Below are 115,343 nucleotides of genomic sequence, written 5' to 3' on the forward strand. Positions count from 1 at the left end.
CCAGCTCCTCACCGACACCACTCCCTGGCCGGACCACAATCGGCCCCGCCGGGCCGCCGTCTCCTCGTTCGGCATCAGCGGCACCAACGCCCACCTCATCCTCGAACAGGCCCCCGAACCCGAATCTGGCGCCGACGCGGAACCCGATTCGGAACAGCCTGCCACGGCCGGACCGGAAACACCGCCCGCATTGGACGACGACCTTCCGCTGCTGATCTCGGGCCGCGGAACGGGCGCCCTGCGGGCGCAGGCGGAAAGCCTGGCCGAATTCCTTGAGGCGAATCCCCGGCTGCCACTGCGGGAGGTCCGGTCGGCGCTGCTCGGCGCCCGTTCCCTGTTCGACGATCGAGCGGCGATCGTCGCCGCGGACCGCGAGCAGGCGAGCCACGCGCTGCGGCGACTGGCGAAGGGCGAGCCCGCACCCGGGTTGTTCTCCGGCACGGCGAGCGCCGCCGCCCGCAAGGCCGTCTTCGTGTTCCCGGGCCAGGGTGGCCAGTGGCCGGGCATGGCGGCTGGCCTGCTGACCTCGGCTCCCGTGTTCCGCGACCAGGTGGCCGCCTGTGACGCCGAACTGTCCCGCCACGTCGACTGGTCGCTGCTCGACGTCCTGAGCGGCGCGCCGGGCGCGGCCTCGCTCGACCGCGTCGACGTGGTCCAGCCGGCGCTGTTCGCGGTGATGGTCGGGCTCGCCGAGCTGTGGCGATCGCGCGGGGTCCAGCCGGCCGCCGTGCTCGGGCACTCGCAGGGCGAGATCGCCGCCGCCCACGTGGCGGGGGCGCTCTCGCTGGCCGACGCGGTGCGGGTGGTGGCGCTGCGCAGCAGTGCGCTGGTGGCGCTCGCCGGGCGTGGGGGGATGGCAGCCGTGGCGCTGCCGGCCGACACCGTGGCCGAGCGGCTCGCCGTCGCCCCCTGGACGGGCCGCGTCGGCATCGCCGCGGTGAACGGGCCGGCGGCGACCGTCCTCTCCGGTGACGCCGGCACGTTGCGCACCCTGGTGGAGCGGTGGTGGGCGGACGGGGTGCGGGTCAGGACGATTCCGGTCGACTATGCGTCTCACTCCGCCCAGGTCGACGAGATCCGGGCCCGGCTGGCCGGGGCGATCGGCGAGATCCAGGCTCCACGCGCCGACCAGGCCGCCGTGCCGTTCTTCTCGACCGTGACCGGGGACTGGCTCGGCGCGGCCGGACTCGACGCCGACTACTGGTTTCGCAACCTGCGCGCGCCGGTCCAGTTCCAGGCGGCTGTCAGCGCGCTGGCCCGGCAGGGGTTCACCACGTTCATCGAGCCGAGTCCGCACCCCGTGCTGACCGGCGCCATCGAGGAGACGCTGGCGGCCGTCGAGGTGGACGGCGTCTGCCTCGGCACCCTGCGCCGAGACGCGGGCGGACCGGCGCAGTTCACCGCCGCGGCGGCGGCTGCGTTCGTCCAGGGAGTCCCGGTGACGTGGCCGCACGGCCGCTCCGCCGAGGCGCCGGCCGCGCCCGTCGCGCGGCGCCCAGGGCTGAACGGGCTGCCGACCTATCCCTTCCAGCGGCAGCGGTACTGGTTCGACACGGCGAACGGCGCCACGGACGTCGCGGCCGCCGGCCTGCGCCCGGCCGGCCATCCGCTGCTCGCCGCGACCGTGGAGCTGGCCGGGGCCGACGGGGTGCTGCTCACCGGTCGCCTGTCCACCGAGCTCCAGCCGTGGCTCGCGGACCACGCGGTCGCGGGCACGGTGCTGCTGCCGGGTACCGCCTTCGTCGAGCTGGCCCTGCGGGCCGCCGACCAGGTGGGCTGCGGCGGGGTCGACGACCTGGCGGTCGAGGCTCCGCTGCTCGTCCCGCCCACCGCGACCGTGGCGGTGCAGGTAGCGGTGGGCCCGGCGGGACCCGACGGCCGGCGAGGCGTCACCATCCACGCACGCCCCGACGGGCCGGAGAGCGCCGACCTGCCCTGGACCTCGCATGCCACCGGCACGCTCGCGCCCGCCGGACCGGGCGGGTTCGGCGGGCAGGGCGGGTTCGGCGGGCAGGGCGGGTTCAGCGGGCAGGGCGGGTTCAGCGGGCAGGGCCCGGCCGACGCGGGGCAGCCGGCGGGCTCCTGGCCACCGGCCGGGGCGACGCCGATCAGCGTGGACGGCGTGTATCCGGCCCTCGCGGACCGCGGCTACGCGTACGGGCCGGTCTTCCAGGGCCTCACCGCGGCCTGGCGGCACGGCGCCGAGCTGTATGCCGAGGTGACGCTGCCCGCGGCGGCGAAGGTCGACGGCTACGGAATCCACCCCGCGCTGCTGGACGCCGCCCTGCACGCCTTCGTCCTGAACGTGCCCAGCGGCTCCGCGACGAGCCCGGAACCGGGCGGCGCCCAGGTGGAGCTTCCGTTCGCGTGGAGTGGGGTTCGCCTGCACGCCACCGGCGCCCGAGTGGTCCGGGTACGGCTGTCGCCCCGGGGATCCTCGGCCTTCTCTGTGATCGTCACCGATCCGACGGGAGCCCCGGTCGTCACCGTGGACACCCTCACCACCCGTCCCGTCGCGGTCGACCAGCTCGGTGCGGCCGCCGTTTCGGCGGCGGGTGGCGCGGCCTACCGCGTCGCCTGGACGCCGTGGGGGGCCGCGCCGGTGCCGGCCTCGCCCGGCGGCGCCGGGCCCGCGCGGTCCGGCGGGGTCCGCCGTGTCCTCGACGGCGCCGAGGTACCCGCGGAGACCAACGGCCTGGCCGCGCTGGTCAGCGCGGTGGCCGCCGGCGAGCCGGTGCCGGAAGCGGTGTTCCTGCCGGTCTCCGGCGGCGGAGTAGCCGATCCGGCGCGGGTGCGGTCGGAGGTGGGACGGGTGCTGGCCCTGTCGCGGGGCTGGTTGGCCGAGCCCGTCCTGGCCGGCTCCCGCCTGGTCGTGGTCACCCGCGGCGCGGTGGTGGTCGACGGGGCCGACGTCTCCCGCGAGGACCCCGAGGTCGACCTGGCGGGCGGGGCCGTCTCGGGGCTCGTCCGGTCGGCGCTGTCCGAGTACCCCGACCGGTTCCTGCTCCTCGACGTCGACCCGTCCACCTTCGAGGCCCTCACCCGCCCCGCCCCAGCCAGCGACCCCGGCCCCGGCCCCGACAGGGGCTCTGGCCCCGACAGCGCCGACGGACCGGAGGCGGACGCGACGCCGGGCCTCACCGCCTGGGTGCGGGCGCTCGTCGGCGCCGACGAGTCGCAGGCTGCCCTCCGCGACGGTCGGCTCTACGTCCCCCGCCTCACCACGCTGCCCGCGACACCCGCGAGCCCGGACCGGGAATCCCCGCTCGACCCCGACCGCACGGTCCTCATCACCGGCGGCACCGGCACCCTCGGCAGCCTGCTCGCCCGCCACCTCGCGACCACCCACGGCGCCCGGCACCTGCTCCTGACCAGCAGGCAGGGACCGGACAGCCCCGGAGCCCGCGAGCTCGTCGCGGAACTCACCGGCCTAGGCGCCCACGTCGACGTCGTCGCCTGCGACCACACCGACCCCGGCCAGGTCGCCGCGCTGCTCGCCGCCATCTCGCCCCAACACCCGCTCGGTGCCGTCTTCCACACCGCCGGCACCCTGCACGACGCCACCCTCACCACCCTCACACCAGCCCACCTCGACGACGTCCTACCCACGAAGATCGACGCCGCCTGGCACCTCCACGAACAAACCCGAGAGCTCCCGCTCACCCACTTCGTCCTGTACAGCAGCCTCGCCGGCACCCTCGGCGCACCCGGACAAGCCAACTACGCAGCCGCCAACACCTACCTCGACACCCTCGCCCACCACCGCCACACCCAAGGACTCCCCGCCACCACCCTCGCCTGGGGACTCTGGCAACACACCAGCGGGCTGACGCAGACCCTCAGCACCACCCAGCACACCCGGCTGCACCGAGGCGGCATCCATCCCCTCACCACCGAACAGGGCCACACCCTGCTCGACGCCGCCCTCCGCAGCGACCAGCCCACCCTCGCGACGGCCCATCTCAACAGCACCGCCCTGCGTGGCCAGGCGGCGGCGCCTCCGCCCATCCTCCGGCTGCTCGCGGGCGCCGGGGCCAGGCCGACGGCGCGGACGATCGACCCGTCGTCGTTGGCGGCAGAGCTCTCGGGGCTCGCTCCCGCCGAACGGCGCCAACGCATGCTGCGGACCGTCCGCGGCGCCGCCGCGGCGGTGCTCGGCCACCTCTCGGACGACGCGGTCGATCCAGGCCAGGCGTTCAGCGACCTGGGCTTCGACTCGCTCACCGCGGTCCAGCTGCGCAACCAGCTCAACGCCGCGACCGGGCACCGCCTCCCGCCGACCATGGTCTTCGACCACCCCAACCCGACCGCCCTGGCCGACTATCTGGTCCAGGTGGTCCTGGGCGAGGTCGGCCCGGGCGCGGCCAGCCCGCCACCCCGGGCGCCGGCCGCCGAGCCCGGGGAGCCGATCGCGATCGTCGCGGCGGCCTGCCGGTTCCCCGGCGGCGTGGCCTCCCCCGAGGACCTGTGGTCCCTGGTCGTCGAGGGCACCGACGCCGTCGGTGGCTTCCCGACGAACCGCGGCTGGGACGCCGACCTCTACGACCCGGACGCCGGCCGCAGCGGCAAGACCTACGCGACCGGGGGCGGGTTCCTCCAGGACGCCGACCAGTTCGACGCCGGCTTCTTCGGCATCAGCCCGCGCGAGGCGACGGCCATGGACCCGCAGCAGCGGCTGCTCCTGGAGACCGGCTGGGAGGCGATCGAGCGGGCCGGCCTGGACCCTCGTTCGCTGCACGGCGGCGACACCGGGGTCTACGTCGGGCTGATGGGCAGCGACTACGCCGTCCAGCTGTTCAACCAGCCCAGCGAGGACGTCGAGGGCTTCCTCATGACGGGCAACAGCAACAGCGTGGCGTCGGGGCGGCTGGCCTACTCGTTCGGCTTCCAGGGACCCGCCGTCACCATCGACACCGCCTGCTCCTCCTCCTTGGTCGCCATCCACCTCGCCGCCCAGGCACTCCGCAACGGCGAATGCACCCTCGCCCTCGCCGGCGGCGCCACCGTCGTCTCGACCCCCACCGTCTTCGTCGAATTCAGCCGCCAACGCGGACTCTCCCCCGACGGACGCTGCAAAGCCTTCGCGGCCGGCGCCGACGGCACCGGCTTCGCGGAGGGGGTCGGCCTGGTTCTGCTCGAGCGGCTCTCCGACGCCCGCGCAGCCGGCCACCCGGTCCTCGCGCTGCTGCGCGGCAGCGCCGTCAACCAGGACGGCGCCTCCAACGGCCTCACCGCCCCCAACGGACCCTCACAACAACGCGTCATCCACCAGGCCCTCGCCAACGCACGCCTCACCGCCACCGACATCGACGCCGTCGAAGCCCACGGCACCGGCACCACCCTCGGCGACCCCATCGAAGCCCAGGCACTCCTCGCCACCTACGGCCAACACCGACCCGACGGGCAGCCCCTGTTCCTCGGCTCGATCAAGTCGAACATCGGCCACACCCAGGGCGCCGCCGGTGTCGCCGGCGTCATCAAGATGACCATGGCGCTGCGCCACGCCACCCTCCCCAGAACGCTGCACGTCGACGCGCCCAGCCCGCACGTCGACTGGGCGACGGGACAGGTCCGGCTCCTCACCGACACGACCCCCTGGCCCGACCGCGACCGGCCCCGGCGCGCCGCGGTCTCCTCGTTCGGCATCAGCGGCACCAACGCCCACCTCATCCTCGAGCAGGCCCCCGAACCGGAGCCGGACCCGCGGCGGGCCCCCGACGACGCCGCCGGAGCGGAACCGGAGCCGCCGGGCAGCGGGAAGATCGGGACCACGGGCATGCCGGTGGCCTGGCCGGTCTCCGCCCGCTCCGAACGCGCGCTGCGCGATCAGGCGGGCAGGCTGCTCAGCTGGCTGGAGAACGGGTCCGCCGACCCGGCCGACGTCGCCCACAGCCTCACCGCCGGCAGGACCGCGTTCGAGCGGCGGGCGGTCGTCGTCGGGCACACCCGTCGGGACCTGACGCTGGGGCTGCGGGCGCTGGCCCGCGGCGAGAACGCTCCCGAGATCGTGCGGGGCGCCGTGAGCACCCGCCGTGGCGAGAGCGCGTTCGTCCTCTCGGGCCAGGGCAGCCAGCGCCCGGGAATGGGCCAGGCCCTGTACCAGGCGTTCCCGCCGTTCGCCCAGGCCCTCGACGACGTCTGCGACGGTCTCGACGGGCTCCTGCCCCGGCCGCTGCGGGACGTCATGTTCGCGACGCCCGCCAGCCCGCAGGCCGCTCTGTTGGACCGCACACTGTTCGCCCAGCCGGCGCTGTTCGCGTTCCAGACCGCGCTGCATCATGCTCTCGCGCACGTCGGAGTCCGGCCGGACCATCTGATCGGCCACTCGGTCGGCGAGGTCAGCGCGGTGCACCTCGCCGGGGTGTTCGACCTCGCGGACAGCTGCGCGCTCGTGGCCGCCCGGGCCCGGCTGATGGAACAGGCCCGTGGCGACGGGGCGATGTACTCGGTCCGGGCGCCCGAGGCCGACTGGGCGCCGCTGCTCACCGGCTACGCCGGCCGGGTCGTCGTGGCGGCCGTGAACGAGGCCGACTCGGTCGTGCTGTCCGGGGACAGCGACGCGCTCGCGGAGATCGCCGCCACCCTCGCCGGCCGCGGCCACCGGGCCAGGCGCCTGCGGGTCAGCCACGCCTTTCACTCGCCGCACATGGACTCCATGGTCGCCGAGTTCGGGCAGGTCGTCGCGGGGCTGTCCCCGGCGGCCCAGGCCGGGTCCGTCGTCTCGACGCTGACCGGGCAGCCGGAGAAGGCCGAGGTGCTCGGCTCGCCCGACTACTGGGTGCGCCAGGTCCGCGCGCCCGTCCGGTTCCGCGACGGCGTCCGGGCGCTGCGCGAGCTCGGCGTGCTGACCTGCGTGGAGCTCGCGCCGACACCGACGCTCGCCGCGGCCATCCTGCGCGAGACGGACGGCAGCGGGACGGACGTCGTGCCGATCTTCGAGCAGCAACGGCCCGAGCCCGCCGCGTTCGTCGGCTCGGTCGCCCGCCTCCACAGCCGCGGCCACGACGTCCAGTGGCCGGCGCTGCTTCCCCCCGGCCGGCCGGTCGACCTCCCGACCTACGCTTTTCAGCGACGCCGCTACTGGGTCTCGGGCTCGGCGCGCCGACCGGACCGGCCCGGTTCGGCGGGCCCGCTCGAACAGCGGTTCTGGGCGGCGGTGGAGCAGGCGGACCTGGCCGCGGTGGCGCGCACGCTCGACCTCGACGACGCCGGACGTGACGCGCTGGACAGCCTCCTGCCCGCGTTGGCGGCCTGGCACCGGATCGCCGAGGCGTCGCCTGATCCCGCTCCGCGCCCGGGGACCGAGGCCGCGGGGGCTGACGGGGACGGCTCCGAGGGCGACGGGACCGAGGCGGAGCTGTTCGCCAGGACCCTGACGGCCGCCGCCGTCGAGGAGCGGCGCGCGGTCGTGCTGGCGCTGGTGCTGGCCAAGGCCGCGGACGTGCTCGGTCACGACGCGCCGGACGAGATCGAGCACGACGCCCAGTTCCTCGAGATCGGCTTCACGTCGCTGAGCGCCATGGAGCTGCGCAACCAGCTGGCGGCGGCGACCGCCGTGGCGCTCACTCCGTCGGTCGTGTTCGACCACCCCACGCCCTCGTCCCTGGCCGACTACCTGTGGGCGGAGCTGGGCGGCACGCCTCCCGCCGGCGGCGGGACCGCCGACTACGAGCCCGCGACCAGGACACCGACGCCTGAACCGCCGCACGCCGAACCCGCGACCGAGGAGAGCGACCATGAACGGCGACCGGTCGGCCCCGACCTCTGACCCGGCCACGATGGCGACGCGCGACCCCGACCCGCCGACTGGGGCGAGCCCGCGGGCGGCCACCGTGATCGACGGTGACCCGGTGAAGGCCTGGCCGAGCGCCGCCGAACGGGCGGACACGGCCCTGCGGGACCTGCGCCGCCGTGGCGGCCTCGCGGCCGAGTTCGCGGAGCTGTCGAGGATTCTCGACGAGCTCGCACCGTCGCGGCTGGCCGCGGCGGGCAACCTGATCGCCACGCTCGACCCGGCCGAGATCCTGCGCGCGAACCCGACGGTCACGGCCGTCACGGTCGCGGTCACCGGTCACGGCACCCTGGGGCCGCTGGTCCCGGTGCTGACGGCGGAACTGGCTCGGCATCGGCTGCTCGCCCGGCCGACGCTGGGCGCCTTCGGCAGCTACGTCTTCGACCTCGGCGACCCGGCGAGCGAGCTGTACGCCGCCGATCCGGACCTGGTCCTGTGCGTGCTGGACCAGCGGGTCGTCCTCGACGAGCTGCCCACCCCGTGGCGGGTCGAGGACCTGGAGCGCGTCGTCACGGCCAGGCTGGCCACCGTCGAGGAGCTGGTCGACCGGTTCCAGCGGACGGCGCGCGGCACGCTCGTGCTCAACACGCTGCCGCTGGGACGCGAGGCCACCGCGGCGGTCGTGGACTACCGGTCGCGAGCCCGGCTCGGCGCCATCTGGCGGGAGGCCAACGCCCGGCTGCTGCGGCTGGCCGAGACGTCCCAGCGGCTGGTGGTCGTGGACCTCGACCCGCTGCTGGCGGGTGGCCTGCCCGCCGTGGATCCCCGGCACGACCTCTATGCCGGGGCGCACCTGTCCGCGCAGCTGCTCGCCGGTTACGCCAGGGAGATCGGCCACCTGGCCCGTCACCTGACCGGGCGGACCCGCAAGGTCCTCGTCGTCGATCTGGACGAGACGGTCTGGGGTGGCGTGCTCGGCGAGGTGGGGCCGGACGGGATCGAGGTCGTGCCGGCGGACGGATACCGGGGCGGCGCGTTCCAGGCGTTCCAGCGAACCGTCAAGCAGATCGGCTCGCAGGGTGTGCTGCTCGCCGCCGTCAGCAAGAACGACCCCGACCTCGTGCGAACGGCGCTGCGCGATCGCGACGGCATGACGCTGCGCGAGGAGGACTTCGTGCGCGTGGTCGCGAACTGGCGGCCGAAGCACGAGAACCTGGCGGAGCTGGCCGCCGCGCTCAACCTCGGCCTCGACAGCTTCGTGTTCGTGGACGACTCCCCCGCCGAACGGGGGCTGGTGCGCCGCGAGCTGCCCGAGGTCGCGGTCGTGGCGGTGGACGACGAGCCGGCGGGCCACCGTGGCGCGCTGCTGGCCGACGGCTGGTTCGACGTCCGCGAGCTCACCGGGCAGGACCGGTCGCGGCTGACGGACTACCGGACCGAGCTCGACCGCAAGGACTTCCTGGACACGTTCGACTCGATCGAGGACTACCTGCGCGAGCTCGGCGTGCAGGTCCGGCTGCGCGCGGTGCGCCCGAGCGAGATCGGCCGGGTCTCGCAGCTGACGCTGCGGACCAACCAGTTCAACCTCACCGGCCTGCGCCTCCAGCCGCCGGACGTCCGCAGGCTCGTCGAGGACGACGCGGGCCTGGTGGTCGCGATCCACGCCCGGGACCGGTTCGGCGACAACGGGCTGGTGGGCGCGATGTTCGCCAGCCATCCCGGCGACGTGTGGTCGATCGAGAACTTCCTGCTCAGCTGCCGGGTGTTCTCCCGGGGCATCGAGCAGGCCAGCCTGCTCGCGCTGCTGCGCCACGCCCAGCGTTCGGGGGCGACGCAGGTCGTCGGCGCCTACCGGGCCACCGCGCGCAACGGCAAGGTCCGCGACTTCTACCCGCGCTCCGGGTTCGTGCCGACGGGCGGCGCCGACGACGGCCTCGGCGGTCCCGCCGGTCCCGGGGACGACGCGGCCCCGGTCAGCACCTGGCGTCACGACCTGACCCACATCGCCGCGCCGCCGCCGCACGTGGCGCTCACGCAGGACCTCGGAGGCAAGCCGTGAACACGGTCGACGAATTCGTGGAGCTCGTCTCCGACGAGCTCGGGCTCCCGCTCGCGCCCGACGACCTCAGGCTGACGTTCGACCAGCTCCCGGGGTGGAACTCCGTGCAGCTGCTGACCCTGATGGTCGCGTTGGAGCGCTCGACGGCCCGCCGGGTCCGGATGACGGACGTGCTCACCGCGACCTCGCTCTACGAGATCTACGCGCTGGTCAGCGACTCCGAAGCCGCCCCGCTGCCGCGGCGGGCCGAACGATGAGCGCGGCCGTGGGCGCCACGATCGGCGCCGTCCCCAGGCAGCGCCGGCACACGCTGCATTTCCTGCGCGGCATCCGACAGTCGTCGCCGGTGTTCCTCGGGACGACCGTCGACATGAGCCGGGTGACGGAGCACCGGGCCGAGGCGGCGCGCGCGGGCGAGCGATTCTCTCCGGTCAGCTACGTGCTCGTCGTCGCCGGCCGGGTGCTGGCGGAGCACCCCGACGCCAACGCCGCGATCCGGGGCACGCTCATCCCGAGACTGGCCCACTACCCGGTGGTGAACGCCAAGCTGGCGCTCGACGCCACGCTGGCGGGCCAGCGGGTGGTGCTGGCGGCGGTGCTACCGGACCTGCAGCGCGCCACCCTCGCCGAGGTCCAGCGCCGGGTCGACTACTTCCGCGACGGCGACCCCGAGCGGCTTCCGGAGCTCGCCGGGGCCCGCGCCCTCGACCGGCTGCCCGGGCCGCTCGGGCGGCTCGTCTTCCGGGCCGCGACGACACCCCTGCGGCGCCGGGCCGCGGCGGTCGGCACCTTCGCGGTGTCCTCGCTCGGGCACCGGGCCGTCGACGGGTTCTACTCGGTCGGGGGCACCACCGTCACCCTCGGAGTCGGACGGATCGCCGAGCGGCCGGTGGTCCGCGACGCCACGGTGGTCGCCGCCCCGACCATGCGGCTCAGCCTGGTCTTCGACCACCGAGTGATCGACGGCGCGGAGGCCGCCGACGTCCTCACCGAGATCAAGGACGGGCTGGAGGACTTCCCGACACCGGAGGTGGCCGCTCCCCCGCTCGCCACGGGTACGACCGGCGAGGCTGGCACGACCGTTCCGGTGGCGGCCTCATGAGCAACGACGTCGCCGAGCTGAAGCGGTTCGTGGTCGCGCACGCCAGGGCGCAGAAGATCGCCGGCTACCGCGACGTGCTCGCCCGGGTGCAGCACGACGGCGACGGCCCGGGCTCCTGGGTGCGGGTGTGGAGCGAGGAGGCGGCGAGGTTCGAGCGGGCCGGCCGCCCCTGGGAGGCCAGCCGCCGCTACGCGCTCGCCCGGTTCCCGTTCGTCGACGGTCCGGCCAGGCAGGAGGCGATGGACCGCTGCGTCGCCACGTTCGAGGACTGGCGCCGCGAGCGGCCCGACATCGAGGAGGTCGAGGTCGCCCTCGACGGTCAGCGGTTCCGGTGCTGGGCCAGCGGGCTGTCCGCCACGCAGCGTCGCCCCACCCTCCTGATCAGCGGCGGCATCGTCACGGTCAAGGAACAGTGGGCGCCGATGCTGCCGATGCTGCGGCGGTTCGGGATGGCCGTCGTCGCCGCCGACATGCCGGGCGCCGGGGAGAACCCGCTGGTCTACGGCGCCGACAGCGGGCGGATGTGGAGCGCCGTCCTGGACGCCGTCGCCGACCGCGCGGACGTGACCCGCTCCTTCGCGATCGCCCTGAGCTTCAGCGGCCACCTGACGCTGCGCCAGGCGCTGCACGACCAGCGCATCCGGGGGGTGGTGACGGTCGGCGCGCCGGTGAGCGACTTCTTCACCGACGGCCTCTGGCATGGCCGTGTCCCGCGCATCACGCTGCGCACCCTCGCGCACATGGCCGGCCACGGGAGGATGGGCCGGGTCCCGCCGGCCGAGCTGGCCCGCTGGGCGCTCAGCGACGACGAGCTCGCCCGGCTGCGCGTCCCGGTCTTCTACACCGCCTGCCAGCGCGACGAGATCATCCCGGCCAGCGATGTGGCCCGGCTGCGGCGACGCGTCCAGAATCTTCACGTTCTCGAGCACGACGACGTCCACGGCGCGCCGAACCACACCGCGCGCACCCAGCTGTGGACCCTCACCTCCCTGCTGCGGATGCGGCTTTCCGGTCGTCGACGCCGACCGACAGGTTGACCTTTCGCCGTCGGCCCGGCCGGCGCTTTAGCGGCGTGCAAGAGGGCCTTCAGGACCGCTGGCGAGGATGACCGGGTACGCCTCGCCGGATTTCCGGGAAACCTTGGGCAGGGTCGGTGAATAGAGCGATGGGTGAGTCGCGGCGCGCTGCAACAGAAACGACGGCGGAGACCGAACCAATTGCGGTCGTCGGAATGTCGTGCCGGCTGCCGGGCGCCGCTGATCTCGACGCTTTCTGGCGCCTTCTGGAAAATGGCGGCGACGCCGTCACCGAGGCACCACCCGGCCGCTGGGAAGGCGTTCCTGAACCGTACCGCCGGGGTGGCTTCCTCGACCGGGTGGACGAGTTCGACGCCGACTTCTTCGGGATGTCGCCCCGCGAGGCCGCGATGACGGACCCGCGGCAGCGGCTGGCGCTGGAGCTGTCCTGGGAGGCGCTCGAGAACGCCGGAGTCCTTCCCGGGCAGCTGCGCGGGAGCCGAACCGGCGTGTACGTCGGCGCGATCGGGGACGACTACGCGACGGTGGTGCACCGCAACGGCGCGGACGACCTCACCTCGCACTCCATGACCGGACTGCACCGGAGCCTGATCGCCAACCGGGTCTCCTACGTCCTGGGGCTGCGCGGGCCGAGCCTGACCGTCGACAGTGGGCAGTCGTCGTCGCTGGCCTCGGTCCACCTCGCATGCGAGAGCATCCGCCGGGGCGAGTCGGCCTTCGCCCTGGCCGGTGGCGTCAACCTGAACCTCGCCGTCGAGAACGTCGTCGCCGCCATCAGGTTCGGCGGTCTGTCGCCGGATGGCCGGTGCCACACGTTCGACGCCCGCGCGAACGGCTACGTCCGGGGCGAGGGCGGCGCCGTCGTCGTGCTGGCGCCGCTGTCCAGGGCCCGCGCGGACGGCCTGCGGATCCACGGCCTGGTGCGCGGCGGGGCGATCAACAACGATGGCGGCTCGGACGGGCTCACCGTTCCCGACCGGGAGGCGCAGGAGGAGGTCCTCCGGCTCGCCTACCGGCACGCCCGGGTCGACCCGGGCGCCGTGCAGTACGTCGAGCTTCACGGCACCGGCACCAGGGTCGGCGATCCCATCGAGGCGGCCGCGCTCGGCGCCACCCTCGGAGCCGCGCGGCCGGCCGGAGACGCGCTGCTGGTCGGCTCGGCGAAGACGAACGTCGGTCATCTGGAGGCGGCGGCGGGCGTCGTCGGGCTCGTGAAGACGTTGCTGAGCCTGGACCGCCGCCGCGTCCCGGCGAGTCTGCACTTCGAGCGGCCCAACCCGGCGGTTCCACTGGACGAGTACCGCCTGCGAGTCAACACGGCGCTGACCGACTGGCCCGCGAACGGCGGCCCGCTGCTCGCGGGAGTCTCGTCGTTCGGCATGGGCGGCACCAACGTCCACCTCGTGCTTGAGCAGGCGCCGGAGGCCCATCCCGGCCCGGCGGGCGGTGCCGGGCCGGCACCGGCCGGCGAGGAGGGCGAGGTTGACGACCGGCCGGCGGTCGCGTGGCTGCTTTCGGCGCGGACGCCGGCGGCGCTGGCGCAGCAGGCCGCCCGCCTGGGTGCCGCGGTGTCCGGACGGGACGCGGCCGCGAGCAGCCCCGCCCGGGTGGCCGCGGCGTTGGAGCGTCGCACCGTCTTTCCTTACCGGGCGGCAGTGACCGGCGACGACCGGGACACTCTGGTAGGCGCGCTCGACGCGCTGGCTCACGGTCTGCCGGCTCCCCACCTGGCCACCGGCAAGGCTGCCCTGTCAGCCGACGCGCCACGGGTCGTGTTCGTCTACCCGGGCCAGGGATCGCAGTGGCCAGGCATGGCCGCCGGTCTGGCCGCGGCCGACCCGGTCTTTGCCCAGGCGTTCGAAGGAGCCACCGCGGCGCTAGCGCCCTACGTCGACTGGGACCCCGCCGTACTACTAACCGGCGACGACCCCGGCTTCGATCGGGTCGACGTCGTTCAACCCGCCCTCTGGGCCGTCATGATCGCCCTCACCACCTGGTGGCGCGCACACGGCATTGTGCCCGACGCCGTCGTCGGCCACAGCCAAGGCGAAATCGCCGCCGCCACCACCGCCGGAATCCTCACCCTCGACCAAGGCGCCCGACTCATCACCACCCGCGCCACCCTCCTACGCCGACTCGCCGGCACCGGCGGCATGCTCGCCATCCCCCACACCCCCCACACCATCCCCGACGGCCTGCACATCGCCGCCTACAACAGCCCCACCCACACCGTTCTCGCCGGACCCGTCGAACCACTCCACCAGGCCCTCGCCGACTACCAGCGACAAGGCATCCGCGCACGCCTCATCGACGTCACCTACGCCAGCCACACCCCCGCCATCGAACCCCTCCACGACGACCTACTCACCCAACTCGCGAGCCTCACCCCAAACCCCACCAGCGAAGGCGCCCCACGCTTCTACTCCACCCGCACCACCCAGATCCTCACTCCCAGCGACCTCACCCCCGACTACTGGTACGACAACCTCCGCCACCCCGTCCGCCTCACCCAAACCATCACCAACACCAGAAACGACGGCCACACCCACTGGATCGAAATCAGCCCACACCCCACCCTCACCACCCCCCTCCACGACACCCTCCACACCCCCGACACCCCAGACACCCCAGACACCACCAGCCCCGACCCGGTAGTCCTGCACACCCTGCGACGCGACCACGACACCCCGGCCCACCATTTGGCAGTCCTCGCGAACGCCTGGACCCACGGCCTCCCCGCACACTGGCGACGAACCGAGGCCAACCCAGCTCTCGACCTGCCGACCTACCCGTTCCAGCGCGAGCCCCATTGGGTAGCGCGGCGGCAGAGCCAGCCGGCCCCCTCGCTGGACGGCCCGGGCGCCGGGTCCAGTACCGCGACTCAGCCCGCCACCGCGATCCAGCCGGGCGCAGCGGCCGCACCCGAAACCGGGGGCACGCCGGGCTCGACGGGTCAGCCTGGCCGGGAGCCGGCCGGCGCGCTCGGTGCCTTCGCGGCGCTTCCCGACGGACCGCGCGCCGCGGCGCTCGCCAACCTGGTCCGCACGGGCGCGGCAGCCGTCCTGGGAGTCTCCGACCCGGCCACGATCGACGAGTCCCGCACCTTCAAGGACCTCGGCTTCGACTCGACGATGGCCCTCGAGCTGCGCAACCACCTGGCCGCCTCGACCGGCCTGCCGCTGCCGACCGGCCTGGTGTACGAGCGGCCGACGTGCGCGGCCGTCGTCGCGCTGCTCGACGCGGAGATCGCCGGCGATACTCCGGACGCGGACCGCGCCGAGACGACGGGCGGCTCCGACGAGCCGATCGCCATCGTCGCCATGAGCTGCCGGTACCCGGGCGGCGTGGAGTCGCCCGACGACCTGTGGCGGCTCGTCACAGCCGAGCGGGACGCGACGTCCGACTTCCCGGACAACCGGGGCTGGAATATCGACGAACTCATCGGAGCGGAATTCGGCGGGACGGAGCCGGGAACCGCGGTCCCGCTGCGCGGCGGATTCCTCGCCACCGCCGACCAGTTCGACAGCGACTTCTTCGGAATCAACGCCCGGGAAGCCGCCGGAATGGAACCGCAGCAGCGCGTGCTGCTCGAGACCGCGTGGGAGACGCTCGAACGGGCCGGTCTGGATCCGACCGGCCTGCGGGGCCGCCGTATCGGGGTGTTCGTCGGCGCGATGTCGCAGGAATACGGGCCCCGACTGCGGGAGTCGGCGGGTGAGCAGCGCGGCTATCTTCTCACCGGGAACGCGGCGAGCGTGGCGTCCGGCCGGGTGGCGTACACCTTTGGCCTCGAAGGACCGGCGCTGACCGTCGACACCGCGTGTTCGTCATCGCTGGTCGCCATTCACCTGGCCGCCCAGGCGCTGCGCAACGGGGAATGCACCCAGGCGCTGGCCGGTGGGGTGACCGTCATGGCCTCGCCCGGCATCTTTCTGGAGTTCGCCCGCCAGGGTGGCCTGGCCGCGGACGGCCGGGTGAAGTCGTTCGCCGCCGGGGCGGACGGCACGGCCTGGTCGGAGGGCGCGGGCCTGCTGCTGCTGGAACGCCTGTCGGACGCCCGCGCGAACGGCCACCGGATCCTCGCCGTGCTACGCGGCTCCGCCGTCAACCAGGACGGCGCCTCCAACGGCCTCACCGCCCCCAACGGCCTCTCCCAGCAACGGCTGATCCGCCAGGCGCTCGCGAACGCGCGGCTCACGCCGGCCGACGTCGACGCCGTCGAGGCCCACGGCACCGGCACGACCCTCGGCGACCCCATCGAGGCCGACGCGCTGCTGGCGACCTATGGCCAGCACCGATCTGACGACCAGCCGCTGTTCCTCGGCTCGATCAAGTCGAACATCGGCCACAGCCAGGCAGCGGCCGGCGTCGCCGGCGTCATCAAGATGGTCATGGCACTACGCCACGCCACCCTCCCCCGAACGCTGCACGTCGACGCGCCCACCCCGCACGTCGACTGGGCCACCGGGCAGGTGGAGCTCCTGACCGACTCGATGCCCTGGCCCGACCGGCACCGACCGCGGCGCGCCGCCGTGTCCTCCTTCGGCATCAGCGGCACCAACGCCCACCTCATCCTCGAACAGGCACCCCTCACGGACAGCACCGCGCACGTCGAGGTCGCGGCCCCACCGAATACCCCGACGTCCTGGGTCCTGTCCGCCAAGACCCCCGCCGGGCTGCGCGAACAGGCCGCCCAGCTACACGCGGCCCTCACCGACCGGGCGGACGCGACCCCGTCCGCCGTGGCCACCACCCTGCATCGCCGCAGTGCCTTCGCGCACCGCGCCGCGATCACCGGCACCCACCAGCCAGACCTCCTCGCCGGCCTGCGGGCACTCGCCGAGGACCAGCCAGCCACCCAACTGACCGTCGCGCACAGCAGCCGGCTGACCAGCCCTCGCGTGGTGTTCGTCTACCCGGGCCAGGGCTCCCAATGGCCAGGCATGGCCGCCGGCCTCGCCACAGCCGACCCGGTCTTTCACCAGGCATTGGAAGAAGCGACCACGGCACTCGCGCCCTACGTCGACTGGAACCCCGCCACGCTCCTCGACGGCCACGATCCAGGCTTCGACCGGGTCGACGTCGTCCAACCCGCCCTCTGGGCCGTCATGATCGCCCTCACCACCTGGTGGCGCCAACACGGCGTAACACCCGCCGCAGTCGTCGGACACAGCCAAGGCGAAATCGCCGCCGCAGTCACCGCAGGAATCCTCACCCTCGACCAAGGCGCCCACCTCATCACCACCCGCGCACACCTCCTACGCCAACTCGCCGGCACCGGCGGCATGCTCACCATCCCCCACACCCTCACCCCCGACGACATCCCCGACGGGCTGCACATCGCCGCGCACAACAGCCCCACCAACACCGTCCTCGCCGGACCGACCGAACCACTCCACAAAGCCCTAGCCCACTACCAGCAACAAGGCATCCGAGCCCGCCTCATCGACGTCGACTACGCCAGCCACACCCCCGCCATCGAACCCCTCCGAGAAGAACTCCTCACCCAACTCGCAGGCCTCACCCCTAGTCCCATCGCCGACGGCAACCCACGCTTCTACTCCACCCGCACCACCCAGGTCGTCGACCCGAGCGACCTCACCCCCGAGTACTGGTTTGACAATCTCCGCCACCCCGTCCACCTCACCGAAACCATTACCAACACCCAACAAGACGGCCACACCCACTGGATCGAAATCAGCCCACACCCCACCCTCACCACCGCACTACACGACACCCTCGACACCAACACCCCAACCACCCCCGACCCCGTCGTCCTCCACACCCTGCGACGCGACCACGACACCCCCACCGACCATCTGACAGCCCTCACCACCGCCTGGACCCACGGCCTGCCCACCCACTGGCGGTCAGCCGAAACCAACCCAGCACCGGACCTCCCTACCTACCCCTTCCAGCGCCAGCGCTACTGGCTCAACCCCCCACCCGCCACCAGCCAGGTCAACCCCGACAGCCATCCCTGGATCACCCACACCACCGAGCACCCCGACGGCACCCACCACCACACCGGCCACCTCGACCCCGCAGACCACCCCTGGCTCACCGACCACACCATCGCCGGAAACCCCATCCTCCCCGCCACCGCCTACCTCGACCTCACCCTCCACGCCCTCCAGAACACCCCACACCACATCGAAGACCTCACCCTCCACACCCCGCTCCCCACCGACCAGCCCATCGACCTCCACCTCACCCACACCCCCACCGGCCCACCCACCCTCACCATTCACAGCCGGCCCACCGACAGCGCTCAGCCCTGGACCCACCACGCCACCGCCACCCTCACCAACAGCAGCCAGACCCCACCGCCAAACCCCGACCAAACCTGGCCACCCCCCAACACCCAGACCCACGACCTCACCCACGCCTACCAGCAGCTCGACGCCGCCGGCTACCACTACGGCCCGACGTTCCAGAACCTCCACCAGCTCTGGACCGACCCAAGCCGGACCACCCACCACGCCCACATCCGACTCCCCGACACCCTCACCACCGCCGGGCACACCCTCCACCCCGCGCTCCTCGACGCGGCCCTCCACCCGGTCCTGCTGGCCTGGTACGAGCTGAGGCACGACACAGCGGCCGACGAGCTCCTCCTGCCCTTCTCGCTGAACGGCGTCCGCCTGTACGCCACCGGCCCGACGGAGGCCTACGTCCTGCTCACGGCCACCGGGCCGACGACGTTCCGCGTCGAGCTCCGCGCCCTCGACGGCGCGCCGATCGCGACGATCGACTCGGTGGCGTTCCGTCCGACCGCGAGCTCGGCCCTGTCACGACCCGGCGGCGACGACCAGTTCGCCCTGGGATGGTCGCCGGCCGCGGCGCGGGCCGAACCCGCCACGACCGCGACAGACAGCTGGGCCGTGCTGGGCGGGCGTCTTCCTCTCTCGGTGCCGGCGAGATACCAGGACCTGGCCGACCTTCGTTCCGCGCTGGACTCCGGCGCGGCGGCACCGACCGTCGTCATCGCCGACCTCAGCGACTCGGCAGGGAGCCGGCCTTCCGACCCCGAGCCGGCCAGCGCCGAAGCAGCCCAGGCGGCGACCTCGGCCGCGTTGCGCCTGTTGCGCGACTGGCTCGCCGACGAGCGGCTGGTGGCCGGCGACCTGGTCGTGGTGACCCGGGGCGCGGTGCGGGTCGACCCGACCGGCGCGCGGCCAGCCGGCGACGAACCGGTCGACCCCGCGCAGGCCTCCGTGTGGGGCCTGGTCCGGTCGGCTCAGCTGGAGCATCCCGACCGGGTTGTCCTGCTCGACGTGGACGGCACGGCCGCCTCGCTCGACGCGATGCCGGCCGCCGTCTCGGCGGCGCTGCGTGAGCGGGAGTACCAGGTCGCCCTCCGCGAGGGCCGGACTCACCATGCGCGGCTGCGGACTCGGTCCCGAGACTCGCTGGTGGTGCCACCGGGTGCGGTGAGCTGGCGGCTGACGGCGTCGGACGAAGGCACCCTGGCCGGTCTGGCCCTGAACGCGGCGCCAGCGTCGACGCGAACCACTCCTCAGGCCGACAAGCCGGAAGACCTGGAGACGGGCGCCCCGGAGACGGCCGACCTGAGGCCGGACGGTCTGGAGCCGGACGAGGTCCGCATCGCCGTGCGGGCGGCGGGCCTGAACTTCCGCGACGTCCTGATCGCCCTCGGGGCCTATCCCGATCCGGCTGTCCTCGGGTCCGAGGCCGCCGGCGTGGTGACGGCCGTCGGTTCGCGGGTCGAGGCGTTCGCCCCCGGCGACCGGGTGACCGGGCTGGTCCCGGAGGCCTTCGGCCCGTCCGGAGTGACCGACCAGCGGCTGCTGTTCCGGATCCCGGACGGCTGGACGTTCCGCGAGGCGGCGGCGGTCCCCGTCATCTACCTCACCGCCTACTACGGGCTCGTGGACCTGGCCGGCCTGCGGGCGGGGCAGCGAGTGCTGGTGCACGCCGCGGCCGGCGGTGTCGGAAGCGCGGCCGTGCAGCTCGCCCGTCAGCTGGGCGCGGAGGTGTTCGCCACGGCGAGCCGGCCGAAGCACGCCGGCCTGCGCGAGGCCGGCCTCGACGGCACCCACCTCGCCGACTCCCGCACGCTGGAGTTCGAACGGCAGTTCCTCGACGCGACGGCGGGCGAGGGGATGGACGTCGTCCTGCACTCGCTGGCCGGCGCGCACACCGACGCCTCGCTGCGGCTGCTCCCACGCGGAGGCCGGTTCGTCGAGCTCGGCAAGACCGACCGCCGCGACCCCGCCGAGGTCGCCGCCGGTCATCCGGGCGTCGACTACCTGCCGTTCGACCTGCTGACGGTGCCGGCGGAGCGGATCGCGGCGATGATCCGCGAGCTGGTGCCGCTGTTCGAGCGCGGGGTGCTGAGCCCGCCGCCGGTCACCTCCTGGGACGTCCGCGACGCCCCGGCCGCGTTCCGTCAGCTGCAGCAGGCTCGTCACGTGGGCAAGGTCGTCCTCACGGTTCCCACACCGCTCGACCCATCCGGCACGATCTTGATCACCGGCGGAACCGGCACACTGGGCGCCCAGGTGGCCCGGCATCTCGTGACCGCGCACGGGGCACGCCAGCTACTCCTGGTCAGCCGACGCGGTCCCGACGCGCCGGGAGCCGCCGACCTCGCCGACGAGCTGCGCGCGCTCGGCGCGACCACCACCGTGGTCGCCGCCGACCTCGGTGACCTCCAGGCCACCACGCAGGTACTGGCCGCGGTCGCGCCAGACCACCCGCTCACCATGGTGGTTCACGCGGCCGGTCTCCTCGACGACGCCACGGTCGCGGCGCTCACGCCCGACCAGCTCGCCTCGGTCTTCCGCGCGAAGGCCGACGCGGCCTGGCAGCTGCACCGCCTGACCGCCGGGCTGGACCTCAGCGACTTCGTGCTGTTCTCCTCGGCGACCGGCGTGCTCGGGTCGGCGGGCCAGGCCAACTACAGCGCCGCGAACAGCTACCTCGACGCGCTCGCGCTGCACCGCCACGCCCACGGGCTGCCCGCGACGTCGATGGTCTGGGGGCTGTGGGCGGCGGCGAGCGGGATGACGGGGCATCTCGCCGGCCGGGACGTCACCCGGCTGCGGCAGACGGGGCTTGCTCCGCTGTCGACGGCACGGGCTCTGGCGCTGTTCGACGCCGCGCTGGCCGGAGCCGAGCCGGTGCGGCTGACAGCCGCCCTCGACCTGGCCGCCGTCCGGTCCCGCGCCCGCGTGTCGTCGGACGAGGTTCCGGGAACGTTCCGCGAGCTTGTCCGGCCGCCCGTCCGAGCGGTGGCGCCGGCCCGCACCTCGCCCGCCGCCGGGGGGGCCGAGGCGGGGGCCGGTCAGCCCGGCGCCGACTGGCCGCGTCAGCTGGCCGCGCTGCCGGCGGGCGCGCGGCACGACCATCTCCTAGGCCTGCTCAGCGCGCAGGCGGGGGTGGTGCTCGGCCGCCAGCTCTCCGCCCGCGGCGAGCGCGGCCGCGGCTTCAAGGAGCTGGGTTTCGACTCGCTGACCGCCGTCGAGCTGCGCAACCGGCTGGGCGCCAGCACGGGACTGCGCCTGCCGACGACGCTGGTGTTCGACCACCCCACCCTCGGCGACCTGGCCGGTCATCTGCTGTCGCGCATGTTCGAGGCCACGGACGAGGCGGTCTCCGATGACGCGGCCGCCGGCCCGGCGGGGCTGGACGACCGAGCCGTGCCGGTCGCCTCACGAGGCCGGCGCCTGGCCGGGCGCCCCGCGGCGGACACCGAGGACGACCCGATCGCGATCGTCGCCATGGCCTGCCGCTACCCGGGGGGTGTCGCCTCCGCCGACCAGCTCTGGGACCTGGTGCGCGGCGAGGTGGACGCGATCGACGAGTTTCCCCTCGACCGAGGCTGGGACCGCGACCTGTACCACCCCGCTCCCGACCACCCGGGCACCTCCTACGCCCGCACCGGTGGCTTCGTCTACGACGCCGACCGCTTCGACGCCGAGTTCTTCGGCATCAGCCCGCGGGAGGCGCTGGCGACCGACCCGCAGCAGCGGCTGCTGCTCGAACTGGCGTGGGAGACGCTGGAGAACGCCGGCGTCGATCCGACCGGCCTGCGCGGCAGCCAGACGGGGGTCTTCGCTGGCGTGATCGCCCAGGGTTACGGCGGCCAGGCGCCCGACGCCCTGCGCCCCGAGGGCTACCTGCTCACGGGCGGGACGACGAGCGTGGCGTCGGGCCGGGTGGCGTACACCTTCGGCCTTGAGGGCCCGGCGGTCACCGTCGACACGGCCTGCTCCTCGTCGCTGGTGGCCATCCACCTCGCCGCGCAGTCACTGCGCAGCGGCGAGTGCGACCTGGCGCTCGCCGGTGGCGTCACGGTGATCGCGACGCCCGAGGTCTTCGTCGAGTTCAGCCGGCAGCGCGGCCTGTCCCCCGACGGGCGCTGCAAGGCATTCGCCGCGGGCGCGGACGGCACCGGCTTCGCCGACGGCGCCGGGCTGCTCCTGCTCGAACGGCTCTCCGACGCCCAGGCCGCCGGTCATCCGGTCCTCGCGCTGCTGCGCGGCAGCGCGGTGAACTCCGACGGTGCCGCGAGCGGACTGACCGCCCCCAACGGACCCTCGCAACAACGGGTCATCCGCCAGGCACTCGCCCAGGCAGGGCTCTCGGCGCCCGACGTCGACGCCGTAGAGGCCCACGGCACCGGCACCACCCTCGGCGACCCCATCGAAGCCCAAGCACTCCTCGCCACCTACGGCCAACGACCCACCGACCAACCCCTCTACCTCGGCTCCATCAAATCCAACATCGGCCACAGCCAGGCAGCAGCCGGCGTCGCCGGCGTCATCAAAATGACCATGGCCCTGCGCCACGCCACCCTCCCCAGAACACTGCACGTCGACGCATCGACACCCCACGTCGACTGGACGGCGGGACAGGTCCAGCTCCTCACCGCAACCACCCCCTGGCCCGACCAGCACCGGCCCCGCCGCGCCGCCGTCTCCTCCTTCGGCATCAGCGGCACCAACGCCCACCTCATCCTCGAACAGGCCCCCGAGGTCAGCGGCGGTGCCGTGTCCGTCGGGTCCTCCGACGGCCCGGACGAGGGCCCCACACCCGGCGCGCCAGCGGTCTGGCTGCTGTCCGCCCGGACCGACACGGCGCTGCGCGCCCAGGCGCGGGCGCTGCGCGCGGCGACGACGGGGACGGGGATGGCGGTGCGCCCCGCCGACGTGGCGTTCGCGCTGGCCACCGGCCGCGCGCGGCTGGACCACCGCGCCGCCCTGCTCGGCCATGACCTCGCGGCGCTGCACGCCCAGCTCGACGCCCTCGCCGCCGGTGGGCCGGCCACCGACCTGGTCGTCGGGAACGCGGCGGCGCCCGGGCGGACCGCGTTCCTGTTCAGCGGCCAGGGAAGCCAGCGCCTGGGCGCCGGTCGCGGCCTCTACCGGGCGTTCCCGGCCTTCGCGACGGCGTTCGACGAGGTCTGCGCGCACCTGGACCCGTACCTGCCCCGGCCGTTGCGTGATGTCGTCTGGGCGGCCGACGACCCCGCGGCCAGGGCCGACCTCGGCCAGACCGTGTTCACCCAGCCCGCGCTGTTCGCGCTCGGCGTCGCGCTGCACCGGCTGCTGGCACACCACGGCGTGACGCCCGACTACGTGGCCGGCCACTCGGTCGGCGAGCTGGCCGCCGCGCAGGCCGCGGGCGTGCTCGGTCTTGCCGACGGCGCGCGTCTGGTCGCGGCCCGCGGCCGTGTCATGCAGGCGACGCCGCCGGGCGCGATGGTCGCGATCGAGGCCGACGTCGAGCAGGTGCGGGAGTCGCTGGCCGGGTATGGCGACTCGGTCGCGGTCGCGGCGGTGAACACGCCGGGGGCGACCGTCGTGTCCGGGCAGGCTGGGGCGGTCGCCCGGGTGGCCGCCGGCTGGGCCGAGCGGGGCCGGCGCACCCGTCCGCTGGACGTCAGCCACGCCTTTCACTCCCCGTTGGTCGACGGCGCGCTGGACGAGCTGGCCGAGGTCGCCGCCTCGCTGGACTTCCACGCTCCGGCGGTGCCGCTCGTGTCGACGCTGACCGGCCGGACCGCCTCGGGCGGCGAGCTCGCGGACCCCCGGCGCTGGGCCGACCAGGCACGGCACGCCGTCCTGTTCGCCGACGCCGTGCGGACCCTGCGCGCGTCCGACGTCACCACGTACCTGGAGCTCGGTCCGCGACCGAGCCTGGCCTCCGCCGTCCACGAGACGCTGGCCAGCGCGACCGGTGCCACCGGCCCGACCGCGGTGGCCGCGGCGCTGCGTCCCGACCGCGACGAGGTCACGGCCTACCTCAGCGCGCTCGCGGTGCTGCACACCAGGGGAACGGCGGTCGACTGGCCAGCGATCGTCAGGCCGCCGCAGGTCCGCCGGGTCGCGCTGCCGACCTATCCGTTCGAACGGCGCCGGTACTGGCTGGGCCCGGACCCGGACGCGCGTTCCGCCGGCTCGCGGGCCAGCACGGACGAGGCGGCCACGGCCTCAGCGCCGTCGTCCGGCGAGACCCGGCTGTGGGACGCCGTGGAACGCAACGATTTCGCGACCGTGGCGGCCGAGCTGCGACTCGGCGCCGGCGAACCGCCGCCGCGCGAGGCGGTGGACCTGCTGGTGCCCGCCCTCGCCGCGTGGCGGTCTCGGGACCGCCGGGCGACGACCGTCGCCTCGTGGCGCTACTCGGTCGAGTGGCAGCCGGCCGGCGACCTCGGCGAGCCGGATGTCGCGGGCGACTGGCTGCTGGTCACGCGGGACGACCCGGCCGACGAGGAGTCCACGGACGGCCCGGTGGTCTCCGCCCACGTCGCGCAGGTCGAGCGGGCCCTCGCCGAACACGGCGGAACGGTTCGCCGGGTGGTGGCGAGCCGAGGTCAGGATGCCGACCGGGCTGGCCTGGCCGCCGACATCCGTTCGGCGCTGGCCGAGTCGGGCGACGGGGACGGCCGCGCGATCCGGGGGGTGCTGTCCGCGCTCGCGCTCGGGGCGCCGGCGGGCACTGACGGACGGTTCCCCGCGACCGAGGCGAGCCTCGCACTGGTACAGGCCCTGGCGGACGTCGGGCTGGCGGCGCCGTTGTGGCTCCTCACGGCGGGAGCCGTCAGCGTCGGCAGGTTCGAGCGGGTCGCCAGTCCGGCGCAGGCGCAGGTCTGGGGCCTTGGCCGCGTCGTCGGGCTGGAGCTGCCGCGCCGCTGGGGTGGGCTCGTCGACCTGCCCGGCAGTGGCACCGAGGCCGGCGGTAACACCTCGCGGGCGCGGCGGAACATCGCGCTGGCGCTCACCGGGGCGCGGGGTGAGGATCAGGTCGCGCCGCGCGCCGCCGGCCTGTACGTCCGGCGCGTCGTACGCGCGGCGGCGCCTGTCGCCGCTCCCGCCGCCGAGCCCGGGACGACGGACGGCTGGCGGCCGCGCGGAACCGTTCTGGTGACGGGCGGGACCGGCGGTCTAGGCGCGCAGGTCAGCCGATGGCTGGCCGCGGCCGGCGCCAGCCACCTCGTTCTCGTCAGCCGGCGCGGGCCCGCCGCCCCTGGCGCCGACGCGTTGCGCCAGGAGATCGCCGCGTTGGGCGCCGAGGTGACGGTCGCGGCCTGCGACCTCGCCGACCGGGCCGCGCTCGCCGGCCTGGTCGCGGGGGTCCAACGAGACCTTGGGCCGATCAGCGCGGTCGTGCACACGGCCGGGGTGGCGCAGTGGGGTCCGGTGACCGACCTGACGGCGGCCGAGCTGGCCGAGGTGAGCGCGAAGGCGACGGCGGCGTCGGTTCTGGACGAGGTGCTGGGCGACCAGCCGCTGGACGCGTTCGTGCTGTTCTCGTCCATCGCCGGAGTGTGGGGCAGCGGCGGCCAGGCCGGCTACGCGGCCGCCAACGCGCACCTCGACGCGGTCGCGCTGGCCCGGCGCGCCGACGGCCGGACGGCGACCTCGATCGCCTGGGGACTGTGGGACGGCGCCGGCATGGGGGCGCACGGCGAGACGGGCGAGCGCGTCCGCCACCACGGAATCGGCGCGATGGCCCCCGAGCTGGCCCTCGACGCGTTGCGGCAGGCGGTCGACAGCGGCGAGCCGTGCGTCGTCGTCGCCGACATCGACTGGGCGCGTTTCCTGCCGGCGTTCACCGCGGCCCGCCCGCGGCCGCTGTTCGACGGCCTCGCGGCAGGCGGCCACCCGGCAGGCGGCCCGGCGTCAGCCGGCCATCCGGCCGGGCACCGGGCGGACCATCGCGGCGACGGGCCCGGCAGCGACGCGACGAGCGGGGCGGCTGTCGAGGCGCTGGAGCGCCTCCGGGCGCTCCCGGCGCAGCGGCGCGACGACCAGCTGCGCCAGCTGGTCGTCGCGCACGCCAGCGCCGTCAGCGGCAGGCTCGCGGCCGGCGGCGAGGCCGGTGGCCGCGAAGCGACCGTCGACCGGGCCTTCAAGGACCTCGGGTTCGACTCGCTGATGTCGGTCGAGCTGCGCAACCGCCTCGCCGATGCCACGGGCCTCGCGCTGAGCACGACGGCGGCCTACGACCATCCGACCCCGGCGGCGCTGGCCGGCCATCTGGGCGAGCTGATCGCCGCCGACGCGCCCGGGCCCACCGTCGACGCCGCGGACAGCCAGGCGGTGACCCGCGTTCTGGCGGCCGACGAACCGATCGCCGTGATCGGCATGGCCTGCCGGTACCCCGGCGGCGTCACGTCCCCCGAGGAGCTGTGGCGGCTGGTCGCCACCGGCACCGACGCCACCTCGGACTTCCCCGCCGACCGGGGCTGGGACCTCGACCACCTCTTCCATCCCGACCCGGATCATCCCGGCACCTCCTACACCAGCCGGGGCGGGTTCCTGCGGGACGCCGGCGACTTCGACCCGGCCTTCTTCGGCATCAGCCCGCGTGAGGCGCTGGCGATCGACCCGCAGCAGCGGCTGCTGCTCGAGCTCGCCTGGGAGACGCTGGAACGGGCCGGCATCGACCCGGGCTCGCTGCGCGGCGAGTCGACCGGCGTCTTCGCGGGCACCTGGGCACAGGACTACGGCGGCGGCATGACGCCCGGGGGCGGGACCGACCTCGCGGCTGACGTCCCCATGGGCGTCGCGGCCACCACGCACGGGGCCGGGGTCGAGGGCTTCCGGGTCACCGGCGGCGCCACGAGCGTCACGTCCGGCCGGATCTCCTACACCCTGGGCCTGACCGGCCCCGCGATGACCATCGACACGGCCTGCTCCTCGTCGCTCGTCGCGGTCCACCTGGCCAGCCAGTCGCTGCGGGCGGGCGAGTGCTCGCTCGCCCTGGCCGGCGGGGTGACGGTGATGGCCGCGCCGGGCGGATTCGTCGAGTTCAGCCGGCAGCGCGGGCTCGCGCCCGACGGCCGGTGCAAGCCGTTCGCGAGCTCGGCCGACGGCACGAGCTGGGGCGAGGGCGCCGGCCTGCTCCTGCTCGAACGCCTGTCCGACGCCCGGCGCAACAACCACCGCGTGCTGTCGGTCGTGCGTGGCTCGGCGGTGAACTCCGACGGCGCCAGCAACGGGCTCACCGCTCCCAACGGCCCCGCCCAGGAGCGACTGATCCGACAGGCCCTCGCCAACGCCGGTCTCGCCCCGGGCGACGTGGACGCGGTGGAGGCGCACGGCACCGGCACCGTACTCGGCGACCCCATCGAGGCCCGCGCGCTCGTCGCCACCTACGGCGAGGGCCGTGGCGCGGACCGGCCGCTGCTGCTCGGCTCGGTCAAGTCGAACATCGGCCACACCCAGGCGGCGGCCGGGGTCGCCGGCATCATCAAGATGACGGAGGCGATGCGGCACGGCGTGCTGCCGGCTTCGCTGCACGCCGGTGAGCCGACGCCGCATGTCGACTGGTCCGCCGGCACCGTCGCGCTGCTCGCCGAGGCGACGCCCTGGCCCGCCACCGGGCGGCCCCGCCGGGCCGCGGTGTCGGCGTTCGGGATCAGCGGCACCAACGCCCACCTCGTCCTGGAGCAGCACCTCGAACCGGGCATCCCCGCTGACTCCGAGGGCGTGCCCGGCCAGGAGCCGGACCCGCGGCCGGCGGCGCCGTGGCTGGTCAGCGCCCAGTCCTCGGCGGCGCTGCGAGCCCAGGCAGCGGCATTGGCCGACCACCTGCGGACGCACCCGGCGCCGACCGGGGAGGTCGCGCGGGCGCTGCTCACCACTCGGCACCCGTTCCGGTTGCGGGCGGCGGTGCGCGGCGAGACCTTCGAGGACCGGCTGGCCGAGCTCGATCGCCTGGCCAACGGCGAGGAAGATCCCCGCACGGCCGTCGGCGACGCGCGGGCCGCGGCCGGGGCGACCGCGTACGTGTTCACCGGGCAGGGCAGCCAGCGCCCAGGCATGGGTCGTGAGCTGTACCAGGCGTTCCCGGTGTTCGCGGACGCGTTCGACGCGGCGTGCGCCCACCTCGACCCGCACCTCGAACACCCGCTGCGCGAGGTGATGTGGGCGCGGCCGGGCTCCGAAGCGGCCGGCCTGCTCGGCCGGACCGAGTACACCCAGCCAGCCCTCTTCGCGTTCGGCACCGCCATGTACCGGCTGCTCGAACACCATGGCGTCACCGCCGACCAGCTGGCCGGCCACTCGATCGGCGAGATCACCGCGGCGCACCTCGCGGGTGTCCTGACGCTGCCGGACGCCGCCCGCCTGGTCGCCGCCCGCGGCCGGCTGATGCAGGCGGCCCGCGCCGACGGGGCGATGGTCGCGCTGCAAGCCAGCGAGTCCGAGGTCCAGGAGAGCCTGGCCGAGGCCGCCGGCGCCGAGCTCGCGGGCGACGGCGGCGGCCCGGGCCGCGTCGACATCGCCGCCGTCAACGCGCCGGCCGCCGTGGTGATCGCCGGCGACGCCCCTGCGGTGGAGCGAGTGGCGGCCCACTGGGCCGGGCGCGGCCGCAAGACGCAGCGCCTCGCCGTCTCGCACGCCTTCCACTCGGCGCACATGGACGGCGTGCTCGCCGACTTCGGCGCCGTCGCGGCGGCCCTGACCTACCGCGAGCCCGCGGTGCCGGTCGTGTCGACGCTCACCGGGGCGACCGCCACCCGGCTCACCGACCCGCGCTACTGGGTCGAGCACGCCCGCGGGACGGTTCGGTTCCACGACGCGGTGCGCACGATGCGCGCCGCCGGTGTCACCGCGTTCGTCGAGCTCGGACCGGACACGGTGCTGTCGGCCCTGGTGCTTCAGACCGTTCCCGCCGACGCGCCGGGGCCGCAGGCGCCATCCGGCGACGAGCCGGTGCTCGCCGTCTCGACCAGCCGGGCCGAGCACGCCGAGCCCGAGGCCTTCACGGCGGCGCTGGCAGCCCTGCAGGTCAACGGCAGGCCCGTCGACTGGACCGACCAGCTGCCGGGCCCGTCAGCGGCGCCGCCGCTGGAGCTGCCGACGTACCGCTTCGACCGGCAGCGGTTCTGGCTGGCCCCGGCCGCGGTCCGCCCCCGGGCGGAAACCGGATCCAGCGCCGTCGACCACCCGCTCGTCAACCGGATGATCGAGCTTGACGACGGCGGCGTGCTGTTCACCGGCGAGCTGTCGGTCCGCTCGCAGCCGTGGCTCGCCGACCACGTGGTCCTCGGCAGGGTCGTCGTGCCCGGGGTCACCTTCGTCGAGCTCGCGGCGTGGGCCGGACGCCTGGTGGGCTGCCGCCGCATCGACGAGCTGACCCACGAGTCCCCCCTGGTGCTCGGGGACGACCAGGTCGTCGGCCTGCAGCTCCGACTCGGAGCCGGCGACGACGACGACCGGCGCACGCTGGCGCTGCGCTGCCGGGCGGCCGGGACGGGCCGGCCCGAGGACGCCCCCTGGATTCCGCTCGCCCACGGCGTGCTCAGCCGGCTGGCGTCCGGGTGGGACGACGCGGAGTGGGACGGCGCCGACTCGCCGGCGCACGCGCTGCGCGAGCCGACCGGCTGGCCGCCGGCCGGCGCCACCGAACTGCCGACCGAGGTCTTCTACGACCGGCACTTCGACCGCGGTCTCTACCAGTGGGGACCCGTGTTCCGTGGTCTGCGGCGGGCCTGGCAGAGCGGCGACGACGTCTACGCCCACGCCCGGCTCGCCGATGACCCGCGGGCCCTGGCGGGCGCGTTCGACCTGCAGCCCGCGCTGTTCGACTCGACCATGCACGCCCTCGATCTCGACCTCAGCGGCCGGAGTCTGACGCCGCTGACGGCCGACCGCGACCAGGACACCGAGCGCCCCCGCATTCCGTTCACCTGGAAGGGCGTGAGCATTCACGGCCGGGGCGCGACGTCCCTGCGGGTCCGGCTGGCGCCCGCCGGCTCGGGCGGGACCGCGGTGACGGTCGCCGACGAGGACGGCCGGCCGGTGGCGACCGTCGAGTCGGTCGTCATGCTGCCGATCTCGGCGCAGCAGTTGCGCGGTGCTCTCGCGGCCCGTCATCAGTCGCTGTTCCACCTGGAGTGGAAGGCGCTGCCGCTCGCCGACGGCCCGGCCCGGCTCGCCGGCGCGGCCGTGCTGGGCAGGCCGCCGGCGGGCTGGGCGGACGACGCGGCCGCGCCCGCCGAGGACCTCACCGCGCTGCTGGCGCGGGTCAGGGCCGGCCTGGCACCACCCGAGCGCGCCGTACTGTTCCTTCCGCCTGTCCCGCTCGGACCCGGGGGCCCGATCTCCGGCCCGTCCGGATCGCCGGAGGCCTCGGCCGGCGCCCCGGAGTTCCCGGCGACGGTCCGGGCGGTGACCGCGGAGGTCCTCCAGGTCGTCCAGGCCTGGCTGGCCGAGCCGGCGGTCGCCGGATCGCACCTGGTCATCGTGACCGAGGGGGCACTCGCCGTCCTCCCGGACGACAAGGTGCCGGACCTCGCCCACGCCCCGGTCTGGGGGCTGCTGCGCAGCGCCCAGACCGAGCATCCGGGCCGGTTCACCCTGGTCGACCTGCCACCCCGGCTCCGCGACGTCGACGGCGCCCAGGCCGCGGGCACCGGGTCCATCGGCACCGAGTCCATGGGCACCGAGTCCATGGGCACCGAGTCCATGGGCACCGAGTCCGCGGGCGCGGCCGAGGCCGCCCGGCCGGCGCCGAGCGCCCCGGGGCTGCTGGCGGCGGTCGTCGCCGCCGCGCCCACCGGGCGGGAGCCGCAGGTCGCCGTGCGCGACGGGCAGGCCTACGTTCCGAGGCTCGCCCGGCTGCCACTGTCCGAGCCAGGCGAGGAGCCGTCCATCGACCCGACGCTCCCGGCTGGTAGCGGAACCGACGGTTCGGCCCTCTCCGCGTGGGCGGCCGGCGCGGTGCTCGTGACCGGCGGCACCGGAACCCTCGGCGCGCTGCTGGCCCGCCACCTCGTCGAGCGGCACGGCGCACGGCACCTCGTCCTCGTCAGCCGCCGGGGCGCCGACGCCCCGGGAGCCGCCGAGCTGGCCCACGCGTTGACCGGCCTCGGCGCGGAGGTTCGGGTGGCCGCCTGTGACGTCAGCGACCGGGCCGCCCTGGCCGCCCTCGTCACCGAGGTGCACCAGGCCCACCCGTTGACCGCCGTCGTGCACACGGCCGGGGCGCTGGACGACGCGATCCTGACGGCCACGACGGACGGCCACCTGGACGCGGTGCTGCGGCCCAAGGCCGACGCGGCGTGGCACCTGCACGAGGTGACGAGGGATCTCGGCCTGGCGGCGTTCGTGGTGTTCTCCTCGGCCTCCGGCCTCCTGGGCGGTGCCGGCCAGGCGGCCTACGCGGCGGCCAACACGTTCCTCGACGCGCTCGCCCAGCACCGGCGCTCCCAGGGCCTGCCGGCGACGTCCCTGGCCTGGGGGCTGTGGGGACCGGCGAGCGGCATGACCGGGAACCTGACCGACGCGGACCGGGCCAGGATGCGCCGGGCCGGACTCGTGGCGATGGAGCCGGACCAGGCGCTCTCGCTCTTCGACACGGCGTCGGCGGCCGGCCAGACCCTGCTGATGCCCGCGCGCCTCGACCCGGACGGGATGCGCGGCGAGGCGGCCGCGACCGGTCTGCTGCGGGATCTCGTCCGATCGTCGATCGCGGTGGCACCACCACCCGCCGACCGGCGGGACGGGCTGGTCGAGCGGATGGCGGCGCTGCCGCCGGCCGAGCGCCGGGTCCAGGTGCTTCGCCTGGTCGCCACTCAGCTCGCGGCGGTCACCGGTAGTCCCGCCACCCAGGCCGTGGCGCCGGCGCTGCCATTCCGGGACCTCGGATTCGACTCCCTGATGGCGGTCGAGCTGCGTAACCGCCTCGCCGGTGCCACCGGCCTCGCGTTGCCGGCCACGGTCGCCTTCGACCACCCGACGCCGAGCGAGCTCGCGGACTTCCTCGTCTCCCAGCTACCCGTCCCCGCCGGGGCGGGTGCGACCGCCGGCAACGGGAACGGCGGCCCGCCCTCCCGGACCGGCGCCGGGGACCGGCCGGATCTGTCGGACGACGCGATCCGCTCGGCGCTGGCGGCGATCCCGCCGCACCTGCTGCGCGAGGCCGGTCTGGTCGAGGAGCTGCTGCGGCTGGCGGGCCGGGACGGGCCGGAGCGGCGGGAACCCGAGGTCGACGGGGCACGGATCGACGACATGAACGCGGACGAACTGATCAGGCTCGCGCTCGACCTTGACGGGGCGGGCAGTGCCACGGGCATCGAGGACTGAGGGCGGACCGGAGATGACGGACAGCTCGTCGGACAGCGGAGGAACGATGGAGACCGCCCACGACAGGCTCGTGGCCGCGCTGCGTGCCTCGGTCAAGGAGACTGAGCGGCTACGGCAGCGGTTCCGGTCACTGGAGGCGGCCTCGACGGAGCCGATCGCGATCGTGGGGATGGCCTGCCGCTACCCCGGCGGGGTCACGGACCCTGACGGCCTGTGGCGCCTGGTCACGGACGGCGTCGACGCGACCAGCGACTTCCCGACCAACCGCGGCTGGGACCCCGACCTCTACGACCCCGACCCCATCCAGCCCGGCAGGTCCTACGTGACACGCTCGGGCTTCCTGCACGACGCCGACGAGTTCGACCCCGAATTCTTCGGCCTCTCACCCCGCGAAACCCTCGCGATGGATCCGCAGCAACGGCTGCTGCTCGAAACCGCGTGGGAGGCGCTGGAACACGCCCTCATCCCGGCCGAGGCTCTGCGCGGCAGCGACACGGGTGTGTTCACCGGCGTCATGTACGACGACTACGGCGCCCGACTGGCCGCCCGGTCCGGCCCGTTCGAGGGCCACCTCGGAACCGGCAGTGCTGGCAGCGTCGCCTCCGGACGGATCGCGTACACGTTCGGCCTCCGTGGCCCGGCCGTCACCGTCGACACCGCCTGTTCCTCGTCGCTGGTCGCGATTCACCTGGCCGCCCAGGCGCTGCGCAGCGGCGAGTGCTCACTGGCGCTCGCCGGCGGTGTAACCGTGATGGCCTCACCCGGCGTCTTCGTGGAGTTCAGCCGCCAACGCGGTCTCGCCCCGGACGGCCGGGTCAAGTCGTTCGCCGCCGGAGCGGACGGCACGGCCTGGTCGGAGGGCGCCGGCCTGCTGCTGCTCGAACGCCTCTCGGACGCCCAGGCCAACGGCCGGCGCATCCTCGCGGTCCTGCGCGGCTCCGCGGTCAACCAGGACGGTGCGTCCAACGGGCTGACGGCCCCCAACGGGCCGTCCCAGCAGCGACTCATCCGCCAGGCGCTCGCGAACGCGCGGCTCACGCCGGCCGACGTCGACGCCGTCGAGGCCCACGGAACCGGCACCCCACTCGGCGATCCCATCGAGGCCGAGGCGCTGCTGGCGACCTATGGCCAGCAGCGGTCCGGCGACCAGCCGCTGTTTCTCGGCTCGATCAAGTCGAACATCGGCCACAGCCAGGCAGCGGCCGGCGTCGCCGGCGTCATCAAGATGGTCATGGCACTACGCCACGCCACCCTCCCCCGAACGCTGCACGTCGACGCGCCCACCCCGCACGTCGACTGGGCCGCTGGAAACGTGCGGCTCCTGGCGGAGGCCACCCCCTGGCCCGACCAGGACCGACCTCGCCGCGCCGCTGTCTCGTCCTTCGGCATCAGCGGCACCAACGCCCACCTCATCCTCGAACAGGCGCCCGACCTCCCGGGCGAGCCGGCCGGTGAACCGACGGTCGATCCGGTCGCCTGGGTCCTGTCCGCCAAGACGCCCGCCGGGCTGCGCGAACAGGCCAGCCGACTCCACACGGCCCTCACCGACCGGTCCGACACCGACCCGAGCGCCGTCGCCAACGGGCTGGCCCGCCGCGGCACCTTCACCCACCGCGCCGCGATCACCGCCACCCACCAGACCGACCTCCTCGCCGGCCTTGACGCGCTGGCCACAGACCAGCCAGCGGTCCAACTGGTCACCGGCAAAGCCAACAGCTCACCGCAGGTCGTGTTCGTCTATCCGGGCCAGGGCTCCCAATGGCCAGGCATGGCCGCCGGCCTCGCCACAGCCGACCCGGTCTTTCACCAGGCATTGGAAGAAGCGACCACGGCACTCGCGCCCTACGTCGACTGGAACCCCGCCACACTCCTCGACGGCCACGATCCAGGCTTCGACCGGGTCGACGTCGTCCAACCCGCCCTCTGGGCCGTCATGATCGCCCTCACCACCTGGTGGCGCCAACACGGCGTAACACCCGCCGCAGTCGTCGGACACAGCCAAGGCGAAATCGCCGCCGCAGTCACCGCAGGAATCCTCACCCTCGACCAAGGCGCCCACCTCATCACCACCCGCGCACACCTCCTACGCCAACTCGCCGGCACCGGCGGCATGCTCACCATCCCCCACACCCTCACCCCCGACGACATCCCCGACGGGCTGCACATCGCCGCGCACAACAGCCCCACCAACACCGTCCTCGCCGGACCGACCGAACCACTCCACAAAGCCCTAGCCCACTACCAGCAACAAGGCATCCGAGCCCGCCTCATCGACGTCGACTACGCCAGCCACACCCCCGCCATCGAACCCCTCCGAGAAGAACTCCTCACCCAACTCGCAGGCCTCACCCCCAACCCCGCCCCCGACGGCAACCCACGCTTCTACTCCACCCGCACCACCCACCCCCTCAACCCCGACCAACTCACCCCCCACTACTGGTACGACAACCTCCGCCACCCCGTCCACCTCACCCAAACCATCACCAACACCCAACAAGACGGCCACACCCACTGGATAGAGATCAGCCCACACCCCACCCTCACCACCGCCCTCCACGACACCCTCGAAACCACCCCCAACCCCGTCGTCCTCCACACCCTGCGACGCGACCACGACACCCCCACCCACCACCTCACAGCCCTCACCACCGCCTGGGCTCACGGCCTGCCCACCCATTGGCACACAGCCGAAACCAGCCCGGCACCCGACCTACCCACCTACCCCTTCCAACGCCAGCGCTACTGGCTCAACCCCCCACCCGCCACCACCAGCTCCGACGAACACGACCACCCCTGGATCACCCACACCACCGATCTTCCCGACGGCACCCACCTCCTCACCGGGGCCCTCAACCCGGCTGAACACCCGTGGCTCTCCGACCACACCGTCGCCGACGCCGCGATCCTCCCCGCCACCGCCTACCTCGACCTCACCCTCCACACCGCCCAGCACCTCGCGCGGGACGGCGACACCCCGCTCCACCTCGACGACCTCACCCTCCACGCCCCACTCCCCACCGACCAGCCCACCGACCTGCAGCTCACCGCCACACCCCCCACCCCCACCGGCGAACGCACCCTCACCATCCACAGCCGGCCCAGCAACACCACCGACCCCTGGACCCACCACGCCACAGCGACCCTCACCAGCAGCAGCCAGACCCCACCGCCAAGCCCCGGCACGTGGCCACTCCCCAACACCGAACCCGACGACCTCACCCACGCCTACCAGCAGCTCGCCACCGCCGGCTACCACTACGGCCCGGCCTTCCAGAACCTCCACCAGCTCTGGACCGACCCAGGCCGAACCACCCACCACGCCCACCTCGAACTACCCCCCACCCTCACCACCGCCGGGCACACCCTCCACCCCGCGCTCCTCGACGCGGCCCTGCACCCGGTAGCACTCGCCGAGACCGGCGACGACGGGTCGATGGTGATCCCGTACGCCTGGTCGGGAGTCCGCCTCCATTCCACCGGTGCCACCGCGCTGCGGGCCGAGCTGCGCCGCCACGACCCGTCGTCCTACGGCCTGACGCTGTGGGACCAGGACGGCCGGCTCGTGGCGACGGTCGACTCCATCGCCATGCGGCGGCTCGCGCCCGGCCAGTCCCTGGTCGCGCGGCGGCCGGTCCCGCTGCACAGGGTCGCCTGGGAAACGCTGCGAGACAAGGCGTCCTCTCGGGTCGACGGCAGCCGGCTGGCTGTCCTCGGCGCGGCCGCGCCGGCCGCCGAGCTGGCCGAGGCCGTCGGGGCGGCACACACGTACTCCGGCCTCGCCGCGCTCGTCGACGCGATCGACGCGGGCGCGGCGGTCCCCGAGCTGGTGCTCGCCCTCGCGTCGCCTGCCGCCACGGACGCCGACAACGAGAACGACGGCCAGGAGGCCGCCGCGTCGCGGAACGGCGAGGGCAGCAGCGAGCCCGAGCGGGCCCGGCGAGTCACCGCGGACGTCCTGGAGCTGCTTCGGACGTGGGTGGGCGGCACCCGGCTCGGCGACGCGCGGCTGGCCGTCCTCACTCGCGGCGCTGTCGGGGTGACGGCCGAGGACAAGGCGGACGGCCTGGCGGACGCCCCGGTGTGGGGGCTCGTCCGTGCCGCGCAGCACGAACACCCCGGCCAGTTCAGCGTCGTAGACGTCGACGGCCGGCCGCGCACGTACGCGGCCCTTCCCGCCGCGCTGGCCTCGGCCGCCGCCGACCTGGAGTCCCAGCTCGCGGTGCGCGACGGCGTCGCGTTCGTGCCCCGGCTACGCCGGACGGTCCCTCGACCGGCGGCGGCGACCGAGACAGCCGGTATCGACCCGGACGGGACCGTGCTGATCACTGGCGGCACCGGCGGCCTGGGCAGCCTGCTCGCCCGCCACCTCGTCACTACCCACGACGTACGCCACCTCCTGCTGACCAGCCGGCGCGGTCTTGAGAGCCCCGGAGCCTCGGAACTCGTCGCCGAGCTCACCGACCTCGGCGCCCAGGTCAACATCGTCGCCTGCGACCACACCGACCCCGCACAGGTCGCCGCCCTCCTCGCAGACGTACCGGACGCGCATCCGCTACGAGCCGTCTTCCACACCGCCGGCACCCTGCACGACGCCACCCTCACCACCCTCACACCAGCCCACCTCGACGACGTCCTACCCACGAAGATCGACGCCGCCTGGCACCTCCACGAACAAACCCGAGAGCTCCCGCTCACCCACTTCGTCCTGTACAGCAGCCTCGCCGGCACCCTCGGCGCACCCGGACAAGCCAACTACGCAGCCGCCAACACCTACCTCGACACCCTCGCCCACCACCGCCACACCCAAGGACTCCCCGCCACCACCCTCGCCTGGGGACTCTGGCAACACACCAGCGGCATGACCCAAAACCTCACCACCACCGACCACACCCGCATCGACACCACCGGCGTCCGCCCCCTCACCACCGAACAGGGCCATGCTCTGCTCGACGCCGCCCTCACGGGGAACGAGCCAACGCTGGTAGCGGCCCACCTGGACACGACCAGGTCACGCACCGGCGCCGACGGCGCGGTGCCACCGATGCTGCGGGCCCTCCTGCCCGCGGCGCCCCGGTCCGCGACCGGCCCAGGCACCGACCCAGGTGCGGGCCCGGCGTCCTTGGGCGCGGCCTCGACCTGGATCAGCCAGGTGCGCGCCCTGCCGGCGCAGCGGCGGCTCGACACCGCGGTGGACCTCGTCCGGGCTCATGTGGCGGTAGTCCTGGGCCACGCCAACTCCTCGTCCGTCGACCCGGACCGAGCGCTGAACGAGCTGGGCTTCGACTCGTTGACCGCCGTCGAGTTCCGCAACAGGCTGGGCGCCACCACCGGGCTGCGCCTGCCGCCCACCCTGGTCTTCGACCACCCGACCGCGGCGGCGGTGGCGCGCCACCTGCTGAGCCTGGCCATTCCGGCGGATGTGGACGTCGACCAGCCGGACGGTGTCCGCGCCGACGCGGAATCGGGCCGGGCCGCGGCTGACGAGCCGATCGCGATCGTGGCGATGGCCTGCCGGTACCCCGGCGGCGTCGCCAGCCCCGAGGACCTCTGGAACCTGGTGGCCGAGGGAAGGGACGCCATCGGGGCGTTCCCGACCAACCGGGGCTGGGACCCGGGGGTGTTCGACCCCGACCCCGAGCACGCGGGCACCGCGTACGCCAATGTCGGCGGCTTCGTCTACGACGCGGACGAGTTCGACGCGGACCTCTTCGGCATCAGCCCCCGGGAGTCCGTCGCGACCGACCCGCAGCAGCGGCTGCTGCTGGAGACGGCGTGGGAGACCTTCGAGCGGGCCGGCATCCCGGCCGAGTCGCTGCGCGGCAGCCGGACCGGGGTCTTCGCCGGCGTCATGTACTACGACTACGGCAGCCATGTCGGCCAGCCGCCGGAGGGCTTCGAGGGCTACATGGGGGCCGGCGGCAGCATCGTGTCCGGCCGCGTCGCCTACACGTTCGGGCTCGAAGGCCCGGCGGTGACCGTCGACACCGCCTGCTCCTCGTCGCTGGTCGCCGTGCACCTGGCCGCCGCGGCGCTGCGCAACGGGGAGTGCGGCCTGGCCCTCGCGGGCGGGGTGACCGTGATGGCGACTCCCAGCGTGTTCATCGAGTTCAGCCGGCAGCGCGGGCTGTCGCCGGACGGCCGGTGCAAGTCGTTCGCCGCCGGCGCCAACGGCACGGGCTTCGCGGAGGGCGCCGGCCTGCTCCTGCTCGAACGCCTCAGCGACGCCCAGGCGAACGGCCACCAGGTGCTCGCCGTGCTGCGCGGCTCGGCCGTCAACTCGGACGGCGCTTCCAACGGTCTCACCGCCCCGAACGGGCCGTCCCAGCAGCGGGTCATCCGGCAGGCGCTCGCCAACGCCCGGCTGACGGCCGCCGACGTCGACGTCCTGGAGGCCCACGGCACCGGCACCACCCTCGGGGACCCGATCGAGGCGGACGCCGTGCTCGCCACCTACGGCCAGCGGCCCGCCGACAGCCCGCCGCTGCGGCTCGGGTCCGTCAAGTCCAACATCGGCCACACCCAGGCCGCGGCCGGCGTCGCCGGCATCATCAAGATGGTGCTGGCGCTCAGGCACGGCACGCTCCCGAAGACCCTGCACGTCGACGAGCCGACACCGCACGTGGACTGGACGGCCGGCAGGGTGAGCCTGCTCGCCGACGCCGAGCCGTGGCCGGACCTCGGCCGCCCCCGCCGCGCCGCGGTCTCCTCCTTCGGCATCAGCGGCACCAACGCCCATGTGGTCATCGAGCAGGCGCCACTCGCCGAGCCGGTCTCGCCGGCCGACCCCGTTGAGGCACTGGTTCCCGGCGAGGACTCCGACGGCGCGCCCGAGACTCCGCTGGTCTGGCTGCTGTCGGCGAGGTCCGAGGCGGCGCTGCGCGCCCACGCCGACCGGCTGCACACCGCCGTCACCGGCGACGACGCCCCCGGGTCCGCCGCGGTCGCCGCCGCGCTGGCGACGCGCGACCACCTCGAGCGTCGCGCCGCGGTCGTCGGGACCGACCCCGCGACGCTCGCCGCGGCACTTCAGGCGGTGCGTTCCGGCGAGCCGTCCCCGCACGTCGCGCGGGGGACGGCCGCGCCGGGCCGGACCAGGACCGTGTTCGTCTTCCCCGGCCAGGGCACCCAGTGGCTCGGGATGGCGCGCGAGCTGGACGACACCTATGAGGTGTTCCGGCGCAGCGTGCGTGACTGCGCGCGGGCCCTGTCCGCGTTCGTCGACTGGTCGGTCGTCGACGTGCTGCGCGGCGAGCCCACGGCCCCGCCGCTGAGCCGGGTCGACGTCGTCCAGCCGGCGCTGTTCACGATGATGGTCTCGCTCGCCGAGCTCTGGCGGGCGCACGGAGTCCACCCGGACGCGGTCGTCGGCCATTCCCAGGGGGAGATCGCCGCCGCCTACGTCGCCGGCGGGCTGTCGCTGGACGACGCCGCGCGCATCGTCGCGATGCGCAGCCTGGCCTGGCGACGCCTGGAGGGCCGGGGCGGCATGCTGTCGGTCACGCTGCCGGCCGAGGCCGCCCGCGACCGGCTGCGCCGCTTCGGCGACGACCTCGCCATCGCCGCCGTGAACAGCCCCGGGTCCGTGACGGTGTCGGGCTTCCCCGAGGCGCTCGACGAGCTGGCGGCGGAGCTCACGGCGGCGGGAACCCGCGCCCGTCGCATCCCCGGCGTGAACACCGCCGGCCATTCGGAGCAGGTGGTCGTCCTGCGCGACCAGGTGCTGGCCGAGCTGGCGGACCTGACCCCGCGTACCTCACAGGTCCCGTTCGTCTCGACGGTCACCGGCGACTTCCTGGACACCGCGGGGCTCGACAACGCCTACTGGTACCGCAACCTGCGCGAGCCCGTGCTCTTCGAGCAGGGCATCCGCGCGCTGGCGGCCGGTTTCGGGCTGTTCGTCGAGGTCAGCCCGCACCCGGTGCTCACGCCCAGCATCGGGGCCACCGTCGAGGACGCCCTGGCGGCGGCCCCGGGCGCGATCGCTCCGGCGATGCTCGGAACGCTGCGGCGCGACGACGGCGGCCCGGCGAGGTTCGTCGCCTCGCTCGCCGCCGCGCACGCGCACGGCGCCTCCGTCGACTGGGGCACGGTGCTCCCGCCGGCCCGGCCGCCGTTGCCTGCCCTGCCGACCTACCCGTTCCAGCGTCGCCGCTACTGGCTGGAGCCCGGCGACCGCGGCGCCGACGTCGCGGCGGCGGGAATGGAGGGCGCCGGGCACCCGCTGCTCGGCGCCACGGTCGAGCTCGCGGGCGGCGACGGTCTGCTCCTGACCGGGCGGCTGTCGTTGGCCACCCACCCGTGGCTCGCGGACCACGCCCTGCTCGGGACGGTCCTGCTGCCCGGCGCCGCGTTCGTGGATCTCGCGCTGCACGCCGGTGACCGGCTGGCACGCGACACCGCCGGCCTGGCCGACGACCTGGCCGTCGAGGAGCTGACGCTGGAGGCTCCGCTCGTCCTTCCCCAGGACGGCGCGGTGCGCGTCCAGCTGACGGCCACGGCGGCCGGCGCCGACGGACGCGGCACGTTCGCCGTGTACGCCCAGCCGATCACCGACGCGGGCACCGACGGCACGGGGTCGGCGCGGTGGACCCGCCACGCCACCGGCGTGCTCGCCGCCGCGGGAGCCGACACCGCCGGGTGGGCGGGCTCCGACCCGGCCGTCGCGCCGGTCTGGCCGCCGGCCGCGGCCGAGCCGGTCGACCTGGACGACGTCTATCCCCGCCTGGCCGAGGCCGGCTACCAGTACGGACCGGCCTTCCAGGGGCTGCGCGCGGCCTGGCGGCTCGGCGAGCGGCTGCTGGCCGAGATCGAGCTGCCCGAGGGGTCGTCCGCCGCCGGGTTCGGGCTGCACCCGGCGCTGTTCGACGCGGCGCTGCACCCGCTCGTGCTCGCGGCGACCTCAGGTGCCGGCGACCGGCTTGGCCTGCCGTTCGCCTGGTCCGGGGTCAGGCTGTTCGCCACCGGCGCGACGACGCTGCGTGCCAGCATCACGCCGACAGGTCCCGCGACCTACCAGGTCGTGCTCGCCGACCCGGACGGCGAGCTGGTGGCCGCCGTGGCCGCGCTGCGGACCCGCCCGGTCACACCGGAGCAGCTCGCGGCGGCCGTCCACGGCGCGGTGGCGGACGCGCCGATGTTCCACGTCGAGTGGGCCGCCGCGGCCGAGGACAGCGCGACGTACGACGTGGACGAGTTCGCGCGCTGGGCGGTCATCGACGGGCAGGACCCGGTCCGGTTCGCCCCGCCCGGCTGCCGGCACTACCCGGACCTCGCGGCGTTGCGGGCAGCGGTCGCCGACGGCGGAACGGTTCCCGAGACGGTGCTGGTGCCGCTCGTGCCCGCGTCGGCGGGCCCCTCCCGACCGGGAGGCGCGCCCGCCGCCGGGCGGGTGCCCGGCGAGCGCTCGGCACCGACCAGTCCGGCCCGCCCGGCGCGCGCCGTGCTGGACGACGCCGTGGAGCTGGTCCGGCAGTGGGAGGCCGACAGCGCGTTCGAGGGGTCCCGCCTGGTCGTGGTCACCCGCGGCGCGGTGGCCGCCGCGCCGGCCGACGGTGCCCGGATCGACCTCGTCCACGCGCCCGTCTGGGGGATGCTGCGCACCGCGCAGACGGAGCGGCCGGATCGCGGGATCGTCCTCGTCGACCTCGATCCGCGGCCCGGAGCCAGCGCGCCCCCGGCGGTCGGGCCCGGCCCCGAGGTGGGGACGCCCGACCCGGCCGGCCTCGCGCACCGGGACGTCCTCGCGGCGGTCGCAGCCGGGCAGCCGCAGGTCGCCGTTCGATCGCACCGGCTCTACCTGCCTCGGCTGGCGAGCTCGCCGGAACCGCGGCTCACCCCGCCGCCGACGCGGGACTGGCGTCTCGACAGCGGAGCCGACGGCTCCCTGGACAGTCTCGCCCTCGTCGCGGACCCGGCCGCCGACGCGCCGCTGGCACCGGGCCACGTCCGTGTCTCGGTCCGCGCGGCCGGGCTGAACTTCCGGGACGTGCTGATCGCGCTGGGGATGTACCCGGGTGAGGCGACCGTCGGCTCCGAGGCGGCCGGCGTCGTCGTCGAGGTCGGCGAAGGCGTGACCGACCTCGCGGTCGGCGACCGGGTGACCGGCTTCCTCGCGGCGGCGATCGGCACGACCGGAACCGCGGACAGCAGGCTGCTCGTCCGGATTCCGGCGGGCTGGTCGTTCGCGCAGGCGGCGTCGTTCCCCGTCGTGTTCCTGACCGCCTGGTACGGCCTCGTGGACCTGGCGCGCCTGGAGCCGGGCGAGCGGGTGCTGGTGCACGCCGCGGCCGGCGGCGTCGGAATGGCGGCCGCGCAGATCGCCCGTCATCTGGGCGCCGAGGTCTACGGGACCGCGAGTCCCGGCAAGTGGGCGGCGGCGCGGTCGACCGGCTTCGACGACGGCCACCTCGCGAACTCCCGGACGCTCGACTTCGCCGGGCGGTTCCTCGGGGCGACCGACGGCGCGGGGATGGACGTCGTCCTCAACGCGCTGACGGGTGACTTCGTCGACGCGTCCCTGCGGCTGCTGCCGCGCGGCGGACGGTTCGTCGAGATGGGCAAGACGGACGTGCGCGACCCCGAGCGGATCGCCGCCGACCATCCCGGGGTGGCCTACCGGGCCTTCGAGCTGATGGAGGCCGGCCCCGACCGGACCCGGGAGATGCTCCACGAGATCGTCGAGCTGTTCGAACGCGGTGTCCTGACGCCGCTCCCCCTCACCGCCTGGGATGTCCGGGAGGCACCCGAGGCCTTCCGCCATCTTCAGCACGCCCACCACGTCGGCAAGGTCGTGCTGACCGTGCCGCGGCCGCCGGACCCCGCCGGGACCGTGCTGGTCACCGGCGGGACGGGAACGCTCGGCGGCATCGTCGCCAGGCATCTGGTGCAGGCCCACGGCGTGCGTCACCTCGTGCTGGCCAGCCGCGGTGGTCCGGCGGCCGACGGCGCCGCCGGTCTCGCCGAGGAGCTGACGGCGCTGGGCGCGGACGTCGACGTGGTGGCGTGCGACGTCGCGGACCGAGCGGCGCTCGCCGGCCTCCTCGACGCCATCCCCGCGGCGCACCCGCTCACCGCCGTCGTCCACGCCGCCGGCACGCTCGACGACGGCATCGTCACCGAGCTGACGCCGCGACGGGTGGACCGGGTACTGCGCCCGAAGCTGGACGCGGCCTGGCACCTGGACGACCTGACCCGGGAACGCGGCCTGGACCTCGCCGCGTTCGTGCTCTTCTCCTCGCTCTCCGGGATCCTCGGCGCTCCGGGGCAGGGCAACTACGCGGCCGCGAACAGCTTCCTCGATGCCCTCGCCACCCAGCGGCGTGCCGCCGGCCTGCCGGCCACGTCGATGGCGTGGGGTCTGTGGTCGGCCAGCAGCGGGATGACCGGGCCGCTCGCCCGGGTCGACCTGGCCCGGCTGCGCCGCGCCGGCGTTGTCCCGCTGGCGGACGACGCGGCGCTGGCCCTGTTCGACGCCGGGCTGGCCAGCCCGCGAGCCAACGTCGTCACGGCGCGGCTCGACCTGCCGGCCCTGCGCGCGGCCGCCGACGGAGACACCGTCCCGGCGCTGCTGCGGGGCCTCGCCCGTGGCCCCGGCCGGCGAGCGGTGGCGGCCGGGGGCTCGCAGGCCGGTGGCACCGCCGGGACCTCCGGCTGGGCCAGGCGGCTGTCGAGGGTCTCCGCCGCCGACCGGCTCGGCCTGGCGCGGGATCTCGTCCGCACCCATGTCGCCGCGGTGCTCGGGCATGCCAGCCCGCAGGACGTCGAGCCTGACCGCGCGCTGAGCGATCTGGGCTTCGACTCGCTGACGGCCGTCGAGCTGCGCAACCGGCTGGGCGCGGCCACGGGGCTTCGGCTGCCCGCCACGCTCGTCTTCGACCACCCGACGGTGAACGCGCTGGCGGCGCGGCTCCTGGCGGACACGGCCGGCGCGGCCGGGCCGGAGCACGAGCGCGCCGCGGCCGGTCCGGCGATGACGGGGCCGGACGGGTCGGACGACCCGATCGCCATCGTCGCGATGGCCTGCCGTTACCCGGGCGGCGTGACCGACGCGGAGGGACTGTGGCGGCTGCTCGACGGCGGCGTCGACGCCATCGGCGGCTTCCCCACCAATCGCGGCTGGGACCCGGACCTCTTCGACCCGGACCCCGAGCGGGACGGCACGTCCTATGCCGACGCGGGCGGGTTCCTGCACGACGCGGACCTGTTCGACGCGGACTTCTTCGGCGTCAGCCCACGCGAGACGCTGGCGATGGACCCGCAGCAGCGGCTCCTGCTGGAGACGGCGTGGGAGGCGTTCGAGCGGGCCGGCATCCCCGCCGACACGCTGCGCGGCAGCCGCACCGGGGTCTTCGCCGGAGTCATCGCCCAGGAGTACGGGCAGGGCGGTCCCGCCCGTGGCGACCAGCTCGGCGGCTATCTGCTGACCGGCATGACCAGCAGCGTGGCGTCGGGCCGGGTGGCGTACACCTTCGGCCTGGAGGGCCCGGCGGTCACCGTCGACACGGCCTGCTCCTCGTCGCTGGTGGCCATCCACCTCGCCGCGCAGTCACTGCGCAGCGGCGAGTGCAGCCTGGCGCTGGCCGGCGGCGTGACCGTGATGGCGACGCCTGGTGTCCTCGTCGAGTTCAGCCGGCAGCGCGGCCTGTCCCCGGACGGGCGGGTGAAGGCGTTCGCCGCCGCCGCGGACGGCACCGGCTTCGCCGACGGCGCCGGGCTGCTCCTGCTCGAACGGCTCTCCGACGCCCGGGCCAACGGCCACCCCGTCCTCGCGCTGCTGCGCGGCAGCGCGGTCAACCAGGACGGCGCCTCCAACGGCCTCACCGCCCCCAACGGGCCCTCACAACAACGCGTCATCCAGCAGGCGCTGGCCAACGCACGCCTCACCCCCGCCGACGTCGACGCCGTCGAGGCCCACGGCACCGGCACCACCCTCGGCGACCCCATCGAAGCCCAGGCACTCCTCGCCACCTACGGCCAGCAGCGATCCGACGACCAGCCGCTCTACCTCGGCTCCATCAAATCCAACATCGGCCACAGCCAGGCAGCCGCCGGCGTCGCCGGCGTCATCAAGATGGTCATGGCGCTACGCCACGCCACCCTCCCCAAGACCCTCCACGTCGACGCACCGACACCTCACGTCGACTGGACCGCCGGAAACATCCAACTCCTGACCGACGCCACACCCTGGCCCGACCAGCAACGACCCCGCCGCGCCGCCGTCTCGTCCTTCGGCATCAGCGGCACCAACGCCCACCTCATCCTCGAACAGGCGGACCCGCTCCCACCGGCCCTCCCGGCCGGCGACCCGGCGGCGCCGCCCGGCGAGGCTGCGTCCGAGGCCGGCCTGGCGGCGAAGCCGGTCGCCTGGGTGCTGTCGGCCAGGTCCGACCCGGCGCTGCGCGCGGCCGCGGGCCGGCTGCGGGACGCCGTCACCGCCGGGCCGGAACGGCGGCCGGACGAGGTCGCGTTCACCCTGGCCACGGCGAGGACACATCTGGATCACCGGGCGGCCGTGGTCGGGTCGGCCACCGGCGAGCTGCTCGACGGGTTGGACGCGCTGGCGCGGGGTTCGGCCTCGTCCTCGCTGACCGTCGGACACACGCGCCGCACCGGCCGGACCGCGTTCCTGTTCACCGGGCAGGGCAGCCAGCGCGGTGGCGCCGGCCGGGAGCTGTCGGCCGCCTTCCCGGTCTTCGCCACGGCGTTCGACGAGGCGTGCGAGCACCTCGACACCCACCTGGAGCACCGGCTCCGCGACGTCCTGTGGGCGCCCGACGGAGATCCGCTCGCCCCGCTGGTCCACGAGACCCGCTACACCCAACCGGCGTTGTTCGCGCTGGAGACGGCGCTGTTCCGGCTGGCCGAGTCGGTCGGCCCGCATCCCGACTACGTCGCCGGCCACTCGGTCGGCGAGCTCACCGCGGCCCACGTCGCCGGTGTCCTGACCCTGCCGGACGCCGCGGCGCTGGTCGCGGCGCGCGGCCGGCTGATGCAGGCGGCACCGGCCGGGGCGATGGTGTCGGTGCGGGCCGACGCCGACGAGGTCCTGGCGGCGCTGGCCGGTGTCGAGGACCGGGTGGCGGTCGCCGCCGTCAACGAGCCCGGCTCCGTGGTGTTGTCGGGAGACGCCGACGCCGTCCAGGCGGTCGCCGACGCGCTCGTGGCGCGGGGGCACCGCGCCCGCCGGCTGCCGGTCTCGCACGCGTTCCACTCGCCGCTCATGGACCCGGTCCTCGACGAGTTCCGCGAGCTGGCGCGGACCGTCACCTACCAGCCGCCGACGCTCGCCGTCGTGTCCACCCTCACCGGGCAGGTGGCGACGGAGACCGACCTGACGACGGCCGACTACTGGGTGCGCCAGCTGCGCGGCCAGGTCCAGTTCCTCGCCGCGGTCCAGGAGTTGCGGCGCCAGGGCGTGACGACGTTCCTCGAGCTGGGACCCGACGCGGCGCTGACGCCCGCCGTGCAGGCCGCGACGGCGCCAGGCGTGGCCGAGGCGACGGACCGGCGGGCGGCGACCGAGCCGGCGCCGGTCACCGCTGTCGCCGCGCTGCGGCGGGACCGCCCGGAGGCAGCCGCCTTCGTCACGGCCCTGGCGTCGCTGCACGTCGCGGGGCTGCCCGTCGGCTGGCCGACGGTCCTGGGCTCGGACCGCCCACGGCTGGTCGACCTGCCGACCTACCCGTTCCAGCGCCAGCGGTTCTGGCTCGACGCCGGCAGAACGCGGGCGGACGTGAGCTCGGCCGGCATGGAGACCTCCGACCACCCGCTGTTCGGCGCCACCCTGGAGCTCGCCGACGCCGGCGGCACGAGCGACGGCGGCAGCGGCGGTGGCCCGGCCGGCGCCGGCGACCTGGTGCTGACCGGCCAGCTGTCGCCGGTGACCCACCCCTGGCTCGCCGACCACGCCATGGCCGGCGCGACGCTGCTGCCCGGCGCGGCCTTCGTCGAGCTGGCGATCCGGGCCGCAGACCGGGCCGGCTGCGCGGAGCTGGACGAGCTGACGCTCGAAACCCCGCTCGTGATCCCGGCGGACGGCGCCACCAGCATCCAGCTGACCGTGAGCCGAGCCGACGACGCCGGCAGCCGCCGCCTGGCCGTGTTCTCCCGCTGGTCGAGAACCCACCGTGGCGACGACGCGGCCGGCGACCTGCCCTGGCAGCGCCACGCCACCGGCAGGATCAGCCAGGGCGAGCACGGACAGGACACCCCTGCCGGCCGGCCGGGCCGGGCGGCCGGCACCGAACCTGGCCAGACTGAGGCCTGGCCACCGGACGGCGCGACTCCCGTCGACGTCACCGACGCCTATCCCCTGCTCGCGGCGGCCGGCTACGAGTACGGCGAGACGTTCCAGGCGCTGCGAGCGGCCTGGCGGCGCGGGCCGGAGCTCTACGCCGAGGTGCGGCTGCCCGCCACCACCGCGACCGACGGCTACGGCATCCACCCCGCACTGCTGGACGCGGCGCTGCATCCGCTCGCGCTCGCGGCCGTCAGCCCGGAGCCCGGGCCAGCCGGGGACGGATCGCGACCGGCGATGGGACTTCCGTTCTCCTGGTCCGGCACGAGGCTGCACGCCGCCGGAGCGACCCAGCTGCGCGTACGGATCGTCCCGGTCAGGCCCGGAACGGTGCGACTGCACGCCAGCGACCCGGCGGGCCAGCCCGTCGTGACCGTCGACGAGCTGACCCTGCGCCAGGTGGAGGCGGGCCGGCTGCGTTCTCCCGCCCGTCAGGCGGCCGAGTCGCTGTTCGCCGTGGAGTGGGCCGAGGAGCCCATCGCGGCCGGGGCCCACGAGCCCGAACGGGACGGACCGTGGGCCGTGCTCGACCACTTCGCGCCCGACGGCGCGGACCGGGCCGGCACCGGTCCAAGCACCGACGGCCCGTCGCCGCGTTACCGGGACCTCGACCAGCTGCGCGACGCCCTGGCCGCGGGGTCACCAGTGCCGACCGTCGTCGTCGCCCCCGTGTACCCACGGCGGCCGTCGGCTCCGGCCGAGGCCGACGGTGTGCCGGCGACAGCCCGGGGTGTGCTGACGGACGCCCTGACGCTCGTCCAGTCCTGGCTCGCCGACCAGCGGCTGGACGGCAGCCACCTGGTCGTCGTGACCCACCGGGCCGTGACCGTCGATCCTGGCGACGACCCGGACCTGACCGGCGCCGGGGTGTGGGGCCTGCTCCGTTCCGCGCAGAACGAGTTTCCCGGTCGCGTCACCGTCGTCGACACGGACGATCACGAGGGCACCGGCCTGGCGTGGCTGCGCTCCCGTGGAGTGGGCGCGGCGGATCTCCTGCGCGGGATCGTCGCCGCCGGCCACAGCCAGGCGGCGCTGCGAGCGGGCTCGGTACGCACGCCGCGGCTGCGCCGGGTACCCCTGCCGGCCGGGCCGCCGGCCCGGGACGACGCGGGACTGGCCCTGCTGGACCCGGCGGGGACAGTCCTGATCACCGGCGGCACCGGGGCTCTGGGCTCGCTCGTCGCTCGTCACCTGGTCGTCCGGCACGACGTCCGGCGCCTGGTCCTGACGAGCCGGCGCGGTCCTGAGGCGGCCGGCGCGACGGAGCTCGCCGACGAACTGCGCGCGCTCGGCGCGGACGTGCGGGTGGTGGCCTGCGACGTGGCGGACCGCGCGGAGCTGGCCACGGTGCTGGCCGGGATCCCGGCCGATCATCCCCTGACCGCGGTGGTACACGCGGCCGGCGTGCTGGACGACGGGCTCGTCACGGCGCTGACCGCCGAGCAGCTCGACCGGGTGACCCGCCCGAAGATCGACGCGGCCTGGCAGCTGCACGAGCTGACCCGCGGGCTGGACCTGGCGGCCTTCGTGCTGTTCTCCTCCGCGTCCGGCGTCCTCGGCGGCCCGGGGCAGGCCAACTACGCGGCGGCGAACACGTTCCTCGACGCGCTCGCCGCGCACCGGCAGGCGCTGGGGCTGCCGGCGACGTCCCTGGCCTGGGGGATGTGGGAGCCGTCCGCCGGCATGACCGAGAAACTCGGTGCCGCCGACCTGGCCCGGCTGCGCCGCACCGGCGTGACCCCGATGGCCCCGGACTACGCACTCGGGCTGCTCGACACCGCGGTGGCGGTCAGCCGCGCGCCGGACGTGGGCGTGAGCAGGGCGCTGCTCGTGGCCGCGCGGGTCGATCTGGCCGCCCTGCGCGCGCAGGCTGGTGCGGACGCGCTCTCGCCGTTGCTGCGGTCGCTGGTCACCGTCCCCACGCGCCGGGACGCCGCCACCCAGGACGGTGCCTCGTGGGCGGCCCGGCTCGCCCGGCTCCCGGCGGCCGACGGGTACGAGCAGGCACTCGCGCTGGTCAACGACCACATCGTGGCCGTGCTCGGACGCGCCGCGGGCGACCGAGTGGATCCGGCCCGGGCCATGAGCGACCTCGGCTTCGACTCGCTGACCGCGGTGGACCTGCGCAACCGGCTGGACTCGGCGACCGGCCTGCGGCTTCCCGCGACCCTCGTCTTCGACTACCCCACGCCGGCCGCCCTCGCCGACCTCCTGCTGCGGGAAGCAGCCGGGCAGCCTTCGACGGCCGTACCGGCGCCCGTGGCGACCATCTCCGCCGCGCACGACGAGCCGATCGCGATCGTGGGGATGGCGTGCCGCTATCCCGGCGGGGTCACCGACCCCGACAGCCTCTGGCGCCTGGTCACGGACGGGATCGACGCGACCAGCGACTTCCCGACCAACCGCGGCTGGGACCCCGACCTGTTCGACCCCGACCCAACCCAACCCGGCAAGTCCTACGTCACCCGCTCGGGTTTCCTCCACGACGCCGACGAGTTCGACCCCGAGTTCTTCGGCCTCTCACCCCGCGAAACCCTCGCGATGGACCCACAGCAACGGCTGCTGCTCGAAACCGCGTGGGAAGCGCTGGAACACGCCCTCATCCCGGCCGACGCCCTGCGCGGCAGCAACACAGGCGTGTTCACCGGCGTCATGTACGACGACTACGGCGCCCGACTCGCCACACAACCCGGCCCGTTCGAAGGCCACCTCGGAACCGGCAGCGCCGGCAGCGTCGCCTCCGGACGGATCGCCTACACCTTCGGCCTCCAGGGCCCCGCCGTCACCATCGACACCGCGTGTTCCTCGTCGTTGGTCGCCATCCACCTCGCCGCCCAAGCGCTACGCAGCGGCGAATGCACCCTCGCCCTCGCCGGTGGCGTCACCGTCATGGCATCTCCCGGCGTCTTCGTCGAGTTCAGCCGCCAACGCGGCCTCGCCCCCGACGGCCGCATCAAATCGTTCGCCGCCGCCGCCGACGGCACCGCCTGGTCCGAAGGCGCCGGCCTGCTCCTACTGGCACGCCTGTCGGACGCCCGCGCGAACGGCCACCGGATCCTCGCCGTCCTGCGCGGCTCGGCGGTCAACCAGGACGGCGCCTCCAACGGCCTCACCGCCCCCAACGGCCTCTCCCAGCAGCGACTCATCCACCAGGCGCTCGCCAACGCACGGCTCACCCCGGCCGACGTCGACGCCGTCGAAGCCCACGGAACCGGCACCCCACTCGGCGACCCCATCGAGGCCCAAGCCCTGCTCGCCACCTACGGCCAACAGCGGTCCGGTGACCAGCCGCTCCACCTCGGCTCGATCAAATCCAACATCGGCCACAGCCAGGCGGCGGCCGGCGTCGCCGGCGTCATCAAGATGGTCATGGCACTACGCCACGCCACCCTCCCCCGGACGCTGCACGTCGACGAACCCACCCCGCAGGTCGACTGGACCTCGGGAAACGTCCAGCTCCTCACCGACTCGATGCCCTGGCCCGACCAGCACCGGCCCCGCCGCGCCGCCGTGTCCTCGTTCGGCATCAGCGGCACCAACGCCCACCTCATCCTCGAACAAGCCCCCGACCTCCCCGAGACGGACACCACGGCGGCAGCCGCCCAGGCACCGACCGGCGAAGCCACGGAACCGCCCGGCGGGACGCCCGGGGGCAAGCCGACCGTCGATCCGGTCGTATGGGCGCTGTCCGCCAAGACGCGGCCGGCCCTGCGGGCGCAGGCCGCTCGCCTGCGCGCCGTCCTGGCGGAGCGGCCTGCCGCGGGCCCGGCCGCGGTCGCGGCCGCGCTCGGCCGCCGCAGCCTGCTCCCGCATCGAGCGACGGTGGTCGGATCCACACCGGACACGCTGCTCGCCGGCCTCGACGCGCTGGCGACGGACCAGCCGGCGGCCCAGCTGTCCGTCGCCCACCCCACCAGGACAGCCAGCCCGCGCGTGGTGTTCGTCTACCCGGGCCAGGGATCGCAATGGCCAGGCATGGCCGCCGGCCTCGCCGCAGCCGACCCGGTCTTTCACCAGGCATTGGAAGAAGCGACCACGGCGCTCGCGCCCTACGTCGACTGGAACCCCGCCACACTCCTCGACGGCCACGATCCAGGCTTCGACCGGGTCGACGTCGTCCAACCCGCCCTCTGGGCCGTCATGATCGCCCTCACCACCTGGTGGCGCGCACACGGCATTGTGCCCGACGCCGTCGTCGGACACAGCCAAGGCGAAATCGCAGCCGCAGTCGCCGCAGGAATCCTCACCCTCGACCAAGGCGCCCACCTCATCACCACCCGCGCACACCTCCTACGCCAACTCGCCGGCACCGGCGGCATGCTCACCCTCCCCCACACCCTCACCCCCGACGACATCCCCGACGGCCTACACATCGCCGCCTACAACAGCCCCACCCACACCGTCCTCGCCGGACCCACCGAACCACTCCACAAAGCCCTCGCCGACTACCGCGCCTGCGGCATCCGAGCCCGGCTCATCGATGTGACCTACGCCAGCCACACCCCCGCCATCGAATCCCTCCAAGAAGAACTCCTCACCCAACTCGCCACCCTCACCCCACACACCAACACCGAAGGCAGCCCCACCTTCTACTCCACCCGCACCACCCACCCCCTCAACCCCGACCAACTCACCCCCCACTACTGGTACGACAACCTCCGCCACCCCGTACGCCTCACCGAAACCATCACCAACACCCAAAGCGACGGCCACACCCACTGGATAGAGATCAGCCCGCACCCCACCCTTATTGCGGCCCTACACGACACCCTCGAAACCACCCACGACTCCGTCGTCCTGCACACGCTGCGACGCGACCACGACACCCCCGCCGACCACCTGACAGCCCTCACCACCGCCTGGGCCCACGGCCTCCCCACCCACTGGCAGCCAGCCGGAGCCAACCCGGCACCCGACCTACCCACCTACCCCTTCCAACGCCAGCGCTACTGGCTCGACCCCCCACCCCCACACACCAGCCCCACCGAACACGGCCACCCGTGGATCACCCACACCACCGAGCATCCCGACGGCACCCACCACCACTCCGGCCACCTCAACCCGGCCGACCACCCGTGGCTCGCCGACCACACCGTCGCCGACGCCGCGATCCTCCCCGCCACCGCCTACCTCGACCTCACCCTTCACGCCACCCAGCACCTGGCGCGGAGCACACCCGTCCACATCGACGACCTCACCCTCCACACGCCGATGCTGGTCGACGAGCCCACCGACCTCCATCTCACGGTCACGCCCACCAGTCCACGCACCGTCACCATTCACAGCCGCCCCACCCACCCCAGCACCCCCAACCCCACGCCGTGGACCCACCACGCCACCGCCACGCTCAGCCACCCCACACCCGGCCAGACCCCACCGCCGAACCCCGGCAGCTGGCCACCCCCCGACACCGAACGCCACGACCTCACCGACGCCTACCGGCAGCTCGCCACCGCCGGCTACCGCTACGGGCCGGCCTTCCAGAACCTCCATCAGCTCTGGACCGACCCGGGCCGAACCACCCACTACGCCCAGGTCGAACTACCGCCCGCCCACGCCACCACCGGGCACACCCTCCACCCAGCGCTCCTCGACGCGGCCCTGCACTCCCTGGCGCTCACCCTTGTCGGCGACGGCGGCACGCCGGGCCTGCCGTTCTCCTGGTCCGGTGTCCGGCTGTACGCATCCGGCGCGACCGCGCTGCGGGCGACCATCACGCAGACCGGCCCGTCGACCTTCGCGCTCGACCTGAGGGACCTCTCGGGTGCGCCTGTCCTGTCCGTCGACTCCCTGGCGCTGCGGCCCATCTCGCTCGACCAGCTCGCCGCGCGGGCGTACCCGCTGCACGACACGGTCTGGACGCCGCTGCAGCCCGGCGCCCACGCCGGTACGGGCGCGCGTGCTGGCACCTGGGCCGTCCTCGGCGCCGGGCCCGGTATCCCGGGCGGCGACAGCCACCCGGACCTCGCCGCTCTCCGCGCGGCGCTCGACGCCGGCGCGACACCTCCGCCGGCCGTGTTCACCTTCCTCGCCGGCGCGGTACCGCCCGACTCCCACCGGCCGCGGGACGCCCGTGCCACGACGGCCGCTGCGCTGCGGTTCCTGCAGGACTGGCTCGCGGACGACAGGCTGAGCGACACGCTGCTCGTCGTCGGCACCCGCGACGCCGTCGTGGTCCCGCCGACGGTTCCGGACCCGGCGGCGAGCCCGGCGGCGGGTGACGCGCCGAACCTGAGCGAGGCCCCGCTGTGGGGACTGGTCCGATCGGCGCAGGCCGAGCATCCCGACCGTTTCGTGCTGCTGGACGTCGGCACGCCCACCGACGCGGAGCCGCCGGGCCGGTACTGGCTCCCGGACGCGCTCGGGTCGCTGGTCCGGTCCGGGGAGCCGCAGGCGGCGCTGCGGCGCGGCCAGCTCCACGTCCCCCGGCTGGCTCAGCTGCCGGCGACACCCACCCCGGCCGACGAGGATTCCGGACCGGAGTTCGACCCGGACGGCACGGTCCTGATCACCGGTGGCACCGGCGGCCTGGGCAGCCTGCTGGCCCGCCGCCTGGTCACCACCCACGACATCCGGCACCTGCTGCTCACCAGCCGACGCGGCCCTGAGAGCCCCGGAGCCTCGGAACTCGTCGCCGAACTCACCAACCTCGGCGCCCAGGTCAACATCGTCGCCTGCGACCACACCGACCCCACACAGGTCGCCGCCCTCCTCGCAGACATCCCAGACACACACCCACTACGAGCCGTCTTCCACACCGCCGGCACCCTGCACGACGCCACCCTCACCACCCTCACACCCACCCACCTCGACGACGTCCTACCCGCCAAAATCGACGCCGCCTGGCACCTCCACCACCAAACCCGACACCTCCCCCTCACCCACTTCGTCCTCTACAGCAGCCTCGCCGGCACCCTCGGCGCACCCGGACAAGCCAACTACGCAGCCGCCAACACCTACCTCGACACCCTCGCCCACCACCGCCACCTCCTCGGACTCCCCGCCACCACCCTCGCCTGGGGACTCTGGCAACACACCAGCGGCATGACCCAAAACCTCACCACCACCGATCACACCCGGGTGCGGCTCGGCGGAGTGCATCCGCTCACCGCCGAACAGGGCCACCGTCTCCTCGACAGCGCCCTGCGCACCCACCGACCCGCCCTCGCCGCGGCCCTGTTCGACCGCGTCGCGCTGGCCAACCAGGCCGCGCAGCACCCCCTCCCAGCGCTGCTGCGCGGCCTGGTCCGCGCGGAGGTCCGCCCTGTCGTAGCGACGCGCGATGGCTCGGACGAGTGGATCGGACGGCTGGCCCGCGAGACGGAGCCGGAACGCGAGCGGTCCCTGACGGACCTGGTCCAGAACTCCATCGCGGCCGTGCTCGCGCGACCCGCGCACGACCGGGTCGAGCCGCACCGGGGCCTGCTCGACCTCGGCTTCGACTCGCTCACCGCGGTCGAGCTGCGCAACCGGCTCAGCGGGGTGACCGGCCTGCGGCTGCCCGCGACCCTCGTCTTCGACCATCCGACTCCCGGCGCGCTGATCTCGCACCTGCGGGAGCTGCTCGAACCGGCGATCGAGGCCGCCTCGCCGGGCCAGCAGGAGCCGAGCGACCGGGGGGCGGGCGGTTCACGCCCGACCAACGGCGGCGGAGCGGCACCCGGCAGGCGCGGGTCCGGCAATGGCGCGTCGCCTTCCGGCTCGCTTCCGGCCGCCGGCCGCGCTCCGCTCGACCTTCTCGAGGACGCGTCGGACGACGAGATATTCGGATTCATCGACAACGAACTGTGAGGCCGTTGTCAGGCCGCGGAACGAAAGGACCCCTCATGGCAGGAAAAGTTGTCGTCGTCGGTGCCGGCCCGGTCGGGCTCATGGTTTCCTGTGAACTGGCGCTGGCCGGCGTGGAAACCGTGACGCTCGACCGCCTTCCGCGACCCCGCGAGGAGTCGATGGGAATGGCCATCAATGGCACCGTCGTCGACCTGCTGGAACAGCGCGGGCTGCTGGCGGAGGTGTTCGACCAGGGGCTGGAATGGCCCGCGGCGCATTTCGCCCACCTGGCGCTCGACCCGACCAGGCTAGCCTCCCCGCACCGGAACAACATGCTGATGCCGCAGACCGTCGTCGAGGCGCGACTCGCGCGCCGGGCGGTGGACCTCGGCGTCGAGGTGCGGCGTGGCGAGGAGCTCGTCGCGGTCGATCAGGACGAGCGCGCCGTCCGGCTGGAGCTGCGCTCGGCGGCCGGACCCTCGTCCCTCGAGGCCGACTACGTGGTCGGCTGCGACGGCGCGGACAGCACCGTGCGCCGGCTGGCCGGCATCGGCTTCCCCGGCGTCGAGTACCCCTTCCACGGGATCGTCGCCGAGCTCGAGTTCGGCATGGACGAGGACAGCGAGCTGTGGCACTACTTCGGGACCCGCGAGTACCCGGCCGGCGTCTTCGCCCTCGCCCCGACGGGTGAGGCCGGGCTGCGGCTGGTCACGGCCGAGTTCGGGGTCGATCCGGTCGACCGCGACGCACCGGTGTCCGTCCCCGAGCTGCGGGCCAGCGTCGAGGCTCTCACCGGCCGGCCACTCGACATCGGCACGCCCCGCTGGATGCGCCGCTGGTTCAACGCGACGCGCCAGGCCGACCGCTACCGGGCCGGCAGGATCTTCCTGGCCGGCGACGCCGCGCACGTCCACTTCCCGCTCGGCGGCCAGGCGCTCAGCACCGGCGTCGAGGACGCCGTCAACCTCGGCTGGAAGCTCGCCTCGGTGCTCGCGGGCACCGGGCCCGAGGATCTCCTCGACAGTTACCACGACGAGCGGCACCCGGTCGGCGCGCGGGCCTGCAGCACGACCCTGGCCCAGGTGGCGCTGCTGCACCCGCTCACGGTGGTGGCGCCGCTTCGCGAGCTGCTCACCGAGCTGTTCGCCTTCGACGAGGTCAACCAGTACCTGGTCCGGATGGTCGGCGGCCAGGACGTGCGGTACCCGATGCCCGACGCCGGGGATCACCCGCTGGCGGGCCGCCGGCTCGCCGACCTGCCCGAGACGACCCCCGTCGACGGCGGTGACGTCACCCGGCTTCTCCAGGACGGGCGCGCGTTCGTGCTCGGCTTCGCGGCGGCGGGGCCGGCGGGCGAGCTGGCTGCCTGGTCCGACCGGGTCTCCTTCGTCGCCGTCGAGCCGCTCCCCGGGGTGTCCGCGGAGGCGGTCCTGGTCCGTCCGGACGGCCGCATCGCGTGGGCCGGCCCGGCGGCCGACGGTGGGCTGACCGGCGCGCTGCGCCGCTGGTTCGGGCCGCCATCCGACCGGCCGGCCGCCCTGGAGACCGACGCCGCCGCGGCAGCCCGCTCATGACCGACGTCGACGTCAACCTTCTGGGGGTGGGCACGGCGCTCCCCGGTCCGCCGATCACCAACGCGGACCTGACGGCGAGGTTCGGCCTGCCGGGCGCCTGGCAGGACTGGATCGACGAGTTCGTGGGGACGAAGAGCCGGCACTTCTCGGTCGACCTGGCCACCGGCGAGCGCCTCTACACGCTCGTCGACCTCGGGGAGCTGGCCGGCCGCAGGGCGCTGGAGGCCGCCGCGACCGACCCGGCCCAGGTCGACCTGGTCGTCATGAGCACCTCGACGCCCGACCAGCTGATGCCGGCGACGGTGAACATGGTCGCGGACCGGCTCGGCATCGACGGCGTGCCGACCTACCAGCTGCAGGCCGGCTGCACCGGCGCCGTGCAGACCCTCGACCTGGCGGCGCGCCTGCTGTCGACGGGCCGGTACCGCACCGCGCTCGTCCTCGGGGGCGACAGCTCGGCCAAGCACTTCGACATCTCGGCGAGCCTGCTCACGATGCCGCCGGAGGTGCAGGTCAACGGCATGCTCTTCGGGGACGGAGTCGGCGCCGCCGTGCTGAGCGCGCACCCGGCCCACGGCGCCGCGGTGCTGCGCCACGTGGTCACCCGGCTGGAGGGCCTGGGGCGGGCGCCCGGCCAGGTCGTCGAGTGGTTCGGCTGGGGGGACCGGGCCAGCGAGCTGCCGCCTGTCTCCGAGGACTTCAAGGCCGTCGAGCGGGCCGTGCCGACGATGACCTGCGAGGCGTTCGAGGAGCTGCTCGCGGTGCTCGGCTGGGCCCGGACCGACATCGACTTCGTGCTGCCACCGCAGCTGTCGGGAAAGATGACGGCGCGCATTCTCGAGCAGCTCGCCGTGCCGTACGCCCAGGACGTCAGCTGCGTGACGGACATCGGCAACACCGGCAATGCGCTCGCGTTCTTCCAGCTACAGGAGCTTCTGAAGCTGCTGGCACCCGGGGACCGGGCCGTCGGAGTCAGCATCGAGGCCAGCAAATGGGTCAAGGCCGGCTATGCCATTGAAATACCCGCTCTCTGATGATTCAGCGCGGGGATTGTCCGGCCAACCGTCGACGGACGATTTAGAACGACCAAAGCCGTGCCTTAGCCGGCCTGACGACCATGTTTTGAGCACGCACGGTCCGCTCTACCAACCCGTATCGGGAGGGCAATGATGTCGGTCTCCGCAGATGAGGTCATGGGAAGCGCCACCCAGGTGGCCTCGCTGTTCGCCGCGAACGGCGTGCAGAGTCTCTATGGTCCGTTCGCGGCCAAGCTTTACCACATGCTTACCAAGCACGACACGGTCGCCGTCGACGAGCTCAAGGCGGCCGTCGCGGGGCGGCCGGGGCCGGCCCTCGAGCTCGGCTGCGGCACCGGCCGTCTCACCTTCCCGCTGCTGGAGTGGGGCTACGCGACGACCGCGCTCGACCTGTCCCCGGACATGCTGAAGATCCTGCAGGACCGGCTGGCCGAGCCGTCGGCCGCCGAGCTCGCGAGCCGCGCCGAGACGGTCGTCGGCGACATGACGTCGTTCAGCCTCGACCGCAAGTTCGGGATCGTGGTCATCGGCGGCTCCGCCATCTGGAGCCTGGACGAGGAGCAGCGCGCCTCGGCGTTCGCCCGGATCAAGGAGCACCTGACCCCGGACGGGCGCCTTTACATCACGGTCGTGAACTTCCCTCAGTCGACGGAGGGCGAGCCGTTCGAGAACATCTTCGTCTTCACGACCGAGGACGACACCTCGCCGCTGCTGTGCACGGTGTTCAACTACGTCGACCCGGTGGAGTCGATCCGGTCGGTGAACATCCTCTGCCAGCGGGTCACCAACGGCATCGTGACCGACACGGTCTTCGGCTCGCAGCTCACCCACCCGGTCGCCCCGGCGGTGCTGGAGAAGGAGATCGAGCGCGCCGGGCTCACGGTGGTCGGGCGGCACACGATCGACGCCGAGGTGTCGCTGCCCAACGCCGAGGCGAGCCCGCTGCGGGCCCAACTGCGCCCGACGCTGCTGGAGGCCTCGCTCTAGGCACCGACCACGCCGCCGCCTGGGCGGCTCGGCGGCTCGGCGGCTCGGCGGCCCGAGCCTCGCCCGAGCCCTGCCGGCCCGGATCCGCCGACCTCAGCCCTCCACGACGGCCTCGTCGTCGTGGAGGGCTGCTTTGGATCGGGCGCCAGACCGCGCCGCCCCGGGCGGCCGCGCCCCACCGGCCCACCCGTGGCCGAGCATGCCGAACCCCGACCGCCGAACCCGACCGCCGGTCCGCGCCACACCGACGTTCCGCGGCCAGCGCCTCTTCCGACGCCTGCCCACGAAGGAGCCAGTCATGGCACTGCTGACGAAAGACGAGATGTTCGCGCAGTACGACTGGGCGCGACCGCTACGCGAGAAGGACGCGTTCCACCGCGGCGAGGACGGGGTGCTGCGGGCCCTGCGCTTCGCCGAGACCCGCCAGATCCTGCTCGACCACGAGCATTTCTCGAACAGCCCGGACGGTGAGACCGGCAACGACACGGGCACGCCGCTGCCCTACAGCGACCCGCCCCGGCACCGGCACCTGCGCTCGCTCGCGGCCACTGCCTTCACCCGCCAGCGGATCGTGGAGATGGAGGTCAAGGTCGTCGAGATGATGACCAAGCTCCTGGACAAGGTCGCGGACCAGGGCGAGATGGACGTCGTGGCGGACCTGGCCTCGCCGCTGCCGACGCTGGTCATCGCGGACCTGCTCAACATCGAGCCGGACCGGCGCGACGACTTCCGGCGGTGGACGGACGCCGCCTTCATCATCGCCGGCCCGATGGCGGGCAAGGACATGGACGAGATTCCCGAGGAGACGTTCCAGGCGTTCGGGGCGCTCTACACGTTCTTCGACGAGATCGCGGAGGACCGGCGGCGCAACCCGGGCGACGACCTGGTCACGGCGCTGACCGTCGCGGAGATCAACGGGGAGCGGCTGGCCGGCCAGGAGGTGCTCGACTTCTGCGCGATGCTGCTGATGGCGGGCAGCCTGAGCACGGCCCACCTGCTGGCCAACATGATGCTTTGCGTGGTGCATCATCCGGGGGTTCTCGACACCGTCCGGGCCCGGCCGCAGGTCGTCCCCACCCTCGTCGAGGAGGTGCTGCGCTACTTCTCGCCGGCGCCGAACTCCACCCCCAGGATCGCGAAGGTGCGCACCACCGTCGCCGGCCAGGTCATCGAGGCCGGCGAGAAGGTGATTCCGGTCGTCGGTTCCGCGCACCGCGACGAGCGGGTGTTCGCCGATCCCGACCGGTTCGACATCGAGCGCGACCCCAACCCGCACATGGGCTTCGGGCAGGGCATTCACTTCTGCCTCGGCGCGCCGTTGGCCAGGATGGAGGCGAGCCTCATGCTGACCATGACCGCCGAGCGGTTCCCGGGGGCGTGGACGATCCCGGACATGAAGTTCGAGGTCAACCCGTCGCCGTCGTTCTGGGCGCCGCCGGTGCTGCCCATGACGTTCAGCCAGTAGGCACTCCGGGCGCCACCCCGTTCGCTCAGGCCGAGGGCCCCTCCGATGGTCGGAGGGGCCCTCTCTTTCTGCCCGGTGCCGGTTCCCGCACGCGAATCGGCCCACCAGGACGAGTCCTGATGGGCCGATGTCGGCCTGCGGAGGCCAGCGGCCTTCCTGACGGCGGCGCTCAGGCGCGCTGGAAGGCCCTGGACGCGAAGACCAGGCACACCACGGCCAGTCCGACCGAGACGGCGGCGCCCTCCAGCATCAGCGTCGTGGCGTAGTTCCCGCGGAACGCCTCCCGCATCGAGTCGATGATGTAGCGGAACGGCATGACCCGCGAGACCCAGTTCAGCCAGCCGGGAGCGAGCGAGAGCGGCAGCAGGATGCCGGACAGCAGCATCGCCGGGACGGCGACGAGGTTCAGCGCCGGCCCGAGCGCGTCCTCGTTCTTCAGCTTCAGCCCGACCCCGTAGGACAGCGACGACAGGCTGACCGCCAGCACGCCGACGATGGCGAAGCTGATCAGGACGCCGGCCACGGGCGCCCGCAGCCCGAACGCGAGCCCGACCAGCACCAGCAGCACCGCCTGTACCAGCAGGACCAGGACGTCGCGCAACACCCGGCCGAGCAGCAGCGACAGCGGACTGGCCGCGGTGACCTTCAGCCGCTCCAGCACACCGGAGCGCAGGTCGATGATGATGCCGAAGCCGACGAACGCCGAGCCGAACATGCCGAGCTGCACCAACAGACCGGGGACGAAGAACTGGTAGGAGTTGCCGGACGGGAAGCCGGAGACGCCCGCGCGTCCGAGCGGTGACAGCAGCGGTCCGAACAGCGCCAGGTAAAGGACCGGCTGCATCAGACCGATGACCAGCCAGGCCGGGTTTCTCAGCGAGATCTTCAGGTACCGCTCGAAGATCAGCAGTGTGGTCCGGGCAAACGACATCGGCTCTCCTCCGGGATGGTGCCGCTACGGATCGTGCTTGGCCTTGCCGTCACGCCGCCTCGTCGCGCAGCGACCGGCCCGTCAGGGTGAGGAAGACGTCCTCGAGGGTCGGGCGGTGCAGCTGGATCGAGCGCACCCGCACCCCGGCGCCGTCCAGCACCTTCATCAGCGTGGCCACCGCCTCGCCGCCCTCGTCGACGGTCAGCCGGACCGAGTCCTCCGCGGCGACCACCTCGCGCACGCCCGGCTGGCCGGTCAGCACGTCCTTCGCCGCGACGGCCTCGTCGCCGACGCCGATGGTCACGACGTCGCCGGAGACCCTGCGCTTCAGCTCCTCGGGGGTGCCCTCCGCGACGATCTGGCCGTGGTCGATGACGAGGATGCGGTCACACAGCGCGTCCGCCTCGTCCAGGTAGTGCGTGGTCAGGAAGACCGTGGTCCCGAGCTCCTCGCGCAGCCGCCGGATGTGGTCCCAGAGGTTGCTGCGGCTCTGCGGGTCGAGGCCGGTGCTCGGCTCGTCGAGGAACAGCAGGGACGGCCGGTGGACCAGGCCGATCGCCACGTCCAGCCGCCGGTGCTGACCGCCAGACAGCGTCTTCACGACCCGCCTGTCGAGATCCGCCAGATCGAGCCGGGCGAGCAGCTCGCTCGCCCGCCGTCGCGCCTCGCGGGCCGGCACGCCGTACAGCCGCGCCTGCAGGACGAGCTCCTCGGCGACCAGCGCGTTGCGGTCGGCTCCGCCGGCCTGGGCGACGTAGCCGATCCGGGCCCGCACCCCCTTCGGGTTCTGGAGCAGGTCCGCGCCGGCGATCTGAGCCTGGCCGGCGGTCGGCCGCAGCAGGGTGGTGAGCATGCGCAGCGTCGTCGTCTTGCCGGCACCGTTGGGGCCGAGGAAACCGACGATCTCACCGGCCTCGACGGTGAAATCGATACCCCGCACCGCCTCGACGGTGAGTTTCTTGGCCCGGTAGGTCTGACGCAGCCCACGCACGTCGATGATCGACATCTTCGTTCCCTTCACAGGCAACTCGCAGAAACTGGCCACAGGGTCGTCAGGGGGGCGTTGGCCGAGTCCCCGACAAGTCGAGCCAAGGCTACGGACTGATCACTCCGTTTGTCAATGATCCGGTCTCTCCAGTCAGGCCCAAAGGCCCGCCGGGAACAACCTCAGCGAAGTGCCGCGAGCCGGCTTGTGATCGCCGCGACGACATCCGTCCGGTGCTCGTCGAGGTAGAAATGACCGCCGGGAAAGACGCGCAGATCGAAGTCTCCCGCGGTATGGCCGGCCCAGGCCCGCGCCTCGTCGACGGTGGTGCTCAGGTCAGCGTCGCCGACAAATGCCGCGATGGCGCACGAGAGTTTCGGCCCAGGAGCCCACCGATACGTCTCGACGGCCTTGTAGTCGCTGCGCACCGCCGGCAGGATCATCCGGAACACCTCGTCGTCCGCGAGCAGCCGGCCATCCGTGCCGCCCAGCCTGGCGATCTCGGCGGCCAGCTCGGCGTCGCCACGGAGGTGGACGAAGCTGGGGCGGTGCCGCGACGGGGCGCGGCGAGCCGAGGCGAACAGCAGGTCGACCTTCAGGCCCGCCTCGTGCTCCAGCCTGCGCGCCACCTCGAACGCGACGACCGCTCCCATGCTGTGCCCGAAGAAGGCCACCGGCCCGTCCACGTCGGCGAGCGGGCCGTCGCTCAGCACGCCAGCGATCTGCCCGGCCAGCTCGGCGACGTCCTCGACCGCCGGCTCGGCCCGCCGGTCCTGGCGGCCCGGGTACTGAACCGCCAGCACCCGGGCCGCCCGCGACAATGCCGCGGAGAGCCCGAAGTAGTAGGTGGCGGAACCACCGGCATGCGGGAAGCAGATTATTCTCGTCGCCGCGGCGGGCCCGGGATGGAAACTCCGGAGCCAAACCGAACCCTCGGTTGAGATCTTCACGCTGTAGTCACCCATCGTTAACAGGCCGCAGCTGTCGAGCCGTCGGCCGAACCCGGGAATTTGCCTGACGGTACCGGCGCCGAGCGCGGGCCGGAACCCCTATCGCGGCCGACCCCGAGTCCCCTATTGATGCGCGCGGACAAAGCGCCGCCGATTTCGGCGCGTTATCGCAGGTAGGTCCGCCGGGCGGAGCCTAGGGGTTGCCGCCCCGTCGGACAGAACCTAGCTTTCAGGCCAATCCGACGCCGCCGGGAGGAGGAACACTGAAGTATCAGATCCTCGGCCCCATAAGACTCGTCGACGAGGACAAGGTCCGTTCTATCAGCGCTCCGAAGGTCGAGACGTTACTGACCGTGCTACTGATCCGCAACAATCAGGTGGTCTCGACGTCACAGCTGATCTCGGAGATCTGGGACGAGCGGCCGCCGCGCCGGGCGACCGCGGCCGTTCACGTCTACATATCCAATCTCCGCAAACTGCTGGGCGACAGCGGCGGCGGGCCGGCGGGCCCGATCGTCACCCGGCCCCCGGGATATCTCCTGCGGCTCGACTCCGAACAGCTCGACCTGACCGTCTTTCAGCGCCTCGTCCGCCAGGGTCGCCAGTCGATGTCCGAGAGCCGTTTCGAGGACGCGGCGCGGACGTTCGACGAGGCGCTGGCCCTCTGGCGCGGTCCCATTCCCCTGTCCAGCGACGGGCCGGTCATGACCGCCTTCTCGGTGGGGGTCGAGGAAGCCCGGCTCGAATGCGTCGAGCTCCGCGTCGAGGCGAACCTACGGCTGGGTCGCCACCGCGCCGCGATCAGCGACCTCTACGGGCTGGTGAACGAGCACCCGCTGCACGAGGCCTTCTACGGCCAGCTGATGCGCGCGCTCTACCTGTCCAGGCGCCGGGCCGACGCGCTCGAGGTCTACCACCAGCTTCGCGAGGTGCTGCGCCGCGAGCTCGGGCTGGAGCCGGGGGCGGCCCTGCGGGAGCTGCAGCGTGCCGTACTGACCGACACGGTCGTCGACGGCGAGCAGCCCGCTCGCCTGACCAGCGGACGATAGGAGCGCGCACATGACGGTCGGATTCTTTGTCAGCCGGGCACAGGAGGAGGTGGACGACGGCAGCGCCGCCTTCTTTGACGCCTACGCCTCGGTCCGGCGGTTCTACCGCGACGTCCAGGACTGGACCGGGCTCGACGCCGACCAGCTGCTGGCCGGCGAGCTGCCCGAGCACCACGCGACGCGCAACGCGGCCCTGGCGATCCGGTCGATCGCCGGGCAGCTGGCCGTCCATGACGTGCTCGGCGAGGCCGGCGTCCGGCCCGACGCCATCCTCGCGCTGAGTCTCGGCATCACGAGCGCGAGCTGCATGGTCGGCTCGCTGAGCCGCGAGCAGATGTTCCGGATGCTGTGGCACCGGCGCCGTATCCCGGACCTGCCGGCCGGCGAGCCCGCGCAGGGAGTCGCCCTGTGCATCGAGCAGCCCGGGCAGGACAGGACCCGGTTCTACCAGGGCCGGGACGACGTCTACCTGGCCGTGGACTTCGGCCGTGTCTCCGACGGCTCCCGGTGGGCCGTGCTCACCGGCTACAAGGCCGCCCTGCAGGAGCTGGCGGCCCAGGAACCAGAAGCCATCATGGTCATGGAACGCGGGACGGCCGCCGTGCACAGCCCGCTGCGCCGGCACGCGAGCGACTTCGTGCGCGCCCACGTCGAGACGCTCGACGTCAAGGACCCGCTCGTCCCGCTCGCGGCATGTCTCGGGCCGCACGCTCTCACCACGGCGGACGAGGTCCGGGAGGCGATCTGGCGCAACCTCGTCGTCACCGCGAGCATCCCCGACGGCCTGGCCGCGACGACGGCCCTCGGGGTCACGGTCCTCGTGGTCCCGGGACCGTCGATGGCCGACAACATGGTCGAGTTCCCGGTTCCGGTCGTCCGGGTCAAGGTTCCGGGCGACGTCGCCGAGGCCGTCGACGCGGTGCGGGAGGCACTTGGCTGAGCTCAGGCAGCACGGGCTCCAGCGGGACGGGCTCCAGCGGGCCGGCGGCGGCGCGGGCCGGCCTACCGGTCCTCGTTCGTCGGCACCGCCCCGGTCAGCTCCTTGCGGCTTCGCACGTCGAGCTTGCGGTAGACCCGGGTCAGATGCTGCTCGACCGTGCTGACCGTGATGAACAGACACGTGGCGATCTCCCGGTTGGAATGGCCGAGCGCCGCCAGGAACGCGACGCGCTGCTCGGCCGTGCTCAGCGCGTCCAGCCCGGCGTTCCTGGCCGGCGCGTCGGAGCCGTCCTCCCGCGCCGGCCGCGTGGCCGGCGCGCCGCCGCCAGGTCGAGCCGGCTCGACGGGCCGGGCGGCCGCGCCGGGAGCCGGGGGGACCATCCCGGCCGCGGCCTTGGCCGGGCGATCCGGGCCGGACGCGACCGGCTGGCGGGGCACGGCCGCTCGGCCGGCGCCCGGGTCGGCCGACGGGACGTCCAGCAACGACTGGACGACCGGAGCGGCGTGGCAGGCGTCGGCGACCCGCATCGCCCGTGACCGCGCGTGTCTCGCCTCGTCGCCGTTGCCGAGCTCGCGGTAGGCCCGGTCGAGGTCGGCGAGCGTCCAGGCCAGCTGCAGCCGGTCGCCCCACTGCGCGAACACGTCGGCGGCCTCCTCCAGCAGCGGAGCGCGGCGCGGGCCGGGGCTCAGCGCGGCCATCAGCCGCAGCGACAGCCCCCGGGACCGCCCGCCGAAGCGCGCGAGCTGCTCCTGGGCCAGGCCGCGGGCCTGGTCGGGATCGCCGAGCCTGAGATAGGCCTCCGCCGCCGCCGTCCGCCACGGCACGAGCGCTGGATGGTCCAGGTCCCAGCTGCGCATCCGGTGGGCGCAGGCCAGGAAGTCCCCCAGCGCGGCCCTGGCCCGGCCGAGCGACAGGTTGTAGGTCCCCCGTGCGTGCAGGTAGTGCAGGCCGAACCGGGTCTCGTACATCGTCTCCGGGACCTTGACCGCGAAGGCCTGGGCGGCGCGCAGGTAGTCACCCATCGCCGTGGCCGTGGCGGCCTGGGTGGCCAGCGGCAGCCCGACGACGACTCCCCACCCGTGGGGCGGCACGTGGGTGAAGGCCTCGTCGACGAGCCGCCGCGCCGCCGGCAGGTCACCCTTGCGGAACGCGAGCTCCGCGCTCACCGCGGCGACCCGGGCGCGCCAGGTCGGTGCCTCCGAGGTCGACATCGTCGCCGCGAGCCGGGTCGCCCAGTAGGACGCCCGGTCGTATCGCTCCGCGAACGTCATCGCGGCGAGCGCCGCGACCGCGGAGTCGACCCCCGCGTCGTCCAGCTCGAGCCCGTCGAGCAGGCGTTCGGCCGCCCGGGACGCCTGCTCGAACCGCCCGGCCACGACGGACTCCAGCAGCATCGCCCGCTCGGAGGTCCTGGCGGGCGGACGTCGCCCGGCGGCGTCCGCCGTGGATACCCCCACGCCCGCGGCGCTGCCCGCGAGGGCACGGCTGCGCTCGGGGGCCACCGAGGGGAACGACATCCACGACCACTCGCGGACCTCCGCGAGGTCAGCCCGTGTGACGTCGGGGCCCGGCGGCGAGGCCAGCAGGGTACCGGCCTCGTCGAGCTGGCCGTGCCACAGCAGGAAGCCGACCAGCTCGGCGGTGTCGCTGCCGGACAGCTGCCCGGCGTGTACCGCCGCGGTCAGCTGGGACAGGTGGCGCGCGGCGGCGGCGGGATTGGCCCGCCACTCCAGCCTCGCCATGCTGGCCGTCAGCTCCGCTCGCCGCGCCGCGTGCCGGGCCGACCCGGCGGCCAGTTCGAGCGCCGCGACGGCGCCCTCCAGGTCACTGGAGGTCGAGGCCTGCGCCGCGGCTTCGACCAGGACCCGCCCGGCCCAGGGCTCGTCGCTTCCACCGGCGGCGAGCACGTGGCGAGCGACGTCGGTGGCTGGCGCGCCCCGCTCGTACAGCAGCTGACCGGCCCGCCGGTGCAGGCGCGCCCGCTCGCGCGGCGGCAGGTCGTCCAGCAGCGCGGCGCGTGCGGCCGGGTGACGGAACCGGGCCCCGTCGAGCACTCCCATGCTCGTCAGCCGACGAACGGCCAGCTCGACGACGGGCGTGTCGAGATCGAGCACGCGGTCGAGACCGGTCGCGTCGCCGAGCACGGCCAGCCCGCGCGCGACCGCCGCCATCGGCGCGGCCCCGGCGTTCACGCAGGCCAGCACCGCCTGCGTGTACAGGTCACTGGCGTGTAGGTCTTCCGGAAGGCTCGGCCAGGCCGGAACGTCGCCCTGGACGTGGTCATCGTCGAGCAGGGCGCGAAGGAAGAGCGGGTTACCGCCGGTCGCGGCGCGGTACGCCCGGGCCGCCGTGCTCGGCGGCGGCATACCGACGTGCGCGCGGACCACCTCGGCCACGCCGGCGGCCGAAAGCGGGCGGACCCGCAGGCGACATCGGTGCGGCATTCGCAGTAGCTCGGACCGGAGCGCGGAATGGCCTGGCCAGGCGTCCGCGGACTCGGAAATGACGAAAAGCGTCCGACTGGGCCAGGACCGGCGCAGGAAATAGAGCAGCGCCTGCCGCGACAGCGGGTCGGCGAAATGCACGTCGTCGACGCCGATGAGAACGGGCCGCCCTTCGGCCACGCGCCGCAGCTCGGTCCACAGGAGGTCGAGAACCGCCGCCTCGCGCGGCGCCACCGGCTCCTCTCCGGTCACGGCGCGGGTCCCGTGTCCATCCCGATCGCCGTTCACGCCGTCCTGTAGCCGGCGGGCCAGCTCGGCCATCGTCGGGGTCCCCGCCGGGCTGTTCGACAGCTGCGCCAGAATCCCATAGGGCAGCGAGCGTTCCGAGGAGGAGCCCACCGCGGTCAGCAGAACCGCGCCGGCCTGCGCGGCCTGCTCGGCGCAGGCCAGCAGCAGCTCCGACTTGCCCATGCCGAGCGATCCGCTGATGACGATCAGGCCACCCAGCCCATGTACCAGACGATCGAGAAGAGACGTCAGGCTCGACAACTCACGGCCGCGTTCGACCAGCACCACGAATCCTCCGTGTTTCGCGTGAAGCCCCCGCTTCCACTATCATCAAGGAATCCGCGACGGCCACAGCGCCCACTGGCGACGCGTTTCGGTCCACTAGCTTTCAGCTGACGTTCCGACGGTTCCGTCGCGGCTCGCCGAACTGCCATCTCGATGCGCCTCGAACCAAATCGACGGCAACATAACATGCCACAACGCACAGGTCCGGGACATGCGACGGAAGGGTCGTCTTTCCGCCTGCTGACAGCGAATCATCTGCCTCCGGGGTATGCGGTCATGACAAAATGGCCGAGGGGATGCTTGCCATCGTGACGCCGGATTCTAAAGCGCGACTAAGGCCGATCACGACGCCGGAGTGATCGACGGCGGCGGACCTCACGTGCCGTGGCCACGCCGGCCTCGACCCGGGCGGCGACCCCCAAAACGAGGCGGTTCAGCGCTTATCACAGTCCACCGGAACCGCAGAAAGGGAAGACGGATACCCGACTCCGTTTCATTCCTGCGGTGATGATCTGTTACCGGAGGAGGATGTGCGATCGCGGGCCGATCCGCGCCCGACGGCGCCAGCGGGCCGGGTCCGCGTACAACGCCGCCAACTACGATCACCTCACGGCGACGTCGCCGCGCGAACCTCGGCCGAGGCGGCGCTAGGTTGACGCCAGGGGACCTGCCAGCGGCACCGACGCGACCCGAGGGGGACGGCGTGCGGGAGCGGAACGCCTTCTGGATCGATCATGACTACGACCGGGCGCAGTCCAGCGACCCCGTCGGCCGCTACGCCGCGTACGTGGCGGCGAACAGCGATCTGTTCCGCCCGACCCTCGAGGACATCGCGCCGGTCCGGTTCGCCTGCCTGGCCTGGGAGCTCGCGACGCAACCCCGGCTGAGCCCCGGATTCGTCCGCTGGCACAGCCGGATCCTCGACGCCTCCTGCCGTCAGGGCGACTGGGACGGTGGCCTGGACGCCCAGATTCGGATGGTCTCGCCGCGGCCGGGGCAACTCAGCGCGTCGCGCGTCTGGGAGCACGACCGCGGCTGGCGCGACTGGCCACAGGTCTTCGGCCAGTTCGTGGAACCGTCCCCCGAGCGGACGGCCGCGCATCCATACCTGCGCGCGGTGCTTCTCGCGCAGACGCCCCTGCCGGTCGCCGAGCTGCCCCCGCTGCCCGCGCACGACAAGGACATCCCGCAACACGCCGAGCGCGCGGTGAGCGTCATCGTCCGCGAGCTCAACGACCAGCTGAACCCGATCCTGCGCAGCCTCGACGAGGCCTAACGCCTGCCCCACGAAAGTCGACCCGGCGCGGTGATCGCCGTTTCCGCCCGCTCGTGGCGGTGATCAGCGCTCCCCACAACCACCCGGGGGCCAAACCCACGATCACGGCCCGGGTCACGACGCGGGCAGGCCTGGCGTGGAGCGGAGGATCCGGGCGGCCAGGCAGGCGGCCGCCAGGGCCGCGACCAGCGGATGGATCACTCGGTCGCGCATGTCGACCGGGATGGCGCCGACCAGGATGGTGCCGCTGACGGACGCTTCGAGCACAGCGGCCGCGGCATACGTCAGTCCAATCGCGACGACGCAGAAGACCCGCCGCCGCGGGAACAGCAGGCCGCCGGCGGCGAGCGCCACCATCGCGAGCTGCCAGACCGAACGCCAGCCCGTCCCGGGCGCCGTCCAGCTGGCTCCGGCTCCGAGAGTGGCCACCGCTCGAACCCCGAAGACCGCGACCACCAGCAGGCAGAACCAGACGGCCGGGGAGCGGAGCGCCCCGCGGCGGCCGGCGGGGGTGGACAGGACCTCGTGGTGCCCGTGGTCGGTCATCGGCGCCCTTTCCTTCGTGACTCGCGGATCTCCGCGGATCGCGCTACTGCCGGTATGGCATTAGGACCAACCTATAATGCCACGGTGGCAGTAGATGCGGGAGGGCCTCCCGAGCGCAGGGTGCGGCGAACTCCCGCCGTGGCGCGGCGGGAGATCCTGGAGGCGGCGCGCGCGGTCCTCGAGGGCGGGCAGGCGGCCGACTTCACGGTTGCCTCCGTGATGAGCCGGACCGGGATGACGCGCAAGACCTTCTACGTGCACTTCGCCGACCGGGCCGAGCTGATCCGCGAGCTGGTCGCGCCGTTGCGCGCTGACCTCGACGCCAGCATGCGGCGATGGTCCGGCGCGGCGGACCCGCTGGCCGCCGGGTCGGAGGCGCTCGCCGAGGCCGCGCGGATGTACACGACGCACGCGACGTTGCTGCGCGCCGTGTGGTGGTCCGCCGCCGAGGACGCCGAGGTGGATCGGGCCCGCACGACCCTGCTGGAGCCATTGGTAACGGTAGGCGCGAAGCTTCTCGCCGAGCGGCGCGGATTCGACGGCGGACGGGCGCGGGCCGTCGCTCGCGCAATGGCCACGATGAACGTGCACGTGTTGTTGTCACTGGGCCCGACGCCCACCGACGCGGAGATCAGCGCGACAACGGACGCCCTGGGCGAGGTCTGGACCAGTGTCGTCCTGCGTGACGACGCAGCCCGGCGGTAGCTAGATCAGGCACCGCGCGGCAGCGAGGTGCGCCGACCGAGCAGTCTTGCGCGAGCGCCCGGGGAACGGCCGGCGGGTGGCCAGGACCGGCCTCGCTACCGGTCGGCGGCCCATACCGGCCCGCCGTCCGGAGGCAGCGCTCGCTCGCTGATCGCCTCGTCGAGGGCCGCGCGGGGCCTGGGCAGGCGCGCCGGCAGGGGCGCGGCGAGGCCGGCGCGGTCCGGGGCGGCGACGGCGGCGCCACGGGAGAGGTCTGGCTGATCGAGCAGGGCCAGGTTGCTGTCCGCGAGCGCCACGATCGAGCAGGGCCAGCGGCCTCCGCAGCCGGTGCAGACCCCGTCGAGGTCCGCGTGGGTCCGCATGGCGCGTAACGCGGTGGACCGCAGGCGCTCCAACGAGCCCTCCACCCAGGAGCCGGCCCCGTCCGCCGCCAGGCTCCGCACGGGCTCGGTCATGCCGAACCCTCCGGCACCAGGCCGGCGGGCGCGGGGCGGGAAACGCGGGCGGCGGCGTGTGCTGTTCGCCCGCGCGACGGCGCGCCATTTCTGCCGATCCCCATCAGACTCCCCAGGTCAGGTCAACCGGCCGCGTCCGGGCGTGCGCCGCCGCGTCCTCGGGCCTCCGCCCGGCGAGGTGGCCGGTCCGCTCGCGCGTCGCGCATGCTGTCCTCCTTATCGAAACAGCCCGCGCGGAGGCAGCGAACAGGAACCCCCAACAATCACCGCCCCGCCCCAGCTCCGTCATTCTCCCGACTGGGAGGATTTCACTCGCCTCATACTGACTACCTGGCCTGTGAAAACTCCCGGGCGCCCGACTACCGACCGGTCCAGACCGGCGGCCGCCGTTCGGCGAACGCGATGGCGCCTTCCCTGGCGTCGTCGCTGCCGAAGATCGGGCCGATCAGCTTGTGGAAGCGGTTCAGCTCCTCGGGGTCGGTCCCGCCGGCGACCGTGCGCATCTGCTCCTTGGTGAAGCGCACCGCGAGCGGGGCGTTGGCGGCGATCCGCTCGGCCAGCTTCAGGGCCTCGGCGCGCACCTCGGACGCCGGGACGACCCGGTTGACCAGCCCGAGCTCGTAGGCCCGGGCCGCGTCGACCGGGTCACCGGTCAGGCCCAGCTCCAGGGCGAGCGCGAGCGGCAGCCGGCGCGGCAGGTTCAGGATGCCGCCACCCGCGGCGACCAGGCCCCGCTTCACCTCGGGCAGGCCGAACCGGGCGCTGTCCGCGGCGACCACCAGGTCACAGGCCAGCAGCAGCTCGAACCCGCCCGCGACGGCGGGGCCGTTCGCCGCGCCGATGATCGGTTTCGGGTACAGCCGCTGAGTGAAGACCTCCAGGCCGGGACCGCTCTCGGCGAGCTGGGTGCCGCTCGACGCGAAGGCCTTCAGGTCCAGGCCGGCGCAGAAGACGTCACCGGCTCCGGTCAGCACGATCGCGGCGACCGTGGCGTCGTGCTCGGCGTCGGTGAGCGCCCGGCCGATCCCGGCCATCGTCGCGCCGTCCAGAGCGTTGCGCTGTTCCGGGCGGTTGAGCGTGACGATCAGCACGGCGCCCTGCCGCTCGACGAGGACACTCACGAGTTCTCTCCTTCAGCGCTGCGCACGCCGCGCGGCCGGCTTCGCGGCCACGCGGCACGGGCACGGCGTCGCCGACCCCCATCCTTTCTATATCTCTAGATATTTCAGGTCCAGCGGTTCGTCATGACGCCCGGTCAGGCCTGGGAGCGGGTGCCCTGGCGCGTCTTGGGGAGTCCGAGGCGCTGTTCGGCGACCAGGTTGCGGGCGATCTCGGTGGTGCCGCCCTGGATGGTCACGACACACGAGTGGCGGGCGGCCCGTTCGATCTCGCCGTCGGCGGCGGGCGCGACCACGCCGTCGGTGGCCGACGCCCGCGGGATGCCGCCCAGGCCCGCGACGTCCTGGAGCTCGCGGCTGGCCCGCTGGTAGGCCGTCGAGGCGAACAGCTTCGCGATCGTGCCGGCGACCGCGGGAGACTGGCCGGCGACGTTCAGCCAGGCGGTCCACTGGGTGAGCAGGAACGCGGCCTCGGCGTCGGCGCGGGCCCGCGCGATCGCCGTCAGCACGGCCGGGTCGTCGCCGGGCCGTTCTCCGTCCAGCCAGCCTCCCGCCGGGCCGGGAACCCGGGCCCAGGCCGTCACCGCGGCGAGCAGCGGCTCCAGCATCGCGGTGCTGCCCATGACACCGCGTTCCAGGCTCAGCCCGACGGCCATGACCCGCCAGCCGCCGTCGACCTCGCCGATCCGGCAGGAGTCCGGGACGATCACGTCGTCGTAGAAGACCACGTTGGTCCGCTCGTCGGCGATCGTGTGGATCGGCTGGATCGTGATCCCCGGGGTGTCCAGCGGCACCAGGAACATCGTCAGGCCACGGTGTTTGGGCACGTCGGGGTTGGTGCGGGTCAGCAGGAGGCAGTGCGCGGCGGTGTGCGCCAGCGTGGTCCACATCTTCTGGCCGTTGATCCGCCAGGCCGACCGTGCGTCGTCCACGGGGACGGCCCGGGTGCGCGCGGACGCGACGTCCGAGCCGGCGCCCGGCTCCGAGTAGCCGAGCACCGCCGTCGCCTCGCCGGCCAGCAGCCGGGGCAGCGCCTCGGCCCGCAGCGTCGGGCTTCCGAGCTGGTCGAGCACCCCGGCGACGATCATGGTGGTGCCGATCCCGTGGTATGGGGCGTCGGCGAGCTCCAGCTCCCGGAACAGGGCGCCCAGCTCGAAGGGATCCCTGGCGGCGCGCTCCCCCGGCGCCGACGCGGCGAGCCAGCCGCGCTCGGCCAGCGCCCGGTGCAGCGCGGGCACGTGCACGGTGCCGGTCCGGCGTGCCCGCGCGCGGACCTCGTCGGTGAGCCAGGACCGCGTGAAGGCCCGCACCTCGGCGGCGAACGCCGCGACGGCCGGGCTGTGGGCGAAGCCGGGCCCGCCGTCGGTCTGGGCCGCCGTGGCGGTGGGCGGCACGTCGGCCGCGGCGTCGCCGGCCGGGCCGTCGACGAGGTCGCGGCCCAGCTCCCTGGCCAGGGCGCGTGGGGCGCCGGCCAGCGCCGGATAGGCACGGGCACGGCGGAAGAACAGCTGGGCGTCGTGCTCGACGGCGACCCCGAGCCCGCCGTGGTACTGCACCGCCCGCTCGGCGGACTGCCGGGCGGCGTCGGTGGCGAACAGCGCCGCCATGAACGCCAGCTGGCGACCGTCGGCCCCGGTCACTGAGGGCTGCCCGCTCTCCAGGCTCCAGGCCGCCTCCCGGGCCAGCAGCGCGGACGCGTCGACGAGTCCCGGAAGGTCGGCGAGGCCGTGCTGGACGCCCTGGAAGGAGCCGACCGGCACCCCGAACTGGACCCGCTCCTTCACCCACCGAGTCGCGAGGCCGAGCGCGCCGTCCGCGAGACCGGCCAGCCAGCCGGCCAGCAGGACCAGCCACTCCGCCCGCGCCCGCGCGAAGGCCGCCACGGCTTCTTCCCCGCCGAGCACGATGGCACCCGCCAGGTCGCGGTCGGCGATGGGCAGGTCCCCCTGATTGGCGGTCGCGGCCGGCGGCTCACCGCGCTTCGCGACCACCTGCCCGTCGACGACCGCCAGCACCAGGCCGGCGACCGCACCCGCCGGAACCGCCACGCCTAGGCCGGCCCGCACCCGCGTGGCCAGCGTCGCGACCAGCTCACCCGCGACGACGGCCGGCAGGTCAGGATGGCCCGGCGCCAGGGCGGCGAGCAGCCGCGCCGCCGCGACGTGCTCGGCGAACGGCACCGGCGCCAGCACGCGGCCCAGCTCGACCGCGGCGATCACCGACGCGTGCAGGCCGGCGCCGCCGCCGTCGTGCTCCACGCCGACCGCGAGCCCGGGCAGCCCCGCCGCGCATAGCTCGGCCCACAGCTTCGGGTCATGCCCCAGCGGCTCGGCGGCCCGCGCGGCCGCGAGGCCCGGATGACGGGTGAGGACGGCCTCGACCAGGTCCCGCGCCGCGGCGGACGCCTCATCCAACGACAGGTCCATCAGTCTCTCCCGAGGTCGGCCGCCTGCCGGGCGACGGATCCGGCGCCGTCCGTCCGACTGGACGCCCGGCACTTAAGATCTTTATATATATTATCCGTAGCGGGCGCCACCCCGGCGAGATTCGCAGGTCAGCCCACCTGCCCGTCCGTCCCTGCCGAGGAGCACATGACCGGTCCAGCTCGCTCCGGCGCGGTCGCGACGTCCTTGCCACCCCTCCGAGCTGGTGTTAGATAAATCTAGAGCTTTTAGTGAGGGGACGTCGGATGAAGGTTCCGTTCACCTGGAAGCCCACCGGCTGGTTCATGGTCGGCTGGTCGGGCGAGTTCGCCACCGGGGCGGTCCGGTCGCTGCGGTACTTCGGCGAGGACCTGGTCGCCTACCGGGACGACAACGGCGAGCTTCACGTGATGCAGGCCCACTGCCGGCACCTGGGCGCGCACCTCGGGCACGGCGGCAAGGTCAACGGCGACTGCATCGAGTGCCCGTTCCACGGCTGGGGCTGGGGACCCGACGGCCGCAACCGCTACATCCCGTACCAGGACAAGCCCAACCGTGCCGCCCAGCTGCGGGTCTACCCGGTGCGTGAGCAGTACGGCTGCGTGTTCGTCTGGCACCAGCCCCAGGGCGCGGAGCCCGGCTGGGAGATGCCGGACATCTTTCGGATCTTCCCCCAGTACGAGACCGACCCGGGCGCCTACTACCCGCCCTACCCGGCCATGTCCCGCAAGATGGAGCGCGAACCGGTCCACCCGCAGATCCCGGGCGAGAACGCCGCGGACAGCATGCACTTCCGTTACGTCCACCACGCGACCGTCACGCCGGTCCTGGTCGACTGGCAGGCCGACGACCACGGCTGGCTGTTCGAGACCGGCTGGCCCGACAAGCGCAGCGACGACCCCGCCGCCATGGCGCTGAACATCCACAGCTACCTGTTCGGCCTCGGCGGCGCGATCAGCGCCTTCGCCGGCTCGACCAACTACCGCCTGATCTTCGCGACCACGCCCGTCGAGGACGGCTCGTCGGACATGTTCTACTCGATCTGGTGGCCCCGCCTCCCCGGCGACGAGTCCGACACCCCGCCGCCCGACGTCCTCGAACGCATCGAGAAGGAGTTCCTCTCCACCCTCGACGACGACCTCGAGATCTGGCGCTACCAGGACTACATCGACCATCCCGTGCTCGCCATCCAGGACGCGAAGCCCTACATGGCCTACCGGCGCTGGGCCACCCAGTTCTACGAGCTCCCGCCCGGCGCATGACGCAGACTCCCGCGTTCGAGGATGTCCGCCTGGAGATCGAGGACCCCGTCGCGGTCGTCACGATCGACCGGCCCGGGAGCCTGAACGCCTTCCGGGGGCAGACGCTGCGGGAGCTTCGGGAGGCGTTCTCGCTCGCGGAGCAGGATCGCCGCGTGGTCGGGATCGTGCTGACCGGCGCGGGCGACCGGGCCTTCTCGGCCGGCCTCGACGTCTCCGTCCTGCAGGCCCAGGTCAGCGGCGGCCCTGACGCCGCGCGGCGGCCAGCGGACGAGGGCGGCTGGGGCGGGCCGTTCCCCGGGTCCCCCGCCATGGCGGACATGGCGCGGATGCTGACCTGGCCGCTGGCGATCCGCAAGCCGGTGATCGCGGCGGTGAACGGGGTGTGCGCCGGCGGGGCGTTCCTGCTCGCCGCGGCCTGCGACCTGCGGTTCGCCGCGGACACGGCGGGGTTCACGACGGTGTACTCCCGTCGCGGCCTGATCGCGGAGCAGGGCGTCAGCTGGCTGCTTCCACGCCTCATCGGGCCGGCACACGCCCTTGACCTGCTGTGGACGTCCCGCCTCGTCCCCGCGCCGGAGGCGCTGGCCATCGGCCTCGCGCAGCGCGTCGTCCCGCCAGAAGGCCTGCTGGACGAGTGTCGCGCGTACATCGCCCACCTGGCCCGGGTCGCGTCGCCGTTCTCGATGATGGCGTCGAAGCAGCTGGTCTACCAGCACCTCCAGCAGGCGCTGGGCGAGGCGGTCGACCAGGCCGACGCGCTGATGCACGAGTCGTTCGAACGCTCCGACCCCGTGGAAGGGGCGCTGTCCTTCTTCGAGCGCCGCGACCCGAGGTTCGAGCGCCTCGACGTGCACCGAGCCGACTGACCCGGCAGCGGGTGGGCTCATGGCCTCGGCTGCCGGCTCCTCGGCGGGCCGCGGTGACCCGCTACCCGGCGCGTGGCCCCCGCACCGCCTCCAACACGGCTGTGACCGTCTCCGCGGGGGTGCCCTCCGGAAGGCTGAACATGAGGCGGTCGACCACGCCCTCGAAGCGCTCCCGGACGCGGTCGGCGAGCGTGTCGAGCGGCCCGACGACGGCGAAGGCATCGAGGACCTCGTCATCGATCAGCTTGCCCATCGCCGCCCACTCCCCCCGCAGGGACAGCGCCCGCAGCTCGGTCTGCAGCTCGCCCCAGCCGTGCAGGTCGAGCACGCCTCGGTACGCGGGGGTCGAGCCGTAGAAGGCGATCCGCTGGCGCATCGCGTCGGCGGCGACCTCGACCTCGGCCGCCGTGCGCCCGGTGGCCACGAAGGCCGGGTAGCAGACCTGGACATCCCCGCGGCCCCGGCCGGCTCGGGTGAGACCCTCCGCGAGCGCCGGGAGCGTCACCTCCTGGAGGTACCGGCGGGTGGTGAAGGCGTGGGTGTGCATACCGTCCGCCACCTCGCCGCACATCCGGGTCATCGCCGTCCCGACCGCGGCCACGAAGATCCTCGGCTGGCCGTAGGGGTGCGGCTCGGGGACGAAGGTCGGCGTCATGAGCGTGTGCGTGAAGAACTCGCCCTCGAACCGCAGCGGGGTCCCGTCCTGCCAGGACGCCCAGATCGCTCGCAGGGCCAGGATGAACTCCCGCATCCGGCTGACCGGCTGGCCCCAGGGCATGCCGAAGCGCTTCTCGATGTGCGGGCGCACCTGTGAGCCGAGGCCCAGGACGAACCTGCCCTGGGAATACGCCTGCAGGTCCCAGCCGAGCTGCGCGACGGACATCGGGTTGCGCGCGAACGCCACCGCGATACAGGTCCCGATCTCCAGGCGCGACGTGTGCTCCGCGGCGAGCACGAGCGGCAGGAAAGGATCATGGTTGACCTCGCCGCACCACGCGCCGTCGTACCCCTGCCGCTCCAGCGCGGCCGCCGTGGCCGGCACCCGCGCGAGCACGGATGGCAGCCCGCCGTCGATTCTCATGACGCCCGACTCTAGCCGCGCCGTCCCGAAAAGTTTAGATATATCGACCGACGGCACCGACAGCAAGATCGTCGTTTTCGCCCTCGCGTGGTTGTAACCGGGGCGGTTTTGTAACCACGCGAGGGCCAAAACGACGATCAAGCCAGCGGGCCGAGGACGAGGCCAATCTCGGGCCGGGGCCGGGGCCGGCAGTCCTGTCGGGGGTGGCGGGAGCTAGCCGAGGGCGCCGGTCAGGATGGCGGCGACCGAGCCGCCGTCGACGAGCAGGTCGATGCCGGAGATGAAGCTGGCGGCGGGGCTGAGCAGGAACGCGGCCGCGGTGGCGATGTCGTCGGGGGTGCCGAGCCGCTTGGCGTTGGAGGCGTCGATCATCATCTGCATGAGGGCGCCGTTCTCGCTGGCCAGCTCGGCGGTCCCCATCGGGGTGGCGATGACGCCGGGGCTGATGGAGTTGATCCGCGCGCCGCGCCCGGCCCAGGTGGTGCTCGCCGCCTGGACGCGGACCTGGTTGGCGCGTTTGGCGAAGCCATAGGCCTGGCCGCTGTCGGGGAACCGGTCGGGGCTGGCGGCGGTGAGCGCGAGCAGCTCGGCGGCCGGAGTGGTGGCGAGCTGGCGGGCGACGTCCGGCGGGAGGGGCGGGGTCAGGTGCCCGGCCATGCTGGAGATCACGATGCCGGCGCCGCCGGGCGCGACGACGTCCGCGAACTCCTCCAGCACCAACGCGACCCCCAGCAGGTCCACCGCCAGGACCGCGGCCACCGGAGCCTGGACGGGAGAAAGGCCGGCGGTGTGCGCGACCGACCGCACCGGGCCCAATAACCCGGCCTGCTTCGCGAGGGCCACGACGGACTCGGGTGACGACACGTCGACGACGGCCGTGGCGACGGCGTGGCCCTCGGCCTCCAGCGTCTCGGCGGCCGACGCCAGGGCGGCGTCGTTGACATCGGCGATCAGAAGCTGGGCGCCGGAGCCGATCCGGCGGGCGATCGCCAGGCCCATCCCACCGACACCGATCACTACAGCGACATCGCGTTCCATGATCCGCCTTCTTCGGGTACGGCCGACCACCTGTCGGCCTATTGGACGTCAGGTGTCGATTAACAGACGTGTGTCGGCCAGTATCCTGATGAGGTGGCTGCCCGGCAACCCCTCGATCGCCGGTCCCGCCGGTCGCGCGCGGCGATGGAAGGCGCGCTGTTGACGCTCGTCGGCGAGCGGGACCTGGCCCAGATCACGGTCTCGGACGTCACCACCCTGGCCGACGTCAACCGCACCACGTTCTACCTGCACTACAGCGACGTCCACGATCTGGCCGCGAGCGCCTGCACCGCGATGTTCGACGAGATGATCTCCGCGTCGCCGGTGCTGATGCCCGACGACTCGCCCGACGAGCACCGTCGCGCCAGGGAGGCGCTGGCCGGGGTGCTCGCGCACGTCGGCGACCGGGCCGACCTCTACCGCGCTCTCCTCGGCGAGGACGGAAGCGCCAGGGTCATCAACTACCTGCTCCAACGGCTCACGATCGCCGTCCACGTCAACCTCACCGAGCCGGACGCCGAGACCCACGCCAACGACCCGGCCAGCCTCCCCGACGACCCCGCCGCCGCCCTGTTGGCCGGCGCCCTCCTCGGCCTCGTGATCGACTGGCTACGCCGTGGCTGCCCCGAGACTCCCGAACAACTCACGGCCAGCGTCTGGCCCCACCTCGCCAGGACCGCGGCGGCGATCCTGCCCTCCGGCTAGGCCGGCGCTCGAACAGTCGCCGGACCCCGCGCGAGGCCGCGATCGGCGTGGGCCAGCCCTGGCCGCATGGGTCCGCTCAGCCGCTACACACCCTCGACGATGCGCAGGTCACGGATGGCGCCGCCGTCGAGCGCGGCGAGGGCCTCCTGGTAGGCCGCACTGTCGTGGGCGGCCTGGGCGGCCTCGACCGACGGGAACTCGATGAGCACCGTGCGGGTCTCCTCCCCCGCCTCGAAGGTCTGCGCGGGAAGACCTCGGGCCAGGAACCTGCCACCGCCGGCGCGCAGGGCCGGGCCGGCCAGCTGCGCGTACGCGGCGACCTTGCCCTCGTCGACGATCTCCTTGTACACACTGATCCAGTAGGCGCTCACCCCGCCATCCTGCCCGCGGACGGCCCACCGTGGGTCGGGACCGTCCCGGTGTGGTCACCGTCGCGGCGCGGACGCCCTCGTCGCCGGTCGGACCCTGGATCGTGCGGGTCCTCGCCGCGGCGGGGTCAGAGATCGAGCTCCCAGATCTGGCCGACGAGGTCGTGGCCGAAGGAGTGGTGTGGCTCGGCACTGGTCAGGGTGAAGCCGGCGCGTTCGTAGATCCGGCGCGCATCGGCCAGGACGCTGTTGGTCCACAGCCGCATGCGGGTGTAGCCGGCGAGCCGGGCGAACCGCAGGCACTCCTCGACCAGCCGGCGGCCGAGGCCGAGGCCACGCGCCGACGGGTCGACGAGCAGAAGGCGCAGCTGCGCGGTGGAAGCGTCGAACCGGACGCAGAACACGCAGCCGACGGGCTCACCGTCGACCTCGGCGATCCAGGCGGCCTCCCGCTGCGGGTCGTGGTCGGCCGCGTAGTCGCCGACGATCCTGCTCACGAGCGCCTCGTAGCTGGCGTCCCAGCCGAACTCCTCGAAATACACCTCGGCGTTGGCCCGGATCACCCATCCGAGGTCGCCGGGCCGCGGCGCCCGGATCACCACCAGATCCGCCCGAGGCCGCCCGCCGAGGACGTTCTGGATGGCCTCCATCGCGGTGAGCAGCCGGTGCTGGTCGGCCTCGCTCAGCGCGCCGAGAAACCGGTGGGCCCGCTCGTCGGAAAGCCGGTTCAGCTCGGCGAACGTGTCGTGGCCATGCCTGGTCAACCGGACGTCTCGGCGGCGCCCGTCCTGCGTCGACGCGGTCGTCTCGGTGAGCCCGTCCGCGCCGAACCGGCGCAGGATCCGGCCGAGATAGCTCGCGTCGACGTCCAGCTCGCGCCGCAGCTCCGCGGCCGACGTGGTGGGCCGCTGCGCCAGTTCGTAGAGGACCCGGGCCTCCGTCAGGTTGTACGGACTGTCGAGCAGGCCGCTGCGCAGGGCGCCGACGGCGTCCGTGTAGAAGCGGTCGAACCGGCGCACCGCGGCGACCCGCGCCGCGGCCGAGCCGACGTCACCGTCGGCGGACTGAAGCGGAACGGTCATGGACCAAGACTAGCTAATAGTGGACCTGGTCCACCAAATGAGCCCAGAAGCCGGCCGGGCCGTCGGCGAGGGCTGTCGGCGGGCCCAGTCACCGAGCAAGGCCGCAGGACCCGGCGGCGCATCACCGGGAGCCGTCATCATAGGGCGTCGCGTCGGGACCGCGAAGTCGCAGGTCAGCAGCGGAGCCGAGGACGGCCCGGAACAGGCGGCCGGCGTCTCGTTTGGGCGTGTTCTCCCCTACGATGCGTTCTGTGGCGATCACTCCTGGCGGAGAAGGCGGCGCTGGCCCTCTCGTCGACAGCCTGCGGCGCGCGGTCGCGGCGATGCCAGACGATCTGCCGCTCCGGCTGCACCTGGCCGAGCAGCTGCTGGGCCAGGGCCTGCGGGACGAGTCCGTGGCCGAGTGCGCCGAGGCGCTACGGCGGGCACCGGACAACACGCAGGCCCGGGAGCTCATGGTCCGGGCCCTCACACCGACCGGAACGGCCACACCGACCGCAACGGCCGCGCCGACAGATACCCCCGCCGAGGGCGGACACGGCGCGCCGGTCCGACCAGTCGACCCGGCGCCCGCGCGCCCGGTCGCGGGCTCCGCCGAGCCGACGCGGGGCGCCTTCGACTGGGGCGCAGCGGAACGCGACCTCGGCGACCTCGTGCCGCCGCCCTTCGTCGACGCCGAGCCCGCAGAGCCCGCAGCGGGACCGCCCGCGCGGCCGGGTCTCACCGACGCCTGGGAGGTGCGCGGCGTCGAGGTGACGCTGGCGGACGTCGGCGGGATGGCACAGGTCAAGAAGCGGCTGGAACAGGCGTTCCTGGCCCCGATGCGCAACCCTGACCTGCGACGGCTCTACGGCAAGAGCCTGCGGGGCGGGCTGCTGCTGTACGGGCCGCCCGGCTGCGGGAAGACGTTCGTGGCCCGGGCCGTGGCCGGCGAGCTGGGGGCGAAGTTCCTCTCGGTCGGGCTGGCCGACGTCCTGGACATGTGGGTCGGCTCCAGTGAGCGCAACATGCACGAGCTGTTCCAACTGGCCCGGCGGGAAGCCCCGTGCGTGCTCTTCCTCGACGAGGTGGACGCGCTGGGCCAGAAGAGGTCCCAGACCCGCCAGTCCGCGACCCGCGGGACCGTCACCCAGCTGCTCGCGGAGATGGACGGGGTAGACGGGCTCAACGAGGGCGTCTTCGTCCTCGCCGCGACGAACCACCCGTGGGACGTCGACCCGGCGCTGCGGCGCCCGGGGCGGCTGGACCGCACCCTGCTGGTCCTGCCGCCGGACCAGCCCGCCCGGGAGGCGATCTTCCGGTACCACCTCGCCCAGCGTCCCGTCGCCGGTGTCGACCTGGGCCGGCTGGCGAAGGCGACCGACGGGTACTCGGGCGCCGACATCGCCCACATCTGCGAGACCGCGGTGGAGCGCGCGCTCCTGGACAGCGTCAGTACCGGCCAGGCCCGGCTGGTGGGGATGGCCGATCTTCAGGCCGCCGCCAGCGAGGTCCGCCCCTCGATGGGCCCCTGGTTCGACATCGCCCGCAACGTCGTGCTGTTCGCCGACGACGACGGCACCTACGCCGACCTGCGGGCCTACCTCAAGAAGGCCAAGCGGCTGTGACGTCGGCCCAGCCGTCCGGCACCCAGCCGCCCGGCGAGGCGGCCGTTCTCGATCGCGACGCGGCCGTCGAGGCGATCGGCCACCTGCTCGACGTCGGCCGGTATGACGACGCCCGCGGCCGCGCCGCGGCGCTGCTCGGGCAGCACCCGGACGACGGCCACGTGCTGTGCCTGCTCGCCCGCGCCCTGCTGGGTGTGGGTGACGCGGCGGCTGCGCTGCAGGCGGCCCAGCGGGCTGTCGCGGTCAGTCCTGACGACGAGTGGGGGCACCGGCTGGTCAGCGTCGCCTTCGACCGGCTCGGACGGCCGCAGCTGGCCCGGGACGCCGCCCGGCGCGCCACCGCCCTGGCGCCGAACCTGTGGCAGGGCTGGGTCCAGCTCGCCGACACCGCCCAGGACGTGGCCTGGGGCGAGCAGGAGGCCGTTCACGCCGCGACCCAGGCGATCCGGCTGGCGCCCCAGGAGCCCTCGCCGCACATCGCCTACGGGCGGATCTTCATGAGGACCAATCCCGCCCACGCGCGCTTCGCGTTCGAGGAGGCGCTTCGCCGCGACCCCGGCAACGCCGCCGCCCGCAACAATCTCGCCGTCCTGGACCTGCGGACCAGCAGGTTCCGCAAGGCCGGCGAAGGCCTGATCCGGGCCGCCGCCGCGGACCCTCGGAACACGGTCGCGCAGCACAACCTGCGCCTGGCGGTGTACGCCATCGTCGGGCGGGCCTGCCTCGCCGTCGTCGTCTTCACCCTCGTGCTCGCCAGGCCCCTGCTTGTGCTCGGCGACGCCACCGGCCGGCTCCCGGTCCCTTTCACGATCATCTGGATCGTCGGCGAGGCGGTGGGGCTGGGTTTCCTGGGCTGGTGGCTGCGCCGGCTCACGCCACCGCTGCGGCGGCACCTCTGGTATCTCATCGGGCGCGACCCGATGCTGCGCGTCCTCGTCGCCAGCCTCGCCGTCGTGGGCCTGCTCGGTACCGTCGGCGTCCTGGCCTGGGGGCCCGTCGGGCTGGCCAGCCGGATCCTCACGGTGCTCGTCGTCGTCGCGGTCCGCGTCCTCACGGGGATCGCCTCTCGCCGGCTGCGTCGCGGGCACGCCGGCTGAGCGCCGTCGCCACGGCTCCGAGCTGAATCCGTCGGGACGTCAGCCGGCCGGATCCGCTGCCGGCCTGTTCACGACCCAGCGGAGGAACACGGCCGCGCCGACGAGGCCGAGACAGCCCTGAACGATGATCGACAGGCCGAGGCTCGTCGCCGCGGTGAGGCCCGACAGGACCAGCGGCCCGCCGCCGGAGCCGACGTCGGCCAGCTCGCCCCAGATCCCGAGATAGAGGGCCCGCGCGACCCGCGGGGCGGTGTCCGCGCCGAGCGTCATGATGATCCCCGAGCCCAGCCCGTTGCCGAACCCCATGAGCAGGCTGACGAGGGTCAGCGTCACCTCGCCGTGCGTCGCCGGCATGGCCAGGAACGACAGCGACAGGACGGTGATGCACGGCACGGCGGCGACCTTGCGGCCGAACCGGTCCATCATCAGCCCGCCGGGGTAGAAGACCAGCGCGTCGAGGCCACCGGAGAGGCCGTAGACGATCGACGTGGTCGCCGGGTCGAGGCCGATGTGGTGCGCCCACAGCGGGATCACGACCTGCCGGCTCTGCCGGACGGCGCTGAGGATCGTGACGCCGAGGCCGACGGTGGCGAAGGTCCGCCCATGGCCGCGCAGCAGTTCCCGCGCCGTCACGGTGGCCGACGCGGCGCGGGCCTGCCCGGGCACCTCCAGGTCGGGTACCCGGGCGGCGACGACGCCGGCGAGGCAGACCGTGGCGATGGCGACCCAGTAGGCGGCCGCCAGGCCCCAGGCGCGCATGGCCGCGGCCCCAAGAAACGGCCCGACGAAGACGCCGATGCGGATCGACCCGCCCAGCGTCGACAGCGCCCGGGCCCGCAGGCGCAACGGGGCGGCCGCGGTCAGATACATCTGCCGGGCCAGCTGGAAGACCGAGCTCGCCACCCCGAGCAGCAGGACACCCAGGGCCAGCGGCAGGAGACCACCGCCGACCAGACACAGCACCAGACCGCAGACGCTGACGCCCGAGCCGGCGATCATCGCCCGCCGCTCGCCGAACCGCTCCGCGAGCCTGCTCGCCGGGATGTTGCTGAGGATCGAGCCGACGCCCACCAGCGCGGCGATCAGCGCGGCGGCGGCGGTGCTCGCGCCCCGGTCGATGGCCGTCAGCGCGACGACCGGAAAGATCGCCCCTTCGGTCATCCCGAACAGCACCGACGGCCCGAAGATCGGGACGACGACCGCCCAGAGCCCCTCGCCGCCGCTGGCCGGGGTGGGCAGAGCCGGGCGCGGCGTGTCGTCGAGGCCCACGAAGTAGAACGTACGCGTCCTATCCGGTGAGCCGTCCGGACGGCGAAAGGCCAGGACGATTTCACCTCCACGCCAGAGCGGCTGCGGGAGAATGCCGCCGTGCCCTGCCGCTGCCACGTCACCCGCCGCGACCTGCTGCAGTGGTCGGCGCTGATCGCCGCCGCGCCGCTCGTCGCCTGCTCCGATCCCGACGAGTCCGCCGCCCGGGCCACCGCGGCCGCGACGACGGCCGGCGTCGACCCGCGCACGGTCAGCCCGGTGAACCTGGAGCTGGTCACGCTGACCGAGACCAGCGCCGTGCTCACCTGGTACTCCGGCATCCCCGGCACGGACGACGGCACCAAGCGGATGCTGCCCAAACCCGCCGACGGGCAGGTCTCCTACGGCACCAGCCCGTCCCGGCTGACGAAGACAGCGCACGACAAGGGCGGGCTGACCCCTTACCACTACGTCGAGCTGACCGGGCTCGAACCGGGCCAGACCTACTACTACCGGGCGGCCTCGGCCGGCAAGACCGCGGCGCCCACCGCGTTGCCGCTGGTGAACGGCAACGCGGCCGGCACCGCCGCGCCGGTCGGCGCGGACGGCCCCTTCGTCTTCACCACGCCGCAGCCGCCAGCGGGGCGGCACCTGTTCTCGATCGCGCTCTGCAACGATCTGCACCTCGGTGAGACCGTCGCCGGCCTGGTCGGCGGCACCACCATCAAGGGCATCTCCCAGCAGCCCGGGCTCCCGAAATACCCAGAGATCATGCTCGAAGGGCTCGTCTCGGAGGCGACCGCCCGCGGCGCGAACTACCTGCTCGCCGCCGGTGACATCTCCAGCGAGGCGCGCACCGCCGACGTCAGCCGGGCCCGAACGCTGCTCGACCGTTTCGGCACCTACCGGCAGGACTACTTCGTCGCCCGCGGCAACCACGACCGGGCGCACGTCGGCGCGGACTACGCCGCCTGCAGCCCCGGCGAGTGGCAGGGCAACGACTGCTTCCGCGACGACTTCTTCGGGGCGTCGACGCCGACGTACTTCTCCCACGACCTCCACGGCCTGCACGTCGTCGGGCTCGACACCTACGACAAGGCCGGCAACGGCGGCGACGCCGGCGGGATGTCCCCGGCCCAGCGGTCCTGGCTGGCCGCCGACCTGAAGGCACACCGGGACCAGCCGACGATCGTCTTCGGCCACCACCCGCTGGTCGTCAACGGGACGCCCTTCGGCGGCGGCCCGAGCAGCATGCTGGACGCCACCCAGGCCACCGAGCTGCTGGCGACCTACGCGTCGACTCCAGGCGTGTTCCTCCACCACGCCGGACACACCCACCGCAACCACCGGACGGTCAGCGCGGCCGCTCCGGGCGTCGTGCTGCAGGAGGTCTGCGCGGCCAAGGAGTACCCGGGCGGCTTCTCCCTCCTGCGGGTCCATTCCGGCGGGTACGCGCTGAACTTCTACAAGTCGCGCACCGACCTGGCCCGCCAGTGGAGCGAGCGCAGCCGGCAGGAGCTTTCCGGCCTCTGGCCGCAGTTCTCGCTGGGCGCCGCCGTCAGCGACCGCAACAGCGTCACCACCCGAGACCTGTCCGGACTCACCCCCGCCTGAGCCGCCGGGTGCATTGGTTGCCGCGGATCCGAGGGTGGCCGTACGCTCCCGGATTGGGGCATCACCGACATTCTCGGACAGCGTCGGCAAACCCTCGGCGGGCATCGCGCGATTGCCGGGCCCGACCGTCTCGGCCACCGTTGGAGCGCGTGGCTACGCGAGGTCTGTAAATGCGCGTGGGCGGGAACTGGCGACCGCCGACGCGAGACGGTACCGATCGGCCTGTCGCACTCGAGGGACAACGTGTCTCGTCCTGATCGGGTCCGACGAGGCCCGCGGACATCCCCGGATCGCGACAAGCGGCGGGGCGTCGAGGAGGGCGAGCCATGCCAGAGCCGTGCCAGGACAATGTCGCCGACGAGTTCCTCGCGGGAGCCGCGTTCAGTTTACGAGAACGCACCGGTGTCGATCTCACCCTTGCCGGCCGGGTACACCCGCGGACCAGGGTCCTGACGATTCGTTGTGCCGAGGGCGCGCGAACCGACGCGTGCCTGGGACTGACGCTGGAGCCAGGCCGCGGCGCCGGCGGCCGGGTTGTCACGCTGGGGCGGCCCGTGTCCGACGACTACGTCAACAAACCGGTCGTCGACTCCCGCGGGCGACCGCGGGTCGAGTGCCGTGAGAACCTCGGGTCCCTGCTCGCCATGCCCCTACGGCTCGGCGGACGCGTGGCCTACGTCATGTACCTGGGGGAACGGGCCGGAAAGCCGTTCGGCACCGCGACGACCCGGGCCGCGCTGACGTTCATGCAGCAGCTGGAGTCGTACATCGCCCGGGCCGCGCGGATTTACCAGGTCGGTTCCCCGCAGCGGTGGAACGTCGACGAACGGGCACTGGCTCAGATCTTCACCGAGCTGGCGGAGTTGTCCCGCGAGGTCGCCGCGCCGCCCGCCCGGGCGCGGGTCGCGGCCATCCGCAAGCTGCTCGCCGAGAGCATGCTTGAAGCGATGCCGGACCAGGACGGCCGTGCCCTCACCCGGCGCGAGCTGGACGTGCTCAGGCTCGTGGCCGAAGGGCTGTCCAACGCGGAGGCGGCGCAGCAACTCGTCGTCAGCCCCGAGACGGTCAAGGCCTACCTCCGCAACATCCGCAGCAAGCTCGGCGTGAACAACCGCACCGCGGCCGTCGCGGTGGCCCGACGGGCCGGCATGCTGCGGTGACGTCGCGCAGGTCGGCCCCGGCGGAGTGATCGCCCGTCTGAGCCCTCGGGTAGTCGTGAATCGGGCCTGGTCGCGACCGTTCTAGGGCCAGAACGGCGATCAGGTCTGTGGTTCGGAGCGGGCAGACCTTGTCGGAGACGGCGCTGGCTGTCGTCGTTCGGTCGAAGGGGGGCGAGGCCGCGGCCACGGCCCGGCGGGTCTGAGCAGCCCGCGCCTTGTGCAGGCCGACGGTCGGTCCGGTATAAATCGGGCGGGGGAGATCGCCTTCGCCCTGGTTGGGGACCAGGCAGGCGGCTATTGGGGGGGTTCGGTGGCTGAGCTGCCGCAGGGGGTGACGGCCCTCGAAGAGTCCGATCCGTCCGTGCTCGGTCCTTACCATGTCCTCGGGCGCCTCGGCGAGGGCGGGATGGGCAGCGTCTACCTGGGCCGCCGCGACGGCACCGGGCCGTTCGTCGCGATCAAGGTGATCCGGGCCGACCTGGCGCGCGTCCCCGAGTTCCGGGAACGGTTCCTGCGGGAGGCCAACGCCGCGCAGCGGGTCGCCCACGCGGCGACGGCCCCGGTCGTGGACGTGGACACCGCCGGCAGCCGGCCGTACCTCGTCACCGAGTACATCGAGGGCCCGACGCTCGACGCGCGTATCCGTGACCGCGGCCCGTTGTCCGCCGCCGAGCTCGAATGGCTCGCGACCGCCGTCGCCACCGCGCTGCGCGCCATCCACGCCGCCGGGCTGGTCCACCGCGACCTCAAGCCGTCCAACATCCTGCTCTCGCCCTTCGGGGCGAGGGTCATCGACTTCGGCATCTCCCGCGCGCTGGACTCCACGACCATGCTCACCGAGGGGACCATCGGCACACCCGCCTTCATGGCCCCCGAGCAGGCACTGAGCCAGCCGGTCTCCGAGACGGCCGACATTCACGCCTGGGGTGCCGTCCTCGCGTACGCCGCCGCAGGCCGCCCGCCCTTCTCGGGTGAGTCGCTGCCCGGCGTCATGCTCAGCGTCGCCTACGACCCGCCCGTCCTGGACGGCCTCCCCGCCGGGCTGCGCCCCCTGGTCGCCCGCGCGATGGCCAAGGACCCCGCCGAGCGCCCCACCGCCGCCGAGCTGTTCGACCTTCTCCACGGCCCACGGCCGTCCGCTCCCCCGGACGAGCCGGCGGACGCGGCGCCTCCCGCCGCCAGCGGTTCCCCGGACCGCTCCGGCGTCCGCGCGTCGACGCCCCCTCCCGCTTACACGGGCAAGGTTGCCAGCAGGGACGCCACCGTTCGCTTCGAGACCCCGGCCGGGGGGCTCGACGAGGTCACCTCGTATGCCGGCCAGCCGACGCACCAGACGGTCGTCCAGCGTCAGCCGCGCCGGGCCCGGACCACCATCGCCCTCGTCGCGGCGCTCGTGGTCGCCGGCACGGTCACCGTCGGCGTCCTGACCAACGTCCTCAGCGGTGGTGGCAGCGGCTCGAGCGTCGCCCCGTCCGCCAGCCCGTCGGTCGCGCCGACGTTCGCCCTGCCCACGGGCGCGGGCCGCGCGCTGGCCGGGCCGACCGACAAGGTGGAGTCGGTGGCCTTGTCCCCCGACGGGCACACCCTCGCCGCCGGCAGCGTCGATCAGCGGGTCTACCTGTGGGACGTCACTCGGCCGGCCAGCCCCGTCTCGCTGGGCCAGCCGCTGACCGGCCCCGGCAGCTGGGTGTCGTCGGTGGCCTTCTCCCCCGACAGCCACACCCTCGCCGCCGGCAGCGACGACCGCCGGGTCTACCTGTGGGACGTCACCCGGCCGGCCAGCCCCACCCCCCTCGGCCAGCCCCTGACCGAGCCGGGCGACTGGGTGCGGTCGGTGGCCTTCTCCCCCGACGGGCACACCCTCGCCGCGGGCAGTGGAGACGGCAAGGTCTACCTCTGGAGCGTCACCGGGACGGGTGCCACGGCACTCGGCCAGCCGCTGCAGGGCCCGGGCAGCTCCGTGCGGTCGATGGCCTTCTCCCCGGACGGCCACACGCTCGCCATCGGCAGCTACAACCACAAGATCGGGCTGTGGGACGTCACCCAGCCGGCCAGCCCCACCCCGCTGGGCCAGCCGCTCACCGGGCCCACCGACTTCGTGCTGTCGGTGGCCTTCTCCCCGAACAGCCACACGCTCGCGGCCAGCAGCAGCGACGGCAAGGTCTACCTGTGGGACGTCACCCGGCCCAGCGGTCCGACCCCCCTCGGCCAGCCGCTGGCGGGACCCGGCGGCTCTGTGCGGTCGGTGGCGTTCTCCCCCGATGGCCGCGCGCTGGCGGCCGCGGGCGACAACGGCACCGTCTCCGTGTGGGACGTCGCCCGGCCGAGCAGCCCCACCGCGGTTGGCCAGCCCCTCACCGGGCCCGGTGCGGCCGTGACCGCGCTGGCCTTCTCCCCACGCAGCGGGACCCTCGCCGCGGCCAGCGAGGACCGCTCGGTGTACCTCTGGTAACGCCTGGCCGGTCGGCTAGGCAAACCAACCGGCGGCGGGACCGCCGGATCGCCGCAGATAACCCGGCTAGTGCCATGCCCGCGACGGCCGGCCCGGCTGAGTGATCGCCGTTTTCGCCCTCAGGCGGTCGTGAATCGGGCCGTCGCGCAGCCTTTCGGGGGCCGAAACGGCGATCAGGTTTGGGGTTCGGAGCGGGGCAGACGTTGTCGGAGGTGCCGCTAGGGAGCAGTTCGCCCGTGTGGGCGGATGCTGGCGGCCAGGTCGCCGTGGAGGTCTGCCAGGAGTCGGTCGCAGTCGTCCGCGGCGTCTAGGACGAAGTGGTGGTCGGCGTCGGGCAGCGTGATGAAGGTCGAGGCGGCGGGCAGCGCGGTGCGCGCGTAGGCGGCGACCTCGTCGGTGACGACGAGACTGCGCCCGGCACGCACGAACCAGAGCGGCACCGGCATGTGCGTGAGGCTGTCGACCACCCGGTCGTTGTCGATCGGCGGAATGCCGCGCTGGTCGAACTTCCAGGTCCAGCCGTCGGCGTTCGCGGCCCGGCACACGGAGTACTCCGCGACGGGGCGGATGACCTCGGCGGGGGTCCGCGGCTGCGGCGGCCGCAGCCGGAAGCGGGCGGCGGCGGCCGCGCGGGACGGGTAGACGAGCTGTCGCCCGGGCGGCAGGGTCCCCGTTCGCAGCGACGTCGAGCCGCGTGGGCGCAGCATCGAGTCGAGCAGGACGAGACCGCCGAACCGGTCCGGGTGTTCCGCCGCGGCGACCGTCGCGATCCGGCCACCCATGCTGTGCCCGACCAGCAGGGCCTGGGCGGATCCGGCCGCGTCGAGCACCGCGAGCAGCTCGGCGATCCAGACATCCACGTCGTACCGGTCGCGGTGGCCGCTGTCGCCGTGACCGCTGAGGTCGAGCCTGATCACCCGCCAGCGTTCCTCCAGCGCCGGCAGCAGCCGGTACCACCACATGTGGTGCGCCCGGTAGCCGTGCACCAGGAGCACGTCGCGGCCGCCCGAACCGGACACGCCATAGCGGATCGGCACGCCGTCCACCCGGACCTCGTGCGGCAGCGCGGACGCCGGCGCCGGCTGCCAGGGCGGTGCGGATAGCTCCGGATGCGCCGGCTGACTGGTCGCGCCGGCCTCGACCGGATTCATTCCGCCTCCGACCATCCGTCCCGCGGGTGCCAAACCAGCCAATTGTCGACCGGCCCGGCCGGCCGGTGCGCATCGATGTGAGCTGCGCGGCAATCCGCCGGCGGATTACCGCCCTCGGCCATGTTGCGGTTCGCCATGGCGGGGTAGGACGTCCGTCGCGGCTCAATGCCGCGACCCGTGCGGGGACGAGTCATGGGGGCGGTGGGGAATGGAACTGACGGAGACGGTCCACCCGGGAATGAGTGCCGCCGAGCTCGCGGCGGAGCAGGCCGAGCTGCTACCGGAACGCATAACGCTGATGGTGTTCCAGAACGGCCAGTCCGTGGGTACCGGAAACAACTCTCCGGCCAGCGCGGCGGCCGGGAACAGCGTGATTTCCGGAAACAGCTCGATGGTACAGACGATCGGCAACTCCGGTTCCTGCGTCCACTCCCTCGCCACCGGCAGCACTTACACAAACCAGCACTGAACACCAGCCCCACAATCCCATTCCGGCGCCCCACGATCGCCGATTGGGCCCGGCCGGACCTGGGCGGTCGCGGGTCTAGCCGAGGTGACGCAGGCTCGGCCATTCCCGCGACCACGGGCGGACGGGCCCGTCGCAGATCAGGACGGGCTTGCCGCGCTCGTCGTTGTCGACACCCGCGGAGTTGTCGACGTACGCCCCGACCCGGCAGCCACGGAGGAAGGGCGCGGCCGAACTCGGCCGGAAGCCGATCGCGACGACGGGACCGTCGCGGTCCGGCGGCGGCCCCCAGTCGCCGAACGCGTTGTGGCCGCTGTACGCCGCCGGAAGCCCTAGCGCGGGACCGTACCGGTCGACCGCGCCCGCCTCCCCGTAGTTCCTGGCGAGGATGACCGGCGTTCCTCGGCCGGGCGGCACCTGCCGGGCGACCTGAGCCACGGTGCGCACCAGGTCCGGCCACCCGATCGTCTCGCCGACGTCGGCGTTCATCGCGACGATGGGGCCCGCGTTGGAGGCTGGCAGCACCGGCAGCCCGATGAGCAGGCCGGCCACGGCGCTGAGCGCGACGACCACGGCGGTGACCGCCCGTCGAACGTGCGGCCGTCCGCGGTCCAGCCAGGCGTCCACCGGAGCGGCGCCGGCTGCGATCAGGACGGGCAGCAGCCCCGCCAGGTAGTACGACTTGCCGCCGGTAGCCATGAAGACCACGGCCAGCAGCAGATACGTCCACCCCAGGAAGCGCAGCCGGCGCAGGGCCGGAGCGCGCAGCAGCCGGACCAGCCCGACGATCCACACCGGGGCCAGCAGCGGACCGGCGAGCAGGGCCTGGAACGGCAGGATCTGCCACCACGGCTGGGAGCTGGCCGAGTTGCCTGCCGCGATCGAACGCGACACCGCGAGCTGCGGCCAGCCGTGACCGGCCTGCCAGACCAGCCAGGGCGACCACAGCGCGATCATGATGACGGCGCCGGTCCACAGACAGCCGCTCGCGAGCAGTCTGCGCGGCCCCGCCACGGCGATCGTCACCACCAGCCCCGCGGCCAGGAACGCCGGCAGCGGCTTGTTCAGCAGGCCGACACCCAGCACCGTGCCCACCAGCAGCCACAGCCGGTCGTCACCGGTCCGCTGCGCCCGGACCACCAGCCAGCTCGCCGCCGTCCAGACGAGCAGGTCGAAGGTGGCCGTGCTCAGGGTGTGACCGGTGAACAGCACGATCACGGCGACGGCCGCGGTCGTGGCGGCCAGCAGCTGGGCCCGGCCCCGCGCGCCCAGTTCGCGGGCGAGCAGGCCGGTGAGCAGCACGGTGAGGCCGGCGGCCAGCGCGGAGGGCAGGCGCAGCACGGTCAGTGAACCCGGGGCGATCGCGTCCATCGCGCGGGCCACGAGCGGCGTGAGCGGTCCCTGGTCGTCGTAGGACCAGGCCGGGTGATGGCCGGCGGCCAGGAAGTACAGCTCGTCACGGTGGTAGCCGTACCGCGAGGCGGAGGCCACCAGCACGGCGGCCACCCCTGCCGCGACGACCAGAACGCCGCGAGCCAGCGGGGTCCCAGCCGAACCGGTCCCGATCGGGCCCGCGCGCGTCGAACCGGTCCCGGTCGGGCCGGCGCCGGTTGGGCCGGCGCCAGTCGGGCCGGCGTGGGCCGAGCCGTGCGGGTCGGATTCGGCGGAGGTCACCGCGTTGAGGGCCATAGCCGACACCCTGGCCGCATCGGCCGGCCGAGCGCATCGGCCCGCGGTCCAGACCCGTTCTCCGCCCACGGGCAGAGAACGGTCAGTCCTGGCCGGGCCGCACGATGCCGTGGTCGAAGGCGAAGACGATCGCGGCGGCCCGGTCGCGGACCCCGAGCTTCTCGAAGATCGCGCCGATGTGCGACTTGACCGTGCCCGGGCTGACCCGCAGAGCCTGGGCGATCTCCGCGTTGACCTGCCCGCGGGCCAGCAGCCGAAGCACGTCGTGTTCCCGGGCGGTGAGCAGGTCGAGGCGGGCTGCCTCCCTCCGCCGGGACGCCACCGCGCCGCGGTAGGCCCGCATCATCCGAGGCGCGACCGCCGGGTCGAACCAGGCCCCGCCGGCGGCGACGACCCGGGCGGCGGCCAGCAGGTCCTCGGCGGTGGAGTCCTTGAGGACGAAACCCTGCGCGCCAGCCTCGATCACCCCCCACAGCACCTCGTCCTCGTCGAAGGTCGTGAGGGCGAGCACCGGCGGCGGCTCGGGCGCGGCGCACAGCTGGCGGGTGGCCTCGATGCCGTCCAGCCTCGGCATCCGCACGTCCATGAGGACCAGGTCGGGCCGCAGGCGTGTGACGGTGGCGACCGCCTGGGCACCGTCGGCGCACTCCGCGACGACGTCGAAGCCGTCCTCCGCGCCGAAGATCCGGGCCAGCCCGGTCCGCACGATCGCCTGGTCGTCGACGATCACGACCCGGATCACGCCGCCCCCACCGGGACGCGGCACCGCACCCGCCAGCCGGGCCTGGTCGCGCCGGCCTCCAGCTCCGCGCCGATCAGGGCGGCACGTTCGCGCATCCCGAGGATCCCGAAATGGGGCCGGTCCGCGTCGGCCGGCCGGGCCTGGACGCCGACGCTGTCGACCACGAGGTCCACCGCGCCGGCGGTGACCGTCACCGCCACGCGGGTGTCGGCCTCCGGGGCATGGCGGGCCGCGTTGCGTAACGCCTCCTGCGCGATCCGGTACAGAGCCACCCCTACCGCCGCCGGAACGCCGGCCAGGTCGCCGCTGGCCCGGTAGTCGACCGCCAGGCCGTCCGCCCGCACCGCGTCGACGAGGTCCGCCAGCCGGGAGAAGTCCGGGAGAGCGCCCGTCGCCTCGTCGTCGCCGGGGCCGCGCAGCAGGCTCACCGTGCCGCGCAGCTCAGCCATGCTGCGCCGGCCGACCTCCTCGGCGGCGCGCAGTGCCTCGTCGGCCGCGTCGAGGTCACGGCGCAGCACGTGGCGGGCGCCGGCGACCTGCAGCAGCACCGCGGTCAGGCCGTGCCCGACCAGGTCATGGACGTCCCGGGCGATCTGGCGCCGCTGCTCGGCCTGCGCCTGGCGGGCGAGCTGCCGACGAGCGAACTCCAGCTGGCCGCTCAGCTGATCCTGGCGGTACATCGCCCGCCCGATCAGTCCCGGGAAGGCGATCCCGACCATCCAGATCGCCCAGTTGAGGTGATTGCCCGCCGGCTGAAGCAGCACCACCACGACCGGGCAGAGGACGGCCAGCCCACACACCAGACCGGCCCGCCAGGCCGGCCGCACCCAGCGGCCCACCACCACCGCGAGCAGCGAGACGAGGAACATCGCGGGCTCCAGGCGACCGGTCAGCTGGACCAGCGCCACCGGCACCACCACGCCGGCGGCCAGCACCGCGAGCGGCAGCCGGGGCAGCCGCGCCCACCCGGCGAACACCGCGACCGGCAGGGCCAGCGCGACGGGCCGGACCCAGCCAGCCGGATCGGCGACGGCGGCGACGACAGCCAGCACCAGCGCCGCCACCGGCACCCACCGGCGCAGCACATCGCGCGAGAGCGGCTCGGCCGGGTCCGCGTGTCTGCGCTCCCCCACCACGATCCGACGATAACGCCGGCCCGGACACCCCGAACGATTCCCGACATGAGCCACCCCTGAAAGCGTCCCCGAGGCCCGATCCGGGTACGGAGCTGTTGGTTTGCTGGAACGCGCGCTGGCAGGCAGGGGGACGCTCGATGCGGCTACGAGGTGCGCCCTGATGGTCGACGGGCATCGGACGGTGCGCGTCGCGGCTGGCGGCTGCCTGGCCTACCTCGCGGTCGTGGCCGTGTGCGCGCTGCTGCTTCCGTCGACGGCCGGCGCGCAGCTGTCCAGTTGCGCGGCCGCGGCCGCCTGCCTGGCGGTGGTGGTGTGCCTGGTGTGGACCGGCCGGCGCGCCCAGGGCGCCGACCGCCGATGGCGGTTGATCATCGGAATCGCGACGATCCCGACGGTCCTGGTGTCCGCCTGGCACCTGCGCTGGATTTTCGGGCACGGCGCGGTCGTCCCTGCGCATGTGCCGTGGGCGGCGGCCGCCTTCCTGCTGATCTTCGCGGTCTACCTCGCGGGCATCCTGGCCTTCCCCACCGATCCGCTGGAGGTCGGGGACGCGGGGTTCGGCGTGGGGCGCGACGGCTACTACTGGTACGCGATCATCGCGTTGGACAGTCTGGTGGTCGTCGGCTCGGTCTTCCTGATCGCCTGGGCGACGATCATGGAACCGGCGATCCGGTCGCACCACATCGACACACCCGGGCTCGTGTCGAACACCGGGACCGTCGTCGGCTATCTGATCCTGATGGCGGCCGTCCTGCTGTTGGCGACGTTCCGGCAGCCGCGGTCAGGCCTCGCGCTGGCGCTGCTCGGTGCCGGCATGAGCGTGATGATGCTGTCCACGGCCCTGTACCTCAGCGTCGCGGCCGCGGGCGGCGTCGGCATCGCTCCGGCGGCGGACGTCATAGCCGCCACCGGCTGGCTGTTGCTCCTGCTCGCCGGGCTGGTCCCGATCCCCGGGTCGCCCGCGGCGGTCCGGCGTCGCGGCGGGCCCCGGGTGCTCTGGCTGCGGTCCGCGCTGCCGTACCTGGCGCTCGGGGTCGCCGGCGTGCTGCTGGTGAGCCAGCTGATCGCCGACGGCGCGGTGGACCGCGTCGAGTGGGTCGGCCTGATCGGTCTGCTGCTCATCGCCCTGGCCCGGCAGCTGATGACCCTGGGCGAGAACACCGTCCTGCTCGCCTCCGTCGAGGCGAGCAGGCAGGAACTGCGCTACCAGGCGTTGCACGATCCGCTCACCGGGCTGGCGAACCGGGCGCTGTTCGCCGACCGGCTGCAGCACGCGCTCGCGTTCCGGGAGAGTCGGCCCTTCGCCCTGGTCTACTGCGACCTCGACGACTTCAAACGGGTCAACGACACGCTGGGGCACGCGGCAGGCGACAGCCTGCTGACGACCACCGCGGCGCGGCTGCGGGCCGGCGTCCGGCCGGGTGACACCATCGCCCGGCTCGGCGGCGACGAGTTCGCGATCCTCCTCGGGGACGGTCACGGTGATCCGGAAGCCGCGTGCCAGCGCCTCGCCGAGACGATCCGCGCCCCGACCATGCTCGCGGGGCACCCCCAGCCGGTCGGCGCCAGCCTTGGACTCGTCATCGCCGACGCCCACAGCCCGCCGGCCGCCGACGCCCTGCTGCGGGAGGCCGACCTCGCCATGTACGCGGCGAAGCGCGAGGGCAAGGGCGGCCTGGTCGTCTACCGACCCGACCTGTCCACCCACGAGTCAGCCCCGCAGACCCGGGCCGCCCTGGCGTACGCGCTGCGCGGTGACGAGCGCTACGGAACGATCACCGTCCACTACCAGCCGGTGGTCGACCTGCGCACCGGTGGCGTCTCGGCCCTGGACGCCGTGCCGCACTGGAGCCATCGGCTGCTCGCGCAGAGCCCGCCCGACCTGCTGGCCCACCTCGCCGACGAGGCCGGTCTGACGGTGCCGCTCGTCGGCCTGGTCCTGCGCCGGGTCTGCCGCGATGTCGCGGCGCAGAACCCGCGCCTGCGCGGCAGGCCGGCGTTCGTCAGCGTTCCGGTCCGCCGTGACCTCGAAGGAACATCCGTCGCCGAGGTCGCGGATCTCCTGGCCCACCACGACCTGCCCCCGCAGACGATCATACTGAGGCTGTCCGAGACCTGCGGGGTCTCCGACCTCGACGCCGCGGCGCCCCTGCTACGGCGCCTCGCCGGCCGGGGAATCCGGCTCGCTCTCGACGGGGTCGGTGGCCGGGCCAGCACCTTCGCCGCCTGGCGCACCCTGCCGATCGAGATCATCAGGCTGGACCACACCCTGACCGACGTCGACTCCAGCCCGGGCGCGCACCGTACCCGCCGGATCCGCGACGCCGTCCTCGCCGCCGCCGCCCACCTCGACCTGACCGTCGCCACCACCGGCATCGGCAACCACGCCCAGGCACGGGAACTCGCCGCCGCCGGCTGCCACCTCGGCACCGGGCCGTACTACGGCCCGCCGCGCCCGCTCGACGAGGCCAGCCAGGCCCTGCCCAGGGGCAGTTGAGCCACCTGGCGTGGCCCTACCTGTCAGCCGCTCCGCCGGCCGCGCCGGGAGAGCCCGGAGCTCGCTGGTAGGCCGCGCGTCGCCCGGGACCGTCGCGTTTCGCGGCGTACATGGCGAGATCGGCGGCGTTCAGCAACGTCTCGCCATCCCGGAGCTCCGGGCTGGAGACAGCCAGACCGATGCTCGCGGTCCGCCCGATCACCTGGTCGCCCTGCCGGAACGGCGGTTCCAGCGCTGCGAGCGCGCGATCGGCGATCGCCTCGAGGTCCGCGATTCGCTCGATGTTCCCGCACACCACCGCGAACTCGTCGCCGGCCAGCCGCCCGACGACGTCGCCGGGGCGCACGGCCGCGCTCAGCCGGGCCGCGGTCTCCCGCAGCAGCGCGTCGCCGGCCTGGTGGCCGTGCGTGTCATTGATCTCTTTGAACCGGTCTAGGTCGATGAAGAGCACCCCGATGCGGCAGCCGTCCTGGCGAGCCCGGCGCAGTGCCCGCGCCAGACGGTCGAGCAGCGCGGTGCGGTTCGGCAGCCCGGTGAGCCCGTCGTGCAGCGACCGGTGGCGGATCTCGGCCTCCATCCGGAACCGCAGCGCCGCGGAACCGAGCACCGCGGCCACGGAACGGACCAACCCGACTTCCTGCTCGGTGAACGGGGCCGCGCCAGGCGCCCGGCGCACCTCGATCCTCGCCAGCGGGGCTTGCGGCCTCCCGACCGAGGCGGTCAACAGGACGCCGGCCTGTTTGGCCTCACCGGCCTCGCCGGCCATCGCCGCGGCCGGTGAGCCGGCGGCGCGTTCGGCCCCGGACGGCGCCGTTCCGGTCGGCCCGGCCACGGGTCGTTCGCGACGATCCGCGCGAGCCAGCAGTGTCGGCCGGTTCCCGTCGGCGGTCAGCTCGTACATCTCCACCAGGTCGGCCCGCAGCCTGTCGCCGATCACCGTCACCGCGCGCTTCCACAGGGGCGCCGCGTCCCGCGCCTCCAACGCCCGTTGGCCAAGGTCGGCCACCGCGGCCAGCTCGGCCGTCCGCAGTCGCAGGCTCTCCAGCGCCTGCTCCCGTTCGGTGATGTCGGTCGCCACGGCGGCGACGGAGCTCACCGCCCCGTCGGTGCCTCGAATCGGCACGAGGTGGACCTCGAGGCACCGGTCGAAGATCTCGATCACCTCCTGGACCCGCTCCCCGGCCAGCGCCCTACGCAGGACGGAGGTCACCTGGGGAGAGTCGGCGAACGTCGTGAAGACCGACGCGTCCCGGGCCTCCTCCAGGATGGCCGATGCCCGCGGGACCGCGGTTCCCTCCCGCACCAGGACCCGACCGTCCAGGCCCACCAGAAACATCGACACCGGCGTGTTCTCCACGACGAGGCGCAGCCGGTCGTGCGCCGCTATCTCCTCGGACACGTCCTGCAGATGCGTGAGGAAGTACTGCTCACCGTCGGCGTCGGTCCGCAGCACGGTCGTCGCCACCGCGTGCATCACCGACTGGTCCGGCCGCACCAGGCGGACCACTCTGCGAAACCGGTCGGGACCTCCCTCGGCACGCAGGCGGGCCTGTTCGTTCCGCCGCGCCAGCTCCCCCGGGATGGTCGCGTCCTCCCAGGTCCAACGGCCGAGCTCGCCCGGGGCGATCCCGAAGAGAGCCCGGCAGGGCTCGTTGGCCCGGCGCAGGCGGTGATCCCGCACGCCCGTCTCGACGATCGCGATATCGAGAAGCTCAAAAAGGTCCGATTGTTCCTCCGGAGTCACGGTGGACCACCTACTCGGCCACGGCAGGTCGGGACTGGCGCACGCGCGGCCGCCGCGCCCGGCCCGGTCGAGGCTGAGCGCCGGGCCGGCTGGCGGCGCGGAGCCCGGCGGCCGGGGGTGTCGGCAGGCAGGCGGCGCGGACGTCGGGGGTGGGGACGCCGAGCAGGAATCCCTGGCCGTAGTCGATGCCGGCCGCGCGGGCGGCGGCGAGCTCGGCGGGGGTCTCGATGCCCTCGGCGACGACCCGGGCGCCGAGGCCGTGGCCTATGGTGGTGATGCCTTCGGTGACGGCCCGGTGCGCGCGGTCGACGGCCATGCCGCGCACGAGGAACCGGTCGAGTTTGATCACGTCCGGGCGTATCCGGAGCAGGAGGTCCAGGCCGGCGTGGCCGGTCCCCAGGTCGTCGATGACGATGTCGACGCCGTGGCCGCGCAGGGTCTGGATGGCGCCGAGCAGCTCATGGTCCTCGCCGATGCGCTCGTGTTCGGTGATCTCCAGGGCGAGACGGTGCGGCGCGTCGGTGGACAGCAGGAGGTCGACCAGGCCGCTGGTGACCGTGGAGGGCGCGGCGTTGACCTCGAGGCGCACTCCGGGCGGGAGGTCGGCCAGCAGCGCCAGGGCGCGGCGGATCGCGGTGGTCTCGAGCTCGGCGCCGAGCCCGACCAGCGTGGCCTCGGCGAACAGGGGGCCGGGACGGGCCGTGCCCGCGAACCGGGCCAGCGCCTCGACCGCGACGGCCTGGCCGGAGCTCAGGTCGACGATGGGCTGCAGGTGGATCTGCGGTCCGCCGCTGTCGAGGAGGTCATGGACGCGGCACCAGGACCTGCCACGATCCGCCCACGCTCCGTCCAGGGCGGTCACATAGCTGGAGAGGAAGTCCGCGAGCTGGCCGAGGAACCGGCTGTCGCCCGGCCCGAGAGCGGGGCACGGCCCACGGTTCAGACCGCCGACCAGGCCGTACACACCGCCGTCAGCGTCGAGGACCGGCGACGCCGCGTACGCACCGACGTCGAGGTCGCGGACGGAGGCGGTGTCCGACGTCCGCGGGTCCTGGCGCGCGTCCGAGATCAGCGGTGGGATCGCCCCGGTGAGCACCCGGCCGAACAGGCCCCGCTCACGGCGCACGCTGCTGCCCGGGGCCAGCCCGAACAGGCTGGGGTCCCCGCTGGTCTCCTGGACGACCAGCAGATCCCCGTCGAGCCGGCCCAGGCAGGCCAGATCGAGCCGCAGCCGCCGCCGCGCCAGGTCGAGCAGATCCACGACGGGCAGGCGCGGCTCGCCCACCTTGGCCTTCGGCCCCAGCAGAGTCGGGTACCTCGCCATCCGACACCCCGAGGCGGGGACTACCCGCCCGCGAGGCCACGAACCGCCACCAGCCACGGCCGGACAGGCCCGGCCGACACGGTGAGCGACGTGCCGTCAGGGTGCGGGACGCCGCCCGGCGCGGAAGGTCCCGCCCGGGGCGCCGGCCAGGCCGTCCCCGGCCGACGCGTCGTTGCCGAGGACCGCGGTGATGGCCTGCCCGCACAGGTCGCGAATCCGCGCGGGGTCCGCGGCGTCGGGGTGTGACAGCGACAGCGCGGCGACGCCGCGGGCCATACCCATGACGAGGAGCGAGGCGGCATCGGCGTCGACGCCCGGCCGGACCGATCCTTCCTGCTGTGCCTCGCGGATGAGGCGCGCCAGGAGCTGGTGGGTGGTCGCGTCGGCCTCGGTCATCGCGGGGACATTGGAGCTGGTGGGGAACGTGGCGCCCCACATGACGACGACGGCGCGCTCCTCGATGCTCTGGCCGGAGATGACGATCTCCAGGAACGTGTCGATGATCGCGCGTAGCGCGTCGAGCTTGGGAAGCCTCTCGGCGTCGTCTCCGGCGCGGCCCAGGGCCAGCAGCGTCGCGTCGAAGGTCCGGCCGTAGGCGTGGCTGATCAGGCGGCTGACCAGGCCTTCCTTCGAGCCGAAGTGGTAGGCCGGCATCGCTCGGCTGATCCCGGCGCGCTCGCCGATGCTGCGCAGCGAGGTCCGCTCGATGCCGGCCTCGGCGATGAGCTCGGCCGCCGCCCGCAGCAGCGCCGCCTCCGACGCCGCGCGCCGTTCGGCCTGGGTGCGTCGGGGCTGGTCAGCCGGCGCGGTCATACCGGCAGCGTATGAAGATCCACATAGATTGACAAACGTGGAAGGCGTCCGAGGAACCCGGTTACGACGGGCCGGGAGGCCGGGCGAAGGCGGCGAGGATGATGGTGGCATGGTCCGTGTCGCAGCAGTTGGAGACCTGCACGTCACCGCCAAGGCCCCACCAGCCCGGCTCCGGTCGTTCTATCAACGCGCGGCGCAGGTCGCCGACGTCCTCCTCCTCGCCGGCGACCTCACCGACGACGGCCGCACCGAATCGGCGGCGACGCTCTGCGCGCTGTTCGGTGGCCTGGATCTGCCCGTCGTCGTGGTACTGGGTAACCACGACCATGACCACGGCGAGGAAGCGGTTCTCGCCGAGATGCTGACCGGCGCCGGCCTGACGGTGCTGGACGGTACGTCGACGGTCGTCGACACCGCCGGCGGGAAGATCGGGATCGCCGGTGTGAAGGGCACCGGCGGAGGATTCGCCGGCGACCCGGACGCCGAGCCCGGCGACACGGAGACGCGGGCGTTCAGCCAGCGCGCCGCGACGTCCGCGCGGCAGCTGCGAGACGCGCTGGAGCGCCTTGATGTCGACCTGCGCGTGGCGCTCACGCATTTCGCGCCGACCCCGGAAACCCTCAGGGGCGAGCCGCAGGAGCTGTACCCGTTCCTGGGAAACGACCTGCTTGGTGCCGCGATCGACGGAGAACCGGCGGCCGCGTCGGCGGCCGGGCCAGGAGACGCCGGGGGTCGCCCGGTGGCGCTGGCCGTGCACGGTCACGCGCACTACGGAATCGAGGTCGGCCGGACGGCCGCCGGCACGGCGGTGCGCAATGTCGCCCTGCCGGTCATTCGCGCGCCGTTCGCCGTCTACCGGCTTCCGGACGTGGTCCGCGTCGGGTGACCGCGGCTCGGCGACGGCCCGCCCACCGCCGGAACAGGCGGTGGGCGGGCCGCGCCTGGCGGTTGTCCGCCCGGTCCGTCCGTCAGGACGCGGGGGCGACGGTCTTACCGGGGACCAGCTTCCCGCAGACGGGGTCTCCACCGGGGACGAGGGTGAACTTGTCGCCCTCGAGCTTGGTCAGCCACCAGCAGTTGTCCGCGCCGTTCACGATGTTCACCCGGTCGTTGATGTCCGCCTTGTGGCCACCGAACAGGCCCATCGCGTCCCAGTCGTGGACGTTCGACAGGGCCTTGATCAGCGAGGCCTGGGTGACACCGGGGCCGGCGTCCTTCAGCGCGCGGACAAGGAGCCCGGTCGAGACGTAGCCGGTGTAGGACGCGTAGGTCGGCGCCAGGGTGATGTGGGCGCTGGCGAAGTCGGCCTGCAGCTGCTTGGTCGCGGCGGTCTGCATCTCGACCGGCTCGTACCCAAGGGTGAAGTAGACGCCCTGGGCGTCCTGGAGCGCGCCCTGGCCAGCCTGAAGGATGTCACCGCCGTAGCCGGTCGGCAGCAGCACGCCCTTGAGGTCCACGCCCTGGTCACGCAGGCCGCTGATCAACGCGAAGCCCGTGTTCGGGTCGACCGAGGCCCAGAGCCCGTTGATCCCGGCGTTCTTCATCGCCAGCACCTCGGGGCCGACGTCGGTGCTGCCGAAGGGGAACTTGGCGTTCAGGTAGCCGACCTTGATGCCCGCGACCTGCGCGGACAGCGCGCCGGAGGCCGCCGACTCGGACGAGATCGGTGAGACGCCGTAGCCGAGCGAGGCAAGGTTGGTCACGCCCACCAGCTTCAGCAGCTCGCCGATGGTCGTCGACACCTTCGTCTGCTGCAGCGGGCCGGCGACCGAGAACATGTTCTTCGCGGTCGACCACTCCGGCCCGTCCTGGCTCACCCCGATGACCGGGACGTTGTGCGCGGTCAGGTAGTTGGTCGTGGTGAAGAGGATGGAGGACTCGGCCAGCACCGCCAGGACGTGGTCCTGGGTGACGAGCTTCTGCGCGGCGGCCAGCGCGGTCGTCGGGTTGGTCGCCGTGTCCGCGACCACGTACTTGATCTTGTATCCGTTGCGGGAGGCGTAGAACGTACCCGCCTTCACGCCGTCGACGAAGGTCTTGTTTCCGGACGCCGCGGGTCCCGTCACGTCGGTGAGCACACCGATGGTGACCGTCCGGCTGGAGCCGCCGCCGGCGGCGTTCGTGCCGCCGCCGGACCCCGACGAGCCGCAGCCGACGGCTAAGAGCGTCACCGCGGCGGCGAGGCACGCGGTTCCCACTATTGTTCGGCGCCTAAGGATCATTACGTCCCCTTTGTCATCAGTGGTGAGACCTGGGACGGCCACGACGCGGCTCCACCGACCGGGGCTGCCGCCCTCAGCCAGCGACGGCCTGAGTGCGGCGCCGACGCCGAGGTCCCCCTCGAAACCTCTAAATATATCTAGCACCAGCGCCAGCCTGGCGCAACGGCGCCCGGCCGCCCACGCGCAGCGACCCAGCGGGCCACGAAGCCGGTCGCGGTGCAATGCCACCAGCGAGAGGGCCCGGAGTCGCCGCGACGGCCACCGAGGCGTTCGAGGACGTACGCCTGGACCTCGACCGACCCGGCCGCGGCCGCCACGAGCGCCGAGCCGCCTCAACGCCGTCGAAACAGCTAGATATCTCCGGCGGGCTCGGTCGGCCCCACAGGGCGCCAGGCGACAAGGAACTGGCCAGGAGAAAAGAACCGGTAAGAAGGCTGTCCGCCAGGCGACATCATCCCGACGGCGGCGTCCCGGAAATCGATTTCAGGCCGCCGCCGTGCCCGACATTTGTCGACCCGGCGCAGCGCCGTCCCAAGAATCAAAGAAAAGGCAAAGCGGCAGTAAAGAAACGAGCATCTGTCGCGAACTCGACAGCGGTCGGTGACGGGGCCGCCTACCTTTGGCGATGCCATTCTCAAGAAGCCCGAACACGGCGCATCCGAACCGGAGAGCCCTGTTTCGCGCGCCCTCGAAAGCCATTCAGAAAGGAGATTCACGTAGCCATGTCCCTGGCAGCGCCGGCCCCGGCTCCGCCGGTCCCGCCCGGCCGGCCGGTCATCGTGCTGAACAAGGTGTGCAAGTCGTTCGGCGCCCACCAGGTCCTCCGCGACGTCGATCTGACCGTCGACCGTGGCGAGGTCGTTGTGATCATCGGGCCGTCCGGGGCCGGGAAGTCGACACTGTGCCGCTGCATCAACCGGATCGAGGTGATCAACTCCGGCAGCATCACCATCGACGGCGTCCCGCTGCCGCAGGAGGGCAGGGCGCTCGCCCGGCTGCGGGCGCAGGTGGGCATGGTCTTCCAGTCCTTCAACCTGTTCAGCCACCGCAGCGTGCTCGACAACGTCACGCTGGCACCCATCAAGGTCCGGGGCATCCCGCGTGGGAAGGCCGAGGCCACGGCGCGTCAGCTGCTCGACCGGGTGGGCATCGCGGACAAGGCCCACCAGCTCCCGGCGGAGCTGTCGGGCGGCCAGCAGCAGCGGGCCGCGATCGCCAGGGCGCTCGCGATGGAGCCCAAGGTCATGCTGTTCGACGAGCCCACGTCGGCCCTCGACCCGGAGATGATCAACGAGGTCCTCGACGTGATGCGCGAGCTCGCCGCGTCCGGCATGACGATGGTCGTGGTCACCCACGAGATGGGGTTCGCCCGGACCGTCGCGAACCGGGTGGTCTTCATGGACGACGGCCGGATCGTCGAGACGGCACCGCCGGCGGAGTTCTTCGCGAACCCGCGGTCCGAACGCGCCCGGGATTTCCTCGGCAAGGTGCTCAGCCACTGACAATCGCGCCACTGAAACCGCGCCAGTGAAACCGCGCCACTGACAACCGCGCCGTCGCCCGCGGGGTGCGGCGCGGGTATTGCCGGTCCCCGGCGAACCGAAAAGCCTCCCGACAAGTCTCTCGCCGGTCACGAGTCCGCGCGGGAGACGACAGAAAAGGGGAAAACCATGTTCGCACGAACTCGCCTGTCGGCGCGGGTGTCAGCCGTGACGGTCGGCCTCGCCGCCGCGATCGCGCTGACGCTCGCCGCCTGTGGCGGTAGCGACCCGGGCCCGGGAGCAGCTCCCGCCGGCACCGCCAAGGCGACCAGCGGCTACAAGATGACCCAGGCCACCGCCTTCCCGGCCAGCGCCACCCTGGACAGGATCCGGCAGCGGGGTGAGCTCATCGTCGGCACCAAGTTCGACCAGCCGCTCTTCGGGCTGCAGAACCCGACGACCGGGAAGATCGAGGGCTTTGACACCGAGATCGCGCGCCTGCTGTCGATCCGCATCTTCGGCAGCCCGGACAAGGTGAAGTTCGTCGAGACGGTCTCGAAGAACCGGGAGCCGTTCATCCAGCAGGGCAAGGTCGACGTCGTCGTCGCCACCTACACGATCAACGACGCGCGCAAGAAGCTCGTCGACTTCGCCGGGCCGTACTACACAGCCGGCCAGGACATCATGGTCAAGGCCGGCGACACCACGGTCCACGGCGTCACGGACCTGAACGGCAAGAAGGTCTGCACCGTCGAGGGCTCCACGTCGGAGACGAACCTGCGGGCGAAGGCTCCCGGTGCCAGCGTCGTTCTCGTGGACACCTACAGCTCGTGCGCCGAGCAGCTCCTCGACGGCCGGGTCGACGCGGTCACCACGGACAACGTCGTCCTGCTCGGCCTGGTGTCCCAGCACAAGGACGCCCTGAAGCTCGTCGGCACGGCGTTCACCTCGGAGCCGTACGGAATCGGCCTGATCAAGGGCGACGACGGCTTCCGCGCCTTCCTCAACGACACTCTCGATGAGGCCTACCGGAACGGGGACTGGGCGAGCGCCTTCCGCTCCACGGTCGGCACCGTGGCGACCACGGTCCCCGCCACTCCGACCATCGACCGCTACGTGGCCTGACCGCCGCACCCGGCCCGTTCGGAGCCCACTGTGAACGTCGTCCTGGACCACCTGGACGTATTCGGGTCGGGACTGTCGACGACCCTCCAGCTCACCGCGCTGTCCTTCCTGCTCGCGCTGGGTGTCGGTGTGGTCGTCGCGACGGCGCGGGTCTGCCCGGCCGCCCCTCTGCGGGCGGCCGGGCTGGTCTACGTCGAGACTGTCCGCAACACGCCCCCGCTCGTCCTGATCCTGTTGTTCGTGTACGGACTGCCGAAGACCGGCGTCCGCTACTCGCTGTTCGTCTCGGCCGTCCTGGTGCTGGGCGGCTACACCGGCGCCTTCGTCGCCGAGGCACTGCTGTCGGGGATCCGCTCGGTGCCGGTGGGACAGGCGGAGGCGGCCCGCTCCCTGGGCCTGACCTTCACCGGGACGCTGCGCCACGTCGTGCTGCCGCAGGCGTTCCGCGCGGTGGTCCCGCCGTTGGGCGCGCTGTTGTCCGCACTGGTCCGCAACACCTCGCTGGCCGCCCCGATCGGCGTGCTGGAGCTCACCGCCCGGGCCGGCCAGCTCAACACCTCGGATCCCAGTCCCGTCTGGATCTACCTCGCCGCGGCCGCTGCCTACCTCGTCGTGACACTGCCCCTCGGCGGGGTCACCCGCCTGATCGAGCGCCGGGTAGCGGTGACCCGGTGACCGTTCTCTATGACGAACCCGGGCCGCGGGCCAGGGCCTGGATCGCGGCCGCGTCCGCTGTCACGGTGGGGCTCGTCGGCTTCGTGGTCACGGTCGCGGTCCTGCGGCTGGACTCGCATCACCAGCTGGACCGGGAGCGCTGGGCGTTCGTCACCAATCCCGCCATCCTGCGGTTTCTCGCGTTCGGCCTGCTCAACACGCTGAAGGTGGCGGCCGTCGCCGGCACGCTCGCCCTGGCGCTCGGCTGCCTGCTCGCGCTCTGCCGGCTCGCTCCGCTGGCGCCGCTGCGGGCCGCCGCGGCGGCCTACACGCACTTCTGGCTGGCGATCCCGGTCCTGCTGCTGATCTACTTCATCGGGCTCGGGCTGCCGACGATTGGCCTGGACCTCCCGGTCTTCTGGTTCCTCGTCCTGGGCCTGACCCTGTACAACAGCGCCTTCTTCGCGGAGATCTTCCGGACCGGCATCGTCGCCCTGCCCTCGGGTCAGCGGGAGGCCGCCGCGGCGCTCGGACTGGGCTTCTGGCCGGCGATGCGGTTCGTCGTGCTGCCCCAGGCCATCCGCCGGATGGTGCCGTCGCTGCTCAGCCAGTACATCGTGCTGCTCAAGGACACGTCGCTCGGTTTCGTCCTGCCCTACCCGGAACTGCTGCGCCGCGGGCAGATCACCGGGCAGTACGCGCAGTCGGTCCTGCAGAGCTACGTCGTCGTCGCGGTCGCCTACGTCGCGGTGAACGCCAGCCTGTCCTACCTGGTGCGGCGGCTGGAGGCCAGACAGCGCCGGCCTGGCGGGCGGGTTCCGGGCGCGCCGCCGACCGCGCGGAACCCGCAGGTTCCCGGCCCTAGCCAGACTCCACCGAAAGGTTTAGATATATGTATGCGGACGTCGGCAGACACCGCGCCGGACGCCCAGGAGGACGATGTTCACCCAGACGCCAGACCAGGCACTCTTAGAGACCACGACCGAGCAGTACCTCGCCGCCACCTACCCCGCGGCTCGCATACGTGAGCTGTCCCGGCGGGAGTCGACCTTCGACGCCGCCGAGTGGAAGCAGGGCGCCGAGCTCGGCTGGACGGCGCTGCTCGTGCCGGAGGGCTCCGGCGGTGGCTCGATCAGCGGCAACGGGCTCGCGGACCTTCTCCCCGTCGCCTTCCAGTTCGGTCGCCACGCCGCGCCCGGCCCGCTGATCGGGACCAACGTCGTCGCGGCGGCGCTGGGCCGGTGGGGTTCGACCGACCGGCACGGCGCGCCCCTGTCCGAGCTGCTCGACGGTGACGCCACAGCCGCCTGGGCTCCCGTCCCGCGGCGGCACCGGGCCGGCCCCAGCAACACGCCAGTGCGAGCGGTGCGGTCGGGCGACGGCTTCGTCCTCGACGGGACGGTGCCCCGGGTCGAGGCCGGAGCGCCGACCGGCTGTCTCCTGGTCACCGCGCTGGTCGACGACGCACCGTCGCACTTCCTCGTCCCGCTCGACGCCCCCGGGGTCCAGGTCTCCCAACTGCGCGGCCTCGACCTCGTCCGGCGCTACAGCGCGGTCACCTTCCAGGAGGTGACCGTGGCGGCGAGCGCCCAGGTCGACGGCGCCGTCGACGACGAGGTCCTGCTCGACCTGACGGCCGTCCTGCAGGCCGGGGAGATCGTCGGGGCGATGGAACGCGCGTTCGCCATCACCCTTCAGTGGACGCGGGACCGGTACTCGTTCGGCCGCCCGCTCGGGTCCTACCAGGAGATCAAGCACCGGATGGCCGACCTGCGCACCCAGCTGGAGGCGAGCGCCGCGGTCACCGAGAAGGCCGCGCGCCGCGTCGGCGAGGGGGCGCCCGACGCCAGCACCTGGGCGAGCGCGGCCAGGGCGCACGCCGGGCGGGTCGGCCCCGAGCTGATCCAGGACTGCGTCCAGCTGCACGGCGGCATCGGCGTGACCTTCGAGCATGACCTGCACCTCTACCTGCGCCGGGCCACCGTCGACGCCCAGCTGTTCGGCACTCCGGGCGCCTTCACCGACCGCGTCGTACGGCTGGCCGAGGCCGCCCTGGAGGGTGCGAAGTGAGCGACACCGTGATCGACGTCGACGCGTTCGCGGCGCGGGCCCGGGCCTGGCTGGCCGAGAACCTGCCGCCGGCCGACCTCACCAGGGACACCTTCTTCCTCTACGCCGCCACCCACCCGAGCGACGAGGAGGTGCTGGCCCGGGCCGCGACGTGCCGCGAGCTGCAGCGCCGGCTCTTCGACGGCGGGTTCGCGGGCATCTGCGTGCCGCGCGAGTACGGCGGCCAGGGGCTGACCCCGGCGCACCAGGCCGCGTTCAACCGGGAGATCAAGGGCTACGACTACCCGGCCGAGATCCAGGCGTCGACGTTCATCCCCTGCATGGCCGTGCTGCTGGAGTTCGGGACCGAGGAGCAGAAGCTGCGCCACATCCCGCGGATGCTGCGCGGCGAGGAGATCTGGGTCCAGCTGCTGTCCGAGCCAGGCGGCGGCTCGGACGCCGCCGGCGCGGTCACCACCGCGACCCGGGACGGCGACGGCTGGGTGCTGAACGGCTCGAAGATCTGGACCACGGCCGGCTGGTGGGGCGACTGGGCGCTCTGCCTGGCGCGGACGAACTGGGACGTCGAGAAGCACCGCGGCCTGACCGTGTTCAGCCTGCCGATGACCGCGCCCGGCCTGCAGATCCGCCAGATCGAGCTGGTGAACGGCTCGACGGACTTCTGCCAGGAGTTCCTGACCGACGTGGTGGTGCCCGACGCCGACCGGATCGGGGACGTCGACGCCGGCTGGACCGTCATGACCCGCTGGCTCTACCACGAGCGGACGATCTCCGGCGGCTCCCCCTACGTGACCGGGGGCGGGAACCGGCCGAACGACGGCCCCTACGAGCCGGCCGCCATGATCGAGGCCGCCCGCGACCTCGGGACGATCGAGGACAGCGCCACCCGGGCCCTCATCGGCGAGGCCCAGACGAGCGCGCTGGTCCTGCGGGCCCTGGTCGAGTCGGTCACCCGCAAGATGGCCACCGGGGTGCTCCCCCACCACGCCGCCGCGATGCCCCGGCTGTTCGGCGGGACGGCGAACGCCCGGCGCGCGGCGCTCGCCACCGAGCTGTACGGCGAGGCAGGCGTGGTCTGGGAGCCCGACGACGAGAGCTCCGCCCAGGTCGGCCTCGGCTTCGTGATCCGCCAGGCCGCGTGCATCGGCGGCGGCACGACCGAGATGGCCCGCAACGTCATCGCCGAACGGCTGCTCGGGATGCCCCGCGAGCACCGCGCCGACACCGACGCCTTCCGGGACGTGCCCCGCGGGCCGTAGGCCGAGGTGACAGGCCCGGGGGGGCTTGGCGACGGCCGGTCGGACGGCTAGAAATATCTATATCTCTTCGATGCTCGTCGGGAGGCTCGCATGGCGGTTGACCGAGGTCCCGGCCTCGCGCCGGTGTACCGCGACGACCCCCGCCTCGCGCCGCTCGTCGGCCCGGGAGCGCCGTTCGAGCTTGAGGACGTCGTGCTCGACGGCGTCGCGCTGCGGGACTTCGTGCGCGCGCCGCGCACCATCGTCGACGTCTTCGAGCTGGGCGCCGCGCACGAGGCGCTCGTCAACATCGTCTACGAGGACGAGCGGCTCACCTTCGCCGACGTGCGCGGCCGGGCTCGTAGCCTGGCCCGCGAGCTGCGGTCGGCCTTCGGCGTCCGGCGGGGTGACCGGGTCGGCATCGCCATGCGCAACCTGCCGGAGTTCGTGATCGGTTTCTGGGGGGCCGCGCTGGCCGGAGCGGTCGTGGTGCCGCTGAACTCGTGGTGGGCGGGCGGCGAGCTCACGTACGCGTTACGCGACGCCGGCGTCGCGGTCCTGTTCGCCGACGGCGACCGGTGTGACAGCATCCGCGCGGCCGGCCGGCCCGAGGGCCTCGGGCTGATCGGGGTGCGCACGGGCGCCGGCGACGTCGCCTTCGACGAGCTGACGTCCGGGCCGCCACTGGCGGACGACGAGGTCGCCCGGCTCGACCGGGACGACCCGATCACGCTCCTGTACACGTCCGGGACGACCGGTCGGCCCAAGGGAGCGCTCAACACCAACCGCGGCATGACGGCCAACCTGTGGAACATGGCCTTCGCCTCCGTCCGGGAGGCGATCGTCGCCGGGCGGCCGCCGGCGCCGGCCCGCCAGTCCTCGACGATCTCGACCGGGCCGCTGTTCCACATCGGCGGGATCGCGGCCATCGTCGGCGCTCCGCTCGGCGGCGCGAAGATGGTGCTGATGCACCGGTGGGACGTCCGCGAATGGGCGCGCCTCGCGGTCGCGGAGGCGGTCACGACGCTCGGCGGTGTCCCGGCCGTGGCGCGCCAGATCCTCGAATACCCCGGAGTCGGCGACCTCGGCCTGGACGTACGGATGTTCCCCATCGGCGGCGCGGCCGTACCCCCCGACCTGGTGGCGCTCGCGACCGAGGTGTTCGGCCCCGAGGTCGCCCTGCTGAACGGTTACGGCCTGACCGAGACCACCTCCGCGGTGGTGACGAACGTCGGCGTCGAGTTCGCGGCGCATCCCGACAGCGTGGGTCGGCCCAACCTGACCGCCGACGTCAGGACCGTCGACGCCGACGGCACGCCGCTGCCGCCCGGCGACACCGGCGAGCTCTGCTTCCGCTCGCCGCAGGTCGCCCGTGGCTACTGGAACGACGAGGCCGCGACGCGGGCGTCCTTCCAGGACGGCTGGTTCCGCTCGGGCGACCTCGGCTACGTCGACGCCGACGGCTTCGTCCACGTCGTCGACCGGCTGAAGGACGTCGTCATCCGCGGCGGCGAGAACGTCTACTGCGCCGAGGTGGAGGCCGTCCTGCACGAGCACCCGGACGTCGCCGAGGCCGCGGTGGTCGGGCTCGACGACCGGAGCCTGGGCGAGCGGGTCTGTGCCGTCGTGGTCCCCCGGCCCGGTACCAAGCCGACCCTGGCGAGCCTGCGGGAGTTCGCCCGGGACCGCCTCGCCGCGTTCAAGTGCCCGGAGGCACTGGTGCTGCTGCCCGAGCTCCCCACCACCGCCACCGGCAAGGTCGCCAAGACCGCCCTGCGCGCCCAGGTCGCTGACGCCGTTCCCGAACGGACCTGGTGACGGGCACGTTCCCGCCGGCAACTGGAAAGACCCACCTACCGAGAAGAGGCATCGTGCCGCGCGCCATGGACTGTCTGGTGAACGTCGACTTCGGTGACAACAAGCAGCCGGACTGGATGGTCCGCGTCAAGGAGGACTACTTCAAGGGCGGCGACTCGTTCTTCAAGAGCCCGGAACTGAACGAGCTGGTCGACGACATGGACGCGAACGGCGTCGAGAAGGCGATCCTGATCGCGAAGGTCGGCAGGACCGACGGGCGGGCGTTCCAGTTCGCCGAGGCCCGCCCGGACCGTTTCTCCCTCGCGCTCGGTGGGTTCAACCTGCTGCGCCCGATGCCGACGGTCCGCACGCTGGAGTCGTATGTCCGTGACTACCCGGTCGTGTGCACGAACGTCGGCCCGAGCTTCTGGGGCGACGGCATGTACCCGCCCACCGACCCGGTCTACTTCCCGCTTTACACGAAATGCTGCGAGCTTGAGCTGCCGCTGTGCGTGAACACCGGCATTCCCGGGCCGCCGCTGCCGGCCGAGCCGCAGAACCCGATCCACCTCGACCGGGTCTGCTACCGGTTCCCCGAGCTGAAGCTCTGCATGATCCACGGCGCCGACCCCTGGTGGGACACCGCGATCCGCCTGATGATCAAATACAAGAACCTGCGCCTGATGACGTCGGCCTGGTCGCCGAAGCGGCTGCCGGCCTCGCTGCTGCACTTCATGGCGACCCGCGGCAAGGAGCGCGTCATCTTCGCCTCCGACTACCCCGTGCTGTCCTTCCAGCGGACCCTGACCGAGGCCGCCGCGCTCGACCTGACCGACGAGGTCCGCGACAACTGGCTCTACGCGAACGCCGACGCCTTCTTCTTCGGCGGCAAGGCCGCGACCTGACAACAGCTGGTCCACGACAACAGCTGGTCCACGACAACAGCTGGTCCACGACCGGCCGGAGGCTCCGATGACTGATCTCTACTGGGATCCGATCGCCCCCGAACTGCGCGACGACCCGTATCCGCTCTGGCGGCGCTTACGCGACGAGGCGCCCGTCTACCGCAACGACCGCCTCGGCTTCTACGCGCTGTCCCGCTTCGACGACATCGAGCTGGCCCACCGCGACGCCGAGACGTTCAGCTCCAGCCACGGCACCACCCTCGAGACGATGGCGCCGGATCCCTACGACACGGCGATGATCATCTGGCTCGACGCGCCGAAACACACGACGCTGCGCAAACTCGTGTCCCGCGCGTTCACCGTCCGGCGGGTCACGATGCTGGAGGAGCGCATCCACGAGATCTGCGCGCAGCTGCTCGACCCCCAGGTCGGCTCGGGCGGTTTCGACTACGTCCAGGATTTCGCCGCGATCCTGCCGCCCACGGTCATCTCGATCCTGCTCGGTGTTCCCGGCAGTGAGCGCGAAGAACTGCGCCACATCGTCGACAACGTCTTCCACATGGAAGAAGGCGTCGGCATGAACAACGAGACGTCGCTGGCCGCGCTGGGCGAGCTCGGGCAGCGCCTCGGCGCCCATTTCGCCGACCGGCGCACGCATCCCCGCGACGACGTGTTCACCGACCTGGTCAACGCCGAGGTCGCCGACGAGGTGACCGGTGAGCCACGGCGGCTCACCGACGAGGAACTGGCCAGCTTCGCGATCCTGTTGTTCAGCGCCGGGAGCGAGACCGTCGCCCGCCACCTCGGCTGGGCCGCGAGCGCGCTCGACGAGTACCCCGACCAGCGGGCCGAACTGGTGCGGGACCCCGGGCTGATCCCGGGCGCGATCGAGGAGATCCTGCGCTACGAGCCGCCGTCCCCGGTGAACGCCCGGTGGACGACCCGCGACGTGACCCTGCCGGGCGGGACGATCCCGGCGAACTCCCGCGTCATCCTCATCACCGGCTCGGCCGGCCGGGACGAGCGCAGGTACGCCGACCCGGACCGGCTCGACGTCCACCGCAAGCTCGACCTGCACATGACGTTCGGCTACGGCGTCCACTTCTGCCTCGGGGCGGCGCTGGCCCGGCGCGAGGCCCGGATCGGCCTGGCCGAGACGCTGCTGCGCTGGCCGCAGTGGTCGGTCGACCGCGCCCGCACCGACATGCTCTACACCAGCACGGTGCGAGGCCCGCTGCGTCTGCCGATCCGGGTCTGACCAGCGCCTCATCCACGCGCGGCGCGCGGCTCACGCCCGCCGCTCATCAGGCATGCACCTGCGTCTTCGGAAGGATGCCCCCGTCATGGTGGAGAACAGTTTCCAGAGTTCCTATGGGCCGTGGGCCCTGGTGGCCGGCGCGTCGATGGGAATCGGTGCCGCGCTGTCGCATGAGGCGGCCCGCCGCGGCTTACACGTGGTTCTGCTCGCTCGCGGCAAGGACCAGCTGGAGGCGACGGCGGCCGAGGTCGCCGCCCAGCATGGCGTCGAGGTGCGGACGATCGCCGCCGACCTGGCGTCGCCCGACATCGGCACCGTGGTGGCCGACGCGACGAAGGACCTCGACATCGGCCTGTTCGTCTACAACGCCGCGGTGGGGCCGAACAGCCGCTTCGTCGACGGTGACCTCGACCTGCACCTGCTCAGCGTCG

The 115,343-nt window shown here is 73.5% G+C and carries 57 protein-coding genes (2 of these 57 only partly in view); 36 read left to right on the forward strand and 21 right to left on the reverse strand.

Going from position 1 to position 115,343, the window contains the following annotated elements:
- The 11 genes from FRAEUI1C_RS21075 to FRAEUI1C_RS21125 form a co-directional block, all read left to right on the forward strand.
- A protein-coding gene (locus FRAEUI1C_RS21075) for a type I polyketide synthase (RefSeq protein ID WP_013425364.1) crosses the window boundary here: on the forward strand, window positions 1–7,768 show its 3' portion. Its footprint begins 1,271 nt before the window's first position; only the last 7,768 of its 9,039 coding nucleotides appear in the window; the start codon falls outside the window, past its left edge; the stop codon is at window positions 7,766–7,768.
- Complete coding sequence (locus FRAEUI1C_RS21080) at window positions 7,737–9,791, forward strand: HAD-IIIC family phosphatase (protein WP_013425365.1); 2,055 nt, start codon at window positions 7,737–7,739, stop codon at window positions 9,789–9,791. Before FRAEUI1C_RS21075 ends, FRAEUI1C_RS21080 begins: the two co-directional genes overlap by 32 nt.
- Complete coding sequence (locus FRAEUI1C_RS21085) at window positions 9,788–10,048, forward strand: acyl carrier protein (RefSeq protein WP_013425366.1); 261 nt, start codon at window positions 9,788–9,790, stop codon at window positions 10,046–10,048. The genes FRAEUI1C_RS21080 and FRAEUI1C_RS21085 overlap by 4 nt, the downstream gene beginning before the upstream one ends.
- Window positions 10,045–10,893 (forward strand): 2-oxo acid dehydrogenase subunit E2, encoded by an 849-nt coding sequence (locus FRAEUI1C_RS21090; RefSeq protein ID WP_013425367.1) that lies wholly within the window; start codon window positions 10,045–10,047, stop codon window positions 10,891–10,893. The genes FRAEUI1C_RS21085 and FRAEUI1C_RS21090 overlap by 4 nt, the downstream gene beginning before the upstream one ends.
- Window positions 10,890–11,930, forward strand: a complete 1,041-nt coding sequence (locus FRAEUI1C_RS21095; RefSeq protein WP_013425368.1) for an alpha/beta fold hydrolase — start codon at window positions 10,890–10,892, stop codon at window positions 11,928–11,930. The genes FRAEUI1C_RS21090 and FRAEUI1C_RS21095 overlap by 4 nt, the downstream gene beginning before the upstream one ends.
- A 128-nt stretch (window positions 11,931–12,058) precedes the next feature.
- Window positions 12,059–32,497, forward strand: a complete 20,439-nt coding sequence (locus tag FRAEUI1C_RS41180; RefSeq protein WP_071587957.1) for a type I polyketide synthase — start codon at window positions 12,059–12,061, stop codon at window positions 32,495–32,497.
- A gap of 46 nt (window positions 32,498–32,543) precedes the next feature.
- Entirely contained in the window at window positions 32,544–55,583 is a 23,040-nt protein-coding gene (locus FRAEUI1C_RS41190; protein WP_013425370.1) for a type I polyketide synthase, read from the forward strand.
- 35 nt (window positions 55,584–55,618) lie between these two features.
- Entirely contained in the window at window positions 55,619–57,136 is a 1,518-nt protein-coding gene (locus tag FRAEUI1C_RS21110) for an FAD-dependent monooxygenase (protein ID WP_013425371.1), read from the forward strand.
- The gene (locus FRAEUI1C_RS21115; RefSeq protein WP_013425372.1) at window positions 57,133–58,170 is read left to right on the forward strand and encodes a 3-oxoacyl-ACP synthase III family protein; all 1,038 of its coding nucleotides are present in this window, start codon (window positions 57,133–57,135) and stop codon (window positions 58,168–58,170) included. The genes FRAEUI1C_RS21110 and FRAEUI1C_RS21115 overlap by 4 nt, the downstream gene beginning before the upstream one ends.
- 135 nt (window positions 58,171–58,305) lie before the next feature.
- The gene (gene mpaM / locus FRAEUI1C_RS36545; RefSeq protein ID WP_013425373.1) at window positions 58,306–59,160 is read left to right on the forward strand and encodes a daptide-type RiPP biosynthesis methyltransferase; all 855 of its coding nucleotides are present in this window, start codon (window positions 58,306–58,308) and stop codon (window positions 59,158–59,160) included.
- A gap of 298 nt (window positions 59,161–59,458) precedes the next feature.
- Window positions 59,459–60,625, forward strand: coding sequence for a cytochrome P450 (locus FRAEUI1C_RS21125; RefSeq protein ID WP_013425374.1), 1,167 nt, complete (start codon window positions 59,459–59,461; stop codon window positions 60,623–60,625).
- 169 nt (window positions 60,626–60,794) lie between these two features.
- Here FRAEUI1C_RS21125 and FRAEUI1C_RS21130 read toward each other — a convergent pair whose 3' ends face one another.
- The 3 genes from FRAEUI1C_RS21130 to FRAEUI1C_RS21140 form a co-directional block, all read right to left on the reverse strand.
- Window positions 60,795–61,556 carry an ABC transporter permease gene (locus tag FRAEUI1C_RS21130; RefSeq protein WP_013425375.1) on the reverse strand — a complete coding sequence of 254 codons (762 nt, stop codon included), beginning with the start codon at window positions 61,554–61,556 and terminating at the stop codon, window positions 60,795–60,797.
- Between the two features lie 49 nt (window positions 61,557–61,605).
- Entirely contained in the window at window positions 61,606–62,562 is a 957-nt protein-coding gene (locus FRAEUI1C_RS21135; protein ID WP_013425376.1) for an ATP-binding cassette domain-containing protein, read from the reverse strand.
- A 161-nt stretch (window positions 62,563–62,723) separates the two neighbouring features.
- The gene (locus tag FRAEUI1C_RS21140) at window positions 62,724–63,491 is read right to left on the reverse strand and encodes a thioesterase II family protein (protein ID WP_232425068.1); all 768 of its coding nucleotides are present in this window, start codon (window positions 63,489–63,491) and stop codon (window positions 62,724–62,726) included.
- A gap of 320 nt (window positions 63,492–63,811) precedes the next feature.
- Here FRAEUI1C_RS21140 and FRAEUI1C_RS21145 point away from each other — a divergent pair, with 320 nt between their 5' ends.
- Both FRAEUI1C_RS21145 and FRAEUI1C_RS21150 read left to right on the forward strand, forming a co-directional pair.
- Window positions 63,812–64,540, forward strand: a complete 729-nt coding sequence (locus FRAEUI1C_RS21145) for an AfsR/SARP family transcriptional regulator (RefSeq protein ID WP_269724421.1) — start codon at window positions 63,812–63,814, stop codon at window positions 64,538–64,540.
- Window positions 64,541–64,550: 10 nt separating this feature from the next.
- Window positions 64,551–65,480 (forward strand): acyltransferase domain-containing protein, encoded by a 930-nt coding sequence (locus FRAEUI1C_RS21150; RefSeq protein ID WP_013425379.1) that lies wholly within the window; start codon window positions 64,551–64,553, stop codon window positions 65,478–65,480.
- Window positions 65,481–65,542: 62 nt separating this feature from the next.
- Here the strand turns inward: FRAEUI1C_RS21150 and FRAEUI1C_RS21155 are convergent, their stop codons facing one another.
- Window positions 65,543–68,497 (reverse strand): AAA family ATPase, encoded by a 2,955-nt coding sequence (locus FRAEUI1C_RS21155; protein WP_198318613.1) that lies wholly within the window; start codon window positions 68,495–68,497, stop codon window positions 65,543–65,545.
- Between the two features lie 703 nt (window positions 68,498–69,200).
- Between FRAEUI1C_RS21155 and FRAEUI1C_RS21160 the strand changes: the two genes are divergently transcribed.
- Entirely contained in the window at window positions 69,201–69,773 is a 573-nt protein-coding gene (locus FRAEUI1C_RS21160) for a hypothetical protein (protein WP_013425381.1), read from the forward strand.
- A 114-nt stretch (window positions 69,774–69,887) separates the two neighbouring features.
- Here FRAEUI1C_RS21160 and FRAEUI1C_RS39685 read toward each other — a convergent pair whose 3' ends face one another.
- Entirely contained in the window at window positions 69,888–70,319 is a 432-nt protein-coding gene (locus FRAEUI1C_RS39685; RefSeq protein WP_013425382.1) for a hypothetical protein, read from the reverse strand.
- 84 nt (window positions 70,320–70,403) lie between these two features.
- On the opposite strand from FRAEUI1C_RS39685, the gene FRAEUI1C_RS39690 reads away from it, so the two are divergent.
- Window positions 70,404–71,024 (forward strand): TetR/AcrR family transcriptional regulator, encoded by a 621-nt coding sequence (locus FRAEUI1C_RS39690; protein ID WP_157735000.1) that lies wholly within the window; start codon window positions 70,404–70,406, stop codon window positions 71,022–71,024.
- Between the two features lie 95 nt (window positions 71,025–71,119).
- Here the strand turns inward: FRAEUI1C_RS39690 and FRAEUI1C_RS21175 are convergent, their stop codons facing one another.
- From FRAEUI1C_RS21175 to FRAEUI1C_RS21185, 3 genes are all read right to left on the reverse strand, one after another.
- Window positions 71,120–71,479, reverse strand: coding sequence for a hypothetical protein (locus FRAEUI1C_RS21175; protein ID WP_013425384.1), 360 nt, complete (start codon window positions 71,477–71,479; stop codon window positions 71,120–71,122).
- A 359-nt stretch (window positions 71,480–71,838) separates the two neighbouring features.
- Window positions 71,839–72,600: a crotonase/enoyl-CoA hydratase family protein gene (locus FRAEUI1C_RS21180; protein WP_013425385.1), complete on the reverse strand. Its 762-nt coding sequence runs from the start codon at window positions 72,598–72,600 to the stop codon at window positions 71,839–71,841.
- Between the two features lie 134 nt (window positions 72,601–72,734).
- A complete protein-coding gene (locus FRAEUI1C_RS21185) occupies window positions 72,735–75,023 on the reverse strand; it encodes an acyl-CoA dehydrogenase family protein (protein WP_013425386.1) in 2,289 nt (762 codons plus the stop codon).
- A 263-nt stretch (window positions 75,024–75,286) separates the two neighbouring features.
- On the opposite strand from FRAEUI1C_RS21185, the gene FRAEUI1C_RS21190 reads away from it, so the two are divergent.
- Window positions 75,287–76,282, forward strand: coding sequence for an aromatic ring-hydroxylating oxygenase subunit alpha (locus tag FRAEUI1C_RS21190; protein WP_013425387.1), 996 nt, complete (start codon window positions 75,287–75,289; stop codon window positions 76,280–76,282).
- Window positions 76,279–77,148 (forward strand): enoyl-CoA hydratase-related protein, encoded by an 870-nt coding sequence (locus FRAEUI1C_RS21195; protein WP_013425388.1) that lies wholly within the window; start codon window positions 76,279–76,281, stop codon window positions 77,146–77,148. Before FRAEUI1C_RS21190 ends, FRAEUI1C_RS21195 begins: the two co-directional genes overlap by 4 nt.
- Before the next feature lie 61 nt (window positions 77,149–77,209).
- Here FRAEUI1C_RS21195 and FRAEUI1C_RS21200 read toward each other — a convergent pair whose 3' ends face one another.
- Both FRAEUI1C_RS21200 and FRAEUI1C_RS21205 read right to left on the reverse strand, forming a co-directional pair.
- Complete coding sequence (locus FRAEUI1C_RS21200) at window positions 77,210–78,229, reverse strand: LLM class F420-dependent oxidoreductase (RefSeq protein ID WP_013425389.1); 1,020 nt, start codon at window positions 78,227–78,229, stop codon at window positions 77,210–77,212.
- Between the two features lie 213 nt (window positions 78,230–78,442).
- Window positions 78,443–79,267, reverse strand: a complete 825-nt coding sequence (locus FRAEUI1C_RS21205) for an SDR family oxidoreductase (RefSeq protein WP_013425390.1) — start codon at window positions 79,265–79,267, stop codon at window positions 78,443–78,445.
- A gap of 93 nt (window positions 79,268–79,360) precedes the next feature.
- On the opposite strand from FRAEUI1C_RS21205, the gene FRAEUI1C_RS21210 reads away from it, so the two are divergent.
- Window positions 79,361–79,972 carry a TetR/AcrR family transcriptional regulator gene (locus FRAEUI1C_RS21210; RefSeq protein ID WP_013425391.1) on the forward strand — a complete coding sequence of 204 codons (612 nt, stop codon included), beginning with the start codon at window positions 79,361–79,363 and terminating at the stop codon, window positions 79,970–79,972.
- 83 nt (window positions 79,973–80,055) lie between these two features.
- On the opposite strand, the gene FRAEUI1C_RS21215 is transcribed toward FRAEUI1C_RS21210, so the two are convergent.
- Both FRAEUI1C_RS21215 and FRAEUI1C_RS21220 read right to left on the reverse strand, forming a co-directional pair.
- Window positions 80,056–80,343, reverse strand: coding sequence for a DUF1330 domain-containing protein (locus FRAEUI1C_RS21215; protein ID WP_013425392.1), 288 nt, complete (start codon window positions 80,341–80,343; stop codon window positions 80,056–80,058).
- Window positions 80,344–80,468: 125 nt separating this feature from the next.
- Window positions 80,469–81,422 carry a bifunctional helix-turn-helix transcriptional regulator/GNAT family N-acetyltransferase gene (locus FRAEUI1C_RS21220; protein ID WP_013425393.1) on the reverse strand — a complete coding sequence of 318 codons (954 nt, stop codon included), beginning with the start codon at window positions 81,420–81,422 and terminating at the stop codon, window positions 80,469–80,471.
- Window positions 81,423–81,664: 242 nt separating this feature from the next.
- Here FRAEUI1C_RS21220 and FRAEUI1C_RS21225 point away from each other — a divergent pair, with 242 nt between their 5' ends.
- Window positions 81,665–83,029 carry an ATP-binding protein gene (locus FRAEUI1C_RS21225; protein WP_049807232.1) on the forward strand — a complete coding sequence of 455 codons (1,365 nt, stop codon included), beginning with the start codon at window positions 81,665–81,667 and terminating at the stop codon, window positions 83,027–83,029.
- Window positions 83,026–84,126, forward strand: a complete 1,101-nt coding sequence (locus tag FRAEUI1C_RS21230) for a tetratricopeptide repeat protein (RefSeq protein WP_013425395.1) — start codon at window positions 83,026–83,028, stop codon at window positions 84,124–84,126. Before FRAEUI1C_RS21225 ends, FRAEUI1C_RS21230 begins: the two co-directional genes overlap by 4 nt.
- 39 nt (window positions 84,127–84,165) lie before the next feature.
- Here FRAEUI1C_RS21230 and FRAEUI1C_RS21235 read toward each other — a convergent pair whose 3' ends face one another.
- Window positions 84,166–85,395, reverse strand: a complete 1,230-nt coding sequence (locus FRAEUI1C_RS21235; RefSeq protein ID WP_013425396.1) for an MFS transporter — start codon at window positions 85,393–85,395, stop codon at window positions 84,166–84,168.
- A 99-nt stretch (window positions 85,396–85,494) separates the two neighbouring features.
- Between FRAEUI1C_RS21235 and FRAEUI1C_RS21240 the strand changes: the two genes are divergently transcribed.
- The 3 genes from FRAEUI1C_RS21240 (at window position 85,495) to FRAEUI1C_RS21250 (ending at window position 90,600) form a co-directional block, all read left to right on the forward strand.
- Window positions 85,495–86,988, forward strand: a complete 1,494-nt coding sequence (locus FRAEUI1C_RS21240) for a purple acid phosphatase family protein (protein ID WP_013425397.1) — start codon at window positions 85,495–85,497, stop codon at window positions 86,986–86,988.
- Between the two features lie 326 nt (window positions 86,989–87,314).
- Window positions 87,315–88,148 (forward strand): LuxR C-terminal-related transcriptional regulator, encoded by an 834-nt coding sequence (locus FRAEUI1C_RS21245; protein WP_013425398.1) that lies wholly within the window; start codon window positions 87,315–87,317, stop codon window positions 88,146–88,148.
- A gap of 310 nt (window positions 88,149–88,458) precedes the next feature.
- Window positions 88,459–90,600, forward strand: coding sequence for a WD40 repeat domain-containing serine/threonine protein kinase (locus FRAEUI1C_RS21250; protein WP_041261182.1), 2,142 nt, complete (start codon window positions 88,459–88,461; stop codon window positions 90,598–90,600).
- Between the two features lie 218 nt (window positions 90,601–90,818).
- Here the strand turns inward: FRAEUI1C_RS21250 and FRAEUI1C_RS21255 are convergent, their stop codons facing one another.
- The gene (locus tag FRAEUI1C_RS21255; RefSeq protein ID WP_013425400.1) at window positions 90,819–91,751 is read right to left on the reverse strand and encodes an alpha/beta fold hydrolase; all 933 of its coding nucleotides are present in this window, start codon (window positions 91,749–91,751) and stop codon (window positions 90,819–90,821) included.
- Window positions 91,752–91,959: 208 nt separating this feature from the next.
- Between FRAEUI1C_RS21255 and FRAEUI1C_RS21260 the strand changes: the two genes are divergently transcribed.
- Window positions 91,960–92,220 (forward strand): hypothetical protein, encoded by a 261-nt coding sequence (locus FRAEUI1C_RS21260; RefSeq protein ID WP_013425401.1) that lies wholly within the window; start codon window positions 91,960–91,962, stop codon window positions 92,218–92,220.
- Between the two features lie 75 nt (window positions 92,221–92,295).
- On the opposite strand, the gene FRAEUI1C_RS21265 is transcribed toward FRAEUI1C_RS21260, so the two are convergent.
- The 3 genes from FRAEUI1C_RS21265 to FRAEUI1C_RS21275 all read right to left on the reverse strand — a co-directional run bounded on the left by FRAEUI1C_RS21265 (window position 92,296) and on the right by FRAEUI1C_RS21275 (window position 95,781).
- Window positions 92,296–93,906 carry a glycosyltransferase family 39 protein gene (locus tag FRAEUI1C_RS21265; RefSeq protein ID WP_013425402.1) on the reverse strand — a complete coding sequence of 537 codons (1,611 nt, stop codon included), beginning with the start codon at window positions 93,904–93,906 and terminating at the stop codon, window positions 92,296–92,298.
- An 82-nt stretch (window positions 93,907–93,988) separates the two neighbouring features.
- Window positions 93,989–94,648, reverse strand: coding sequence for a response regulator transcription factor (locus tag FRAEUI1C_RS21270; protein WP_013425403.1), 660 nt, complete (start codon window positions 94,646–94,648; stop codon window positions 93,989–93,991).
- On the reverse strand, window positions 94,645–95,781 hold the full coding sequence (locus tag FRAEUI1C_RS21275) for a sensor histidine kinase (RefSeq protein ID WP_013425404.1): 1,137 nt from the start codon (window positions 95,779–95,781) through the stop codon (window positions 94,645–94,647). The genes FRAEUI1C_RS21270 and FRAEUI1C_RS21275 overlap by 4 nt, the downstream gene beginning before the upstream one ends.
- Window positions 95,782–95,944: 163 nt before the next feature.
- Between FRAEUI1C_RS21275 and FRAEUI1C_RS21280 the strand changes: the two genes are divergently transcribed.
- Window positions 95,945–98,281, forward strand: coding sequence for a putative bifunctional diguanylate cyclase/phosphodiesterase (locus FRAEUI1C_RS21280; protein WP_013425405.1), 2,337 nt, complete (start codon window positions 95,945–95,947; stop codon window positions 98,279–98,281).
- 16 nt (window positions 98,282–98,297) lie between these two features.
- Here the strand turns inward: FRAEUI1C_RS21280 and FRAEUI1C_RS21285 are convergent, their stop codons facing one another.
- The 3 genes from FRAEUI1C_RS21285 to FRAEUI1C_RS21295 all read right to left on the reverse strand — a co-directional run bounded on the left by FRAEUI1C_RS21285 (window position 98,298) and on the right by FRAEUI1C_RS21295 (window position 102,162).
- A complete protein-coding gene (locus FRAEUI1C_RS21285; RefSeq protein ID WP_013425406.1) occupies window positions 98,298–100,025 on the reverse strand; it encodes a sensor domain-containing diguanylate cyclase in 1,728 nt (575 codons plus the stop codon).
- Window positions 100,026–100,035: 10 nt separating this feature from the next.
- Entirely contained in the window at window positions 100,036–101,349 is a 1,314-nt protein-coding gene (locus tag FRAEUI1C_RS21290) for an EAL domain-containing protein (protein WP_013425407.1), read from the reverse strand.
- 96 nt (window positions 101,350–101,445) lie between these two features.
- A complete protein-coding gene (locus tag FRAEUI1C_RS21295; RefSeq protein WP_013425408.1) occupies window positions 101,446–102,162 on the reverse strand; it encodes a TetR/AcrR family transcriptional regulator in 717 nt (238 codons plus the stop codon).
- A 109-nt stretch (window positions 102,163–102,271) separates the two neighbouring features.
- On the opposite strand from FRAEUI1C_RS21295, the gene FRAEUI1C_RS21300 reads away from it, so the two are divergent.
- Complete coding sequence (locus tag FRAEUI1C_RS21300; protein ID WP_013425409.1) at window positions 102,272–103,048, forward strand: metallophosphoesterase family protein; 777 nt, start codon at window positions 102,272–102,274, stop codon at window positions 103,046–103,048.
- Window positions 103,049–103,130: 82 nt separating this feature from the next.
- Here the strand turns inward: FRAEUI1C_RS21300 and FRAEUI1C_RS21305 are convergent, their stop codons facing one another.
- On the reverse strand, window positions 103,131–104,384 hold the full coding sequence (locus tag FRAEUI1C_RS21305; RefSeq protein WP_013425410.1) for an ABC transporter substrate-binding protein: 1,254 nt from the start codon (window positions 104,382–104,384) through the stop codon (window positions 103,131–103,133).
- Between the two features lie 722 nt (window positions 104,385–105,106).
- On the opposite strand from FRAEUI1C_RS21305, the gene FRAEUI1C_RS21310 reads away from it, so the two are divergent.
- The 10 genes from FRAEUI1C_RS21310 to FRAEUI1C_RS21355 form a co-directional block, all read left to right on the forward strand.
- Complete coding sequence (locus FRAEUI1C_RS21310) at window positions 105,107–105,886, forward strand: amino acid ABC transporter ATP-binding protein (RefSeq protein ID WP_013425411.1); 780 nt, start codon at window positions 105,107–105,109, stop codon at window positions 105,884–105,886.
- A gap of 168 nt (window positions 105,887–106,054) precedes the next feature.
- Window positions 106,055–106,990, forward strand: a complete 936-nt coding sequence (locus tag FRAEUI1C_RS21315; protein WP_013425412.1) for a glutamate ABC transporter substrate-binding protein — start codon at window positions 106,055–106,057, stop codon at window positions 106,988–106,990.
- Between the two features lie 30 nt (window positions 106,991–107,020).
- Complete coding sequence (locus FRAEUI1C_RS21320; RefSeq protein ID WP_013425413.1) at window positions 107,021–107,665, forward strand: amino acid ABC transporter permease; 645 nt, start codon at window positions 107,021–107,023, stop codon at window positions 107,663–107,665.
- Window positions 107,662–108,672 (forward strand): amino acid ABC transporter permease, encoded by a 1,011-nt coding sequence (locus FRAEUI1C_RS21325; protein ID WP_013425414.1) that lies wholly within the window; start codon window positions 107,662–107,664, stop codon window positions 108,670–108,672. Before FRAEUI1C_RS21320 ends, FRAEUI1C_RS21325 begins: the two co-directional genes overlap by 4 nt.
- Window positions 108,584–109,714, forward strand: coding sequence for an acyl-CoA dehydrogenase family protein (locus FRAEUI1C_RS21330; RefSeq protein WP_041259575.1), 1,131 nt, complete (start codon window positions 108,584–108,586; stop codon window positions 109,712–109,714). The genes FRAEUI1C_RS21325 and FRAEUI1C_RS21330 overlap by 89 nt, the downstream gene beginning before the upstream one ends.
- Window positions 109,711–110,973 (forward strand): acyl-CoA dehydrogenase family protein, encoded by a 1,263-nt coding sequence (locus FRAEUI1C_RS21335; protein ID WP_013425416.1) that lies wholly within the window; start codon window positions 109,711–109,713, stop codon window positions 110,971–110,973. Before FRAEUI1C_RS21330 ends, FRAEUI1C_RS21335 begins: the two co-directional genes overlap by 4 nt.
- A gap of 90 nt (window positions 110,974–111,063) precedes the next feature.
- On the forward strand, window positions 111,064–112,770 hold the full coding sequence (locus tag FRAEUI1C_RS21340) for a class I adenylate-forming enzyme family protein (RefSeq protein WP_013425417.1): 1,707 nt from the start codon (window positions 111,064–111,066) through the stop codon (window positions 112,768–112,770).
- Between the two features lie 53 nt (window positions 112,771–112,823).
- Window positions 112,824–113,654: an amidohydrolase family protein gene (locus tag FRAEUI1C_RS21345; RefSeq protein WP_013425418.1), complete on the forward strand. Its 831-nt coding sequence runs from the start codon at window positions 112,824–112,826 to the stop codon at window positions 113,652–113,654.
- Between the two features lie 67 nt (window positions 113,655–113,721).
- Window positions 113,722–114,912 (forward strand): cytochrome P450, encoded by a 1,191-nt coding sequence (locus FRAEUI1C_RS21350; RefSeq protein WP_013425419.1) that lies wholly within the window; start codon window positions 113,722–113,724, stop codon window positions 114,910–114,912.
- Window positions 114,913–114,997: 85 nt separating this feature from the next.
- Window positions 114,998–115,343, forward strand: partial view of an SDR family NAD(P)-dependent oxidoreductase gene (locus tag FRAEUI1C_RS21355; protein WP_013425420.1) — the beginning only. It continues 524 nt past the right edge of the window; the window shows 346 of its 870 coding nt (coding positions 1–346); the start codon lies at window positions 114,998–115,000; the stop codon falls past the right edge of the window.

Origin of the sequence: Pseudofrankia inefficax (genome assembly GCF_000166135.1) — a bacterium.
Taxonomy (GTDB): Bacteria; Actinomycetota; Actinomycetes; order Frankiales; family Frankiaceae; genus Pseudofrankia; species Pseudofrankia inefficax.

What these genes read in the sequence shown, in the direction of transcription:
- FRAEUI1C_RS21090 (WP_013425367.1), top strand. Translation starts at nt 10,045, where the DNA reads ATGAGCGCGGCCGTGGGCGCCACGATCGGCGCCGTCCCCAGGCAGCGC.
- FRAEUI1C_RS21305 (WP_013425410.1), bottom strand. Translation starts at nt 104,384, where the DNA reads ATGATCCTTAGGCGCCGAACAATAGTGGGAACCGCGTGCCTCGCCGCC.
- FRAEUI1C_RS21225 (WP_049807232.1), top strand. Translation starts at nt 81,665, where the DNA reads ATGCGTTCTGTGGCGATCACTCCTGGCGGAGAAGGCGGCGCTGGCCCT.
- FRAEUI1C_RS21340 (WP_013425417.1), top strand. Translation starts at nt 111,064, where the DNA reads ATGGCGGTTGACCGAGGTCCCGGCCTCGCGCCGGTGTACCGCGACGAC.
- FRAEUI1C_RS21095 (WP_013425368.1), top strand. Translation starts at nt 10,890, where the DNA reads ATGAGCAACGACGTCGCCGAGCTGAAGCGGTTCGTGGTCGCGCACGCC.
- FRAEUI1C_RS21350 (WP_013425419.1), top strand. Translation starts at nt 113,722, where the DNA reads ATGACTGATCTCTACTGGGATCCGATCGCCCCCGAACTGCGCGACGAC.
- FRAEUI1C_RS21115 (WP_013425372.1), top strand. Translation starts at nt 57,133, where the DNA reads ATGACCGACGTCGACGTCAACCTTCTGGGGGTGGGCACGGCGCTCCCC.
- FRAEUI1C_RS21220 (WP_013425393.1), bottom strand. Translation starts at nt 81,422, where the DNA reads ATGACCGTTCCGCTTCAGTCCGCCGACGGTGACGTCGGCTCGGCCGCG.
- FRAEUI1C_RS21330 (WP_041259575.1), top strand. Translation starts at nt 108,584, where the DNA reads ATGTTCACCCAGACGCCAGACCAGGCACTCTTAGAGACCACGACCGAG.
- FRAEUI1C_RS21315 (WP_013425412.1), top strand. Translation starts at nt 106,055, where the DNA reads ATGTTCGCACGAACTCGCCTGTCGGCGCGGGTGTCAGCCGTGACGGTC.
- FRAEUI1C_RS21300 (WP_013425409.1), top strand. Translation starts at nt 102,272, where the DNA reads ATGGTCCGTGTCGCAGCAGTTGGAGACCTGCACGTCACCGCCAAGGCC.
- FRAEUI1C_RS21175 (WP_013425384.1), bottom strand. Translation starts at nt 71,479, where the DNA reads ATGACCGAGCCCGTGCGGAGCCTGGCGGCGGACGGGGCCGGCTCCTGG.
- mpaM (WP_013425373.1), top strand. Translation starts at nt 58,306, where the DNA reads ATGTCGGTCTCCGCAGATGAGGTCATGGGAAGCGCCACCCAGGTGGCC.
- FRAEUI1C_RS21280 (WP_013425405.1), top strand. Translation starts at nt 95,945, where the DNA reads ATGGTCGACGGGCATCGGACGGTGCGCGTCGCGGCTGGCGGCTGCCTG.
- FRAEUI1C_RS21260 (WP_013425401.1), top strand. Translation starts at nt 91,960, where the DNA reads ATGGAACTGACGGAGACGGTCCACCCGGGAATGAGTGCCGCCGAGCTC.
- FRAEUI1C_RS21135 (WP_013425376.1), bottom strand. Translation starts at nt 62,562, where the DNA reads ATGTCGATCATCGACGTGCGTGGGCTGCGTCAGACCTACCGGGCCAAG.
- FRAEUI1C_RS21150 (WP_013425379.1), top strand. Translation starts at nt 64,551, where the DNA reads ATGACGGTCGGATTCTTTGTCAGCCGGGCACAGGAGGAGGTGGACGAC.
- FRAEUI1C_RS21125 (WP_013425374.1), top strand. Translation starts at nt 59,459, where the DNA reads ATGGCACTGCTGACGAAAGACGAGATGTTCGCGCAGTACGACTGGGCG.
- FRAEUI1C_RS21190 (WP_013425387.1), top strand. Translation starts at nt 75,287, where the DNA reads ATGAAGGTTCCGTTCACCTGGAAGCCCACCGGCTGGTTCATGGTCGGC.
- FRAEUI1C_RS21130 (WP_013425375.1), bottom strand. Translation starts at nt 61,556, where the DNA reads ATGTCGTTTGCCCGGACCACACTGCTGATCTTCGAGCGGTACCTGAAG.
- FRAEUI1C_RS21290 (WP_013425407.1), bottom strand. Translation starts at nt 101,349, where the DNA reads ATGGCGAGGTACCCGACTCTGCTGGGGCCGAAGGCCAAGGTGGGCGAG.
- FRAEUI1C_RS41190 (WP_013425370.1), top strand. Translation starts at nt 32,544, where the DNA reads ATGGAGACCGCCCACGACAGGCTCGTGGCCGCGCTGCGTGCCTCGGTC.
- FRAEUI1C_RS21310 (WP_013425411.1), top strand. Translation starts at nt 105,107, where the DNA reads ATGTCCCTGGCAGCGCCGGCCCCGGCTCCGCCGGTCCCGCCCGGCCGG.
- FRAEUI1C_RS21080 (WP_013425365.1), top strand. Translation starts at nt 7,737, where the DNA reads ATGAACGGCGACCGGTCGGCCCCGACCTCTGACCCGGCCACGATGGCG.
- FRAEUI1C_RS21255 (WP_013425400.1), bottom strand. Translation starts at nt 91,751, where the DNA reads ATGAATCCGGTCGAGGCCGGCGCGACCAGTCAGCCGGCGCATCCGGAG.
- FRAEUI1C_RS21295 (WP_013425408.1), bottom strand. Translation starts at nt 102,162, where the DNA reads ATGACCGCGCCGGCTGACCAGCCCCGACGCACCCAGGCCGAACGGCGC.
- FRAEUI1C_RS21195 (WP_013425388.1), top strand. Translation starts at nt 76,279, where the DNA reads ATGACGCAGACTCCCGCGTTCGAGGATGTCCGCCTGGAGATCGAGGAC.
- FRAEUI1C_RS21265 (WP_013425402.1), bottom strand. Translation starts at nt 93,906, where the DNA reads ATGGCCCTCAACGCGGTGACCTCCGCCGAATCCGACCCGCACGGCTCG.
- FRAEUI1C_RS39685 (WP_013425382.1), bottom strand. Translation starts at nt 70,319, where the DNA reads ATGACCGACCACGGGCACCACGAGGTCCTGTCCACCCCCGCCGGCCGC.
- FRAEUI1C_RS21200 (WP_013425389.1), bottom strand. Translation starts at nt 78,229, where the DNA reads ATGAGAATCGACGGCGGGCTGCCATCCGTGCTCGCGCGGGTGCCGGCC.
- FRAEUI1C_RS21185 (WP_013425386.1), bottom strand. Translation starts at nt 75,023, where the DNA reads ATGGACCTGTCGTTGGATGAGGCGTCCGCCGCGGCGCGGGACCTGGTC.
- FRAEUI1C_RS21205 (WP_013425390.1), bottom strand. Translation starts at nt 79,267, where the DNA reads ATGGAACGCGATGTCGCTGTAGTGATCGGTGTCGGTGGGATGGGCCTG.
- FRAEUI1C_RS21110 (WP_013425371.1), top strand. Translation starts at nt 55,619, where the DNA reads ATGGCAGGAAAAGTTGTCGTCGTCGGTGCCGGCCCGGTCGGGCTCATG.
- FRAEUI1C_RS21245 (WP_013425398.1), top strand. Translation starts at nt 87,315, where the DNA reads ATGCCAGAGCCGTGCCAGGACAATGTCGCCGACGAGTTCCTCGCGGGA.
- FRAEUI1C_RS41180 (WP_071587957.1), top strand. Translation starts at nt 12,059, where the DNA reads ATGGGTGAGTCGCGGCGCGCTGCAACAGAAACGACGGCGGAGACCGAA.